The organism is Enterococcus ureilyticus, from assembly GCF_001730315.1.
Classification (GTDB): domain Bacteria; phylum Bacillota; class Bacilli; order Lactobacillales; family Enterococcaceae; genus Enterococcus_L; species Enterococcus_L ureilyticus.
This window is the reverse complement of record NZ_MIKC01000039.1, coordinates 57,672-173,014: the sequence shown is the minus strand read 5'-3', so window position 1 is coordinate 173,014 and position 115,343 is coordinate 57,672. Positions and strand designations below refer to the sequence as shown.

The following is a 115,343-nucleotide window of genomic DNA, read 5'->3' as shown; positions in this document are numbered from 1 at the left end:
GGATGTAATAAACATACATGGTACCACCTTAATTTACAAAAATCTTGCGATTTCTGCCTCTACTCTAATACGCCGCTACTGCTTGATATTAGGATTCTTGCTAACGGGAATAACCGTGCATCTCTAAAATAATTTTTCGAAATGCCCACTCAAAAGCCATTTTCAAATTCGTTTTCTTCCGCCTCTTTTCAGCTACCAAGGCTCTCTTTTAGAAATTCCACAGAATTTTACTTTCTTTTTCTATGTGTTTTTTTATTTATTTTTAATTATAATAGCAGATGAGACGGTGGGTGTCAAATGGATAGGTGAAATTTTTTTTACGTTAGCGAACTTTTATAGACTTTCTCACGATTAATCTTATAAACTATCTAATTCTTGTTCAGCCTTTAAAGTCATCGTTTTGTCAAAGCAACTGCCAAAAATGCTGTATTTAGATTCAATGACTTGGATCATCTGGCCCTTTTCTAAAATCTCAAAAAGATCGTATGGTACAGTCAGTTTATGCATTTTTTTATCCCCATCAATTTCTAGATTTAGATTACACTCTTCAACAATCACGCTAGGGCCTCCACCAGGAGGACGATATGAAGCAACCACTTTGTCACTAATTCGAGCTTCTAATTCCTGCTCTTGGACATGACAAAGCCTTGTTCGTACTAATATGAATCTAAGTACATACTCAATCCCCCAATAAATGAAAAACATCCCTGTTACGCCAAGTGCAGCCAAGGAAACCACAATTAAAGTCACAATAGCAAGCTCAAACTTATCTTCGTAGTAAGACCATTCCGTAAAATGAGTGGTCACTACTTGCCACGAATCATTTAGAAATTCAATTTTACTGATTAGCAGCCAGCTTATTAACAATGTAAATAGTAAAATTACTAGCTTGTATAGATAGAAAATTAGATAATCCCTTAGTTTATTTTTCCTTTTCAACATCATTTTTCTCCTTTTTTTATTAATACTTCTCTATTATTTTATCAGAAAAATGAACTGTTAAAGAATTTTTTGTGTTTTTAAATTTGATCAGGTCATAGCGGTTTAGCGGTCTCTATTTGCTTGTAAAGATTCCGTTTGGCTTCTTCAAAACGAGTAACTCTTTTTAAAATCTCCTCTTCGATTATATGTATTTCACAAATCAAGCGTTTCTCCTGTCATCGTAGTAACTTGACACATTTCACAATATATAAAAAACGACGTCAGTGCTCATTTACTCACTAATACATAATTTAATACAAATAACGAGAAATAATATTAATAAGAGAAGCGAATGAGAAGATTTAGAAAAAATTTTTTGTTATTTTACCTTATATATAAGGGAGAGGTTTTATAGTGTTATTTAATCGAAGAATGTCAGATTTTTTATTGCGAACTGCTATTTATTTCGGTATACTAATAGCCATAGGATAGAAATAATTAACAAGGAGAACAGCAAACTTTCACTTAGCCAGAAATGAGTGGAGTAGAGGTTGTCCCTCCTAACGATAAAAATAAATCAACGGCACTTCCTGACCTGGCTACCAACCAAACTAGAGAAGTTTTGATTAAACAGCATAACCTGCTTAAGCAAATCGCCAATAGTGTACGTCATGTTCTTATTTTTGCATTCAGTTGTCTACCAGAAGACTTTAACCCTTCTCCTTCCAAGTATAACTGAGTAAAGATAGAGGTCTTTGACTTGCCTATTGTCCACGATTGCAGGGAATCTGTAATCGTTTTTTTGTTTCTATCCTATAAAATTTGAGAAAAAGAAATGATAATACGGTGACAACATTCATTTTATTCACCTTGTACTTTTCATCACCTGCTCTGTCTTATTGCCAATCGCAGTCCTTCAATTCTTAGAGCTTTAGCTCTTAGAAATTGATGAGATCTAAGCAACAGCGCAGTGATTCAAAACAAAATAGGCACTTCATTCACCGGTACCACCCAGTAAATGAAGCCCTGAATAGAAAGCATAACCTATCTATCCAAGTTGCCTGATTACTAGTACCGTAGCACTAGCTTCTTTATTGTACCTAATTTTTGTAAGAATTTCTAGACACTTTTGGAAATTTTTTTTAAATGGGTGAAGAAACTTGCTACAGTCTGTTAGTCACCCCAACGATAGAGGCGGCCATCTCTATCGTTTTTTCTTTTTCTCAATTGTTGAATGTTGCTTGAAACTAACTTTAAAATTTCTAGAATCGCGTATTCGTCCTGCAAAAAAAGAAAAAATTCAAGATAAAAGTGCAAAATCACCAAATCTATAATAATAAAAAGGACTATATGAGTCAGCCTCCAATTATAATTACTGTTTCTGCTACCTATTATTTCTCAATCAAACCTCTAAAAACGTGATCATACTTATTCATAAAAAAATCGATATCATCAGAAAATTCTTTTAGAGATAGCATTTGGATAACTTCATTAGGTAATGACTTACTATTTGTATTGTCCAGTTTTCTTAGCTTTTTAGATTTGCTTATTTTATCAGTCATATTTTATTCCTCCCTGTCCTTATTTCGTATAACACAAAAAATAGCTGTCTATTAAAACTACACTCTTCCAAGTTTTCTGACTTCAAAAAAACGTTTCCCTTCATGATATAATAACCTTAAATAGTCTAAAACAAGAAGGTGATCTATCATGAAACTAAACAGAATGTTCGAAATCGTCTATCTGCTACTCGAAAGAAAAAAGCTTACCGCAAACGAATTAGCGAACCATTTCGAAGTCTCAAAAAGAACGATTCTCCGTGATATAGAAGCCTTATCTATCGCAGGAATCCCAATCTACACCTCTAAAGGAAAAGGCGGCGGCATTTCAATACTTGAGAACTATGTATTAGACAAAACCATTATTTCAGCAGATGAACAAGACCAAATTCTCTTTGCCCTTCAAAGCTTAGCTGCCACACCTCCCTTACATTCTGAAACTATTTTATCCAAACTGCAAGCTCTATTTAGTAAAACAGACACAAGCTGGATTGAAGTGGATTTTTCTCGTTGGGGTAAAACTGATCCAGACAATAAAAAATTTGAACAGTTGAAAACAGCTATTCTTACCGAAAAAGTCATTTCTTTTACTTATGCAAATTCTTATGGAGCAACAAGCTTGAAAACAGTTTATCCACTAAAATTACTTTTCAAATTGAAAGCCTGGTATCTTCAAGCATATTGCCCCTCTAATCAAGCGTATAGAACCTATAAACTCAATCGAATGACCGACTTGGCTATACTTGCTGACGTTTTTTCTAAGAAAGATTTTACAGTTCCAGCGATTGAAGTAACAGACAGTCCAGCTCTATTAGACTTGACTCTTTTAATCTCAAAAGAGCGTGCTTATAGAGCATACGATGAGTTTGATATCCATAATAGTCAAAAAAATGAAGATGGTTCCCTTCTTGTAGATACACAATTACCAGAAGATGAATGGTTGTATTCCTTTCTCCTATCTCTAGGCGCTTCAGTAAAAGTTATCTCACCGCCACATGTGGAAAAAAAGTTACTCACTTATATTGAAGAAATGAAAAAGAATTATATGGAGCCATAAGGTGACAGATAGTTGTCACCTTAACTATGCTATTATAAAGTTACCACTATGAAGGAGCGTGAACATTATGCCTAGACCTACAACAAAAATAGATTTGATCACAACCGCAGACGAGCAGTTTTCAAAGTTATGGCAACTGATTGATTCGATGGATGATCAAAAACAGAATGCACCATTTGCTTTTAGTGAAGCATTTTTACAAAAAAGAACAGAAGCCCACTGGCAACGAGATCAAAATTTACGAGATGTCTTGATCCATTTATATGAATGGCATCAGTTACTCTTAAACTGGGTAACATCGAATCAAAAAGGAGAAGCCCAGCCCTTTCTACCTGCTCCATATAATTGGCGAACTTATGGAAAACTGAATGAAGAATTTATCGAAAAACACCAAAATACATCTTTAGACGAAGCAAAGCAACTTCTTAACAATAGCCATGCTGACGTTTTAAACATGATTGAAGCTTTTACAAATGAAGAGTTATTCGCTAAAAATACACTCTCTTGGACTGGAACCTCTACACTGGGAAGCTATTGTGTTTCCGCAACGTCTAGTCATTATGAATGGGCGATTAAAAAAATGAAGCAGCATATCAAATCGTTAGAATAATCATTGGATAAAAATAAACTACGCTTCAAGAGTAGCATCATTCGTTGATGAATTTACCCTTGAAGCTTAATTCTATTGTCTGCTCATTTTCTTTTGATTGAAGGCGCCGCTTTTAATACTTTATCTACTGCATAAATTGCCTGGTCATTCGTAATTAGAACGCCTATTTTAAAGAAACACTTCAATTCTCTTTCTTATCCTATTTCAATGACACACTCAATTTATAATCAACTAAAGAGAATACGAGGCTTCGCTTCCAATAACTAAAATTGCTCTAACAACTTTAACCTATTGTTTTTTAGCTGGTTCAAACTTCATGAGTTTTTTCACTGCATAAATCGCTTGATCGTTCGTAAAATGAAATTTCCCAATTGTAGTGTAAATAATCAGCTTAGTATTTTCAACTTTACCACCACGACGTAATTTATTTGTCACTGCCTTCGCTTTGACTTTTTTTATTTGCTCTTTTTTGATCTGTATTTCTTTTCCATTTATCCAAATGGTTAAATCATTATGCCCTTGAAAAATTTTGACTCGTTTAGAAAATAGTTTTTTGTATAGTTTTCTCAATAAATAATCAAAAATAACCCAACTTATCAAAAAGCTTATAGAAAAAGCAACTGCCTCATACCCGGTGTTTAAAAAGAAATACGCTGTTTTAATTCCTATGGAAAAAATCAATATGGCCCAACACAATACAAACAAAACAATCGCTGCTTTCTTCACAATGCTATATTTCGAATAATTAAAATCAGCTTCTAAAACAAATTTCATCTGCTTGCCCATCTTCATTTCTCCTTTATCTCGTGTCCAAATTTTCACTCACCGATCTGAGGTTCAACGAATAACTTTCCATCCTCTAAATAAAAGTATAAATGTCGATTACTGTTTTTATCAACCTTGTACTCATATTCTGTTGTTTCGTCATCGAATAAGGATTTTTTTGAGGTGTTGATAAATGAAGGAATCCCTATATTTTCTAATACTTTTTCTGAAACCTTCTCATCAAGCGTCATTTTATTTGCCCGTTCAATGATCGACTCTTCTGCATAAACTGTGGGATCATTGAAAATAATATACTTAGATGTAATTTTTCTTTTTGTATACTCAAAAGATAACTGAGCTAGCTTCTTTTTCCCGCGAGTTATCTCCCACCGTAGCGTTTTGACATCAGAGGGTTTGACTAATGACTTTCGTGAATCTAAATTGGGTTCTCCAAATTCGGCCGTAAATTCCTTTTCAAGATCTGGTACAATTTTGTTTAATAACCGAATTTTCTCATAATAAACCATACAATATTCATAATCGTTCAGTGCTTTTGTCTCTACTTTTGCTTCTGGTTTCACAGTAAAGTACAATACTATACCTAACACAATACACATAAATCCACCTAACAACATTCCTTTTTTCACTTTCACTCGTAGCTACCCCTTTTTTCCTATTTATTTTAGATATACATTAAGTTTACAGGAAAAATACATAAAAAAAAGAGGATTTAGCTAAAATATGTAACTATTTTTAGCTAAACCCACTTTATTATTTGCATATAAGTAAACTTATCCTAGACTAGCTTATTTACCAGTAATAGAATCCCAAATTCCGCTAAAGAATCCTTTAATATTTTCCCAAAGACCCTTAGATTTTTCCTCGATTTGTTCTTTTGTTTTAGACAAATCGAGTTGTCCAACAAAGTCCTCAAAGATATTTTTATCTTTCATATCGCTCATCAAAGTCGTCAATTCTTTCACTTGATCTGATGACATCACATCTTTGATTCCTTGACTTTGTAATGCACCTTCAACAGTTTTTTGAATATCTGCTTGGGTCAAATTTTTGCCATCAGCAGTTTTGGCAGCCAATTCTTTTTTCGCTTGCTCTTGCGCTGCATTTAAGGCTTCGTCAGTATAACCATCTTTATCTTTATTCTCTTCTGTGATCTTAGATAGTACATCCATTTCGTCTTGAGCGACACCTACACGGTCTCGATTGATAATGCCGCCAGATTCTTCAACGATTTTATAGACACCTGCTAACGCTCCTGAACCATCGATCGGAACAGCTGATGCAACAGTCAACTTCGCATCTGTAATCCCAGCTGTTAACGCCGCATTTTGGTACTGGGCTTCTGTGATTTTCGTAATATTTTTAGGTGTAGCAATATCTACAGAGATTCCTGCACCTTTTTTCTGTGTTTCCATTCGAACTGAACTATAAACAGCCCATTCTGGTGTGAAGCCACCATCAGGGATAAAACTCATCAAATCTTGTCCTGTTGTTGTATATTGTGGTGTTTCACCTTTGATACCTAATTCTTTTAAAGTAAAGTCCTTTTGCTCTTGGGTCAGTGCATTGCCTAAAGCGACTGCGTTTATTTGTAGATTCTTCTCAGAACTTTGAGTTGTTTCTGTATTACTAGCATTTACTGAAGTACTTTCAACCGTGCTACTTTGTGTAGCAAATGCTGTTTTTCCATTTGATAAACCTGTAGAAACCAAAAGAACTGTCATTGCTACAGCGAGTGTTGTCTTTGTCTGTTTCATAGTAACCTCCTAAAGATTTACTTGTTCATTACTATACAACAATACTTTTAGTTAGTCCCTAAGTATGCTCCGTTTTAAGAAAATTTTAGTATCTTGACCTTTTAAAAAATACGTTTCCTTTCCTAAGTGAATCAACTCTATACTCAGTTTTTCCAATAAAAAAGAACAAAAGCAACCACTTTTAGCGGTTGAATGCTTTTGTCCTAATTTTCTACAAACTATATACTCGTAATGACTCATTTTAGTTAGTACTGGATTCGAATACGTTTCTATCAAATTCACCTGTTTTAATTCCAACAATAATTGATGAGTAAACATTCCCCATTACGTTCAATGGTGCTCGTGTTAAAGAATAAAAATAATCCAAACCTGCAAAAATAGCTACTCCTTCAACTGGAATACCAATCATTTGAAAAACAATCGCCATAGATACAATTCCGCCACCTGGAACACCTGGATTCCCAAAAGATGCAACAACTGAGAATACGCCTAATAAAATAAGATTTTGTAATGTAAATTGGATGTCAAATACAGATGCACAAGCCACAGCCGAAACAATATTTGAAATTGGCGAGCCATTTGTATTTAATGCATTTCCTAAAGGTAAAACAAAATCAGATATTCGTTCTTTAACGCCCATCTTTTTTGGTACATCCTCTAGAGATACTGGTAAAGTTATCGCTGAGGAAGTAGTCGTTACAGCTATAACCATAATATTTAGACTATTTTTAAGAAGCGTAACAATGCTTAATCGATATCTGATAGCTACATAAAGTGTATAGAGCACAAAGAAAATAATATCGAGTATACTCACGATTACAATGACCTGAACAAGTGATTTCAATGCATCTACTCCACTTGTGCCAATAACACCAGCAAGCATCGCTGAAATCCCAATTGGTGCATAGACCATCACAATAGAGACGATTTTCATTATTACTTTTCTTAAACCTAATATTAACTCATAGAGTGCGTTTACACTTTCAAAACTATCCTTCATAATATTTACAGAAATACCAAACAATGCTGCAAAAACAATGATTTGGACAATAACTCCTTCTGCAAGTGCCCCAACTGCGTTATCTGGAATAAAATTTACAATAGTTTCTTGTATATTACCACCCGCAACCGTTCCTTTATATGCATCTGATCCAGGAGCAGTCAACGTTAAATTGATTGGAATGATTTTTACTGCAATAATTGACAAAACTGCCGCCAAAGACGTACTAACAAAAAATACCCCCAATGTTTTCAGTCCAACAGTTTTTAATTCTTTTAACGGTAAAGAGGCTGTTGCTTCAACAATAGAACAAAAAATTAATAAGGGGACGCACATCTTTACTGATCTTAAAAAGATATCACCTAAAAACTTTAAACTTTCAGCATTTTCTCCTAGCACAAAACCTATGATCAACCCTATAATAGATCCTACGACAATCCTCATAGATAAACTAGAGTTCTTCACTTTATTTAAAATCATTCTGCTCGTACTCCTTTTCAGTCAACAAAATAGTCGCTTATTTTTTGTGGTGGATAATTAAATTTCCCAATCTTACTCTGTGATAGATGACACTCTACAAATAATTTAGCTAATTTTACGGATACTGAAACAGGGTCTATAACTGGAACACCTATTTCTTCACTTAATGAATCCGCATACATCGCAAATCTAGCACCACCTAATACAATTGCCTCAGCACCGTCTTCTTCAATCATCTTGATGATTGTGTTTTTTAGCGATTCTTTGACGGAACTGTTTTGGTTCACATTCTCCGTATCCATTTCAATCCCTCGTACTGAGGCAAGTTTTCCTTCTAAACGTAGTAAATGTGTAAGATCTTCTTGATAAGGTATATTTTGTTTGAAAACAGTTAGAATTGAATACTTATGTCCTAACATGGTCGCAATAACTTGAGATCCTTCTGCTATTGATATGACTGGAATATCTAATGCCTCTTTTAAAGCAAAAAAACCAAAATTTCCGAATCCAGCTAATACAATCGCATCTGGGTTCACTTCTTCTGTAAAATCAAGTAACCCTCGCACAAACGACCAAACAGATTGATAATCGCCAAAAGTACAATCTATATGTTTAGAGCCTTTAGGATTGGTATATGGGATCAATTCTGTAGATGAATCATTAAATCCTTTTTCTGCTGATTTCATTAAAACTTTTGTTAATTCTGTATTACTATTTGGATTAGCAACAATAATTTTCATTTGAATCTCCTTTTTCATAAAATTAATTTATTTTAGAATATAGATATGGCCGATTATCGACTAATTTGTCGTATGCTATTTTTCTGTCTAATACATCTCCTAGTATTAAATAATCTTGCCAACGATCAACCTCTTGGGACTCAATATTTATAGTCGGAGTCCACATTCCCTCTTTTATAAACAGATCAATTGTTTTAATACCGTCTTCTACGGAAATTGTCGGCCAATTATTTTTAATAATCGAGCTGCAGGCTTTTCCTCCATGTTCTAATAAATATGACGTCCCTTTTTGAAGACCTACGGCGAATTTTTCAAATTCAACTAATTTATCTTCTATTATTTCAGGCAAACTATAGTAAACACTCCAGGGTATATTGCTTCCCTTTCTGGTTAAATCACAGAAGTTAAAACCTACTTGTCGATCGATCATGGAATGAGCTGTATCTGGTTGGACTACTATAAAGTCACCAAACCCTTTTTCAAAAAGATCGCAAATCATAGCTGTTGAAAAATCATGGATAAACCGAATTTTATTTGGATCAGCACCACCTTCTCGCGCGCTGCCAACCGTCATTAAATAATGACCTGCCCCATCGCCTCCTGATACAAGTACTCTTTTTCCTTCTAAATTTTTCCAATCAAATGATCCTGATATTTTTTCTCTTGAAAGAATAACTAATGGGCATTTAGACGCTATTTTTGCAACTGACGTGTATTTTTGAATATTCTGACAATAAATCATAGGCAGCCACATTCCACCTAACACAACATCTGCTTGACCATTTTCTAAATCATCAAGTCCTTTTGTCCAAGGATCAGGTAAATACGAACATAATTTTAGCTTTTGTTCATCAAAAAAACCTTGTTCTTCTGCGATGTATTGTGGCATGTAGTTCATTGATAATCCTGTTGCAGCAATTGTAAATGTAGTCAATTTAGAAAATCTCCTTTTTGATTATATTTAGGTTTTGATAACAATATATGCTATATGGTCTCCTATGACCTTTTATCACGAGAATACTCTACTTGATTCGTGTGATTATTGTTTGTAGACTCAGAATCAATGATTGCTAATCTTGCTTACATGTAATCAACGTAGTTTCTTGAGTTTCACTACTTTTGAATCTTTTTGAACTATCATAAATAATATTGTAAGCGGTATCCATGTCCTTTTCATTGAACTTTTTAACATTTTATTTATATTTTTTGTTTAAAATAACTATTTATTACAAACTTTATATTAAAAACGATATAATAGATGAATAAAAATAAAGGAGTAGCAAATATACTTAAACCGTTTCATTGTAAACGCCACCATATTAGTATTCATTCTAGACTTAATTACCAAACATTCACTAAAAAAAAGCCTTCACCACTCAGAACAGAATCTGAATGGTGAAGACTTTAGTACTTATTTATTTCGTATAATCCTTAACCAAGTCAATAACTTCTTCCATTGTATCGCAGTCATTCAACGCACGATCCGCAAGTTCAGCCATTTTCTTAGTATCTAGACGTTTCATCAAGCTACGAGTTTGAAGAATAGATGTCGCACTCATTGAGAACTCATCTAATCCCATTCCTACCAATAATGGTACAGCCATTTGATCGCCACCCATTTCTCCACACATACCAGTCCATTTACCTTCTGCATGAGATGCGTCAATCACGTTTTTAATCAAACGTAGGATTGATGGGTTATATGGTTGGTATAAGTAAGAAACGCGTTCGTTCATACGGTCTGCTGCCATTGTGTATTGAATCAAGTCATTTGTTCCAATACTGAAGAAATCAACTTCTTTGGCGAATTTATCCGCAATTACAGCGGCTGCAGGAATTTCGATCATGATACCAACTTGAATCGTATCAGAAACTTTTGTTCCTTCAGAAACTAATTTAGCTTTTTCTTCTTCAAAGATGCTCTTCGCTGCTCTGAATTCTTTTAACGTTGCAACCATCGGGAACATGATACGTAAGTTACCGTGAACAGAAGCACGTAATAATGCGCGCATTTGTGTACGGAACATTTCGTCACCACGTTCAGATAAGCTGATACGTAAAGCACGGTAACCTAAGAACGGGTTCATTTCATGCGGTAATTGAAGATAAGGTAATTCTTTATCTCCACCGATATCCATTGTACGAACCACGACAGGCTTGCCGTTCATGCCTTCAAGAACTGCTGTGTAAGCTGTGTATTGTTCATCTTCTGTTGGGAAATCTGGAGAATCCATGTAAAGGAATTCTGTACGATATAGACCAACAGCTTCAGCACCATTGTTGTGTACGCCTTCTAAATCTTTAGGAGTACCAATGTTGGCAGCTAACTCGATATGTTTACCATCAGCAGTCACTGTTTCAGCATTTTTTAGTTTTTCCCATTCAACTTTAAGGTCAGCGTATTCTTTGCCTTTTGCTTCAAAATCAGCTTTTTCAACATCAGTTGGGTGGATGATGACATCGCCATCGATTCCGTTAACAGCTAAGATATCGCCTTCTTTGACTTTGGCAGTGATTTCTTTTGTTCCTACAATTGCAGGAATTTCAAGAGAGCGAGCCATAATCGCTGAATGTGATGTACGTCCGCCAATATCCGTTACGAATGCTTTCACATACGTACGATCTAATTGAGCAGTATCACTTGGTGTTAAGTCATGGGCAACCACAACTACCTCTTCGTTGATCATTGAAGGATTAGGAAGAGTAACACCTAATAAATGAGCTAAAATGCGTTTTGCAACGTCACGAATATCTGCTGCACGTTCTTGCATATAGGCATTATCATCCATTGCTTCGAACATACCGATATACATATCTGTTACTTCTTTTAACGCAGATTCAGCATTTACTTTATTATCTTGAATGTTTTGTTTAATTTGACCGATCATTTCTGGGTCAGCTAAAACCATTAAATGTGCGTCAAATACTTGTGCTTCTTCTTCACCAAGGCTTTGCGCTGCTTTTTCTCTGATTGCTTGCAACTCAGTCGTAGATTTTGCTAAAGCATCGTCTAAACGGCTTTCTTCAGCAGTTGTATCCTCTACAGACTTTTTATCGAAAGACAAATCAGGTTGAACTAACAGGTAAGCTTTAGCAATAGCGACACCATCACTTGCGGCAATTCCCTTTAGCATTTCAGACATTATTCTGACAATCCTTCTTTTTGCATTGTGTCTACGATAGCTGCTAATGCATCTGCTTCGTCAACACCGTCAACAGAGATTGTTACGTCTGAACCTTGGCCAACGCCTAAAGACATAACGCCCATGATTGATTTAAGGTTAACAGATTTACCTTTGTATTCTAAGTTAATATCTGAGTTAAATTTACTTGCAGTTTGTACTAATAATGTAGCTGGACGAGCGTGAATCCCTGTTTCTGCTACGATGTGAAATTCTTTCTTTTCCATATAAATCGGTCTCCTTCGTAAGTAAAATAATTTTTTATGTTAGGGTTTTCCTTTCATGATACGTTTCAAAAGAAACTAGAATCTGGATAATACCCTTTCAATTTTTAAGATTACCATTTTTTGTGAGTAGTTACAACACTTTTCACCTATTTTTTATTGAATCAAAACATCGATTACTCTTCTTCCTTCATATAACGATATATAATTCGTCCATTTAATCCAGCTTCTCCGACAAAAGACATTCTATCAGGCAGATTTTTCCAGACTTCTCTAAAAGCGGTAAAATCCTGCGGTTCAACTGTAAATTCAGAAATTTCTCCCTCTTTCAAGGCGTTGATTTGTTCTTTAAACGAATTTTCGTTCATTAATCGATCACAGCTTTCATTTTTATTTTTAACCTGTGGTCATTGTATGACAAAATTAGATATTTGTCTAAATTCCACTGATTTCACTATAAATAAACCGGATTATTTTTATAAAAATAGAATAAATTTCATTATTGTAGATTATTACGCATAATTGATTGGAATTTCTTCTTTATTCTCTTCACTAAATCTAGAGTTCAATTGCTTGATTCTTACTAAAAAGATGCTATAATAATCTCAAAGGTCAAAAATGGTCAACAGACTACTTGACTTTATCTAAAGGACTTTGATACAAAATTAGTCTTATTTTGAAAGGACGTGTTTTATCCTATGATTTGTCAAAATTGTCAACAAAATCCAGCAACGATTCATTTATATGCCAATGTTAATGGTCAAAGAAAACAATTGGATTACTGTCAAAGTTGCTATCAAAAACTAAAAGCACAAGCAAATGATAATCAACCAACAATGTCTCAACAAGATCCATTTGGTTTTGGAAGTTTAGATGATTTATATCGCTCTTTATCCCGTCAAATGCAAGAACAACAAGGGAATCCTAATGGTCAAACACCGCCAACTCAATTTGGCGACGGTAATGGCTTTAATGGTGGCCAGCCACCAAGAGGCGGAGCTGGTCAATCAAATGGGCTCTTGGGCGAATATGGTATCAACATCACTGAAGCTGCTAGAAATGGCGATATCGATCCAGTAGTTGGTCGTGATGAAGAAATCAAACGAGTGATTGAAATCTTGAACCGCCGAACTAAAAATAATCCCGTTTTAATCGGTGAACCTGGTGTTGGTAAAACAGCAGTTGTTGAAGGTTTAGCTCAAAAAATCATTGATGGTGATGTACCGCAAAAACTATTAGACAAAGAAGTCATTCGCTTAGATGTGGTTTCACTTGTTCAAGGTACTGGTATTCGTGGACAGTTTGAAGAACGGATGCAAAAGCTGATCGAAGAAATCAAACAAGCAGAAAATATTATTTTATTCATTGATGAAGTTCATGAAATCGTAGGGGCCGGTGCTGCTGGTGACGGTAATATGGATGCTGGCAATATTTTAAAACCAGCACTTGCTCGTGGTGAATTACAGATGGTCGGTGCAACTACTTTGAATGAGTACCGTATCATCGAAAAAGATGCAGCTTTAGAACGTCGGATGCAGCCAGTTCGTGTTGATGAACCAACCGTAGACGAAACGATTGCCATCCTTAAAGGGCTACAAAAACGTTATGAAGATTACCATCATGTAAAATACACAGACGAAGCAATCAAAGCAGCAGCAACTTTATCCAACCGGTACATTCAAGACCGTTTTTTACCGGATAAAGCAATCGACCTATTAGATGAATCAGGTTCTAAAATGAACTTAACGATCCAAATCGTCGATCCCAAAACAATTGAAAAAAAACTAGCAGATGCTGAAAAACAAAAACAACAGGCTTCTGCAGAAGAAGATTTTGAAAAAGCGGCCTACTACCGTGATCAAATCAATAAATTACAAGCTATGAAAGAAAAACAGATCAGTGACGAAGAAACACCAGTGATCGATGAAAAAAATATCGAAGCCATTGTTGAACAAAAAACAGGTATCCCCGTTGGTGATTTGAAAGAAAAAGAACAAACACAATTGAAAAACTTAGCAGTCGACTTAAAAGCTCATGTTGTTGGACAAGACGATGCCGTTGATCGTGTTTCAAAAGCGATTCGCCGTAACCGTGTTGGTCTAGGCAAACAAAACCGACCAATTGGTTCTTTCTTATTTGTGGGACCAACAGGTGTTGGGAAAACCGAATTGGCTAAACAATTAGCTTACGAGTTATTTGGTTCAGAAGATTCGATGATCCGTTTTGATATGAGTGAATACATGGAAAAACACAGTGTCTCTAAATTGATCGGTTCACCCCCTGGTTATGTGGGCTATGATGAAGCAGGACAATTAACTGAAAAAGTCCGTCGTAATCCATACAGCTTGATCTTATTAGATGAAATTGAAAAAGCTCATCCTGATGTATTGCACATGTTCTTACAAATTCTGGATGATGGTCGATTAACAGATGCCCAAGGTAGAACAGTCAGCTTCAAAGATACAATCATTATCATGACAAGTAACGCTGGAACTGGTAATGTCGAAGCCAATGTTGGGTTTGGCGCTGCTCGTGACGGTCTAACAAAATCTGTTTTAGGACAGTTGAATAATTTCTTTACACCTGAATTCTTGAACCGTTTTGATGGGATCATTGAGTTTAAAGCATTGAGTAAAGAAAACTTGATGAACATCGTTAGCCTCATGTTAGATGATGTCAACGACTTACTTGCTCATCAAAAAATTCACATTGATGTCCCAATAGATGTGAAAGAAAAACTTGTAGATTTAGGCTACGATCCTGCAATGGGCGCTCGCCCATTACGTCGCACGATCCAAGAACAAATCGAAGATGGTATCGCCGAATACTTCTTAGACCATCCTGAAGAGCATCAATTGCTGGCTAAACTAGACGATGATGGTAAGATCATTGTGACAGGTGAGATAACATCAGATCCTAGTGATATCAGCACAGAAACTACTGAAACAGAATAAAAAGTGAAGTCAATCAGGCAAACTGATTGACTTTTTTGTGCTTTTTAAGACAAATTTCTTTTTATTTAAGCTAAAAAAATTTATAATTAAGATGAATAAGGATTATATCAAATTTGAAAAAGACTATTTCAGCTTTTTTGAGCTGTGAATATTCTGTTTTTTATTATCAAAGTCAAAAATAAAGAATCGAATGAGGTGAAAAACATGAAACTAGTCAACGTAACTAATAGTTATAAACGGTTAGTCAATAAACAACTAGAAAATACCGATGCATACTTTGTTAAAGTTTATTCAGCGGGTAATACGACCGTCGTTTATACAGAAGCTACCCAACATGCAGAAATATTGATTGTGAACAAAAAACGCGCTGTTCGAAAAACGGAAATCAATGAAATTCTAAAGTATCTATTAAAACGGATTCCTAAGGATAAATATGACCACGATCAAATTTCAATCATTGAGTTAAAAGATGTCATTGAAATTTCGATCCCAATCTCTTCCGCACTTGTGGAGAATTAAACAAAAGGAGGTTGGGACAGGAGTGTTTAATCCCGAGAAATAAGAAGGAATTCACGAAAATTGCTCTTCAAATTTTTGTGAATTTCGGCTTATTTCCGAAGGGATTGCTTCTGCTCCCACCGTTTATACGGATTTTTTGAGTCTGAGATATAACTCGTAAAGTTATGTCCCAGACTCCTTTCATTTGCTTTATTCCAAAATCTTTTTTTGTATTTCTACCAAACAATTGATTTATTTTCCCCAAAAACCACAATTCTAATCTGCAACTCTTCAATTAGTTAGTTTTTGTACAAAATAAAAAGTTCTTTTCCACCAAAAATACTTGACAAAGAGCCTTTTTAAATTACCTAGATATGCTTTTTATCCCATCCCAAAAAACACCCTGACTCTCTTTGATACTAAGTCACCAAAACCTAGTACAAAAGGAGATTCAAGGTGTCTCTCTCTCATAATAATGGATTAAAACTACCTATTTTAATCCATTATTTTCGATAACTTGGCGATACCAAGCAAAAGAATCTTTTTTATAGCGCTGCATTGTACCGTTTCCTGCATTATCACGATCTACATAAATCATTCCATAGCGCTTTTTCATTTCTCCAGTTGTAAATGAAACTAAATCAATAATTCCCCAAGGCGTATAACCTAAAAGTTCTACACCATCATAATCAACTGCTTTTTCTAACGCCTCAATATGTTTGCTTAAATACTCAATTCTAGTTTCGTCATGTACTTTTCCGTTTTCCAACTCGTCAATTGCACCAAACCCATTTTCTACGATAAATAGAGGTAGTTGATAACGATCATATAAACGATTCAATGTAAAACGTAGTCCTTCTGGATCAATCGCCCAACCCCAATCAGTTGATTGGATATGCGGGTTTTCAACACCATTAGCAAGTCCACCATTGACGATATTATTGTCGACATCATTTCTAGCATCTGCTTTTACTACTGTCGACATATAGTAGCTAAATCCAACATAATCGACTGTTCCAGCTTTCAAAACGGCTAAATCTTCTAAACGTATGTCTATATTGTATCCTTCCCGTTCAAACTCTTTTAACGCATAGTTTGGATATTTTCCACGAACATGTACATCAGCAAAGAAAAACCTTTGACGATTCGCTTCTTCAGCTGCCATAATATCGGCTGGATTACATGAATAAGGATAGATAGGTACATGAGAAACCATACAGCCAATTTGAAACGCCGGATTAATTTCTTTCCCGATCATCACAGCTTTAGCACTGGCAACTAGTTCGTTGTGAGCCACTTGATACATCACTTCTTTAGCATTTTCGCCTTCTTCAACCAAAACACCTGAATTCGTCCATAAGAAAATCGGATTATTAACATCCATTTGATTATTGATTTCGTTAAACGTCATCCAGTATTTCACTTTGTCTTGGTACCGTTCAAACACTACTTTGGCAAACTTAGCAAAAAAATCAATCACTTGACGATTGCGAAAACCACCGTATTCACGCGCTAAATGTAAAGGCATTTCAAAGTGAGATAATGTAATGACTGGCTCAATGCCGTTTTTCAGCAATTCATCAAAAACATCATCATAAAATTTCAATCCCGCTTCATTCGGTTTAGCTTCATCACCTTTAGGAAAAATCCGCGTCCACGCAATCGAGGTACGTAAACACTTCAAACCCATTTCTGCAAACAGTGCAATATCTTTCTTATATTCATGATAAAAATCAATCGCAACTTGATTTGGATAAAATTTATCCGCTTCAATTGTTGACGTAATCTCTCTTGCAACGCCATGTTCTCCTGCAGTCATTACATCGATTACGCTTGGGCCTTTACCACCAGCATCCCAACCACCTTCAAATTGATGGGCAGCTAAAGCGCCACCCCATAAAAAATCTTTTTGTACCATTTTCTTATTCCTCCAATTGTTTAATTGTGTTTATTTAGTTAAAGTCTAAAATTATATCGTTTCGATCTACATGAGTCTTTTCTGTAATTAACATGTCTTTTAGTTCATTACTATTCGGTACCACAACAATCGTTGTTGCTACATAACCTGCAGCTTGAATTTTTTCACTGTCAAAACTTAACAGTAGCTCTCCGACTTGAATTTCTTGATCCTGTTTCACAAAATAGTCAAAGCCTTCACCATGCATATTCACTGTGTCCAACCCAACATGAATCAGTAACTCTACACCTTCCTTAGATGTTAAGCCCACAGCATGTTTTGAATCAAAAACAGCGCTAACCGTTCCCGAAAATGGTGCATAAATTTTGTTATCGCTCGGTTCAATGGCAACTCCATTGCCCATAACACCGCTAGCAAACACTTCATCTGGCACTTGACTCAACGGTACAACGTCCCCTGCTAAGGGTGCTAAAATAGGAGTTTTTGGTCCATCTACTGTCATCATAGGTTCTCCAGTCGCTAGCTCCTGGGTTAATTCTTGATCATCTGCTCTGGTTTCACCAGTGCCAAAAACCTGAGCTAGGACAACTGGTCCTACTAATGCAATTAATGACCCGATTACAATCCCGATAAACGAACTTGGATTATCCTTACTAATCGCATTAACGGTTGTTAAGACACCCGGTAACCCTGCATAAGCATAGTAATACGGATTAAAGAAACTAGCTACAATGGCTCCGATACCACCAGAAATGCAACCGTAAATGAACGGTTTTTTCAAACGTAAAGTGACACCGTAAATAGCTGGCTCAGTAATACCAAAAATCCCAGTGATAAAAGCTGATAAAGAAACACCTTTCATTTCTTTATTACGTGTTTTTAAGAAAACAGCTAAAGCAGCTCCGACTTGCGCAATCACAGCAATAGTTTGAAATGCTTGGAAAGAGTCCCGACCATACAAATCAAAGTTAGCTAGAACCATCGGCGTAACACCCCAATGAACCCCAAAAATTACAATGACTTGCCAGATACTCCCAATAATTCCAGCTGCTAAAAACGGCACATTTTCCGCTAAGAAGTTATAGCCATTTGCAATCGCTGTTGCTGCACCTGATGAAATCGGTCCGATGATCAAAATAGTTAAAGGTACCATAATGATTAGACAGATCAATGGTACAAACAATGAACGTACTACACTTGGAATTCTTTTTTCAATAAAATGCTCCAAATAAGATAAGAGCCAAACCAAAATCAGTGGCGGTAAAACTGAAGATGTATAAACAGTTTCAGATAAAGGAATGTTAAAAAAAGTAATTGCTTGACCTGAAGCAATCGTACCTGCCATCTCAGCCCAAGTCGGCGAAACTAATGCCGCACAACAGGCAATGGCTATATACATATTTGACTTAAAATGGCGAGAAGCTGTTACTGCAATAAAGATAGGTAGAAAGGTAAATGGAGCCCAAGAGATAAAACTAAATACTTGATACGTACCTGTTTCCGCAAACGTTGGAAATGCCAAATTCACTAAAATCAAAATCCCTTGTAAAATTCCTGCTGCCGCTAAAACATAAATGAACGGGGCAAAAACAGCTGACATTGTCGCAACAAGGCGATTTAAAATGGATCCTTTCGGCGCATCATCACTTGATAGATTTTCCACCTCTCCTAGCTTAATAAACGCATCGTAAACCTCCCCAACATGAGTACCGATTACAATTTGCATTTGACCACCAGACTCAACCGCAGTAATCACACCTGTTAATTGAGATAATTGCTCTTTCATCTCAGGTGTACTCGCTTTCAATACAAGTCGCAGACGCGTGGCACAACGAGCAACACTCACAATATTATCCGCTTTTACGATAGTCAAAATATCACTTGCTAATTTTGAATAATCCCTGACTTTTCCGCTCAACATTAAAAACTCCCTTTTTTTATAAATTATACATTTACATTTCAATTGTATGGGTATAATATAAATGTAACCAAACAATTTGTCAATAACTATTTTTATTTACAAATATTCTTTTACTGATAAACTTAACTAGAAAACCTTTTAAAATTAACTGATCTATTGAAATCAGAAAATCTTTATCGGAGGAACTTATGCTGAAATATCAAGAAGTCGCACAACAAATTGAAACTAAAATCCAAACTGAAAATCTTCCTCAAGGAACAAAATTACCTAGTGTTAGTGAATTAGTCACCGAATATCAGGTTAGCAAAAATACAATTTTACAAACATTAAAAGTGTTGGAATCACGTAGCGTCATTTATCAAGTTCAAGGTAGCGGTATTTTCGTGCGCCGAAGAAAGCGCAAAGGCTATATCACTTTGTTAGAAAATCAAGGATTTTCAGGAGATTTGACTTATTTTGATGTTGTTTCAAAAGTAATTAACGTGACAATTGTCAAAGCAACGGAAGAAGTGGCAAATAATTTGCATTGCACGCTTGATGATGATGTATACCTAGTAAAACGTGTTCAATCGATTCGGGGACAAATATTATGTGTAGAAGAATCTTATTACAAAATGAGTGTTGTCACTTTTTTGAATGAATCGATTGCAGAGGACTCAATATTCCACTATTTAGAAAAAGCCTTAAATATTCATATAGGCTTTTCTGATAAATATTTAAGTGTTCATAAAACAAAGGGGGAAATCTCCCGGTATTTAGAACTACCAGAAGATTCCCCCGTGCTATTAGTAGAAGAAATATATTATACAAATACTGGCGATCCCTTTGATTTCGCCAAAAATTACTATCATTATGAACACTCTCAATTCTTCTTACAAGGCTAAGTGATCAGAATATCTCTCAAAATTTTACGAATTATTCTGCAACAAGATCCTAATTAAAAAAAGGCAAAAAAACTCTTGAATTTTCCTAACATTTAAAACAGCAAAAAAGGGCTCTATACTTTCTGATGTTTGAGAGCTCACCAGCATCTTTTTAATACAAAATAATAGAAAAGACACCCTGATATCCTTTAGAATTAAGTCGTCTAAAACCATTCAAAAAGGAGAAATCAAGATGTCCTATACAAATCTTATCAAAAATACCTTAGATATTCTAGACTTAAATATTACTTTTAATGAAAATTCTTTAAAAAAGGAACGAATCAAAGGACGAATCTGCCACGTATTTTCTGGTACATTGGATTATTTCGCTCACTCCTATCATCATTGTGGTGCCAAAGAAAACGGTTCGATTATTCTTTGGAGCTTTACAACGTGTCTGATTTTACTGAATGATGTCTCTGAGGTTCAAACGTATTCATGCTTATAGAAACAACCTTTCTTCTGTCATTCTTGTGATAGAACCTTTGTCGCTGAAACAAGTCATATCGAAAAGTGTTGCTCAATCTCGAAGAAAGTCAAGCTTTCGATTGCCGAGCGTCTACGAAACACTACGTCTATAAGCGAAATTGCCTGTCAAAAGAAGGTCTCTGTTTCCTCTTTTTATCGCGTATTGAAACAGTTTTACGAACCAAAAAAAATCAATCGGCTCACATTGCCAGAAGTTCTTTGTTTTGATGAATTTAAATCAGTGAAACAAGTCGCTGCTTCTATGAGCTTTATCATGATGGACGGGCAAAAAGGCAATTAATTGATGTCATTGAAAATCGGCAGCTTTTTTTTTAGAACGTTATTTCTCACGATTTTTTTCTCTGTTCGTGAAGGGGTAAAATACATTGTTTGCGATATGTATGCGCCTTATTTTTCTTTAATTAAGAAACTATTTCCAAAGGCTCAGATTATTCTTGATCGCTTCCATATTGTGCAACACATTGGGCGAACGTTCTTAAAACACCGAATTCAACGAATGAATACCTTTCTTCATAAGGGAAATGGAGAGGCAAAAAAATATCGTCATCTAAAGAAATACTGGAAACTGCTTCAAAAGAATCAATCGAAGCTCAATTTTGAAAAACGCCAGTGGCGTCCTTCTTTCCGTGCCTATTTAACAGAAATAGAACTCGTGGATCGGTTACTTGCTTATGATGAAGAATTGAGAGCTGGCTATACCTGTTATCAGAAGTTTCTCTATGCCATACAAACAAGAGATTACGACAGTTTCATGCGTTATTAGAACAAGATTATTCTAGGCTTCCAGCTTATTATCAAACGACCATTAATACCTTTAAAAAAGTTCAAACGGGCATTAAAAATGCGTTGGATTTGCCTCATTCCAACGGACCGTTAGAATGCTTGAATAACCATATCAAAGTATTAAAGAGAACTACAGCTTCCGTAACTTCTATAATTTTAAATTGAGAATTACTTTATGTTTTGGTTCTGTTCTTTTTCAACCACAGAGAAAAACCTAGAGGAATTTCCCTCTAGGCTTCGTCATTGATTTAATTCTTTGGATTTTCTTCACCAACATTAGTTGACAAAGAATCACTTTTTTTATAACTTCATTTAATAATCAATAGTTTTAGCAACAACTCAAAACCATTGTCGTTTCCTATTGGTCACCCTACATCAAACTCTTCAATTCAACATCAGGATACTTATCTGCAAACCAACGCATAGCAAATTGATTTTCAAATAAGAACAGCGGCTGATCAAAGCGATCTCTAGCTAAGATATTCCGACTAGAGCTCATTCGTTCATCAAGATCGGCTGGATCGATCCATCGAGCTATTTTTGAACCCATTGGAGTCATGATCACTTCAGCATTATATTCATTCAGCATACGATGTTGGAACACTTCAAATTGTAATTGCCCAACGGCCCCAATGATATACTCTTCCGTTAAATACGTTTTATATAACTGGATCGCACCTTCTTGAACCAACTGATAAATGCCTTTATGGAATGATTTTTGTTTCATCACATTTTTGGCACTGACTTTCATAAACAACTCTGGTGTAAATGAGGGTAATTCTTCGTACTGAACTTTTAATTTCCCTTCAAATAACGTGTCTCCAATTTGATAATTCCCTGTATCATAGATCCCGATAATATCACCAGCTACAGCTTCTTCGACATTTTCTCTAGCATCAGCCATAAATTGTGTTACATTACTTAACTTGATTTTTTTACCGGTTCTTCCAAGTGTAACGTCCATGCCACGCTCAAAGGTTCCTGAACAGATACGAACAAAAGCAATACGATCTCGGTGAGCTGGATTCATATTTGCTTGGATTTTAAATACAAAGCCTGAAAATTCTTCTTCATAAGGGCTGACTTCTTGTCCTTCTTCTGTCTTATGTCCATATGGTGATGGTGCAAATTGCAAGAAAGTTTCCAACATTGTTTGGACTCCAAAGTTAGTTAATGCTGAACCAAAGAAGACTGGTGTTTGATAACCGCGAGCAATTTTCTCCGTATCAAACTCGTCACCTGCTTCAACTAACAATTCAACTTCTTCTAATACTTGTTGGTAAACACTATCCTTATGCAATGGCAAATCACTTGGAATGTCACCATCCACTAATGGAATGAAACGTTCGCCATTATTGGTTTCGGGACGGTAAACTTCTACACGCTTATTGTAGATATCATATAATCCTTCCAACCCTTTTCCCATACCAATCGGCCAATTCATTGGATATGATTCAATATCTAGCAACTCTTCTAATTCTTCAAGTAACTCTAACGGTTCTCGACCATCTCTATCTAATTTATTGATAAACGTAAAAATTGGAATCCCACGTTTCTTTACAACTTGAAATAATTTTTTGGTTTGGGCTTCGATCCCTTTGGCACTATCGATTACCATAACAGCGCTATCCACAGCCATCAAAGTCCGGTACGTGTCTTCTGAAAAATCCTCGTGTCCAGGTGTGTCCAAGATGTTTACGCGTTTCCCATCATAGTCAAATTGCATCACTGAACTGGTTACAGAAATTCCTCTTTGTTTTTCGATTTCCATCCAGTCAGATTTCGCAAAATTTCCTGTTTTCTTTCCTTTTACAGTTCCAGCTTGGCGGATTGCGCCTCCAAATAGTAAAAGCTGTTCTGTAATCGTTGTTTTACCAGCATCCGGATGGGAAATAATGGCAAACGTGCGGCGGCTATCTACTTGTTCTTTTAAATGCGGATTATTCATTCGTTGCTCCAATCTATCATTTTTTCTTGAAAAGACTTCATTTATTTATCCTAGTTTATCTAAAAGTTATTTACATTGGAAAATTCTCCCTGCTCTTTATTCTTCAACTAATGTAGTATATCATGGAATTACCCTAGTTTTCAAAGTCTTTAACTAAGTTTCTAAAAAAATTGCAGAGACTAAATGAACACGCAACGAATTTAAGTCTCACTCCTAACTAGATGTAATAAAGCCTTAATATTCGCTTTTGATTATTTATCCGTTCATAAAATCATTGAAACGTTCTCTTACGTTGATTTTTCCTATATAACAGTTTACAGTGAGTTAAATAAAAGAAGGAACATGAGTAGCTTTCACTACTTCTGTTCCTTCTTTTGGTTTATCTTCTTGGCTCGTCATCTTCCATTTCTTTACGGAAAAAACGACGGTATTCTTCAGGTTCTTCATCAACGATTTCTTCGTCATGGAAAACAACTTTTAATGCTAAAACTCTCGTTCCTTCCATTTCTTCAGAAGTCAGTGTAATGTTGCCAACATCAAATGACAATTTCTCCCCTTCATCAGGAATCGTACCTAAAGCGGTTATCAGATAACCTGCCATTGTATCGACATCACTCATGTGCAAATCTGTGCCAAATGCTTCGTTGAATTCATCAATCAGCATTCTACCTTGAACTAAATACTCATGCTCACTGAGCTTATCATACAAGTTCTCTACTTCATCCGTCTCATCATCGATTTCTCCAACAATTTCTTCTAATAAATCTTCTAACGTAGCCAAACCAACGACACCACCATATTCATCCAATAGGATCGCCATCTGATTTTGAGTTCGTTTTAGTTCATATAATAAATCATCAATAAAAATCGTTTCTGGAACAAATAATGGTTCTTGGATAATATTTTTTAATTCAATTTTGTCAAAGCCTAATTTATGGGCTGCTTTTAATAAATTTTTAGTATGAAGAACACCGATAATTTTATCTTTGTCTTCGTTATAAACTGGGATTCTCGAATAGTTTTCGGATAAAATAGCATTAATATTCTCTTGAATATCATCTTCAATATTGATCATAAAAGCATCGGTTCGTGGAACCATAACTTCACGAGCAACTTTCGTATCTAATGAGAAGACACCTTGAAGCATTTCTAATTCATCATTATCTAAAACACCTTCTGATTCCAACATATAACGCATTTCGTCACGTGTCATTTTTGAATCAGCATCATCAAATGTCATTGGTGTAATTTTTGAAAGTAAGTCTGTTGAAGCAGATAACAACCACACAAATGGTCGAGCAATTACGCCTAATACTCGCACGAATCCAGAAGTTGCTTGCGCTACTTCTTCTGATTTGTTCATGGCGATTCGTTTTGGATATAATTCACCAAAAACAATGGAAACATAGGTCAACATAGCTAAAATAATAATATTTGCTATGCTTTTTGCAGCAGCTCCGCCACCAAGAACAGGTGCCAATCTTGCTGATAAAGTATCAGCTAAAGATGCTCCAGACAAGATATTAACTAACGTGATACCGACTTGAATCGTTGATAAAAAGCTCGTAGGATCTTGTAGAATCTTTAATAACTTCTTCGCTTTCGCGTCTCCTTCTTCTGCTTTTTGTTCGATACGATTCTTGTTGACTGAAACTACTGCTATCTCCGCTGCAGCAAGAAACGCATTGATCAATGTTAAAACGATCAATAATAAAATTTGCGCGATAAGCGACTGACTCTCGGGGTCAGCATTCATAATGTGCACTCTCTCCTCTTAAAATTATTCGAAAAACGTTGTATTTCGTTTTCCAATTTCATTTAGTAATAAACTGTTTACTAATCCATTTGATAAAAAACGTGACCACTATAAGTAGTCACGCTAAAATCGTATCACAAACATCGATTAATTTCAATAATCGATGTCATTTTTCTTTCATTGTTATCTCATTTCCTTCACCAGACAATACAATTTTTTCACTTCTGCTTTCCCGAATCATTCCCATTACATGAATCACTACGGTTTTTACAATCGCATAAAATGGAACGCCTAAGAAAATGCCCAATAGTCCTGCGATGTTTCCAGCAACTAGTAAAACAATGATGATCGTTAATGGATGGATCTGTAAAGATTTTCCAATTACATTCGGATAAATGATATTGCCATCGATTTGTTGGACAATTAAAACAACAACACAACAAAATACGGCTTTGATCGGTTCATCAAAAACAGTTACAAAAACAGCTGGCGCCAGTCCTAAATAAGGACCAAGATACGGGATCAGATTGGTGAACCCTGCAATTACACCGAATAAAAAGGCATAACGAACGCCAATCAAAGAATAACCAATTGCAGTAAAAGTACCGACGAATAAACATTCAATCGCTTGCCCGCTAATATAATTTGCCAATGTTTTGTTGATTTTGTTTAACAAATCAGCGATGCTTTCTTGGCGTTTTTCAGGTAAAAAACGCTCGATCGATGGTACTAATCGGTCCCCATCTTTTAACATATAAAATAAAATAAACGGTGCTGTGAAAATAACGATCGTCGTCGAAGCCACTGTGGACACAACTGAACCTAAGCTATTTGATAAGCCACTTAAAAACTGTTGAATAATCGTTCCATATGATATATCCAATTTCTCTATATAACTTGTTAAATCAACCTCTTTAAATAATGGTAGCTCAGCCATTCGGTAGACCCAAGCTTCTACATTACTGAAAACAGTCGGCATACTTGAAGCTAAACTAGCAAGCTGAGAAGCTAACTTAGGAATCACACTGACTAGTATCAACACAATAGCTACTACTAATATCAATAAAACAAGAAGAACTGCAAAAATTCTTTTCATTTTCGTTTTCATTAGTAAATTGACAATTGGATTTAATATATAATACAAAAATCCTGCTACTAATACTGGTGCAAATAAGGTTGAGAAAAATGTTCCGATTGGTGCAAATACAAAATTGATTTTACTTGAGACAAAAATCAACGTTGCAATTACTAGTAATTCTGCTGACCAAAAAAATAATTTTGACTGTCTTAATTTTTCAAACAAAGAAGATCCTCCCTTAACATTAAAAATTGTGCTTTTTTATTTTATTCATGAAATAATAATTGCTCCTTAATAGATTTTAGCATAACCTCTCCTAAATAACATAGCAATACTTCTTTGTACCTATTTTTATTTAAAGTATTGAATCAAATTTACAGAAGATTATTTTTATGCTCTTCAAAATAATATTTGGCTTTTTCTAAGTTCCCTTTACCGATTACGTCTTTGATTTTTTATACGATTTCATCTGTAATCCTTGTAAACATGACCTTTCGAATTTTTTATTTATACTGCAAACTGCTTACGCCATAAAAAAAATAACCTTTCATTTTTAGTAATGTTCTACTGTCTGCTTATTTGATGTATAATAAATAAAATAATTATAATTGAGGTGCTATATGAAAATCGTCCACACTAGAGATACTATGAGTACTATCTATTTAGATGCAGTGAAAATTCGCCGTCACGTTTTTATGTTGGAGCAAGGCGTTCCTGGTGAGATTGAACTCGATAAATATGAAGCAGCTTGTATTCATTTTGTTTTATATGATGATGATAATGAAGCAATTGCAACTTGCCGTTTATTACCCCTTGAACAGAATCTTATAAAATTACAACGAATGGCTGTCAAAAAAGGCTACAGAGGGAAAGATTACGGGCGGTTGATCGTAAAAAATGCTGAGCAGTTCTCTAAAGAACAAGGATATAATACTATGACTTTAGGCGCTCAAATAACTGCGCTTGGTTTTTACGAACGTATGGGTTATGTCAAAGAAGGGGACATGTTCCTAGATGCGAATATCGAGCATTATCAAATGACTAAATCTTTGTAATTATGAAAAATCTTGGGATCGATACATCCTTCAGGTATATTTTCAATTCATTGACAAAGGGTAAACTCAATATTTTTCTAACTGAAATTAATACCTATATAGGAAATAACTTAGATTTTTGTATACCTTTTAAATATAAGAAAATCCAGATGCCAATCGAATTGACTGGTATCTGGATTTTCTTTTAGAACGTATGCCCCACGTCAATTGAGTAACTAGACTATCTCATTTTAGCGGCGTTTGTTCCGTAAATATAACCCACTAGCCAACATCAGCACTACAATTCCAAAAAGTATTGACCCTATCGTCGTGACTTCTCCTAATAAAGGTATTATTGTGCCAATCTTCTTCGTCGGTTTAGTTGGTATTTCTTTCTCTGGCGAATCTGGGGTAGGAGGATCTGATTGATACGTATTAGTCAAAAGGATTCCATGCTTGGTCGCATCATTCATTGTCGCAGTATACCCTTCAGGAATATCCACTTCTTTGATTGTGTAGTCAATTTCTTTTCCTGCTACTTTTTCATCTAATTCCGTCCAAGAATACTGCCAGTTATTTGCGGAAGAAAGTGTTACAATTTCTCCGTGTTTTTCTCCATTCGCATATAGCTGAACGCTAATTTTTTCTGGTCTTTTTTTCGCCTGATCATCAGCATCGTCCCAAGCTTTATTTACTGTTACACTTGTTTTCCCAGGAGTATAACGGTTTATTAAATCGATGCCGACAATTTCAGTTGAATACTCAGGCACTTGATTTTCCATTACCGTATAAATAATTTCTTTTCCATTATTATACTTAGGTAAGTTCGTAAACGTGTATTGCCAATTGTTTGCCGCGGTTACGTCTTGCTCATTTACTGGCACCCCATTTGCCAATAAGAGAACTGTAATGGACTCTGGACGTTTACCGTCTTGGTTGTCTTTATCTTCCCATGTTTTTGTACCTGTCAGCTCAATTGTTTCGGGTACGTGAGAGTTTGTAATGATGACATTGCCAAGATCTTCACTGTCGATTGTTATTCCATACTCTTCATCTATTGAAGTTTCTTTTACAGAATAAATAATATCTTGTCCATTGGCTTTTTCATCTAATTCTGTCCATGTGTGTTGCCATAAATTTTTGTCGCTCAAGCTAACAGGCTCTCCCTGTTTCTTCTCATTGGCATACAATTGAACCGTAATATTTTCTGGTCGTTTGCCATCTTGATTGTCAGCATCATTCCACGCTTTCGTCACAGTTACACTAGTTTGGCCCGGTGTATAATGATTGATCAAATTGGTGCCGTCGATTTCTACAGAATATTCTGGTACATGATTCTCTGTCACAGTATACTGTATTTCTTTCCCCTCTTTATATTTAGGGAGGTCTGAAAAAGCATATTCCCAATTGTCCGCTTCTGTCACCACTTTTTCGGCTACCTTTTCTCCATCAGCCAGTAAGTTTACCGTTACTTCCTTAGGACGAATGCCATCTTGATTATTTTTATCCTCCCAGGTCTTTGTTCCGGTGATCACTATTTTTTCTGGTACATGCGTATTTTTTATGATGATATTTCCTATGTCGCTTGTATCCACCGCCATATCATAGCCATCAATCACATCTAATTCTTTCACAGAATAAATGATTTCTTTTCCATTTGCTTTTTCATCTAGCTCTGCCCAAGTATGTTGCCATTGATTTGCAGTATTCAATTGAACAGGAGCTCCGAGTGCTTTTCCATCAGCATAAAGTTGAACCATGATGCCATTTGGCCGTTTACCATCTTGGTTATTTGCATCATCCCATGCTTTTGTTACTGTTACACTAGTTTGTCCTGGAGTATAACTATTTTTTATCGAAGTCCCATTGATCTCTGTGGAATAATCTGGCACATGGTCTTCTGTCACTGTATAGTGAATCAATTTACCCTCTTTATATTTTGGTAAGTTTGTAAATTCGTAGTTCCATTTATTATCTGCAGTTACTGTTTTTTGATCAATTTCTATGCCATCCGCTAATAGATTTACGATTATTTTTTCCGGTCGTTTGCCATCTTGATTATTTTTGTCATCCCACGTTTTTGTGCCTGAAACCTTTGTCGTCTCAGGTGTATGTGCATTTGTTAAAACGATTGTACCCTCTTTATCTACCTTTGTAGTTGCTTGGTATCCTGAAACATTAGATATTTCTTTAACCGTATAAGAAACTAATTGTCCATTAGCTTTTTCATCCAAGTCAACCCATTCATACTTCCACTGATTAGAGTCATTTAATATAACAGGATCACCAACAGCTATATTATTACCATACAATTGAACAGTGATACTTTGTGGTCTTTTACCATCCTGATTATTTTGGTCGTCCCAGACTTTGTTTACCGAAATAGCTGTTTTTGTCATTTCTGGTTCGTTTTTAAATGCTCCAATATTTTTGTAAGTAATGGATTGGTTTGGTTCCATTAAATCTTTTGATTCAATGGTAAAATATAAGTTATCTTTTGATTGTTCATATCCTGACGGAGCCTGTATTTCACTAAAATAATAATCACCGGTTGTTAAATTGTCTACTTTGACTTTACCATCTGTACCAGAGGTGATGTTACTTTTTACCTTAGTATAATTCCCAGTGATATTTTTTTTATACAAATCAAAAACTGCTGAGCCCAATCCCTGATTAGTGGTTCCATCAACTTTTTGAAATTCAACTCCTGCTGTTTTCCCGGTAATGGTCCCCTCAGCCACGTTGTACATTTGAGACTCAGATAATTTCCAAACTTTTTCAGAATTATCATTATATACAATGGTAATAGTCGCATCATTTGTAAATTCTGTGTCTTCCAATACTTCATTTAATGGTGTCGTATAATATTCTAATTTATATTGTTTAAATTCAGAATTGTTGTCTTGTGCAAGTTTTTCATATTTTTGAACAGTTGGTAAAATATCTGTTTTAAATCCAGAATAATATGTATTCAGTGGATCACGCATCAATCCCATTTTTTCTTGACTTACACCACCATATTCCCACGGTAGAGAGGTGAAAAATCCTCCTTCAAAAGCATACGAACCAGCCCACCCTGGTGAAATGTCTCCGAAAGAAACCATTTTTTGATCGTAGGGTGTATCTTCAATATAAATATGTTTAATTTCATCAAAAGAGCTTGCTTTGCCTAATAGCGTATTTCTCCCCAAACCAATATTCCAATTGAACACTGTACTTGTCTCATTCGGACTTTCTGGCAAATTCGCTAAAATAGCATCCCCTTCTTTTTTGTTCCAGTTTGTATCTCCCGCTCCTACACCAGTACCCCCACCAGGAGTTCCTTCATCAGGTTTAGGTACATGGACCACTATTTCTTTATCCGGTAAAACAATTGTATTATCTCCATCTGTTTGGATGTATTTCTCATTTAATACATAACTCAAATTAAATGTTCCAGAAACTTCTGAATGCGTTTCAACATAATTCGTAGTAAACTGCATCTTGATATAATATCCAGCATCTTCGTTCCCTAAAATAGTGACGCGAGCCACTTCATTTCCATCCTTATACAAATTAAATTTAAAATTTTGTACAATTTTAAATTCTTTTGGAATAGAAAATTCTAAAATATCTCCATTTTTATACGTATTATCCGGAATACGCCACTCGTAATCTAAGTTATAAATTTCATTTATTTCCATAGTACCATTATTTCCAATAATGGTACTTGAACTATCGGTGATTTGCGTATTTATCACATACTTGTCTCCGTTGTATTCACTCTTAGCAAAAATTGCTGATGTATTAAAGAAATAACACGTAACGGATAATAAGATTGATAGTAAGCTTATTGTAGAAAGTACATATTTTTTTTTGCTCATTTTGTTAATCCTCCTCTTTCCTACTATAGTTTTTCGCTAGAATAATTGTGGAAAAGTTAATTTACTCATTTAGTTTTTTATAACAACAGTCTAAAATGATACTTGACAACAATTGTTATTAAAATTCTCAACACTTCAGAGTAAACAAACTTAATGTTTTTTTAAATTAACTAAATATATTTATAATATTAATATGATACATTCCTTTAATTTTTTCATTCCAAAGATTACAAAATGGAGCCGTATTTTATAGAAGATTTGTCTGTTAGGTTAAGAAGAAATTATAAGACTTATGTAATTGAAAATAGATATTTTACGAACAAATTAAGAAAACGACTGAGAATGTCCTTATAACATATCTCTTCAAGTCGATTTTTCAGAACTAAATATCCTTTTTAAAGCAGTTTATCAAATGATCACTACAGCTTATTAAACTGATTTCTCATCCTGAATTTTTAATTGATTTCAAAAAAAAAACTGCTAAATTCATTTTTACTTGAATTTAGCAAGAAGTGCTCTTTGATTGAAATATTAGGTTGCATATACATAGATAAAATCGTCTTTAGTATCATTTTTTGAAAAAAAAGATATCTTGATAGTGAAAAGTAAAAGAGCACTAATCTGAAAAAATCTGAATAAGCTCATTCAGAATGATCGCCCTACTTTTTCGAACTGATAGCTAACGTTTTAAAGAAGAAAAACGTGCTTCATCATATAATTTTAACTAAAAAAACATGCTTGTTTATTTTTGTAGTTCCTTTTATTTTAACAAGAGGTTCTATTTTTGTATAAGAAAAATCCAGATGATAATCAATTTGACTAACATCTGGATTTATCTAGGACTTACGTCCCAAGCTCTTTTTTGACTTCACATCTCACAATGGCTATTTCTTTGATAGCTCTTGGTAACGCTGATACCAGATATCTACATAGGCTTCAGAGAATGGGCCTTTTTCGTTATTAATCCAATCCACTAACGTCTTAACATTTTCTTTTAGAATAAAATCAATATCTTCTGGATAATCCATAATTTTACTGTGAAATTCGTATTCGTCCACATCCAATAACCGTTTTTCACCATCAGGAAAAACTTTGATATCCAGATCATAATCAATGTACTTCAATGCTTCATCATCTAAAAGATACGGTGACGCCAGATTGCAGTAATAAGAAACCCCCTTTTCTCTAATCATCGCTATTATGTTGAACCAGTATTTTTTATGGAAATAAACTATAGCTGGTTCACGAGTAACCCAACGACGCCCGTCAGACTCTGTTACCAATGTATGATCGTTGACACCGATTAAAGAATACTCGCTCGTTTTTAATACCATAGTATCTCGCCATGTTCGATGCAAATGTCCATCGTGTTTGTAACTTTGGATTGTTACAAATTCACCTTCTTTTGGAATTGCCATAGTCCCCCAACTTTCCCTAGTACGAAAAATCGCTTCTAAAAGCTACTAATTTCTCGTTTGGGTGTTCATTACACCGATATCAACATAATTATATCATAATTTTCAACTTTGCATACTAAGTAGTTTGGTTTCTTACAGTAATGAGAACTATCTTTTAAAATAAATCGTTCGATTTTAGTTTTTGGAGGCTGACATTGGAATAGATTTTAAGAAGGTCTAGCTCTAAACAGAGCTAGACAGCGTTGCAGCCCAAATTGATTATCTTAAGCAAATATTTCAATCCACTAGCTCTAAACAGAGCTAGACTCGATATCAGCTTTCACTTTGCTTAACTGATCCGTATTTCAATCCACTAGCTCTAAACAGAGCTAGACATTTGATTGTGAGATTGTCACGTTTGAACCTGAATTATTTCAATCCACTAGCTCTATACAGAGCTAGACTTCTTTTATTATACATAAGTGTTTCAATATCAAAATTTCAATCCACTAGCTTTAAACAGAGCTAGACATATTTAATTCTTTTAGATAACCGATCATTTTTTTATTTCAATCCACTAGCTCTAAACAGAGCTAGACATTGTACCTTACGCGGAACACTATGTTTTATGTACTATTTCAATCCACTAGCTCTAAACAGAGCTAGACCTTATATACGTAAAATCATCATTGTTAAGCGTTATTTCAATCCACTAGCTCTAAACAGAGCTAGACATGAGTAACACGATTAAATAACAGGGCTTTTATGAATTTCAATCCACTAGCTCTAAACAGAGCTAGACAGGAGTTTTTCCCTATGTCAAAAGAGTTTCAACAAATTTCAATCCACTAGCTCTAAACAGAGCTAGACAGTAGACTTAGCTCCAATTGTTGAATGGGTACAATTTCAATCCACTAGCTCTAAACAGAGCTAGACATTATGATTATGACAAGAAATGATAATGCACAAGATTTCAATCCACTAGCTCTAAACAGAGCTAGACCACCGCCAAATGATTAAGCAATTTAGAATATCTATTTCAATCCACTAGCTCTAAACAGAGCTAGACAATGTATAGATTGTAACTTTTCTATAAATATTTCTATTTCAATCCACTAGCTCTAAACAGAGCTAGACAAAAAGTATCCTATAATTCTGGTGGCGCTCGTAAGATTTCAATCCACTAGCTCTAAACAGAGCTAGACTTTTACATAGCAACGTTTTAGACTTGTATTTATCTGATTTCAATCCACTAGCTCTAAACAGAGCTAGACTTGTTCAGTCAATGCTTTAGCTTGCACTTTCAAATTTCAATCCACTAGCTCTAAACAGAGCTAGACCAAAACTGGGAACTGTACAAAGCGTTGAGGCATCTATTTCAATCCACTAGCTCTAAACAGAGCTAGACTAGTATTGATAATTTTAAGGATATGTTTGCTGTATTTCAATCCACTAGCTCTAAACAGAGCTAGACACATCTCTGTAGATTTTTGTATGTCGCTATTTCCAATTTCAATCCACTAGCTCTAAACAGAGCTAGACAATTTATGCTTTAGCAGGAAGTACAATCACACAAATTTCAATCCACTAGCTCTAAACAGAGCTAGACGCCAAAAAACTAGGTTTAACGGCACACGATTATATCATTTCAATCCACTAGCTCTAAACAGAGCTAGACTCATTGCGTACATTACAATATAATACCCTGTAAATATTTCAATCCACTAGCTCTAAACAGAGCTAGACAAAACGTTGAGCGAACAAGCTCAAATAGAAAAAATTTCAATCCACTAGCTCTAAACAGAGCTAGACCTGCGCTCTCATCGATGCGACAAGCTGGCTATCTTTATTTCAATCCACTAGCTCTAAACAGAGCTAGACGCCCAGATCCCCGATGTTCAGCTTGCGCATGTTAGGATTTCAATCCACTAGCTCTAAACAGAGCTAGACCAAGCTATAACAGTTAATCTGTCTATTTTTACATGATTTCAATCCACTAGCTCTAAACAGAGCTAGACTTCATAACATAAGGATATGATGAATTTATATCTAATATTTCAATCCACTAGCTCTAAACAGAGCTAGACTCTATATAGTTAAATGATTTTCCATCCGTTCTGTTTATTTCAATCCACTAGCTCTAAACAGAGCTAGACTATCATTTCCTTTAACTATAATACTTTCGTCTTTAATTTCAATCCACTAGCTCTAAACAGAGCTAGACATTTATTATTCATGGGATAATCCTAAAACAGGAATTTCAATCCACTAGCTCTAAACAGAGCTAGACACAAGATATAATAAATAACGAAATAAGGTGATTATTTCAATCCACTAGCTCTAAACAGAGCTAGACGTTAGTAACGATAATAATAGTTCTGTAATGGGGGCATTTCAATCCACTAGCTCTAAACAGAGCTAGACGCAGGAGGAAACTTTATACAATTATATGTATACGATTTCAATCCACTAGCTCTAAACAGAGCTAGACATGTTGTATTTGAAAGGAACCACTATTCTCCTTATATTTCAATCCACTAGCTCTAAACAGAGCTAGACACAATATAAATTTACAGGTGAAACAATTTTATCATTTCAATCCACTAGCTCTAAACAGAGCTAGACACCATTAGTAGTTTCTCCTGTATCTTCATTAAATATTTCAATCCACTAGCTCTAAACAGAGCTAGACCACCATTAGTAGTTTCTCCTGTATCTTCATTAAATATTTCAATCCACTAGCTCTAAACAGAGCTAGACTTCGTGTACTGATAAATTCAATGCTTTGCTTATTTATTTCAATCCACTAGCTCTAAACAGAGCTAGACCCCAAACGACGATAACGCAAGTGTCCCAATATGATTTCAATCCACTAGCTCTAAACAGAGCTAGACCGTGAAAATAGTTGAAATACATGACATATTTCCACTATTCCATCACTAAACACAGTATAACATTAAATTAAAATGAGAAAAAGTCTATTTCTTAACTAAAATCAGTAAAATTTTGGTGCGGATCCCCTAGAGATTTTATGTCCACTTGGGGTTCGCACCAAAAATTATTCTGTAGTTCCAAATTCTTCTTTATATAGTTCTACCATTTTTTGTTGTGGTTTTGGAAAAACATAATTTGAAAATTCGTCTTTTGTTGCCCAAGCTTGATTTTCATCAGTAATAGTTTCTCCTATTTTTCGTCCATAGAAAACTAAAATATGCCATTTTAAATGGCTGAAAATATGTGTTACTTCTCCTAATACTCGTTTTTGCCAAACTACATGAGAGTATTGGTCAAAAATTTCTGGATTTTCTTCCGCAACTAACAATGATTCCTCAAAATCAAGTGATAATTGCTTTTCTTCTTTCACACCAGTTTTTTGCAGAAATTCAAAACGTTCTTTGCTGACTTCTTCTATCGGAAATAGCCACATATTTGCTAACAGCCCTTTGGCATTACGTTGCTGTAATAAAAATTCCTGCTGTTTATTTTCAATGATGCCACCAATATAGTAAACATCTTTAGGTTTTAACTTTTTAGATTTGACTGGATAATTCGTCATTGTATTGTTCTTATAACTTAAACAATATGATTGAATCGGACACTCTTCACATTTTGGAGATGTTGGTGTACAAATCGAAGAACCAAGATCCATCATCGCTTGATTAAAGTCTCCAGGACGATGTTGATCGATGATTTTATACATTGCTGCTTCAAAAACCTTACGACTACTAGGCTTGGCAATGTCATCACTGATTTCAAACAAACGGCTGACAACCCGCATCACATTACCATCAATCGCAGGTTCAGGAATATGAAAAGCGATGCTTCCGATTGCACCTGCCGTGTATGGACCAATCCCTTTTAATTGACGAATTTCTTCAATTGTTTCTGGCATCTGACCATCAAATTCTGTCATGATCTGCTGCGCGGCAACTTTTAAATTTCTTGCTCTAGAATAATAGCCTAAACCTTCCCACGCTTTTAATAACTTATCATCTGGCGCTTCAGCCAAATCCTTGATTGTCGGAAACCACTCCATAAAACGATAGTAATAATCGATCACCGTATCAACACGAGTTTGTTGTAGCATGATTTCTGAAATCCAGATACGGTAGGGATCTAGATTAACACGCCAGGGTAAATTTCGTTTCTCTTTTTCATACCAAGCAAGAAACTCTTCTTGAAAAGCTTGAAGCTGTGCTTCACTCCAAGTCTCCCAATATTTTTCATTCTTCATCCTCTAATTCCTTTTCGTCAAAATATTGCTGAATCAAATCTGAGTCAAATCGTTTTTGGAATAGTCCTTGTTTGACTTTCATCAAGCGTTTATAAGGATCTAGCTTACGGTGTTTCTCCCATAGCTTATCACCCTCTTTTTTGATCACATCTAATTCTTGTTCTTCATCTTTTTCAAACGATAACTCATCAAGAGCTAAATCGATCACTTCTCTATTAAAGCCTTTTTGCATCAAGTGCATTTGAACTTTTTGGACAGCCTCTTTGAAACTTTTCGTCCGATACCGTCTCATCGCTTTTTCAGCCGTTGCTTTTGCTACTTCTACTTGATCATCCATTGTATAAAAAGTTAACCCATGTTGAATGTCTTCATCATTCAAGCCTTTTCGTTTTAGTTGTTGTTCGATCATCTTGGGCCCTTTATCACTTGTCCGCATCAGTGTTCGAACATAGCTTTCACTAAAAATTTTATCATCCAAAAGGTTCATTTCTTCTAAGCGGATCACGATTGTTTTGCGATCTTCGGGTAGAATTTCTTTTTCTTTCAAATAATCTAAAATTTCTTTTTTTGAACGTAATTGATAGCTTAGATAATTCAATGACATCTGTAAGCCAACATCATATGAACCCGATTTTTTAATTTGCTCGATTTCAGCTGTCGTTACTTCTTGTCCTTTTAACAAGCGTTGGCGAACTAACGTATCCTCAGACACACGCAGTTTTTCTCCTGAAGAGAGCCAGATAAGATAAAACTGTCCTTTGTCTTTAGTGATTTTTGTGATTGTTTCCATCTCTCTCCGCCTTTCTAGTGAGAACATATATTCTACTATAACATATATTTAGCAGAAGCTAAACCAACCAAATTGTGCTAAAATAAGAAATGACAAAACAGTGGGACAACATTTGAACAAGTCCCAGCATATTTATAAATCTACGGATCAAAAGGATGGAATTATGACCACACAACAATTAAAAGAAGGACAAACGATTCCTTTAAAAATAAAACGCCTAGGGATCAATGGTGAAGGCATCGGTTATTATAAAAAAACGATTGTTTTTGTGCCTGGTGCTTTACCAAAAGAAGATATTTCAGTCGAAATCACAAAAGTTTCCCCTCGTTTTCTGGAAGGTCAATTGAAAAAAATTGTCAAAGCAGCACCAGAACGAGTTATTCCACCATGCCCAGTTTATGAAGCATGTGGCGGCTGTCAACTGCAGCATCTTGCTTATCCTGCTCAGCTACTCTTTAAAAAAGACTTATTAAAGCAATCGTTGAATAAATTCAGACCAAGAAACTTCGAGAACTATTCATTACTTAAAACAATTGGGATGAAAAATCCTTGGAATTATCGGAATAAAGCCCAATTTCAATTACGTAAAATCGATGGCGAGGTTGAAGCAGGTCTATATCAAGCGGACTCTCATCGTTTAGTGCCGATTGATGACTGCCTTGTTCAACAACCAGCCACAACAAAAGTCATGAATGCTTTAGTTGAACTGCTAAACAAATATCAGCTACCTATTTACAACGAACGAAAAAATAGTGGGATCTTTCGAACACTAATGGTTCGTGTTGGCGTAAAGACAAATGAAGTCCAAGTTGTTTTTATTACCCAATCTGTAAAATTTCCGCAAAAAAAAGCCTTAGTTGACGAAATCACACAACAATTACCCGAAGTGGTTTCCATCATGCAAAACGTTCAAAACAAACGAACCTCCATCGTTATGGGGGATGAAACGATCCATGTATGGGGCAAAGAAAGCATTGAAGAGCAAATCAATGAAGTCACCTTCGATTTGTCGCCTAGAGCCTTCTTTCAGCTGAATCCAGAACAAACAGAAGTTTTATATAGCGAAGCTTTAAAGGCCTTAGATATACAACCAAATGAAACTGTCGTTGATGCTTATTGTGGTGTCGGTACAATTGGTTTAAGTATTGCCAAACAAGCGAAAGAAGTTCGTGGCATGGACATCATCCCTGCTGCAATCGAGGATGCTAAAAATAATGCGGAACGCTTAGGTGTAAGTAATACGCATTACGAAGTAGGAACGGCAGAAGAACTGTTGCCTAAATGGATTCAAAGCGGTTTTAAACCCGATGCTATCATTGTTGATCCTCCTAGAACCGGATTGGATCAAAAACTACTGAAAGCAATCTTAAAACAGCCACCGAAAAAGATGGTGTACATCTCTTGCAATGTATCAACGTTGGCAAAAGATTTAGTTGATTTAGCGAAAGTATTTGATGTTCAATACTTACAATCAGTCGATATGTTTCCCCAAACTGCGCGATGTGAAGTCGTCGTGAAATTGACCAAAAGATGATACTAAAGCAAAAGAATCCAGCAGCTAGTTTCCATCCTAGTTACTGGGTTCTTTTTATACAAAAAAATTGTTATAAATCTTCACCATTGCTTGCAATAACCTGCTTCATCCAATGATAACTATCTTTTAGATATCGTTTTTGACTCCCTTGACCATAATCGTCTTGATCAACATAAATAAAACCATAGCGCTTGCTCATCTCAGATGAAGAACAACTGATAATATCGATTGGTCCCCAAGCACAATAACCTCTTAGGTCCACACCATCTTTGATTGCCTCTTTCATTTGCTCAATATGAGCCTTATAATAATCAATACGATAATCATCATGCACAGTTCCATCCTCTTCCAAGCGATCATAACAACCAATCCCATTTTCCGTAATATAAATTGGGCATTGGTAGCGATCATAAAATGAATTCAATAATGTTCGTAGCCCCAACGGATCGATCGTCCAGCCCCAAGGATTTGCGGGTAATGATTTATTCCGATAAGGTTCCGTGTGCCCAGCATCACAAATTCGTGTGTAATAGTAAGAGAATGACAGATAATCAGCTGTATTTTTCAAAATTTCCTCATCGTCTCTTGCAAATTCCAACTTAATATCATGTTCTTCGAAATAACGAAATGCATAACCTGGATAATACCCTCTTAGTAATACGTCAGCAAAAAAATACTCCATCTGATTGATTTTCAGGGTTGCTAATACATCTTCAGGTTTGCACGTTGCTGCATATTCTGGACCACCGCAAAGCATCATCACTATTCTATACTGTTCATCTACTTGATGAGCATACTCTGTTGCTAAGGCCGATGCTATCATCATATGATGAACTCCTTGATACTTTGCTTCTTGCAGATTATCCACTTTATCTTCTGCAATACCTAAATGATTGAATGATTCATGTCCGATCAAATTGATTTGGTTGATCACGATCCAATAGTTGACTTTACCTTGATAACGGTCAAAAAGAACCTTGCAATAATGAACAAAGAAATCAACGACTTCTCTTGAATACCACCCTTTATACTTCAAAGTCAAATTTAGTGGCATCTCATAATGAGAGAGCGTGATCATCGGTTCCATGCCGTTTGCGATGACTTCATCGATCAATTTATCATAAAATAGCAATCCTGCTTCGTTTGGTTCAAGCTCATCTCCATTTGGGAAGATTCGCGACCAGTCGATGGATGTTCTAAAAAGTTTTAAGCCCATATCTCCTAATAATTTTAAATCTGCTGGATATGTTTCTTTAAAATTAATGCCCCATCTTTTTGGAAATACTCCTGTTTTACTATTTAGCGCTTCTTCAATGTAATCAGTAGAAATCTCCGCATTCGCTCTCTTTTCTAGAGGCAGATCAGCTCGGAACTCATTGATGTCCGCAATGCTTGTACCTTTCCCTTCATATTCAAATGCCCCTTCACACTGATTAGCGGCAACTGCTCCGCCCCATAAAAAATCCTTTGGAAACCCATTTGGTACTTGATACATTTACTTGCCCTCTTTTCTTATTTTTCTATATTTTTTAAACGTTCATCTAGTTGTTTGGCTATTTTAATTAAATGATTCGCAATATTTATTTCGCTATAGATCGTCATCAACGTATCTTGTGCGTGAGTGAATAGTAATGAGTGGGGCTTTGATTTTGAGTCTTCGCCCATCTCATTTTGAATGGCTTCTGTTTGAACTTTGTGTGCTTCTGTGATATTTTTCTTCGCCGCTTTCATTTCTGCTGTAGCTTTTTCAAAATCATTTTTTTCAGTTGCCGTAAGTGCATTTTTACAATTAACTCTGGCATCTCCTGCAAATAAAATAATTTTCATTGCGTTTTGTGCCAATAAATCATCCATATCATTAAGCCTCCTTCAATAGTTGGTTTTCTGCTTTTGTTTCTTGGTCATCATAGGCTTTGAAAAATGGATACCAAATAGCAGTCGACAGCGCAAAAATAATGAGCATCAAAAGAATGCCAGTAATGGTTCCTGTTGTAAACCAAGTAGCAAATGGAAACGGACAGTACCACAACTCAAACTGAACTTTTGGAATTGGAGCGAATGGGATTACCTTCGTAAAAATATAAATTACAGCAGGTAAAATAATTCCTTGCAACCACATCGGAATCATTAATAAAGGATTCCAAGCAACAGCACCAAAAATCACAGGTTCATTGATATTAAAAATCGACGGCACGATACAGGCTTTACCTAAAGCACTGATTTTCTTGGAACGTGCCCGCATCATCATCAATACAAGCGGCATAGTACAACCAATCCCACCAATCCAAAGATACGCAGAATATAACGTACTACTCGTCACCAAGTTCAGCGTTTCTACAGAAGCTGTGCCATTTTGGACAAGGGCAATATTTTCAGCAATCGCTTTTAATAAGACTGGCTGAACCACTGGCGTCAAAACCCAAGTCGAAATGCCCATTGAATAGAGAAAACAAATCAAGAACATCATGCCGATAAAACCGCCTGGTGATTCCATAAAACTAGACAATGGCATAAAAATACTTAAAACAATATTGTATAAGTCCACTTTCATGATCAACACAACAACCCAGCCAAAAATAATAATCAGACCAATCGGCAGCATTGAATCAAACCAAGCTCTTACAAAGTCAGGAATAACTGATTCTTCTTTGAAGAAAGAAAATTTTCCTAATGTAACAAGAACAAAACCTGCAATCAAGCCTGCTACAATCGCAACAAACATTCCACCAGCACCTAATGCATCATGACCAAATCCGATTACTTTATCTTTTTCGATTTGAGGCGAAATAATCATCAAAAATAAGACTAATCCGCTCATTCCAGCAACGATCCTTTGCTTCCGTAATCGTTTTTTCTCCATTAAATTAAACGGAATCAAGAAAGCAACAAATAGTGAAATCTTCCCCATAGTCCAACCGAACGGTACCCAAAAACTTGGTAATGCGGGAAAATATTCATTTGAAATCGCTAACATCGAAAAAATTGAACCTAAGAAAATAAACGGCAAGGTCTGCATGATCGAGTCTTTGATACTAACGATCCAAGGGTTATTATTTACTTTATTCATTTTGGGTGAGAAGCTATTTTCCAACCAAAAGATTAGCTTATTCATCTTTTCATCTCCTTTTTTCCTTATCCTGCTTCATTGAATTCGCTTAGTAAATGGTCGATGGCAGCATCTCCATCCAATGTTGCATAATACTCTTTTTTCATTAAAATGACCTTTACTGGAAACCCATGAATGATTTCATCAATCTCGTCAAGGATATACTCCAGATGGGGCCCTACCATTAAAGCATCGATCTCCTCAATATAATTTTCGATTTCAGATTCGCTTCTCGCTACGATACTCATGTCCAAATTTTTCGTTTTTGCGGCTTTGCGCATATTAGCGGCCATAAAACCACTACTGGCACCTGATCCACAGACTAATAGTACGTTTAATTCACTCATATTTCTTCTCCTCTCTATTAAAAAACATTATAGGTTAGTCAATCAAATCTGATTTACCCGCCCATTTAGTACACTCTTATCTTCTATATTTTGGAGCCCTTTATCAAATACGTTTCTTTCCTCATCTTGTTAGGTTGGCGGAAAAAAATGTACTTGCTTTGTTTTTCAAAAGAACGAATAATAAAAGCTATAAAAAGTGGAGAGGAGCGGAAAATGTGTCCTTAAATAAGAAAGAAACTGGATTGATCAAGTTATTGATGCGCGAAGATAACTGGCTATCTGCAAAAGATCTAGCGAAAGCGTTATCTACATCGACCAGAACGATTCGTAATTATGTCGCTAGGATCAATCAAGATACTAAACTTGAAATAATCCAATCTTCTAGACAAGGATATAAGATCGACAGTAATACCCGCATCGAAGATTTCGTTTCCCATAATAAACAAGAACTGAATACACCAAAAGATCGCATAAATCACCTGATGAATTTATTGATTAAGCATAAAAATATTGATTATTTTGATGTCGCTGATACCTTATTTGTCAGTATTCCGACGATTGAAAAAGATATTCTTCGACTACGCAAAAAAATGACCAAGTATGAATTAAAAATCGTTAAGACTGGAAATACTCTAAGCCTAGAAGGAGAAGAAACCAATTTCAGAAAACTTACCGGTGACATGCTTCAGGATGAAACTTTACAAAACTTCCAATCTGTAGATTATATTCAAACGATCTTCCCAGATATCTCAATTGAAACCATCCAACAAATCGTCATCGATCGATTAAGTAGTCAACACCTTTATATCAATGGTTATGCGATCAATAGCTTATTGCTCCATATTGCAATTGCGATTAATCGTCTCTTGCATCATCAGCGTTCTGAATTGAGCCTTGTAACCGAATTATTCTCAAAAAATCAAATTGAATACAAGCTAGCTACTCAAATCGGAAAGGATATCGATCAGTCTTTTGCCGTGGAAATGGATCTCTATGAAATCAATAATTTAACTCTCTTACTAATGACTAAAATTTCCCCATCAAATGATGCTTTTTTAAAAAATTATATGGGAAGTTCAATCTACACATTTATTTCAACTATGATGGAAACTGTTGCTGAAAAATATTTCATTACCCATATATCGAACGAATTAGTATTAAATTTAGCCCTGCATGTTTCCAATTTGATTGCTCGTGCTAAAAATGCGAAACAAGTCTACAATCCTTTATCCGATGAAATCAAACAATCCTACCCCTTTATTTATGAAGTCGCAGTTTTTATTGCCAAGCACATTCAAAAACAAATTAATATTCCGATTTCAGACGATGAAATTACATTCATTGCGTTACATATTGGTTCATATTTTGAGGAAAAATTTGAAACAGAAAATAAATTAAATTGCGTGATCTATACGCCTGAATATTATGACATGCATAAACGTTTGATTTATAAAATTGGTGATACATTCAAATCTAACTTGAATATTTCAGGAAGCTTTTATCAATTGAATAGTGAAAGTTTAGCCGAAATGGAACAAGCTGATCTTGTTTTATCCACGATTGAAATGAAAGATTTCGACCATATGATTCAGATTTCTCCATTTTTATCAGTCAAAGATATTGAAAAGATTCAAAAAGTGATCCAAGTCGTTAAGCAAGAAAAACTAGTAAAAACTTTAAAGGAAAGCGTTCAAACTTATCTAACACCTGAACACTTTAAACGAAATATTTATTTGAATTCACCTAGTTTATACATTGAGCATTTAGGCAGACAGCTAGTTGAAGCAGATTATATTGATCCTCATTTTATTGAATTGATCAAAGATCGTGAAAAAATGTCAGCGACTTCCTTTAACAACTCGGTGGCTCTGCCTCATGCTATTGAAATGAGCGCGAAGAAAACAGGCATTGCTATTGTCTTAAATGATCGACCTATAAAATGGGAAAATCAAGATGTTCAGGTTATTATTATGATTGTTATGAATCAAAAAGACATGAAAAAATTTCGGCAATTATTTGATTTTATGATTGATACTTTTTCAAATCGAGCAAAATTGAATAGGCTTTTGAATGTTACACATTATGAAGGATTTATTGAGGAATTATTTACATGAAATTGTGACTTATAAGTCTAATCTAGCAAAAAAGAGCTTGGAGATTTAGCTCTCCAAGCTCTTTTTTTTAAGATATTAATTTTTACCAACAAAAAATGATACTACTGCGACTAAAATTACAGCGCCGATAATTGAAGGAAATAGTGCCATTCCAGCAACTTGCGGTCCCCAACTTCCTAAAAGTGATTGACCGATCGATGAGCCGACAAGACCTGCAATAATATTGAAGATCCAACCCATTGATTTTCCTTTACTTGTGATTGCACCAGCGATTGCGCCGATAACACCACCTACGATTAAAACCCATAACCAATGCATAATGTAACCTCCTTGATTTGATGCTGAACAAGCTTATTGACTCCAACTGAAGAATAAAAAAGTGTGCGAATTTTCTATTTTTCACAAGCCGTAAGCTCGTAAAGCTAAATAGAATAAATGTAATAATGATTACTTGATTATGCTAACAGATTATTTGTTTTCATGCGAAATAAATGCTTATAAAGTCTATTTTATATTATTTAATTTTCATTTTTATCTCATTTCTTCTGTCACTAGGATAACCACATGATTTTTAGTTTGGCAATTCTCACATACATAGTGCAGGTTTATTTCCTCTCCAACTATGGTATCCTCGCAAATCAATTCAATTTCATGTTCTGAAAGCTTTAATTCACCTAAGGGAATATTGACTCTTTGCTGATTTGATTTATCAGTTCTTGTATTTAATAAGAATTTCCCTAACTCTTCTTTTCCACATTTCTTACATGTTACAGCAACGCTGATTTCTCTTTCCATTGTCATTGCTCCTTCATATCATGATCGATTACTATATATGTATAATTTTAAACGCATAGCACAAAAAATTCGATTGATATGCTTTTAAATTTTATGGCAATAAAAAAGCTAGAGTCCAAATGGATTCTAGCTTGAAATTTAATCTTAAAAAGATTATTTTACTGTTACTGAAGCGCCAACTTCTTCTAAAGCAGCTTTTAAAGCTTCTGCTTCATCTTTAGAAACGCCTTCTTTAACTGGTGCAGGAGCGCCATCAACTACTGCTTTAGCTTCTTTCAAGCCAAGGCCAGTTGCTTCACGAACTGCTTTGATAACTTTAACTTTTTGGTCTCCAGCTGCAGTTAATTCTACAGTGAATTCAGTTTGTTCTTCGCCAGCTGCTGCTGGTCCTGCTGCTGCTGCTACAGGAGCTGCTGCAGATACGTCAAATTTTTCTTCAATAGCTTTTACTAAATCGTTTAATTCTAAAATAGTTGCGCCTTCTAATTCTGCAACAATGTTTTCAATGTTCAATGCCATTATGGTTTCCTCCGTTTTAATAATTCATTATTTTTTTAGTTTAGTTTGTTACTAGGCTGCAATTATGCAACTTCGTCTTCTTTTTCTGCCACTGCTTTGACAGCGTAAGCCACTTGTCTGACTGGCGCTTGTAATACAGATAATAGCATAGAAAGTAGTCCATCGCGACTTGGAAGTTTTGCTAAAGATGTCATTTCTTCTACTGAAGATACTTTACCTTCAATAACGCCACCTTTAATTTCCAATGCTTTGGCAGTACTTGCAAATTCGTCGATGATTTTAGCAGGTGCTACTACATCGTCGTTACTGAAAGCGACTGCTGTAGGGCCTGTAAATACTTCATCTAAACCTTCTAGTCCAGCTTTTTTGGCTGCACGTGAAAGAATAGAGTTTTTGATAACTTTCATTTCAACATTTGCATCACGCAATTGTTTACGTAAGTTCGTCACTTCTTCTACAGTTAAACCACGGTAGTCAACGATGACTACAGAAGCTGCTGCTTGGAATTTAGCTGTTGCTTCTTCGACTAGGGTTTCTTTTTTAGCGATTGCTGCTTCACTCATTTATTTTCACCTCCTGATGATTGATGGTGGAGTTTGGTTTACCATATGTTAGTTAAAAGCTTCTAAAGAAACTTCGCTCACTTTGTTCGCCAAGTATTGTTTTACATCGTCTTTTTTTCAAAAAGTCGTGTAAAACAACAAAACTCCATGCCACCGTTGACATAGAGGGACGTAATTGTATGTATCAACAATTGTCCTCGGTAGGAAATTAAGACTTACGTCACCTACTGTCTTCGGTACAGTTAATTATTAACCTCAACTACCTTACCACGGGAAAGGTAGTTGAGTCAAGTAAAATTTCTAATTGTCTAGTTTCATGAACTAGCTTTGCTAATTAAAATGAAGCTTGGTCAACGTGGATTCCAGGTCCAAATGTAGTTGTTACTGAAATGTTTTTGATATATTGACCTTTTGCTGCTGATGGTTTAGCTTTCAACAATACATCGTTGATTGTGTTGAAGTTTTCTAGTAATTTTTCATTATCAAATGAAACTTTACCGATTGGTACATGGATGTTTCCAGCTTTATCAACACGGTACGTTACTTTACCAGCTTTTACTTCATTAACAGCTTTTGTTACGTCCATTGTTACAGTACCAGTTTTAGGGTTGGGCATAAGGCCTTTAGGACCTAAGACACGACCTAATTTACCAACTTCAGCCATCATGTCTGGAGTTGCTACTACTACGTCAAATCCAAACCATCCACCTTGGATTTTTTGAACCATGTCAGCGTCACCTACGTAATCAGCACCAGCTGCTTCAGCTTCTTTGGCTTTATCGCCTTTAGCGAAAACTAAAACGCTTTGTGTTTTACCAGTTCCGTTTGGTAATACTACTGCACCACGGATTTGTTGGTCTGCTTTTTTAGGGTCTACATTTAGACGGTAAGCAACTTCAACAGTTGCGTCAAATTTTGCAATATTTGTATCTTTAGCCAAAGCGATCGCTTCTGCTACAGGGTAAACTTTTGTTGCTTCAACTTTTTTTAATGCATCTTGCATTTTTTTGCTTTTTTTAGCCATTTTGTTTCCTCCTTGATTGTGGTTATAACGGTCGAACCTCCCACGTAATTCATATCTTTAAATATGAAATAAACTGAGAAGCTACTTCTTTGGGTTCCTTAGAATAAAAAATTATCCTACAGTGATTCCCATGCTTCTTGCAGTTCCTTCAACCATGCGCATAGCCGCTTCAACGTCTGCTGCGTTTAGGTCTGCCATTTTAAGTTCAGCGATTTCTTTCACTTGTTCTTTAGAAACATTCGCTACTTTATTTTTGTTTGGCTCACCAGAACCTTTTTCGATTTTTGCAGCTTTTTTCAATAATACTGCAGCTGGTGGTGTTTTCGTAATAAATGTAAATGAACGGTCTTCATATACAGAAATTACTACTGGAATGATTAAACCAGCTTGATCAGCTGTACGAGCGTTGAATTCTTTAGTGAATCCCATAATGTTGATACCCGCTTGACCTAATGCTGGACCTACTGGTGGAGCTGGTGTTGCTTTACCTGCAGGAATTTGCAATTTAACTAATTTTTCTACTTTTTTTGCCACGAGACATACCTCCTTGGGTCCGTGATGTGGTTAATTGGAGATGAAGATTTCTCCTCCCACGTCATTCTTTGACAAATCAAAGAAATTCTGCATGCAAAAATGCACACTTAATTATTATACTCTCTCTCTTTTGATTTTTCAAGTATTCTATTATGAAATAGTATTTTTGTTATTCAACTCAAATAAACCTTGCAAATGAGAACAAAAAAAGCCAAAGGAATTTCTCCTTCAGCTTTTTCTATGGTTGTTACGCTTATTGGATGTGCCCACTATATTTAGCATACCACTCAGTAGCACCTGGTAATTTATGATATTCTTTTCTAGTTAAGAAGCCAGTTTTGCCACCTTTGGTATGTTGAATGATCAGCGGCGGAACTCCTGTCGTAGTCGTTTCATGAATAACATATTCTGGCTCTTTATTACCGCTCGCCCAACCTGGAATTTCAATCGATCCTTCAATATCGAAAATATTCCAGCGACTTGCTGCCTGTGCTGTTTTTGGTACTGCGAAAAGACTGACTAGCGTTGCACTTACAAATAGCGATCCAATTATTTTTTTCATTTAAACATCTCCTTCTTATATCAATATTATTTATTCTAACATATTGTAATTTAAAAGGCAATTAACGTTAGCTTTTTATTTTTCGATTCGTCAACTCAAAAAAATTGTTCGCTTACTTTCTCTCTTCAACTTTTCTGTAGTTTCTTATAGGCAATTGTGATAGACTTTTGTTAGTTTCAAATAAGAAAATAGGTGAAATAGATAATGGAAAGTTTACGTTATAAAAGTGTTTTTGACATCATCGGTCCAGTTATGATCGGACCAAGCAGTTCTCATACGGCTGGCGCTGCTCGCATCGGAAAAATCGTCCGGAGTATTTTTGGGGAGCAGCCTGACACGGTTGACATTTATTTATATGAGTCCTTTGCAAAAACGTATCGTGGTCATGGGACAGATATTGCCTTAGTTGGCGGTTTACTGGATATGGAACCTGATGATGAGCGTTTGGCTGATTCTTTGAAAATTGCGCATGAACAACATATGGAAGTTCTCTTTGTTCCCTTAAAAGAAAAAGCGGAGCATCCAAATTTAGTTAAGCTGCTTGTTTCTAAAGGTGAGCGTAAGCTTTCTGTCACGGGGATTTCTATTGGCGGCGGTAATATTCAAATTTCTGAGCTGAATGGTTTTAAAATTTCTCTGACAATGGGTACGCCAACATTCATTATCGTTCATCAAGATGTACCTGGTATGATCGCTAAAGTCACCAATTTATTATCTGATACAAATATCAACATTGGAACGATGACAGTAACTCGGGAATCTAAAGGAGAAAAAGCAATCATGATCATTGAGATCGATCATGCTGATATTGGTGATATTACAATGAAATTGGTTCAGATTCCCCATATTTATAGTGTAAATTATTTTGATTAATCTACTTAAAGGAGCAAACTTGTTATGTTTCTATCCATAGAAGAATTAGTAAAACAAGCTGCAGATTTTCCTTCAGTTGCTGAATTAATGATTGCAACAGAAATTGAAAACCATGGGCATAGTCGAGAGCGAATCCTCGAAACAATGGAACGAAACCTTGCTGTGATGAAACAATCCATCGAAGAAGGTGTGAACGGTGTGACTTCAGTTACTGGAATTACAGGTGGTGACGCCACTCGTATGAATGACTATATTCAAGCGGGTAATTTTTTGAGCGGTGAAACGATTCTGACGGCTGTTAGAAATGCTGTCGCTGTCAATGAAGTCAACGCAAATATGGGATTGATTTGTGCCACACCAACAGCAGGCAGTGCGGGGGTAGTCCCCGGCGTTTTAATGGCTGCTATCGAAAAACTACAATTGACCCATGAGCAACAACTTGATTTCCTATTTACCGCCGGCGCTTTTGGATTAGTAATCGCTAATAATTCCTCAATCAGTGGAGCCGAAGGCGGTTGTCAAGCCGAGGTCGGTTCAGCTAGTGCAATGGCCAGTGCTGCTTTAGTTTGTGCGGCAGGTGGTTCAGCTGATCAGGCAGCCCAAGCTATCGCGATTACGTTGAAAAATATGATGGGGTTGATTTGTGATCCTGTTGCAGGCCTTGTGGAAGTTCCTTGTGTGAAACGTAATGCCTTGGGCTCTTCCCAAGCATTCATTTCTGCTGATATGGCCTTAGCTGGAATTCGCAGCGTGATTCCACCAGATGAAGTGGTAGCCGCAATGTACCAGGTTGGTCGTCAAATGCCACAGATTTTCAAAGAAACGGCAGAAGGCGGTTTAGCTGTAACACCAACTGCTAAAAGACTAGCTAAAGAGTTAGCCAGTCAGCAAAATTAAAAAAATGCACCCGTCTAGCTCAACAGTCAGACAGGTGTATTTTTTAATATGTTGTTCCTCCTAATCCTACAATCCCAACGATACCATTCATTATATCTTTCATTGATTCACCAGAAAATTCAACTACTCTGCCATCAATACGCTTCACAGTTGGGAGCATTTCGATTCTATCTGCCTGAGCCGTAGTAACACATTGTAACTGAACAACAGCTGGTGTAGCGATTTTATATTTTTTTAATTGATCAAAATCACTATTCATAACAGTTATTGTTTCTTGGATAATCTCCGCTTTAACTTTTTTTATGGGATAATTTTTGATTGCATAACGACCTAGTGATTGTTTAGTCGTAACATATGAAACCCAGGGCAACATCCCTTCATCATGAAGTTGTTCTTTTAAGCCAGACTCTCCAATAATCAAGCCTACTGGAACACCACGTTCGCTTGCATAAGCTGCATTGATCGTCGTTTCATTCATATATTGACCATTAATTTTCAAATCATACGCAACACTTGCACTGTACCCATGATCCATATTTCCATGCAACTTTCCAATTCCCGCATGATAGCCTAAAAACATAACTAAATCATAACTTTCATCTAAACCGCTCATCATATAGTCTTCACGAGGAAATCCACTGATCAAAGAAATCCGATCGTCAATTTCAGCAAGTCGACTAAAAGAAAGGTTAACACCACGACTATGAGAATCGGAAATAGTAATTTCTTCAATTTCAGACTGCCGTTCACTTTTTTGAATCCCTTCAATCAACCAAGCAACATGGTTATGATATAATTCTCTAAAAAGCAGTGTGTCTTCTTTTTCCATATCAAAAGTAGCAATGCCTGCCAATCCTTCAATATCACATGAAATATAAATTTTCATTTTATTCCTCCTCATTTATAACGGATGAGTCAATGCTTCTATTTTTTGCCAGTCCAATGATTTTATAATTTCCACCACTAAATCCTTTGCATGTTGATAATCTTGATAATCAACATAGCCATGATGTGTGTGAGCATATCGAACTGGAATTCCAACGATGATAGTCGGAGCTCCTTTTACTTGGTTTATCACAGCACCATTCGTTCCACCACCGCTTCTAACAGAAACTTGAACGGGTATATTGTGCTCCTTGGCGATTTCTAGCGCATATTGTTGAAATTCAGGATTTGTAATCATTGATACATCGAAATACCTAAGCATTGGTCCTTTTCCTAAAGCTGTTTGGATTAAGTAATTTGGTGCAGCAGTATCATCCGCTGGACATCCCTCAAATACAATTGCTAAATCGGGATTCACTTGTTTGGCTGCGACAAGCGCTCCTCTCAGACCAACTTCTTCTTGTGAGGTCAATGTCGCAACTAGGTCAACTTCAAGTTTTTCTTTATTTAGTTCATCTAAAACATCCACCATGCAAGCACAACCAATGCGGCAGTCAAAAGCTTTTCCTAAGAATTTATTCGTTTTTTCATCATATTCACAAGTTACAGCTGGTACAACTGGTGCTCCTATATCAATTTTGTAAATTTCATTAATTTCAGCTTCTGAAATAGCACCCACATCAATGAATAAATCTTCTACTTTCAAAGTTTTATTGCGTTCTGCTTCTGACATAAAATGTGGTGGCTTACTTGTAACAGTCCCTGTAATGTATTCACCAAAACGATTTCTCACTCTAACTTTTTGAGCAGCAATATTACTTGGAATCCAACCGCCTAATGGTAAAAATTTTAGTAATCCATTTGTTTGGACTGCTTGTATTATAAATCCAACTTCGTCACTATGGGCATCAAATTGAACTAGGTGTCTTTCACCAGTATTATTCTGACTTTCTATATAAAGATTTTTCATGCCATCAGTTTTTTGAGAGCCAAGCTCTTTGGTGGCTTTTTGAACAATCTTGACAACTTCATTTTCAAAGCCAGATACTCCATTTGCGTCTGAAAGTTGGGTAATTAATTTTACGGCTTGATCTTTTTTCACTTATTTCCCACCTACTCTTCAATGTAAATATTTTTATAATAAACAGAACCTAGAGGTCCAAACGGTAACTCTTTCACTCGATCATTGATCAAGTATGCTTCTGATAATTGATACAAAGAAACCAATGGCACTTCTTCTGCAATCAATTGGTCTGCTTTTTTCATTACATCCCATCGTTTTTCATAATCATTTGCATAAGTTTTGTTCGCCTCGCTTAATAACTGATCATACTCTGTACTTGACCATTTCCCAAAATTGTTAGAATTTTCAGTTTGTAATAAACTTAAAAAATCAATGGGATCAGCATAAACAGGTGTCCAACCACCAAGTACAATATCAAAATCTCCGCTACGACTCTTTTCTAAACGATTATTGAATGGCACTGCTGAAACATTAACAGTCAATCCATCAAGCGTTTTATCCAGAGAACCTTGAATGTATTCACTAATTTTTTTAGCGTTTTCTGAATCAGAGCACAAAATCGTTACCTCGGTTTTTTCAATTCCTAACTCTTTCTTTGCCGATGCCCACAGTTCTTTTGCTTTCGCTTCGTCTGTAGGATTAATATCTCCGACCTCTTCTGCAAAATCTTTTTCAGATGCTTGATTGATAAAGCCCGTTGGAACAAATCCTAATGCTTTTTTTGATCCGTCATTTAATACATTTTCTGCTAGTTTTTTTGAATCTAATGACAAGGCAATAGCTTTTCTTGCGTTTAAATTAGCAAAAATATCTTTTTTTGTGTTTAATTGGATATAATAAGTTCCTGGTACTTCTCTTATTTTAAGAGCCTCATTGCCTTTTTCTTGCGCAACGATTTCTCCAGTGATTTTTACTTCGTCCAGTTGGCCGTCATCAAATAGGTTTTTGGCCGTCGTGATTTCTTTGATAACTTGAGCTTCAACTTTGTCAAGTTTGACTGCGTCTTTATCCCAATACTCTTTATTTTTGACATATGACCATGTATTATTAGTGCCATCCCAACCTTCCATTGTAAAGGGGCCATTATACAAGGTATCTTCTGCAGTTGTCCCATACTCTTTGCCCGTTTTCTCTACAAACTTTTCATTTAATGGAAAAAAGGCAGGAACCGCTAATAATTGTTGGAAATAACTCATCGGATATTCTAAATTAACTTCTAACGTTAGATCATCAACAGCTTTGACCCCAAGTTCGCTTTTATTTTTTTCCCCATTGGCAATTGCTTTATAATTCTTGATTCCTTCGAAATAATAGGCTTGTGGTGACGCTGTTTCAGGATCCACGGTTCTTTTCCATGAGTATTCAAAATCTTTCGCTTTGATTGGATCCCCGTTGCTCCATTTTGCATTATCTCGTATGGTAAAGGTATAGGTTAAACCGTCTTTAGATGGCTCTACTTTATCCGTTGCTAATGCTGGAACTGCTTCTCCCTTTTCGTCAAAAGAAAACAAGCCTTCTCCAACTTGACTCATCACACTGCAAGCGGTATTATCCATTGCCAATGAAACATCCGCTGTTGATAATTCTGAATCGATACCCACTCGAAGCACTTGTTCTTCTTTTGTTGCCGCATCTTTTCCACCTGAACATCCCGCTAAAGTTAAAAGTACCGCACTTACTAATAACATCTTACTTTTTCTGATTTTCATTTTAAAACACCTCATTTTTTGATTTATCAACACAAAACACTTTTTTCTGCTAAAATTATTTATATTCTTATTAAGGGGGTTACACCATGAATTTACATTACCTGAAAGAAATGTACAATTTAACCAAAACAGAACTTCAAATTCTTGCATACTTAGATGAACAATGCGGAAATACACGTGAACTCAGTATTCGTAAAGTAGCTAAAGATTGTTTTACCTCCCCTACCTCTATTGTTCGTTTAGCTAAAAAATTAAATTTATCTGGATACAACGAACTAGTATATAAAATTAAAGAATCGCATTTACCAACTCCTATCGTAAATGAAATACTGCCTTCTACAACTGAAATCGATCAATTTTGCATGCTAATTGAAAAAAATCGTAAAAACTTAGTAGTCGTTCTCGGTGAAGGATTTTCTTCTCACATTTCTAGTTATATTAGTGAGGTTTTGAATTTCCATTCGATTCCTAACATTACTACCTCTCACACGCAATTAATAAATAATCAGAATAATCAAAACATTCTTTTTATAGTTGTTTCTCATTCCGGTGAAGAAGAGTCATTAAGAAAAACAGTAGAACTAGCTAGAAAAAAAAATAACACGATTATTGCTTTTTTAGGTAACAAAAACACGGCTATCGCTGTTGCTGCTGACTTAATATTTTCTACTGATTCATATAGTCCCTTTTCAACAAATATTGCTCAGCCACAACTGTTTTTCGGAAGAACCCTGGTAATATTTGAGTCATTGATATCCGCATGTATCAACTCAAAAAGAAATTAAATAATTTAAGTCATTATATCTGATAAAAAAAGAATGTCTAGCCTAAAAATATCAAATGGTACGTATTCCTCTTTTTAAGGAACACGTACCATTTTACTTTTTATTTTTTTAGTATTTAAAAACAGCTCTTTCTATCGGTCTATGTTTCTATTTTCAAGATTAGGAACAACAACCCCTATGGTTTGTGAAGCATTTTTAGCAAGACGTTGGGCCGCTATATTTGAGATATAGTTAAATTCTTTTGCGATTGCTTTTATTTTCTGCTTCTTTTTTCCGGAATTCTAGATGGTTTATCATTTAATACCAAAGAAACCGCAGCTTCAGATACATTAGCCATTTTCGTAATGTCTTTCATTCTGACTTTCATCGTTCCATCCACTTGACTTAATCCTTTATTGCCATAAAAAATCTGCAACAAGTTGATCTACTTCCGTATTTTCATGTAATTTACTATGCTGGGCAGCTTTTCCGTAGAATATTTTTTCTTGTACCTCATTCCCATGTGTTTGAAATAGCGCGACAACACTTACTGCATCCGCAACAGGAACTGCTTCATCACTTAAACTGCCATCTTCTACATCTCCTGCAACAATCATGACTTTCATCCCTTTGGACACTTTGTCGATTCCATTGACATAATCTGAATAGCGCTCACTTTGAATTGCAGGACCATTTTGTAAAACATCGTCAAGCGTCTCTCCATTAGATAATTCTACGAAATCATTGAATGGTGCCGCTATGCCTACAAATTTGTTGATTTTCGGTAAATTGTTATCCTCCCCAAATGTTGTCAAATAACGTAAAGTGCTAGCGCCACCCATAGAATGTCCTACCAAGTTGACTTGGGTGATTCCATAATTGCTCCCAACGAATTCCAGACAATTCTTGATCCACTCTGCTTGATTCCATTCATTATTTTTATTATCTTCAAAAAGCACTTGAACACTAGGATTATTTTCTTTGCCAGTAAGTTCGCCTTTAGCTTGGACTTTTCCAGCCACACTAACAGTCAAAACTAACTCTTTTTTGGTACGGTGGTTTCCTTCCAATCGTTTGATCATACGACCAAAGGAATTATTTCCACCACCATAGCCATGGATAAATAGTGTCGGAACAGATGTCTTTTGTACATTCTCGCTAGTGTCTGTTTGTTTACCGATCTGCTGCTTTCCATTATCCGCTCCTTTTTTATTCGCGCAACCAGCAAAAAATAACACGATACAGACTATTAGAATGACGTAATCCTTCTTATTTTTCATTTTATCACCTTTTCAATTATCGCTATAGTAAGAAGAGAGCAGGACAAAACTATGATTAGTTTTGTTCCACTCTCTCCATGCCAAAACCATTATGCCTCAGCTCTTTATTTTTTTAGATTGAATCTACTTGTTCAAAATCTAACTCGGTACTTGTTTCACGACCGAACATGTCGATGTTCACTTTTAATTTTTGGCGCTCTTCATCAACTTCTGTTACTTCACCTTCAAGGCCAGAAAAGGCCCCTTCAATAATACGAACGGTGTCACCTAGTGCAACATCCAAATCAGATTGACGTGTGCTCATACCGATTGAACGCAAGATGTGATTGATTTCTTCTTGCAATAACGGCGCTGGCTTGCTTCCCGCACCATGTGAACCAACAAACCCAGTAACACCTGGTGTATTACGCACTACATACCAAGAATCATCGGTCATTGTCATTTCAACTAAGACATAACCAGGGAACGTTTTATGCACGATTTCTTTTGATTTGCCATTTTTTACTTCTGTTTCTGTTTCTTCTGGAACGACTACTCGGAAAATAAAATCTCCCATGCCCATACTTTGTGCTCGCGATTCAATATTCGCTTTCACTTTGTTTTCGTACCCTGAATAGGTATGCAGTACATACCAATTTTTTTCAAATGATTCCATTTCTGCTTCGGCTCCTTTAGGTTTATATAGTGATCATACAATACATTAAGAGTAACAACTATTTCTTGAAACTGCTTTTTTTCGTCTGAAAATAAAAAAACCTCAGTTCCCCGAAGTTTTTCCTCACAAGTTATTATAGCACCATTTTTAATGAAATACTAGTTTGAATTACTTAAGAATCCAGCCAAATGCAGTTTGGATCGCTGTATCCATCACAAAGAATAATGCTGCAAAAATGATCGATGTTTCGATAACCACCAACGTGTCTTTGCGTAATTGTTTTTTAGATGGCCAAGTAACTTGCTTCATCTCATCTTTAACACTACGTAAAAATTTCATTTGAACTCCTCCAATATCTACTTCGTCTCTTTATGTAACGTGTATTTTTGACAGTATTTACAGAATTTTTTGATTTCTAACCGTTCTCCACGTTTTCCTTCACTGACGGCTTTAGAATAGTTTCTGGAGCCACAATCTGAACAAGCAAGTGCTGATTTTTTTGTTGCCATTGTTCAACCTCCTCTATTCACAAATTTACTCAATAACATTATCATTCTTTTAATAAAATGTCAATGGATACTCAATAAACTATGGTTTTCTTTCAAATTATGTTATCATTACCCTGTTAGAAGAATTTAACCTACGGGAGGATTAACATGTTATTAAAATCCGTTGTTATCAAAAAGAAAAATCTTACAACCGTCAATGAATCTTGTACTCTGGAAGAAGCACTGACGATCCTTGAAGATTCAGGATATCGTTGTGTACCGATCCTAGATGAATCGGAAAAGATTTTTAGAGGAAATATCTATAAAATGCACATCTACCGCCACAAAGCAAACGGCGGAGACATGAGTCTACCAGTGACCTATTTGTTGAAAAATGCAACAAAATTTATTTTTGTGAACACGTCATTCTTCAAAGTCTTTTTTACAATCAAAGAATTACCGTATATCGCTGTGTTGGATGAAAATAATCATTTCTATGGTATTTTAACTCATAGTACATTATTGAATATCCTTGCTCAGTCTTGGAATATAGAACGTGGCAGCTATGTATTAACAATTGCTACGACTGGTAAACAGGGTGACCTTGCTGCAATGACAAAAATCATTGCCAAACATAGCAGTATCGCCAGCTGTATTACCTTGGATATCGGGGAAGATGAATTCATTCGTCGTACTTTGATTACATTACCAGCAGAAACTACTGAAGAAACTTGTGCTTTGATCGTTGAAAATTTAGAGCGTAAGAATCTTAAAGTTGTTGAAATTGAAGATTTACAAGCGAACGCTGAATAAGAAGAAAAAGAAGCCTTCCTGCTGAAAGGCTTCTTTTTAACGTTCTTCTCCAATAATGCGGACTTCTGTTTCTAATACAACATCAAATTTTTCTTTGATCACTTGCTGGATATGCGCAATCAATTCTACATAATCAGTAGCCGTAGCGCGATCGATATTGACGATAAAACCTGCATGCTTTTCTGAAATTTGAGCGCCGCCCCATTTCAGGCCTTGTAAGCCGGCATCTTGTATCAATTTCCCAGTAAAATGTCCTTCTGGTCGTTTAAAGACACTGCCACAAGATGGGTACTCCAATGGTTGCTTCGATTCTCTTAGTGCAGTCAACTCAACCATCTGATCTTTGATTACGCTATTTTCCCCTTCTTTTAAAGAAAAAGTTGCTTCTAATACAATACAGTGCATATCTTGAATCGCACTATGACGATAAGAAAATGCCATCTCTTCATTTGTAAAGGTTTGAATCGTCCCGTCTTCCAACAACACATCAACACTTGTGAAAACGTCTTTAATCTCTCCACCGTAAGCACCCGCATTCATATAGACAGCGCCGCCGATACTTCCAGGAATCCCACAAGCAAATTCAAAACCAGTCAAATCATGCTCCAAAGCAACATAGGTTGTATCGATCAATTTTGCTCCTGCTTCCACAATGATCTGGTTTTTAGAAACAGAGATTTGTTTCATATTTTCCAACATAATTACCATTCCGCGAATACCGCCATCTCGGACAATCAAGTTACTGGCATTTCCTAGGACAAGCCAAGGGATTTCATGACTTTTGCAATATTCGACTAATGTCGCCACTTCCGCTTTTGATTTTGGAAAAGCTAGAACATCCACAGGTCCACCTGTTTTAGTAAACGTAAAATTCATCAAAGGTTCATCAAATAGTAAGGTTATATCTGTTAATTCATTCATCATTTCAATTTTATTCATCGAAAGTCGTTCCTTTCTTTCAAACATCCTTTTTATTCTAGCATGTCAAAGAGAAACTTTCTAGTCTGACTCTATAAAATATGTTCTTGATGCTTACGCAACATTTGCGCACATAGTTCATGACTTGTAAAGACTTTTTCTTGTTTTAAATACGTGCCATCATTAGTTTGAACTGCTTTGATAAATTCCTCCACCATTTGTTGAAAGCCACGTTTTTCTACTGTTGTTGTCCAATCGCCAAATTTTTGTTGTTGTGTCCCTAACGGGTTTTGGCTAGTTAAATCTGTTAGATTTTCCAATACTAACGTTCCTTCTGGACTTGTTACTTGGTAAGTTTCTGTATTTGCTCCTGCGTAGAGATTCATTGAAGCAATGGCTGTCGTAGTTTCTGTTTCTACGTGAAGAATCGCTCTTTTTAGTAAGCCATCTTCCTCAATGATTTTGGTTTGAACCTGGCGGATATCATCATCAAGGAGATAGACAAGTGTATCAGCTACATGTAAGAATAAATCGTAAATTACAAAATTAGCTGTAGATTCCGATGCTATTCGATTTTTTTGGATCAGCAGCATATTTTTATTGTCAACTGCTTTTAATTCGTCTACAAATGGTGCAAAACGGCGATTGAAGCCTACCATCAAAATCAGCTTTTTTTCTGCTGCTAGAGCTTGGATTTCTTTGACTTCTGCTAGGTTTTCACTTAACGGTTTATCAACGAAAACATGGATGCCCGCTTCTAGTAGTTGTTTTACTAGTTGATCGTGCACTTTGGTTGCCGCATGAACAAAACAAGCTACTATTCCAGTCTGAATCAATTCTTCTGTTGAAGCAACCATTTCGTTGAAGCCGTATTTTTCACTGATTTCTTTTCGGGTTTGTTCATTTCGGGTGGATAATATAAACGTTGCTTGGTCTCTTAGTTGAGAGTACACAGGTAGATATGCTTTTTGCGCGATATTTCCTAAGCCGATGATTCCGATTTTCATATGATTCCCTCACGATCAATAGTTGATACGATTATTATACTATTGATTGGGAGGAAATGTCTGAAATTAAAGCTCTTTATAATAAAACTGAATTGAAATCATGATTCTATTTCTGTACTCTCCTAGTTCCGATTAAAAATTAAGTTCTTTATTCTCAATTCAGAAAATCCATTTGCTTTTTGTTTTTGAATATCTTTAATTTCGGTGTAATACATCTCATCAAATACATTTTTGACTTACAGATACTCCAAACCCTTGCAAACGGTCCAAATGGTTATCAAAAGTATAAAATCACGATTAATTTTTTCTTCGTCTATTTTAATAACTGATCTCTTTCAATAGTAACTTCACCTATATTCTTTACAGTAAAAGAGCTATCATAACTTTCTACCCAATCTTTTATCACAGTGTTATATAAAATTTCGTTAGATTTATTCCTTAAAAATTCTTTTGATATCTGATATTTATCAAGATATTTTTCTATTTCTTTATTAGTAGTTGGATCTAATTCATCTACACCCGATAAGGTAACGTTGACTTTCACTTTTAACAACTTTTCTTTTACAAAATAACTATAACCCATTTGCAAAAAAACACCGTTATCTATCTTCTTTGTATACACAAAAGATAATATTTTGTCTGTATATCCAAAATGAAACGTCAGATTTTCGTCCTGTTTCAAAAACTCCTTCTTATATTGTTCATTTATTATGGTTAAATCATCAAATGTTTGTACTTTTTTTCTATCCCAGCTTTTGATTTGTTTCATTTTAGGAAATCCGTTTGCTGTCTGCTTTTTTATATCTTTAATTTCAGTGTAATACATCTCATCGAAAACATTTTTAATTTTCAAATACTCCAAACCTTTATATCCAATAAAAGATATAACTATACATAGTACAACAAGCTTTGGTTTCTTCTTCATTATTTTACTCATTTCAATTTATTCTAAAAATGGATCTTTCTTGATTATCAATTTTCCAATATTCTTTGCGGAGAAGCGACTAGGATAAGTATTGATCCAATCCTTGATAACTTTATTGTATAAGACTTTATCCGCTACTATTTGTACTTCTTTCTTTGAAATATTGTATTTATCAAAATATTTTTGGATTTCGTTCGCTTTTTCTATATCCCATTTTTCTATGTTGTCATCTATAATACTGATGTCTTCATTTAAAATTTTTGTTTCACTATCATATCTATATCCAATTTCATAAGAGATATTGGAATCTATTTTTTTAGTATATCCTATATAAAACTCTTTTTTTGAAAACATAAAACTAATTGATAAAGACTCACCGTTCTCCAAATATTCTTCTTTATAACTCTCAATTACTGGTCCTACAACATTATTGGTATCTGCTGTTTTTCTGTCCCACCATTCAATCTGTTTCATCTTTGGAAACCCTTTTAGATTTAAAACATAACCAAGATCATCATATTCTCCACTATAAATTTCGTCGAATACATTTTTAATTTTCAAATACTCCAAACTCTTGTACCCGACCCAAATAGTTATCAGGAGTATGAAAACAATGATTAATCTTTTCTTCATCTACTTCAAAAACTCATCTTTTTCAATGTCAACTTCGCCTATATCTTTTACAGAAAAGCGGCTAGGATAGGTATTCGTCCAATCTTTGATTACTCTATCATATAAAATATCATAAGCTTTTTTCTTTAGTTCCCTCTTAGATATATTATATTCACTTAAATATTTATTTATTTCACTATAATTTGTTATCGTATGATTTTCTTTTGTGTTATCTAAAAAAGAAAAATTTTCTTTGATTACCTTATCATTAAAAAAATAAGTAAACGTAAAATAAATAGAAACTTCGGGAGAAATTTTTTCGGTATATTCAATGTAGTATTTTTTTTTAGAAAACATAAAACTAATTGATAATGACTCGCCATTTCCCAGAAATTCTTTTTTGTAACTCTCAATTATTGGACCTGCAACATTATTAGTATCTGCTGCTTTTCTGTCCCACCGTTCAATCTGTTTCATCTTTGGAAACCCTTTTGGATTTAAAACATAACCAAGATCATCATATTCTCCACTATAAATTTCGTCAAATACATTTTTAATTTTCAAATACTCCAAACCTTTATATCCAATAATAATCATTATTCCCAATGCTACAATGATTAACAGCTTTTTTTTCATTTAATAGTCCTTCAATTCATTATTTTTATCTTTTAAGTTACATAAAAATCGATAAGAATCATAATATTTCTCTTTTAATTCTTTCATGGAATTAACCTTTAAATTATTGAATATGGTATTTTTCACTTCACTATATGCTGTATGTTCAGTAAAAATTTCTGCTCTGCTTTGTCCTGATCGTAAGTGATTGTGATAATAATTCATTGTATCCATGTAAGACCATTTATTTTTATTCATTAAATACGTTATATTTTCTGAATCCAAATCCGCTTTATAATCATCTGGACCTAAGCTTGGTGTTGCTTCAGCCGCTTTTGTTGCATCACCTTTCCAACCAGATAAACGATTAGCATTTTCACGCCCTCCATTCCCAGCCGCTGCTGGAATACCTGGATTTAAAATTGTGGCTTGCGTAATAGACTGATGTGCAAAGTCTCCTTTGTCTTTCATATTATTAAATTGTTCTCTCCATAGTTTTTCAAACTCTTCCATGGTTAAATTATAACCTAGAACTTGTTGTATAGTTTCTTTAAATTCTGACTTTTGAGAATCTTTTAAATCATCCCAATTTAACGATGTTGGTGACGATGAAATCAGATTTTGTATCCTTACTTTGTAACGTAATAAATCGTAGTCGCTATCACTTAATCCAAGCAATTTCTTTAACTGATCCTCGATTGACAGAGCATCACCACTGCTATCAGTAATTCCCACACCTGCTGTATTTGCCCACATACTACCGTTTAACAATTTTTTTAATGTGTCTTTTAGTCCATCACTACTCATGTCACCATATACCAAACCACCAAGTAAACGATTCAAAATATAATCTCGTTCTCTCTGTGAAAGATTAGGATAATTTTTATCAATATTTTCTTTCATTTTCAAAATAATTTGTGCTGTCTCATCATCAAATCCATACTGCTCTTTCAAGTTTCGCACAAATTTCTGCTCACTGGTTTGATGGCGATCATTCCAACGTTTATTCACATCTTTCATCCAAGATGTATCCTTCAATGAAAATCCTTTACCGTTCCAACTCCCAGGACCAATACTGCCGTTACCGTTAACACCTAAAGCTTGCATTCCTTTTGAAAGCAAATTCCTTGTATCACTCAACCCATCAAAATAACTGGTAGACTGGTCACAAAATGCAAGAAATTTTTGAAGTTTTTCCTCTATTTTGGCTTTCTTCGCTTGATTACGTGTGATGCCTGCATCCATGATAGTGATTGCGGCTTGGAAAATCATGCCCATTAATTTATCTTTGTCGTCTGATAAATTTTGTTTGGCTTGAGTATAGCTGTCTTTTGACGATTGAAACTCTTGAATCAACTTATCCGCTTCATTGATTTGCTCTTGTAATTCTTCGGAATCTAAATCTTCACTACCACACTGAGAGATGTAGGCTTCCACATATTGTTCATTCGCTTGTACAACCGCCTCACTATGAAGAATCGCTGCTTTGCATAGGGCTGGATAAACGCTTGAAAGATAGGATTTTATGGCGTCCATTCCTTCTCCGCTCATTCCTACCGCTAACTGAATCCCTTGCGTTGCGGTTGAAACAGATTCCAATGCCTGACTATACGTTTTAGCATATGATTTTATTTGTTCTGTTTGAGTTTGGACTTCACCAATCACCATTTTGACCATGAGCATCTTCCTCCTCTCTCAGCGCTTGTAATTCTGCTTCATACAAGGTTTCAGAATACTCTTCTAATTGTCGTTTTTCCTTATTTACTATTTCCTGACCCTCATTCATTTCATCAAAAAATCGACGTTCTTCTATACGAGCTTCTTCAACAATCTCTTCAAAAAAAGAAAATTCCTCTTGTCCATGAAAATAGGCTAATATCCGTTCATTATGTATCCGTTCCCTCGTAGCTAGCTGTCCATATTCTTCCATTTTGCGTTCTAGTAACAGGCTAATCTGAACAGTTTCTTCTTGCTTTTCTTCGTTTTCAATTCGCTTCTTTCTAATGTCGTCCTCTTTCATATCATCCACTCCTTAAGTTAAACGCTTCAATGCATCGCTATTTCATCAAACCGGTAAAGGGTCTATCAAATAACTGTTTCGTCTGGGAATCTGCTCGTTCAAACGCCGCAACAGCGCTGTGAATATTCGCTACATCACGATTTAACAGTTGTTGGATTGTTGTGGAAGAGGTTTTAAATTCTTCAAAAGTAGTAGTTGCTGTGGTATTTCCTGGCACCGTTGTCCCAGAAGAAAAGGTCACGGTTTGGGAGATCGTTAATTTATCGTTAGCTTGACCAATCTTGGTCGCCTGATTCTGTGCTTCTGCACCGTTAACATCAATCAATTTTTCATACTCCTTTATATTTTTTTCAACCCTAATATCAAGTATATCTTAATAAAATATTGAAGTAAATCACATATTTCTAGCTATCTCTAACATGAATTTCTTTATCAAACAAAAAATTGCAAGTCTATGACTTCCAATTTGGAAAATAAAACATTTTTCTGTTATTTTATCTTATATATAAGGAAATGATTTTTCGTGTTATTTAATGGCGTTTAAGAGGAAAATTAGGTTGCGTGTTCGCCTTCTTTTCGTATATACTTAGAAGGTAGAATAGAACAAAGAAAACAGCCCATCTATAAATGAGCTGTTCAAATCAGAATATAAAATAAATTGGCACTTCATTAATTGGCGACAACCAAATAATCGAAGCCTTGTAACGACAGCGAACACTGCCCAAACAAGTTGCCAATAGTGCTAGCAACATGTACTAGCTTCTTTTCTTATACCTAAAGTTTACCTATTTTGCCATAGGTTTGTTAACTTTTGGGCTATTTTAGAAGAAGTGGTAGATGATTTTTAGAGACTATTGTTGACGATATTGGGAAATTTCCTGATATCGTTTTTTCTATTCTACAAATTCAAGTAAAGGAGGTTCACTTCAAATTAAAACAAATGATCAATTATAGATATAAGACAAGGAGACAACGTTCACTTCGTTCACCTTGTACTTTGCATCATCCACTCTGCCCTTTGGTCAGTCGTAGTCCTTCAATTCTTAGAGCTTTAGTTCTTAGAAATTGATGAGATCGAAGTGGAACGTAGTGGTGCAAAGCAAAAAGGCACTTCATCACTTGGCGACAACCAATTGATGAAGCCTTGCATAGACAGCGAACACTATCTATACAAGTTGCCAATTGCTAGCACAAAGTCCTAGCATTCTTTATTGTACCTAATTTTACTGGAATTTTCTAGTCTGTCTGGAAACTTTTTGTTAAAATCATGTACTTAATAAAGTCTGCATACTTTTTCTAGATAATTGATAGCGGTATTGGTAGTTTTAGGATGATAAAAAGTCGTTAAATTTTGAGCAACTGGACTAAAAAGGAATCCATGCACTTTTCGGATTGAGGCATTTTTAGGGAGTTGTTGAAAAAGTGACTTTTTCTCACTAACTGCTCCAATAACGTTTTTTGTTTTATCCCAAAAAAGGCGATAGAAATTCTACCAGACTGACACTATTCATCCACAAGTCATTTCTACCGCTAATTTAATAAGTTGCCTAAGTCAATGCGTACATTAAGAAGCGCTGAAGTACGAAATTCAGTGCTTCAAAAAAGGAGAGAACCATTATGAAAAACGAGCTACATACCCTAAAAGCAATTCCCTATCAAGATATTACTGATTTACAAGATTTACTAGATCATTTTGACTCTTGGCAAGAACCTCTTGCCGTATTGGATCATTTCTTCCAATTCCGAACGGGTCCAATCAACAAGAAAAAAGTTATCAAAGAATATTATGCTTGTGGTCATTTGTTCCACACTTTTTTCACAGAATTTATCCGTTTGGTGGAAGCTGAACAAATCAAAATTAAGAAGTTAGATCGTGAAAGAAAAGTAACTACTCATTTTGTTAAGAAGTAAAAATGAGGAGGTGTCCATTTAGTGGCATCTCCCTTAATAATAAGTAAGGTATGCTTGGATAAGGGTACACAAGTAAATATGCTTTTTGCACGATATTTATAAAATCGATAACGCCTATTTTCATAATAACTCCTCTAGTCCGATACATGATATGTTATTCTATTTTTTGATTCACTGTTTTCTTTTGGATGAATCGATTTGACCCTTTTTTGGCGAAAAATAAAATAATTGCTACCGCTAAAATAATTGGGCTTAGATTTAGTGGGAAAAACAACATCATAAACACACCTACTGGAAACGGTGAATTTATGATTGCAATTGCAATACTGGTACTCACGATTGCAACAATCAACAAACGATCCGTTTGGGTAAATAACTGTGATACAGCAAATCCTTGAATGATTGCCGCAAATACAATAGGAAAAATATCGCCACCGATCCAACCTGTATTAAGGCATAGTTGCAAGAATACTAATTTGATCAACGCAATCATCGTTAACACTAAAAATGAAGCTTGACTTCCAACAAATGGTGCCAATGAAAGCGATAGTTGCCCTGAAAAAAGTAAATTAGGTAGAAAAACACCTATTAGAAAAATTGCGATAGATCCAATCAATGCTTTACGAATCGGAAACTCTTGCCAAAAATCTAACCGTTTCTTTAGAAAGATTTTAAACAGAAGATAACATTTTCCAACTATTACCCCAAAAAGCATCAACGGCAAGCCTATCCACAGCTCTTTCCCTATCCAATTTGATTCGCCCATTTTAGAAACAAAAGAAGGTTGTCCTGTCAGTTTCATTAAAAGGAAAAAAGTGATCAAGCCATTAATAATAAATAGTAGATAAAAAATCTTTTTCTTCGACTTCTGGCCTGCATCAGCAGCTCTTTTTTCATCATACGTCAACAAATAGTTTTTAGGATGAATCAGACGTGCAATCTGATCTTTTAGAGACAACTCTTTCAATTCGTTAAAGTGAAAGTAGTAATAGCGCAGTTTATCCGCCTGCCATACAGATAAATAAATAACCGCACTTAGTAACCCCGCTTCTGGTCCTACGCCTGCACCAAAAATCAATACGACAAGAGCTATCAACAAACTACGGAAAACACTACTATGATCGAGTGTTTTTGTTTGCTTTAATTCTGTTACAGAATCATGAACTGTATGAGGCAAATTCCCCCATCTTGCTCGTAAAAACCCTAGTAAAACGCCACCTGTTAACGTAAGCCCTAAAATATAGAACACACGTAAAGGAGTATCCGGCGAAACTAAATTCCAAAGTAATTCAGAACCTATTCCTTCCACTCTTAAAAAGATAAACGATATAACCCCAATCATACTGCTTAGTACCACGCCATAAACCAGCAACCCAATTTCTTTTGTATTCAATTTGATAGTTCCTTTCAGTTCAAAATATTTATAGTTTCCATGACTTCCCTTTCACTTTATCATAAATCTAAATACCTGAATACAAAAATGATACTTGTTGATTTCAATCAGAAAGTCGACACAGAATACCAAAATCTGGATTATGTATGTTAAACTAATCTAAAGTCTTACTTACAAAAATCAATAAATCGCGTCAATTTTGAAGGAGGTCCTCAAGATGAAATGTATTTCGTGGAATGTTAACGGCTTACGTGCTGTTGTTAAAAAGAACTTTATGGAAGTTTTCAATGAATTAGATGCAGATTTTTTCTGTCTGCAAGAAACTAAATTACAAGAAGGTCAAATTGACTTAGAGTTGCCAGGTTATCATCAATACTGGAATTATGCTGAGAAAAAAGGGTATTCAGGGACTGCCATTTTTGCCAAAGAAGAAGCACTCAGCGTACGATACGGAATGGGAATTGAAGAACATGATCAAGAAGGTCGTTTGATCACATTGGAATATCCAAACTTCTTTATGATTACTTGTTATACACCTAATTCGCAAAATGAGCTGAAACGATTAGATTATCGTATGACATGGGAAGATGCCTTTCGTGCTTATTTAAATGAATTGAGCAAAGAAAAACCAGTGATTTTATGTGGTGATTTGAATGTTGCTCATCAAAATATCGATTTGAAAAATTGGAAAACCAATCAAAAAAATGCTGGCTTTACACCGGAAGAACGTGAAAAATTTACAGAATTATTGGATAGTGGTTTTATTGATACTTATCGCTATTTCTATCCTGACCAAGAAGGCGTTTATTCTTGGTGGAGTTATCGTTTTAATGCTCGGAAAAATAATGCTGGGTGGAGAATCGATTACTTTGTTGTTTCTGATGGATTGAAAGAGGCTTTAACAAGTGCGAAAATTCATACCGAAATTACTGGCAGTGATCATTGTCCAGTAGAGGTTGATTTAACGATTGCTTAGTGAGTGGGACATAACTCTTCGAGTCATATCCCGCTCACGTGGAATCCAGATAAACGGTGGGAGCAGAAGCAACCCCTCTTATTTCTCGGGGTTTAACACTTCTGTCTCATCCTCTTTTTATTTAATTTCTGTTAATATTACTGAATTGGACTTACCATGTATCTATTATTTTGTTATACTGCATGTATGAATTAATTTTGAACCGAAAGGAATAATGACTATGAATTTTTATTCCATAGACTTTGAAACAGCCAGTTACGCTAAACATAGCGCTTGTTCTGTTGCTTTAGTAAAAGTAGAGAATAGCCGCATCGTTGATGAATATTACTCACTAATTAAACCAGAAACCGACTTTTTCTGGAAAAATATCCAAATTCATGGAATCAAACCAGAAGATGTGGCGGATGCCCCTAAATTTCCTGATGTTTGGAAGCAGATCCAAGCCTGTTTTAAACCCAATAGTTTAGTGGTTGCTCATAATGCCCCTTTTGACTGTGGTGTTTTAGCTGGTTCCTTGGATTATTATGGGATCGAACAACCGAATTATCTTTCATTGTGTACAGTTAAAACGAGTCGCAAGTTATTTCCAGAGTTGCCGAATCATAAATTAAACACGATTTGTGATAATCTAGATATCCAGTTGAACAATCATCATGATGCACTAGAAGACAGCCGAGCTTGCGCTGAAATTTTACTGTATCAGGAAAAACATTTTGGTGTTGAACCGTTGAAAAAACTTGTTACAGTCAAATAAAAAAAGCCGAATCAAGAACAATTCGTTCTTTTGATTCGGCTTTTTCTTTATTTTTCTAAAATCTCAATGATCTCATCCATATTTTTAGAACCAAAAACAATGTCTTTATCATCAATGATCATCGCAGGAACACTCATGATTTTCTTCTCTGTTTTCAATTCTGGGAAAACACCAATATCGATCATTTCTGCTTCAACATTATGATTAATAGAAGCAATTCGTTGACACGCTGCCACGACATCTGGACAGTAATGACAGGTTAATGAAACAAAAATCTGTACTTTCTTTTTCGGTAATTCTTTTATTTTATTTACGACTGGCTCTTCAATTGGTTGTCCAGCACTTCCAACATTATAAACAGCTAACACGATTGAATTGACTTCATGCCCACTTGGAATACCGCTAAATTTGATTCCTGTGTACTCGCCTTGATCATTTAAGACAACAACACTTGGTAATTTATCAATGCCATATTTCGCTTCTACATCAGAGTCCGCACCTTTTTGAACAGTTTCCAACAAAATTTTATCACTTAATGAGGCAAATTCCGTTAGGAAAGAATTCAATTCTAGCGATTTTTCTTCGCTGCTATCCATCACTTGTAATAAGGTTACATTTTTCGTTAATTTACCAAAAATACCACCCAATTGTTCTCTCATTGCATCTGGGAACCATGTGTTATTTCCACTTGTTGCTTTAGCAGGTTTCTTTTCTGCTTTTGGTTGTGTTTCTTTTGTTTCGGCATGTTGCTTCGCTAAACGTTTTTCCATCCGTTCATTGACGATTGATAGGCCTGCTTTTGTTTTTTCTTCGGTGATGTATTTTTGCGCATTCGTTGCGGCAATTGCACCATCAGCAACTGCTGTAACGATTTGACGTAATTCTTTGATACGTAGGTCTCCGGCAGCATAAACACCAGGAACATTGGTTTCCATGTTTTCGTTGGTTGGGACATAACCACGATCTAATTCGACTTTTCCTTCAAAAATTTCTGTACTTGGTTTATTTCCAGCAAACACAAACATCCCAAATGTACTGTCAGTTGGTGCTTCGTAAGTCGTTTCTTCGCCTGTTTCATTATTGACAAAGACCGCTTTACGAACAAAATCATCACCTGTAATTTCTTTGACTTCTGTATTGTAGATGATCTTGATATCTGGATGTTGTTTGGCTGCTTCTGCTGTTAATTTGGCACAAGTAAAATCTGGTTCACGAATGATCATTGTGACTGATTTACCGTAACGAGTTAAATAAACCGCTTCTTCTGCCGCCGCATAGCCACCACCAAGTACAAAAATATCTAAACCTTGGAAGAATTCACCGTCACAAGTTGAACAGTACGCAATGCCACGTCCTGTAAATTCAACTTCCCCTGGAAAGCCGATTTTTCGTGCTGATGCACCTGTTGCGATGATCACCGCATACGCTTGATAGGTTTTAGTCGCGGATTTGACTGTTTTGACCGTTTGGCTTAAATCGACATCAATGATTTCATCAGTTGTAAATTCAACCCCAAAATCTAGCGCTTGTAAACGCATATCTTCCATTAATTCAGGACCGGTAGTTGCTCGAATCGCTGGGTAATTCACGATTTCAGAAGTTGTGGTTACTTGTCCGCCAATCTTATCTTTTTCGATGATCAATGTATCTAACATCGCACGACCTGCATAAATTCCTGCTGATAATGCCGCTGATCCGCCACCAATTACGATCAAATCATATATTTCTTGGCTCATGTATGTTCTCCTTTTTGTCTATCTCATTATTTTGCTCTGTAAATTTTAAGAAAGACTTCCCATAAAGGAAGTCTTAAGGTTGTCTATTCAAACGTTTAGATTTTACCAACTAAGTCTAAACTTGGTGCAATTGTTTCTTCGCCTGGTTTCCAGTTTGCTGGACAAACTTTATCGCCATGTTTTGCTACGAATTGAGATGCTTCTAATTTACGAACTAGCTCATCTGCATTACGGCCGATTCCCATATCATTGATTTCGTATGATTTGATTTCGCCTTCTGGGCTAACGATAAATGTTCCACGGTATGCTTGACCTAAATCTTCATTTAAAACGCCGAAGAAACGAGCAATTTTTCCATTTGGATCAGCTAACATTGGGTATTTAATTTTACCGATTGTATCTGTCGCATCTGCCCAAGCTTTATGAACAAAATGGCTATCTTCTGATACTGAGTATACTTCACAGTTCAACTCTTTTAGGTGATCATAATGATCTTGCATGTCGCCAAGTTCTGTTGGACAAACAAATGAAAAGTCAGCTGGATAGAAGAAGAAAATACTCCATTTACCTAATACATCTGCTGTTGATACTTTGATAAAATCTCCATCTTGATAGGCGTCACATTCGAAATCTAATAGTTTTGTGTTAATTAAGTTCATCTACATATTCCTCCTAATTTTTAAAAGCTAGCCTGTGTAGCTAGACATTTTTCTACACTCTTAGCGTATCAATTTAAAATTATTATGTCAATAGAATTATTATAGTTTAGTTATTTTATTTTTGCTATTTTCGGCTTTTCTTTGAGAAAATAGCTCTTTCATTCTCATTAAGCAAAAAAACAATCGTTTTTTACTTGTCTGATTATACTTACATCATAAAATGAAAACAGAACAAAGACAAGATTCTTTATCCTATTTCATTTTCATTCTATTCTACCAAAAAAAATCTTTCAATAATTGAACGACTTTCTGATTTTCAACTAACTCGCTGTGACTTGTATTTTCTCCTTCGATCAACACTTCCTGATACTCCGCTACTTGATCCTGATAAATGTACCTTCCAGAAAAGACGCTTTGCACAGGAACGGTATTATCAGATGCCGTATCATCAACCTCTCCAGCAATATTCAACATCTCAATTGTATCAGGGATATTTTCTAGATTCGTTAAATAGCCTTTAAGCAGGTCGCTAGTTTCTTTTAGTTGGGTAAATGAAGTCACCGCTTCATTATATTTTTTTGACGTATCATTATAAGGCGTTCCTAGTGTGATTAGTTTGGCTAATTCAGGGTCACCAGTTTGTTGAAATTCTTCCAGATAAGAGGTAATGACTAATCCGCCATTGGAGTGCCCTAAGTAATTGTATGTTTCAAATGAGTATTTTTCTTGGATATAATGTAATGCTAATTGATACCATTTTCCTTGAACGGGTAGTGTCTCATCACTACTGTCTTCAAACGCGATCACGATGATAGGATGTTCTGCTGCAGTTGTTAATTTTCCTTTAGAGGAAACCGTTCCGTCTGTTGTTACGGTCACTTTTAACACGTCAGCTTTTGAATCTAAGGCTTTGATCAAGCCATTGAATCGATTCACTGTCCCATTTGTGCCTGGAACAAAAATCGTTGGCGTTTGAATTGCCACGGGGGCACTTGTTGATGTAAATTTTTCGGCGAATGCCGTTAGGCTTTTTTGAAATAAAAGAAAGAGCATTAGAATAACACCTACAATCAAAAGTATTTTAGGAATCTTTCTTTTTATGTTTTTAGTAGTATTCATGACGTTTCCCTCCTCTCATAGAGAAAGTGTACGCCTTGAAACTTAAACGAACATTAAACACAATCGAAAGAAGGAAACTAAGCTTAGGAGATTAAAAATGATTCATCCATATTCTTGTCTTTGCCAAAATGCTTACCATGAACATCAATTGCTGCATGCCATTCTTTACATAAATCATGAGGAATTCCATCCGTCAAATGATTGAAGTCTTTCCGCATTTCTTCGTACGTCTTATAGGGACCAAACCCCAAACGATTAAACAAACGAATGGCATATTGATCCGCGATGAAAACATTTCGTTCAAAAATATAAAGGAGCATCGCATCTGCTGTTTCTGATCCAACACCTTTGATCGTTAACAGCTCTTTTCTTAACGCTTCAGTAGAGTAAGCACGAAATTTATCAAAATCACTATCATGGGAAATAAACCAACTGATCAATGCTTTGATATAGTTACTTTTTTGAGTGAAAAATCCTGCTGGACGGATCAGTTCTTGAAGTGTTTCTAATTCCATTTCATGAAGACTTTCTACTGTTAGATAAGGTTCCAAATTAGCCAATGCTTTATGCGCATTTTTTTCAGTCGTCTGCTGGATCAAGATCATCGAAACCCAATCAGAAATCCGATTTTCATCTTCCCACCAATATTGAAAACCGTAATGTGCGACCAAATTATTTAACACTTGAAGCTTTTCTTTATCTGATTTCAACTTTATCTACTCCTTTATCGTCACATAAAAAAACTCAGATCAAAATAATTAAATCCTGACCCAAGTTGTCTATTCGTTATTCAGTTAGTTCTCTTTCTTTTGTGATCATGATCACGCCATCACCTAACGGCAATAATGTTGAGGTCAAATCTGGATGGGTCATAACTGTCTCTAAAAATTGATTCAATTTTCTATGAATCGTTCTTTGGCTACGTGGAATTTCTTCGATTGGGTCTAAAATCGTGCCTGCTTGGAAAACATCATCCACCATCAACACACCGCCAACGGGTAATAAGCGTAAGCATTCTGGTAAAAATTCGATATATTTAGATTTTGCACTGTCCATAAAAATAAAGTCATAAGGACCACTTAGTGTCGGCAAAATTTCCGCCGCTTGTCCTTCTAATAAAGTTACTTTGTCCGTTAGACCTAAACGTTCATAGGTTACTTTCGCTTTTCTGATCATTACATCAAATCGATCGATCGTCGTAACATGTCCGTCTTCCCCGACACATTGCGCCATAAGGCTAGAAGAAAAGCCGATTGCTGTCCCTATTTCTAAAATGTTCTTGGGTTTGATTTGATCTAAGAAAAATTGTAAGAACACTACTGTTTCATGGGGAATGATTGGTACTCCCGCTTCGTGTGCTTCTTCTTCTATTACACCAAGTTCACCTTGGATTTTTTTTTGTTTATTTCGCATAAATTCAACAAGTTCTGGTTTCACAACTGGTCGATGCATCATTTCGTTGCGCACGTTATTCATCCTTCCAAAAGTCAATCATTTCTAGTTTTCACTACTAGTAATATAGCAGAAATCATTTTCGGTTAATAGCCTTTTTTAGCTGTTTTGAGAAAATAGTTTCGTTCATGTCTTTTAACAACGATTCATTCTTTTTAATCTACTACGATTTTACTAGACTTAAACTAAAAGCAATCATAAAACATTTAAAGAGTATCCATTATCCTATAATGTTTTCAAATAGTTTTTTGCTTTTTGATACAATTCAAGTTGCTGACTTTTCTTCACGAAGTTTCTCTTGTTAAAACATTGATAGTTGCTTTGCCTAACTGAATTTAAAATTCCTTTGTAAAAATAGATAGATAGTAATAGCGCTTCTTGACAATCTTTGTGGATAGCATCCAGCATTGTTTGGGCTTTTGAGTATAGTTGCTCAGCTCTTGTTGCCTCGTATTCCCATAATTCTATAAAAGAATCATTGATGATGCCTTTTTCCAACGAATCAAGTGAAACATCAAATCTTTCCATGATTTCCTTTGGAAGATAGATTCGCTGATTATTGTAGTCTTCTCCGATATCTCTTAAAATATTCGTGATTTGCATGGCTTCACCTAATTGGATTGCTTGGCTTCTTATTTCATCAGGACGATCAGAAAGAATTGGCAACAACATCAATCCGACTGATCCTGCGACATAGTAAGAATATTCTTCTAATTCAGTCTGTGTTTCAGGTTGTTGAAACGTCCAATCCATCTCTTGCCCCAATAACATATCATAAAAAGACTGTTGATTCATTTCATAGGTTTCGAATACTGGCACTAAGGCTCTCCAAAAATAACGATCTGGAATTTTCCCTGCTAAAAAGTCATCTAATTCACGTTTTAATTTGTTTAAACGATCCACATCACGGAATACATCAATGCTATCATCTGCTTCACGACAAAAAGAATAAATAGCAAAAATACTTAGTGCTTTTTGCTTTGGAAGTTTAGAAAAGGCTTTATAAAAACTTTTTGAATGTTTGCGAATCGTTTCCTCACACAAAGCGAAATCTGATTCGTACATTGAAAATAGTTTCGTTACGTCATCTTTTCTTTTTATCATCTTTCAACAACTCCTCCGCAGCTAACTTAGCGCTTGTTAAAACAATCGGAACTCCCGCCCCTGGATGTGTACTACTACCGCAAAAATAAAGGTTATCTGCATAATCGAATTTATTATGAGGACGATAATAGTTACTTTGTTTTAAGGTCGGTTTCAGTCCGAACGTTGCACCATTATAAGCATTAAAATTTTGCTTGAACTCTTTAGGTGTATAGACAGATTCATAAACGATATGTTCTTCTATATCAGAGAAAATAGTTTCTTTTTTGACTAAATCGAGAACGTTTTGTCGAAATGCCTGCGTTGTTGATTCGTTCCAATCCACTCCTTGTGAGAGTTCAGGAACAGGCACCAAAATATAAACCCCTTCATGCCCTTCTGGCGCTAAACTTTCATCGATTGAAGACGGAACATAAATATAAAATGAAGGGTCATCTGGTAATTTTCCATCTTCAAAAATATCATTAATATTTTTTTCAAAATCTTCAGCAAATCGAATCGTATGAAGTGAATCCACTGGATATTTTTTATCCAGACCAAGATAAAGAATGAAACATGAACAGGAATAATCCAACTTATCAATTTTTTTATCGGTATATTTTCCTCTAGTCTTTTCATCTGGTAACAATGACTTCATTGCATAAGGAAAATCAGCATTACACACGACGTAATCACTCGGGATAATGCCCTCTTCTGTCCTGATTCCTGTTGCTTGTTTATTTTCTATGATGATTTCTTTAACAGGTGTATTAAGGTGTATCGTACCACCAAGCTCTTCAAAAGCTTTGGCCATTCCTGTAGCCAAGGTATACATCCCACCTTCAATAAACCAGATGCCATAAATTAGTTCAATCATAGGAATAATTGTATAAAGAGAAGGACCATTATAAGGAGAAACCCCTATGTAAAGAGTTTGGAAGGCTAATGCTTTCCGTAATCTTTCGTCTTTTACAAATTTTGAAATAGAACTATAGGCATCATTAAATGTGTGTAATCTAAACCCATCAATCAATGATCTCGGATTATAAAAATCCCAAAAAGAACGAAATGATTTCATGATGAAAGCCTTTTTCGCTATTTGATACCGTTTATAAATACTTGCTAAATATTCTAGATATCCTTGCATATCCTCTTCTGAAATACCTTCTAAAAGTGACGTTAAAGACACTAGATCCGAAGACATGTTCAACGTTTCTTCATTTGGAAAGTTCAAGGATAACATGGGATCAACTTTTTTCATCGGTATATATTGATCTGGGTCTTTCCCACATTGTTCAAAAACTTCACGATAAATTTCAGGCATCATTACGATGGTCGGACCTACGTCAAAGGTAAATCCTTGTTCTTTTATTTGGTACATTTTACCACCGACTTGTTCATTTTTCTCGTACAAATGAACATTATACCCTTCGTGTTGCAGACGAATAGCTGCTGCTAATCCTGCAGCTCCTGCACCAATTACTATAACTTTTTTCACTATTATACACCACCAACTCGTTTTTTTAAGTATATCCTTATCAATTGATAATGTAAATTATTTAGATTTTTTAGGAAAAAATCTAAATAAATGAGATAAAACGAAACATCCTATCCTAGTGCCTTATAATCTGAATGAGTGAGGTAAAAATAGAAGCGCGCATTGCTTGTTTTTAAATAAAAACAAGCAATGCGCGCTTTTCACTATTCTTTCGTTTAATACAATAAGTTTACCAAGTCTTCTTTTTCAATGTTACCAAAATATTTTTTGATATCAATCTGATCAACTGCTGCTTCGATTGCTGATTTTTCATATTTTGTACCAGTCAAAATATCTTCTACATCTTTGATTTCACCGAGTCCAAAGAAATCGCCAAAGATTTTGATTTCTTTGATTATTCCCTCTTCTACATTCATCTGAGCATCGATGGAACCAATCGGAAAACGCTGATGACGTTCTAAGTTAAACGCTGGTGACTTGCCATAATTCCAATCCCAATTACGATAGTATTCATCGGAAATTTTGTTGATTTTTTCCCAGTCTTCATCCGTTAATTCGTATGTTTTTACTTGATCAACGTCGTTTACACCAAATATTTTCAATAAAATATCTTCACAAAACTCTTCTGTCGTCATTTCTTGCTTATCCGCTGGTAAAAACGGTTTGATGTTTGTCACTCGAGAACGGACAGATTTAATCCCTTTTGATTCTATTTTATCTTTGCGAACTTTTAATGTGTTCACTACCTCATTGATATCACTATCAAACATCAAAGTACCATGCGCAAACATTCTCCCTGCCGTTGCATACATCGCATTTCCAGAGAACTTCATTCCATCAATAACTAAATCGTTGCGCCCTTTTAATTCAGCACCCGAAACACCTAGCTCATGGAGTGCTTGAATAATTGGTTGAGTCACTTTTGCAAAATCACGGAAAGAATTTCCATCATCTGGCATGATAAAACTAAAGTTCAAGTTTCCATGATCATGATAAACAGCTCCACCACCACTTAAACGGCGAACAACATGAATGCCATGTTCATCTACATATTCTTTGTTGATCTCAGCAATCGTATTTTGGTTGCGTCCAATAATAATGGAGGGATCATTAATATAGAATAGGAGAATCGGTTCATCTAACGATTTTTCTTTTAATAAATACGTTTCAATTGCTAAGTTGATTCTTGGATCATTATTTTCATTTGGAACAAAAATCATGTTTACCACTCCTTAAATTTTAATCACTAAATTTTTCTTTGCTAAACTAACGGACACATGGCTACCAGCGGCATTTTCAGCTTGTCTTCTTAGTTCTTCTAATGAACCATGTTGCGGTAAATGGGTCAGAATAAGATTTTGGACATGCGCTGCTTTGGCGATTTCTCCAGACTCTTTGGCAGTAAAATGAGCATGGTGGTGTTCGTTTCCTTCAAACAAATAAGTATCTGCTAAAAAAACATCTGCATCTTTCGCAAAATCAACAAAACTTTCCAAATAGCCCGAATCACCAGTGAAAACAAACACTTTACCTGTTTTTTCCTCTACAAAACGCATCGCATAACAAGGAACTGGATGAATGGTTTTCATGAAGGTTATGAGAAAGGGGCCTAATTTTAATTCCTCTGCTTCAAAATAAGGGACGGCTTTTGATACCCCAGACATATTCAACGATTCAAAATGAACAGCATCATCTGTATGTCCATAAATTGGCAATATAGGTGTTGGTTCCATCACTGGATATAATTGACGGTAATACTGCAGCACACCAAGATCAGCAATATGATCGTAATGATAATGGGACAAAATCACGGCATCTAGCTTTAAGGGATCAAGATGCTCCTCTAAATTGACTAAGGTTGTGCTTCCAGCATCTAACAACAGCTTAAAATCATCTGATTCTATCAGGTAAGAACTGGTTCCTTCTCCTTTATACGGATAAGCGCCTAAGCAGCCCAAAATGGTTATTTTCAATTTCATCTACCTCCTTGATTCGTCTTCACCTAATGGTAACACAAAAAAGGAAATCATTGACAGAAACAAACATGATAAATCAAAAAAAGAGTCTTGGACATAACTCTACGAGTTATCTCAGACTCAAAGAATCCGTATAAACGGTGGGAGCAGAAGCAATCACTACGCTTCGCTTCGATCACATCAAATTCTAAGTGCTAAAGCACTAAGATTTGAAGGATTCGGAAATAAGCTGAAATTCACAAAAATTTGAAGAGCAATTTTCGTGAATTCCTTCTTATTTCTCGGGATTAAACACTCCTGTCCCAACCTCTTTACTTTCTTACAAAGCACTTAGACTAAAGCTGTTGAACCAACGGTCGTTTGCTATTTTAATCTACTAAAGATATATTTTTCAATTATCGATAAGTTACTAAATACTTATTCTACAACTGCCGGTGCCCCTTTTTCTTCACGAGCTGTATCGTAAAAACTTGCGATAGCAACGTCATGATAAGGAAACACCCAAAACAAACCGATTCCAAAAACTAAAGCACCGATAATGAACCAGCCGATAAAAGAAATTTGTAAAAGTAAATATTGACCAAAACGGCCTTTCATCAAGAATAATGCGTATTTAAGAGTATCTCCGACAGATAGCTCTGGATCATCCATTTTTACCCAAATAGCAAATTGGAAGACCCCACTAATAAAGACCCCAATTAAAATCATTAAAAATCCAAAACCAATTAGCAGTAAACCCAAAAAGATATCTCCACCCATTTCAGATTGAATGTGATCAACAGAAACGGTGTTAAACATCAAGCCAAAATACAGTGTGCCTCCTGAGAAGATAAGGACTGGTAATAACAAAATTAAATTCATCACTAATTCAACAAGGTATTGGATAAGATTGATCAGCAACATTGGCAGATAAAACTTGCCTTGAAAAATAGTTGTTAACATGCCCGACTGAACTTTTTTACCACGTAATACTTGTAACGCACAATAATAAGTACCATAGGTAATCGCAAAAAAGAGAAAGTTATTTAGCAAAAATGACATAACATTACTTCCAGCACTCTCTTTTGGTAGATTGGCAATACCGCCAACTACTGAACCAATCATAAAACGAATAAAGGCAGCTAAAAAGGTAATCCAGGCCATCGTTCCCCATTGATCTTTTAATGATATTCGAGCTTGCTCTCGATGCATTGCATTTGTAATTTGACTCTTCATGTGAAAATTCTCCTTTTTAGTTTAATAACTGCGAAGCTTATTTACAGTTTCTTTATCTAGTCGTTTCACTACTTCTGTTACTAATTTGACGGTATTTAAATAATCGTCTTCATGGATTATTGATGTGTGAGAATGTAAATAACGAACTGGAACTGTGATTGCTAATGATGGTACGCCATTTTTAGTTAGATGCATTCTACCCGCATCAGTACCACCACCTGTAATGACAGTGTATTGGAACGGAATATTATTTTCTTGTGCCACTTGGATCACAAAATCGCGTAATTTTTTATGTGGAATCATCGACGCATCGAAAATCAAGATTTGTGGGCCTTTTCCTAATTCAGAGTCTGCTTCTTTAGGCGTCATGCCTGGCGTGTCCCCTGCTGTTCCAGTATCAAGTGCAAAGGCAATATCTGGGTCAACTAAATGCGTACTTGTTTGTGCACCGCGTAAACCAACTTCTTCTTGTACATCACTTCCTGCAAATAAGATGTTCGGATGTCCTTGTGCGGCTAGATTTTCCAATACTCTTAGTGATACCGCCGTACCAATACGATTGTCCCATGCTTTGGCTAACCTAAACTTGGTCCCATTCATCCGACGATATTCAATGTAAGGCGTGATCATATCTCCTGGTTTGATGCCCCACTCTGCGACTTGTTTGTCACTAGATGCACCAATATCGATAAACATATCTGCAACATCGTAAGGTTGTTTTCTCGCTTCTGCTGTCAAAACATGTGGTGGTTTGGAGCCGATCACACCATGAAATAAATCTCCTTTGCCTGTTTTGATTTGAACTTGTTGTGCCAGCATTACTTGTCCCCACCAGCCACCCAGTGTTTGGAATTTAATAAACCCTTGTTCTGTGATTTGAGTCACCATAAAACCAACTTCATCTAAATGTCCTGAGAAGAAAATTTTTGGTCCTTCTTTATCACCGACACGTTTTGCAATGATACTGCCTAAACCATCATACATGATTTTATCTGCAAAAGGTTCAGCATATTTTTTAAATAGCTCTCTGACTTCCTCTTCGTTGCCTGGTACTCCTTTAGCAGTGGTCAAGTCTATTAATAAACGTTCTTCTTTTTGATCCAAAATATTCCCTCCTAAATTTAAAAGTTGAACGAGCTCGTTCAGCTTTGGTCCGACTCAATTATCATTAATCGTATTATATCACTTCTTACCATTCTTGAAAAACTAACTGAATAGTGAAAAAAGTGATAGAAACAGCCTCCAACTGAGGAGCTTCTATCACTATTTGGCTTTCACTAAAAAATTATCTTTTCTCTATTTTTTTCCAATTGAAGTTTCAGACGTTCCCTCTGATATTAACGGTTCAACCAGACTGATTACAGGAACCAAACTATTAGTAACCATAAAAAGCATTACCAACACTACTAAAAATTTAATTTAAATAAGACTCAAGGAATCCGTATAAACGGTGGGAGCAGAAGCAATCCCTTCTTATTTCTCGGGATTAAACACTCCTGTCCCAACCTTGCTTTTAATTATTTTATCTTTGAAGGTTCTTTTAGCTGCCATTCTTTTGAATAATATGATGGATCGAGCTGATAACTTGGTTTTTTAGCTGACTCTTTTTCAAGAAAAGGTTGAATTCGTTGATCCGCAGCGAGCCAACCACGCCAACCTAAATGAATCGTATCTGCCATAAAATATTGCGTATCACAATCTTTAGTAAAATCTGCAATATTGGTGAATCCTTGACTAGTCAATTGATATTTGACCTTTTTTGCGAATTCTTGCAACATTTCTTGAGAAAGTCCTGTAAAATCCGACCAATGCTTGTTCACGGGTGGGATAATAAACAATACTTCAGCATTCTCCTGAGCCAACTGGCTTAAAACTAGTTGTAAATCTGAGAACTCAGGCGAGAAACGATAATCATATTTCACCTGTGAATTTTCTAAATGATTTAATTTCTTTTTTAGTCGTTTATTATAAAAGGAATTAGAAATTTCAAAAGAATTATTACTAGTAGCCTTTTGACCAATCTCTGTCGCTAAGTGGTCTAATTCATTAATATTGTATTCATTAGGTAATTTTTGTTCAGCTTTTTCAATCGCTTTATCTTTGCTTACCATACCAATTTTTCCAAATAATTCATCTTCATGGGAAAACATATTGATCATCAAATCAATGTACTGCTTGTCTGATTTACTTGGTAATCGTTCTGAGATAATATCGTTTAAAGAACTATCTAAACGTTTATCTTCTTTTACTTTTGGAAAATCCTTTAAGCGCTTAGCTAGATAAATATCATCTATCGTTATCTTTTTCAAATCACTGACCCACTGATAGGTTTGTAACTCAGAATAATAGGCATTGAAGTAATCATTGGTTACGCCGTCTTTCACAAACCACTGAGGTGAGAGAATAAAAACTACTTTTTTATGCGAAAGGTTCTCCCCCATGGATTGCATCATCAACGCCTGTGTTAAAGATTGTGTACCAGGAGCACCTAATAAAAACGGGCGATAATTCCGATCATATTTTTCTGCTAAAACAGAAGGATGAAACGGACTAATCCGACTCAATTCAGATGAGCCAAAGAATGGAATATAATCCTTTGAACCTATTGCCTTATTTTTAATTGCATTTCCTCTTAATACATTCGTTGCCATAGAAGTGGAAGCATTCGATAAAACACGTTTACTCCCCATATCAATTTTAAACGGTGCAAAGAAAAAAATGACTAACAGAACCGCAGAAATCAAGATTGGCCCAAAGATTCCAAAGATTTTTTTCTTCATGCTCATTATTGTAATGCTTTCACTTGTTCGATAACTTTATTAGGGGTGTTCCACAAATCGCGGTCAAATTCTGAAACTGGTACTTGTACACCTAATTGTCCATCGATTTCAACTAACAGCTGAACTGTTGCCAGCGAATCCATCAACCCTTCTTCAAATAAATCAACCTCTCTATTTTCTTTTACTTCATCTGTTCCCGCAATTTCTTCTAAAATATCTAAAACTGTTTCTTCTATATTCATGTGTTATTCTCCTTCATTGTACAGCTGTTAACTGTAAGTTATTTTGTTTTTATTTAAAGAATAATGTATCTAAAAATCCTGAAAAAATCAAGAAACTAAAGCAAACTGCATTAAACGTTAAGAAAATCGCAAACGCATGGGTGAATTTATTCGAAGGAATCTGTTTCTTATGTTTCTTTTTAAAACGCAGCCACGCATCTGTCAAACAAATCAGTGCGGCATGGTATAATCCGTAAGCCAGATAATACCATGTTAGCCCATGCCAGACACCCATTAACAAGAATAAGGCAAAATAACCAACATTTGAAGCAACGATTCTACTTTTAAAGACTTTTTTCTTGATCAAAGTAAACATTAAGCGCATATACACATAATCGCGGAACCAAAAAGATAAGGTCATATGCCAACGATTCCAAAATTCCTTGATATTCCAACTCAAGAAAGGTTTGTTAAAGTTAATGGGTGTATCGTACCCCATCAAATAACTTGTACCAACTGCAAACAAACTGTAACCAGCAAAATCAAAAAACAAATACATGCTGTAAATATACATATAAGCAACTAATTCCCAAGAGAAACCACCTGTCTTTATAGCCATCTTCGCTACAACTGGCATCAATACTTGGCCAAAATAATAGCCAATAATAAATTTATATAAAAATCCTAGAAAAAAATTATGAATTCCTTTTCCTAGAAAGTCGACATATTTTTCAGGTGTCGGCGGATTTTCCACATCTTTTTCAAAACGTCGGTAGCGATCGATTGGACCCGACGAAATTGTTGGAAAGAATAATAGGAATTCAATATAACGAAAAATATTATATTCTTTGATCGAACCATCACGCATTTCCATAATGATTTGTACCGATTTAAACGTTAGATAAGAAATTCCTAAAAAGCCTAAAAGTGACGCATGACCTGAAACAAAAGGTACAACTTTTACTAAGGTCAGCGGCAAAATGGCTAAAAATACAGCTAAATAAAAAATTAGACTTGCATTTTTCTTTTGACGATAATGAAAGTAAAACCAGACTAGAATCGTCTGCCAAATAACATAAACGATCAACGCTACGCCTTGTTTCCAGTCCTCACCGCCAAAACTCATATATAAAAATAATAACGTGATCAACACTTGATACCATGCCCAGCGTTTTCCTTTGATCAATAAGGTGAGAATCATTGGTGCTAGAGCGATCAGTAAGTAAATAAAATAAATTGGATTCGCATAAGGAATCATATGGGGAAAGTCGATCATGTTGCGTTCACCTCATTTGTCAATCCTTTGCGGTCGATCTTTCCATTAGCTGTCAGTGGCAATTGTTCTACGTAAATAAATTTCTGTGGAATCATGTAATCCATTACAGATAAACTTAATTCTGCTTTGATGGCTTTTGTTAGCTTAAATTCCTTTTCAAACTCATGTGGATGGGCAACTACAAAAGCGACTAGTTGCTGAACTTTATGATTTTGGTATTTTGCCACGACTGCTGCCTGTTTCACATAAGACACACTCGCCAAATGATGATCGATATCTTCAAGTTCGATGCGATAGCCATGTAGTTTCACTTGAAAATCGATCCGTCCATCATAAATCAACATACCTTCTTGTAATTTTCCAGCATCACCCGTACGATACGCTGATTGACCTTGATACTCAAAAAAAGCATCTGCTGTTTTTTCTGGATTATGCAAATACCCTTTAGAAACGCTTGGTCCTGCGATCACGATTTCGCCTACTTCTCCAGCAGAAACTTCCTTTTTCCCATCCATGATATAAACAGTCGTATCCTCTTTTACATGGCCGATTGGTACACGATTATATTCGTTCAAAAGTTCTTGTGTGATCTTTACACTAGAGATAGCAACAGTGGCTTCTGTTGGTCCATACGTATTAAAAATATGTGCTTTAGGGAAACGTTCCAATAATTTCTGAGCCGTTGCTTTAGGCAACTCTTCTCCGCAAAACAGAAATAGCTTCAAACTATCAACATGTCCTCCATCAAATGTCGGTTCCATCAAACAAATATCTACAAACGACGGTGTCGAAACCCAAACTTCGATTTCTAAAGTCGGCAATACAGTAAACAATTGCTTAAAGTCGTTGATAACTTCTTTTCCCATCGGCGTCAACGAACCGCCAGAAGTCAAGGCAGGATATAAATCCATTACAGATAAATCAAATGAGTAAGGTGCCTGTGATAAAAAGCGCATCCCTTCAGTGATGCCAAAATCAGTCAGTTCCCAATTCACAAAACTTAAAAGGTTCATATGGCTAATTTGAACGCCTTTTGGGACACCTGTTGTGCCAGAGGTAAAAATAATATAATAGGTTTCTGTTTCCAGCACTGGTTTTAGAGCTGATTCAAGCGTCCACGTCTTAGCGTAAATAGTGTGAAGTTGTTCTAACGAAATGATTTCAGCATTCGTCTCCACCTTAGGCCATTCTCTAACAGAAAAGATCACTGCAGGATCTGCGACATCCAGTATCATTTCAACTCTTTCCTTTGGTGTATGTGCTTCAATTGGGATATAGGCGTGACCAGCTTTTGACGCCCCTAAAAAACACGCGACCATTTCATATTCTAATTCACCGTAAACGACTACTGGTCGAGATCGTTCTATGTTTTTTTGTAAATATGCAGCAATTGCATCGGAGTCTTCCTTCAATTCTCCGTAAGTATACGTTCGATTGTTTTCAATATAAACGGGGCGGTTTGGCTCCTTCATCCCCCAACGATCGATTGTTTCAATAATATTTAAAATCGTCATGAAGTATTTCCTCCCTAAAACTCATTGTAAATAAATGAGCCACCATCAATATTTTTGTAATGGTATAAATAAATCAACATGAGAAGTATTCCAAAATAGAATACGGTCTTTAAAAAGAACTTCCCCCAGTATTGCACATTAGGTTGCTTAAAAAAATTCTTCATTCTATTTAATGCCTCCAAAATTCCACATATTCATCATTTTTGTACTGCTATTGTAATCAAAACAAGCTCGAAAAGAAACTAAATTCGTAAATAAACCCTAATTTTCTACTAACAGTTTTGTCACCTGTACATAAAATGAGGGCTAGAACAAAAGGAAAAAATTTTGTTCCACCCTCTTTTAAAGAAAAGAAAATACAAAAAAAGATTTTTCTCAAATGATTTTACTCTTCAAACCGCAACCTAATAAGACGCAATAATGGCTGTCTATAAATTTAAAGAGTTCATACACTGATGACCGCAAAATCCAGCTCACTGTTTGTTTACTTTGCAAGCTTTAATTCTTTTTAAGAAAAGTTTAAGCTGTTATCTGTCTTTCCCTTGAATGATACTGGAATAAATCGCTGATGTTAAAAAGTAATACGCCAGATAAATCAAAATCAGTAAGCCACAAGAGAGATAGGCCAGCCAGTATCCAGAACTCGTGATAAATTTACTAAACACATAAATCGCAAAGGCAGCATGTAAGACACCGATAATCATTGGTGGAAAAAAGATGATACTATTTTGTTGATAAACTAACTTAGTGATTTCCTGTTTAGGAACACCCATTTTTTTTAATAGATCATAGCGTTCTTTTTCCCTTTCGGCTTCTGAAAATTGCTGCAGCATCAAGATACTGCCTGTAATGATCAGCGCTAAGACTCCTAAAAACATGGCAACATAAATAAATAATCCCATTTCTCGCCTCTCGTAGCTTAGCTCTGAGAAACGACTGGTATAATTCAACTGCCAATATTCCTGTTCGCTCTCTTCAGAAAACTCTTGATCTTTTTCAGCCTGTTGGCTGGTACTTGACGTGTAACCTTCCAACTGGTTATCACGCCATTGATATTGATAAAAAATAGGAGATATCCATTTGGGTTTTACACTTTCTGATAATTTATTTGCCAATGCTTCTTCATCTTTGGCCGTAATATTGAAAGCCATTAATTTATAACTTATGCCTGAATGGATCTCATCAAATTGCTCATCAGATAAAACGACTGTAGGAAAATTATACCTTAATAACTCTTGTCCTAAATAATCTGGACGAACATCTGAAACATTAAGCTTTATGCCATCTGGTAATAAAAATTCAGAACCATATTGAATAAAGCCACCTAATATATTTTGAATACTGTCTAAAATAACGATATCTTGCTTATTTGTTAAGTCAATCGTTTTCAAATAAGGATTTATTTTTTGAAATTCACGATAATTTGAAAGTGACAATATATTTATTGGACTGACATTATTTTCGTTTACTTCCTGTCCAATTTTAAGATGAAATTGACTACCCGTCAACTTATAATTCAATGTGACTGACGAATTAATTGATGTATCCGGTTCCTTTTCAATGACTTGGGTCACTTTTTTGAAATCCATTTCAGCGACAATAAAATCGGTTGGGGCTGTAATATTCACAGAATTCATCCCAATCGTATAAAGCGATGCTGCACCTCCGATCATTCCTAATGCAATCGCAATAAAAATAGTCACAAATGATAAGGTCGTTCCCACTCTTTTAATATGTACCTTCGTATTGCCCAATGCCAACATATTTAAGTTTCGATAATAATTTGATTTACTTTTCCCCAATAAATAGACAACTAAATACATTGTGTACTTAAAAAATAAATAGGTACCTAACATGCAGATAAACATGATTGCTATTGGTGCAATCAAAAAACCAGCAAAACCAAAAGCTGTCCGCATCAAAAATGTGGCGAAAGGGATCACATTATACGACGAAATATAGCCTATAAGGATCAATACTACGCCCAAAATACCCAAATAAATACTTAGAGTTGACACTTTATCTATCTCAGCTGTCTTTTTCCTTTTTTTGCTAAGTAAATCTGACACTTGATAACGATAAATCAACCAGCTACTTCGCAAAGATACTGCTAATAACATAAAAGCAAACGCAATACTTGTTTGAATCATCGAAGGGATCGAAATATAAAACAGACTTTCCACTTGTAAAAACATCGCCTTCGCTAAGATCATTGAGAATAGCTTTGAAAAAATAATCCCCAAAATAATCCCAGTGATCAAAGAAAGAGCCCCTAAAATCACCGTTTCGATAAAAAATAAAAAGGAAATTTGCTCTTTTCGCATGCCAATCAACTGATATAAACCTATTTCTTTCCCTCGTTTTAATAAGAAGAAATGATTTGCTGCAAACATAAAGCCTAAAATCATAATCACAACTAAAATACCGCCTAAATTCATGGCACCATCAATATGAATCTCTTGTTCTACTCTATTAGTTAAATTCCTGTTATACGTAATCGCACTAAAACAATAATAAACCACGACTGCAAAGGTCATGCTGACAAAATAAACAAGATAATTAAGAAATTGTCCCTTAAAGTTTTTCCAAGACAGATTAAAAATCATTGACCCGACCACCTCCGCCGATCGTCGCTTGCATATCGATTACTCGATTGAAAAATTCTTTCCTAGATCCTTGACGAACCACTTCTGAAAAAATCGCACCATCTTTGATAAACAAAATCCGATTGCAATAACTTGCTGTATACGGATCATGCGTAACCATCATGATCGTCGCATCATCTTGTAGATTCATATTCGTCATATATTGTAGTAACTCAGCGGCTGATTTAGAATCCAACGATCCAGTCGGTTCATCTGCAAAAATAATTGTAGGTTTTGTGATAAGGGCACGTGCTGCCGCCACTCGTTGTTTTTGTCCTACTGAAATGGCATTAGGATAGTCTGTCAATAACTGATCGATTCCTAAAATACTGGTAACGTGCATCAAGCGTTTTTCCATCTCTGCCAGAGGCATCCGGTCTACTGCCAAGGGTAATAAGATATTATCTTTTACATTTAGGGTCTCCATTAAATTGAAGTTTTGGAATATAAAGCCTAATTTTTTTCGGCGAAAATCACTGATTTGATTGCCACGCATTTTCAATATATCTTGTCCATCGATCCTCACAGTTCCAGTCGTTGGTAAAGTAATAGTTGAGATGGCATTCAGTAACGTCGACTTTCCGGCACCGCTTGGACCCATAATGCCGACAAATTCCCCTTGATCAACAGAAAAAGAAATATTATTTAATACTTGTACTTTATTACTTCGGTAACCATATGTTTGACTTAGATGATTTACTTCTAAAATTTTTTTCATACATTTCGCTCCAGTTTTTTCATTGTCCTTATTCTACCAATATTTTGTGTAACTGAACATCGTTTTCCCTTACAATTAAGTAATAATAAAAAAAGATTCATCAATCATTTATTTTTCAAGTCCAAAATGTTGTGACAATTTCCACAAACCTTTTAGGTAGTTGTTTTCATTATTTTTTCATTCCTCATAAACACTATATGTAGTTGTAAAGCAGGAATAAAAATTAAATTTCACACTACATATAGTTGAAAGATTCATTGAATTGATTTATGATAAGGATGGAATAAATCTATGAGGAGATGGGTAGTAATGATGGAAATGAAGTACACAAATAATCAAGAGGGTTCTACTGATTCGACCTTGCACACGATGAAAATAGTGAAAAGAGATGGACGGTTAGTTGATTTTGATGATCAAAAAATCTATGACGCTTTGATCAAAGCTGAACAAAAGATTCATGGTTCTTTAGACCCTCTTGCCCATGAACGTATTCAAGAAATCGTCGAAAGAATCGATCAAGAAATTTCTGACCGTTTCACTGAAGATGTGAAAATCTATGAGATCCAAAATATCGTCGAACATATTTTACTCGCTAGAAACGAATATGAATTGGCAGAAGAATATATCAATTACCGAACTCGTCGTGATTTTGAGCGGAGTAAAGCAACCGATATCAATTTTACCATCAGTAAATTAATCAATAAAGATCAATCTGTCGTCAATGAGAATGCAAACAAAGATAGTGATGTTTTTAATACTCAACGAGATTTGACTGCCGGAATCGTTGGTAAATCAATTGGCCTTAAAATGTTGCCAGCTCATGTTGCAAATGCTCACCAAAAAGGTGACATTCATTATCATGACTTGGATTACCATCCATATACTCCAATGACTAACTGCTGCTTAATTGATTTTAAAGGGATGCTGAATAATGGATTCAAAATCGGTAATGCTGAAGTTGAAGCGCCAAAATCGATCCAAACAGCTACTGCCCAAATTTCTCAAATCATTGCAAATGTTGCTTCAAGTCAATATGGCGGCTGTTCAGCAGACCGTGTAGATGAATTGTTAGCCCCCTTTGCTGAATTAAATTATCAAAAACATTTAGCTGATGCAAAAGAATGGATCGAAGGTTCTGAACGGCAAGAAGCTTATACTAAAAGCAAAACAAAAAAAGATATTTACGATGCCATGCAAAGTTTAGAATATGAAATCAATACATTATTTACCTCAAACGGTCAAACTCCATTTACTTCTTTAGGATTTGGATTAGGCTTGAATTGGTTTGAACGTGAGATTCAACGTGCCATCTTGCAAATTCGGATCAATGGTTTGGGTAGTGAACACCGAACAGCTATCTTCCCTAAATTGATTTTCACCTTGAAACGTGGCGTCAATCTAAATGAAACAGATCCAAATTACGATGTAAAACAACTTGCCTTAGAATGTGCCACAAAACGCATGTACCCTGACGTTTTAAATTACGATCGTTTAGTTGAGCTTACTGGTAGTTTTAAAGTTCCAATGGGTTGCCGCTCTTTTTTACAAGGGTGGAAAGATGAACAGGGTGAAGAAATCAACGTGGGCCGTATGAATTTAGGTGTCGTCACATTGAATTTACCTAGAATCGCTATGGAAGCTCACGGTGATAAGTCAAAATTCTGGACCCTTTTGGCAGAACGTTTAGAAACAATGAAAGATGCTCTGGTTTATCGCGTTGAACGCTGTAAAGAAGCTACGCCAGCTAATGCACCAATTCTGTATATGTATGGTGCTTTTGGAAAACGATTATCGAAAAAAGAATCTGTCAATGAACTCTTCAAAAACAAACGGGCTACTGTTTCACTAGGCTATATCGGGCTATATGAAGTCGCTTCTGCCTTTTATGGTGGTGATTGGGAACAAAATCCTGAAGCAAAAGACTTTACGATTGCGATCTTAAAAGATTTGAAGGCTCATGCAGATGCTTGGGGCAACGATTATGGCTATCATTTTAGTGTTTACTCAACCCCTAGTGAAAGTTTAACTGACCGTTTCTGCCGTTTAGATTCAGAGAAATTTGGGATTGTTGAAAATATTACAGATAAAGAGTATTACACGAATAGTTTTCATTATGATGTTCGTAAAAATCCAACTCCTTTTGAAAAATTAGATTTTGAAAAAGATTATCCACAATATTGCTCAGGCGGTTTCATCCACTATTGCGAATACCCAGTTTTACAACAAAATCCTAAAGCTTTAGAAGCTGTTTGGGATTACGCATATGACCGCGTTGGTTATCTGGGTACTAATACACCAATCGATCATTGCTATGAATGCGGCTTTGAAGGCGACTTTCATCCAACTGAGCGAGGGTTTGAATGTCCCCAATGCGGCAATCATGATCCCAAATCATGCGATGTTGTCAAACGTACCTGCGGCTACCTAGGCAACCCGCAAGCACGCCCTATGGTTCACGGAAGACATAAAGAAATCTCATCAAGAGTAAAACATATGAAATAAAAAGGGGATCAAACCGGTAACTCCGACTGAAAAATAGGATCAATTGATTGTGACGCTTTTTGACACTAGCAATTGTTATCTTTTTTCCGAAGAGTTGGTTTGTGTAGCTAGATTCAATAAAAAGTGGATCAAACCAATCACTTTAATGAAATCCAGAAAAAACGATGCCCCCTGTGGCTCTATACAAGCATCGTTTTTCTTTGAAAGAAGGATTAGAAATGAGAAATCCCAACCCACAGGAATGGTTAGCAACAGAGCTAAGTCAAAATTATATCGCCGATTATAAAGCGTTTAATTTTGTAGATGGTGAAGGTGTGCGAAATAGCTTATATGTCAGCGGCTGTTTATTTGCGTGTGAAGGTTGTTTTAATCAAGCCGTCCAAAACTTCCGCTATGGCAAACCATTTACCAAAAAACTAGAGGAAAAAATTATCGAAGACTTAGCACATGATTACGTGCAAGGGTTGACTTTGCTAGGTGGCGAACCTTTTTTAAATACAGAAGTTTGTTTGACTATAGTTGATCGAGTTCATCAAGAATTTGGACATAAGAAGGACATCTGGTCTTGGTCTGGCTACACCTTTGAGGAGCTGTTAGTAGAATCAGCTGATAAACTTGAGCTACTAAACAAAATTGATATTTTAGTTGATGGCCGCTTTGAATTGTCAAAAAAAAACTTGAATCTACAATTCAGAGGTAGTAGCAATCAACGAATCATTGATGTAAAAAAATCCTTGGCTTGCGGGCAAGCTGTTGTCTGGGAAAAATGTCATGATGCCGAACAATCTTATGAACAAATTGAAAAAGCTAAATTGATTTAAAGACTATCCTTAGGTACTATTATTATCACTTAGTCCATAACTTAACCAATGGGGCCCACAAGATTTCTCTTGTGGCCCCATTGGCTTTAGTTTGTCCTCCTATCAAATCATTCGCTCATCTTCTAAATGTATATTACAATAAAATAAACACTTACTTAATGATTAAAAATCAATTAAAAATTTAGGAGGATAAACTTATTATGATATCAACTCTGTCTAACTCTTCAAAAAAGGCGATCATCACTGGTGCTGCTTCTGGAATTGGGTATGCTACAGCTAAACTATTCATTGAAAAAGGGTTTATTGTTGGCTTGATCGATGCTGATAAAAAGCGCCTAGCATCTATTTCGGAAGAATTTAAACAGGATACCGATGTCTGTTATTACCGTAGCGTTGATGTAACGAATGAAGTTTCTTTAAAAAAAGCGATCGATGAGCTGACCGATAGTTTGGGTGGACTCGATATTTTTTTCAGTAATGCCGGAATCAATGGAACGTGGGCTCCAATTGAAACGCTAAGTATTAGTGAATGGGACCAAACAATAAATACAAATTTACGTAGTACCTTTTTATGTACAAAATTTGCCATTCCACACATGAAGAAAAACGGCGGCTCAATTATTATCACTAGTTCTATCAATGGTACGCGAATTTTTAATAATTTTGGAGCTTCCGCTTACAGTGCATCAAAGGCTGGACAAGTAGCCTTTACAAAGATGGCAGCTTTAGAGCTGGCCCGTTATAACATTCGTGTAAATGCAATTTGTCCTGGAGCAATCGACACTGCGATCAATGAAAAAACAACTTACTCTGATGCCTTAAAAGAAGTTGAAATCAAGGTAGAGTTTCCAGAAGGCGATCGCCCATTAAAAAATGACACTGGAACAAGTGAACAAGTTGCTCAATCTGTTTTGTTTTTAGCAACTGACGCATCCGCAAATATTTCTGGCACAGAGCTTTATGTAGATGGCGCAGAATCTTTACTATAAAATACAATTCGATAAAAAAAGTGGGGAGCTCAACCTAAAAACGGTTTTGTCTCCCCACTTGCTTTTTAAGTAATACTTGCCTTAAAAAAATCAAGAACCTCTGAACGAATTTTGCTGTGCTCTACAATTGGCTCTGGATAATCCTTTCCAATTGAAAGGCCATTTTTTTCTTGAAGAGCTAATGGCATCTTATTTGGTTCATGGATATATTCATTAGGTACATGTTTTAGCTCAGGGATAAACTGACGAATAAAGTCCCCATGATGATCAAATTTTTCACTTTGTCTCGTAGGATTGAAGATTCGAAAATAAGGCACTGCATCTGTACCTGTTGAAGCGGCCCATTGCCAACCACCAATATTACTTGCTGAATCATAATCAATCAACTTTTGTTGAAAATATTTTTCGCCCCAACGCCAATCGATCATTAAATCTTTCGTCAAAAAAGATGCGACGATCATTCGTAAGCGGTTATGCATCCAGCCGGTTTGATTTAGTTGTCTCATTGCTGCATCGACGATTGGAAAACCTGTCTGACCGTTTTTCCATCGTTCAAACAACTCTTGATTATCCTGCCATTTTAGTTGTCGATATTGTTCTTTGATTTCCTGCGTTTTTTGGATCGGATTCTCAAAATAAATCATATTGTAAAAATCACGCCAGCAAAGCTCAGAAATAAAAGTTTGGCGCCCGTCTGATTCTGGTTCAGCATTCAGAGCATGCCAAATTTTGCGAATCGAGATTTCCCCTGTTCTCAAAAATCTTGATAATTTGCTTGTCTGATCTAATGCAGGGTAATCTCTGGCTTTTTGGTAATCCTGTAAATGCTTACTTATAAATTCTTTTAACACATTTTCCGCTACATCCTCTCCGCATTCGTAATCGAATGGTAAAGCTATTTTTTCAACAATTTTTCTAAACTCTTTTTCGCCACGATGAAATAAAGGATGCGTAAGCGTTACAAATGATTGAGAATGCTTAGACATTTTCTCATAAGGACGTTTAGGCATTTGCATCCATTTTTTATAGTAAGGGGTAAATACTTTATAGCTTTCATTTGTTGGCTTTTTGATTTCCTCTACACCATGTAAATGACTATCTTGATACGCATTAACTTGAATAGCCATACTTTCAAAAGAATCAAGCATCTGTTGATCCCGCTCTCTGCCGAAGCCGCGTTCATCTTTATTAAAATAAATTGTACGCCAATCGGGATAAGCCTTTTTAAGTTCTGAAAAGGATTCTGCTACATTTCCATATAAAAAATGAAGGGTGATATGATGTGTTTTAAGATGTTCATAAAAATTACTTAAACTACAGAAAAAAGCCTCTTGATTGTAACTATTTTCTAAAAATTGTAATGGGTTTAATTGAAAAATACAGATAAGTTCCTCGGTCTTTTTGCTCTGTTCAATCATTTTATTAAAAGCTGTATTATCATCTAAACGAAGGTCTTTGCGAAACCACATAATTGTTTTACTCATTGTGTTTTTCCTTTCGTAACAATTAATCTCCTTTAATAGTAGCACAGATTTCACGAGACAACGAATAATCAGGATTAGCGTCTTATATTACCCAAAATCAATCTAGTCTTCACCATTCTCATTTTTTTGTTTTTCCCATAAAGGTAATATCATATTCTCATACGACATGGGATCCAGGTTTGTCAACGTTATTCCTAATAATCGGATTCCTTGTTCAAGTCCTAGAATTTCTTCCCAGATCAAGTTTGCTTGATAGTACAATTCTTCTTTTTTAGAAATATATTCCGGTAGGGTTCGACGCTTTGTCACTGTTTTATAATCCGCATAGCGCACTTTTAAAACAACCGTTTTGCCATGTTTTTGGACTCGTTCTAAAGACTCCTCTACTCGCTGCGCCAATTGTCTTAGTTGAGCTGTCACTTGCGCCTCTGTAGTTAGTGGAGTTCCATATGTATGTTCTTTGCCTACTGATTTACGATCTCTTGTGATACTTACAGGTGAGTCATGAATTCCTCGAACTTTTCGGTAGAGAGAATACCCCATTTTACCAAAATGACGGATTAGTTCCATTTCATCTTGTTTATACAAATCCTCACCAGTATAAATACCTAAATCATGCATTTTAGGAACCGTTTTTTTCCCAACACCATGAAAAGCCTCGATCGGTAAAGCTTTCAAAAAAGTTTCGGCGTCTTCTGGCTTCACAACCGTTAGGCCTTTAGGTTTTTGAAAATCAGAAGCTAATTTAGCTAAAAATTTATTATAACTAACACCTGCTGAACAGGTTAAATGCAACTCATTCCAGATATCATACTGAATCAATTTAGCAACTTTAATCGCTGATTTGCTATTTATTTTATTAGCAGTTACATCTAAATAGGCCTCGTCGATTGAAACTGGCTCGATAATATCTGTGTAGCGTCGAAAAATTTCTCTAATTTGCTGAGAAATCTCAGAATATTTCTCGTAATTTCCTGGTTTAAAGATAGCTTCCGGACATAATTCATAGGCTTTTTGGGCACTCATTGCAGAATGAATCCCGAATTTCCGAGCTTCATAATTGGCTGTCGTTACCACACCCTTTCCACCTGTATCACTTGGGTGCCTTGCAATCACTAAGGGGTGACCGACGAGTTCAGGATGGTCTCGTTCTTCCACAGAAGCAAAAAAGGCATCCATGTCGATATGGATAATTTTGCGAGAAATGTCCTTTTTCAACGGAAAACGCAGTTCACCGATCATTTTGCCAGCCTCCTTCAAAACTTGATGTGATGATCTCTCACTCTTAATGAAATTTAAGAAAAATTCCTGTTTTACTATCATTGAGCAGGTTTTCAATCTTAGTTTGTGCAATTGTGGAAAGTGTAGAAACTGGAACTGTTCTATCGATTGTTTGAACAAGTGGATCGACAAATCTTATTTTCTTTTTTTGCCAGATATCATAATTGTCTTCACTTGAACAAATGCTATATTTTAGTGGCTGGCTCATGTTAGTCAACAGTTGAAGAATTTCAATCGAATTACTTGCTTGTAATCTCATCAAAAATGCTGAATCTGTCAACAATAAATCCTGAGGGGTAATATCCTGACTTTCTAACCCAAGCTGGATTGCCTTGGCCATCCATTCATAACTACATATATTTCGAGGATCATAAAAAAAGTCGATCACTATTTTTTTATATTGATCCATAAACCAAATAGCCCATTCCGATGACTCTAAAACAATTTTTTCATCGACAATGTTGATTGCAGTCAGAAATTGTTGAATTTCCTGTAATGGAACTGAAAAATAGCGATGAATTTCCCTCAATGTATAATCGATCCTGTCGCAACATAACAATGGTGCTTCTTGTTCCAATAATTGCCATTGGGCATCATTAAATAAAATCTGCTGATAATCAAAACCAAATTGCTTCAAAATTGCTGGAATCGCAGATTCTTCGATCATTTGTTCTTTGATTTGCTCGTGATAATCATCTTGTTTATTGGCTAAAGCCAAATCAATGACATGAGAGAATGCTGTATGTGATACATCATGCAGTAATCCTGCAACTTGCTCTTCCAAGGAACCACCAAGCTTTCTGATCAACAACATAACGCCAACAGAATGTTCATATCTAGTTTCATTCCAAAAGGGATTGATCAGAAATGCTGGCCCCGCCATATGAACATCCTTTAATCGTTCCATCTCTTTCGATAAGAGTAAGGCTTTTAGGACCTCTTCTACTTCAAACGAACCATATAAGGGATCTTCAACAATCATTGCTTTCACTCCTAAATCGTTTACTCGCTTTTACACATATTATATACGAACGTTTGTTCATTTACAACTGATTATGGCTAAAATAAAAGAAGCAGTACTTTTTCAGTACTACTCCGCCTATGAGACTATCTTATCGCAGCTGATCCCCGTTCACCGGTTCTGATACGAATCGCCTCTTCTACATTGTACACAAATATTTTGCCATCCCCTACTTTTCCAGTCTGACAAATCGTTAAAATCAAGGCAATCACAGCTTCTACATCGTTATCCAAAACAATCATACTAATTTTGACTTTAGGAAGTAATGTGGTGATAATTTCTTGACCACGTATGTATTCCTTTAACCCCTTTTGATTTCCAAAGCCTAACACTTGGCTCACGGTCAGTCCAATCGTTTCAAAATTGTCAGTCATTGTTGTTTTCAGCTCTTCTAATTTTTCTTGTTGAATGATTGCTTCTATTTTTTTCATCCATTTTCCTCCTAAGAATCTAGTCCCATAAATGTTGGATAAGCAGTTTCATCATGCTCGATTCTATCTAATCCCAAAGCTTCTTCTTTGGCGGATACCCTGATCGGTATAAACAATTGAATCCCTTTGATGATTATAAAACTAGCAACACCAGCAAAAAGAATCGTAAACACGATGCTAGCAACTTGAGCGATGAACAGCTCTGTTCCACCATATAATAGCCCAACTTTTCCACCTACAGCTGGATCTGCAAAAACACCTGTCATGATTCCGCCAAAAATTCCGCCTACACCATGACAACCAAAAGCATCTAATGCATCATCATAACCAATTTTATGTTTAACAAATGAAATAAAATAGTAACAAAACGGACTTACTAAAGCACCTAGTACAAAAGAACTCCAAAGAGAAACAAATCCTGCACCTGGCGTAATCGCTACTAAACCTACAACAGCACCAGTACAAGCACCCACAACAGTTGGTTTACCAAGCGCTAACTTTTCGATCAACATCCACGAAAGCATGCCACTAGCCGCTGCTGTATTGGTTGTCAACATAGCATGAATTGCTAGACCATCTGCCGCTAGTGCGGAGCCTGAGTTAAAACCAAACCAGCCAAACCAAAGTAAGCCAGCACCTAACACTACAAATGGAATGTTGTGGGGACGGTATTCTGTTTGTCGATATTCACGACGCTGTCCTAAAACAATCGCCAATACAAGACCTGAAATTCCTGAACTAATATGGACTACATTGCCACCAGCAAAATCGATCGATCCTATTTTATCTAAAAATCCACTGCCCCAAACCATGTGAGCCATCGGATAATAAACCACGATCGACCAAATAGCGATAAACAAAAAGATGGCGGAAAACCGCATACGACCAACTACAGCACCTGTGATGATAGCAGTGGTAATTAAGGCAAACATCATTTGAAACCCTGCAAACAAGCCTTCAGGTATCGTATCTCCTTTGGTCATTGATACATGCTCAAAAAATAATTTATCTAGGTTACCGACGAATAGATTATCTCCACTAAAAGACATCGAATAGCCTAATATAATCCAAAGAACTGAAGCCAATCCCATTACACAGATCACCATCATCATTGTATTGAGAATATTTTTCCTTCGTTCTAACCCACCGTAAAAAAAGGCTAAAGCTGGTGTCATCAAAAAAACCATTGCAGAACAAATCAAAATAAATGCACTATTTCCTGTTTCCATAAAACCCCTCCAATTTCCAAATTAAGCCAACCTTCATTTTAGCTTTGTCGGTTATTTTAGCATCGTTTATTAATTTATCCTAGCAAAAATCACTTAATCAACTAAAATAATTTCATTTTTCTGACAATTTACGTTATAAAAAATAACATCTATACCAATGTAGCGTTTCCAATTAAAAATAAGGAATACTTTAGTGAACCAATAAAAAACGCGAGACAAAAACTAAAGGTCAGTTTTGTTTCGCGCTCTAAATCTCAGAAAATGGCAAGGCAAAAGCAACTCCTTTTTATTTCTCTGAGCTAAACGCTTTTCTCTCATCCTTTTTCACTATTCAATTCATTCGACATGAAATTCTTTATACACCTCTTGCTTTTTCAAGCCCCGCAACTTCGCTACTTCTTTAATTGCTTCTTTAGACGTACTACCTGTATTCATCAAAACGTCAATATGCTCCTTGATAGAGAGTTCCAGATCCTCATTTTCGATTGGTTCTAGTTCACTAGCTCCTTCAACTAAAAGACAGCATTCCCCTTTTAACGTATGTTCAGCCAAATAATCCCTCAATTCAGCCAATGTTCCGCGAAGATATTCTTCATGGATCTTCGTCAACTCACGACAAATCACGGCTTTACGTTCTTCACCAAAAACATCAGAGAAATGCTTTATCGTTGTCCCGATTCGATGGGGAGACTCATAAAATATTTGTGTTGGAATAGCCGTTTTCAACTGTTCCAAAATCTCAACTTGTTCTTTTTTCTTGCGCGGCAAAAAACCATAAAATGTAAAGGGTTGAGGCGACAAACCAGAAGCAATCAAGGCTGTGATTCCAGCAGTCGGTCCAGGCAAGGCAATTACTTTGATGCCTGATTCAATACACGCTTCTACCAATTCATGACCTGGATCACTAATTGACGGCATCCCTGCATCACTTACTTGTGCAATCGTTTCGCCTGCCTCTAAACGAGCTATAAATTGTGGAATTCGTTCTTTGTAATTATGCTCATGAAAACTAATTTGAGGCGTTGCTATTTCAAAATGATTGAGTAATTTTTGAGTATTTCGAGTATCCTCACTCGCAATAATCGTTGCTTCCTTTAAACTATTAACACAGCGAAAGCTCATATCTTCTAAGTTTCCGATTGGTGTCGGCACCAAATATAGTTGTCCAATGCTGGATGAATCGAAACTTTTTTGTTTTTGCATAACTGCTCCTTTTCAACATCTAAATGTAAAAGGGCTGAGACAAATATTGTCACAGCCTCTAAATTTGAATTGATTACTATTTATTTGTATCTTTCACCATAAATGACATCCAAACAAAACGCACATTCTTCATCATTTTCACGACGTGAGCCATATAAAATATTACAAACATGAAAGCCTTCTTCATAAAGCTTTTCCAAATTCATACGAGATTTAGATAGCTCTTGTTTTGCTGGATCATTCGGATCACTGGCTAGTTTTGTCAGCTCCTGCAAATGTTCTCGTAAGCGTTGGTTTTCAATTTCAAGCGTTGTATTCTTCTCTACTAACTCATGAAGTGCTTCTTTAATCTCTGATAATTGTCCTAAAGTTCCTTGTAAATCTGTCTCTAAAGAACTCAGTCCGTCGTATAAAGAACGTTTATCCATTATGATCACCTTTTTCGGCTTGAGCTTTTTGCGTTGCTTCTTTAATTTCGTCATATTCATATTCTACAGCGATTTCACGACCTACTAAACGAACCTTGATGATTCGACTCAATAAGTTTAAGCCAACTACGCGACCTTTTCCATCTGGTGTGATCACATCTTTACCATAATCTGGTAATTCCTTTTTCGCTGCTTCGTATTCATCATTTTCATATTTTAAACAACACATCAAGCGCCCGCATAAGCCAGAAATTTTCACCGGATTTAACGATAATCCTTGATCTTTTGCCATTTTGATCGACACTGGCATAAAATCACCTAAGAAGGTTGAGCAGCATAATTGTCTGCCGCAAGGACCAATACCACCTAAAATCTTCGCTTCATCTCTGACACCGATTTGACGTAATTCGATTCTCGTACGGAAAATTGCTGCTAAATCTTTGACGAGTTCTCGAAAATCGATTCGTCCGTCTGCGGTGAAATAAAAAACCATTTTGCTGCGATCAAATGTATATTCAACACGAATCAATTTCATCTCTAACTCGTGCGCACGAATTTTCTCTTTGGCCACACTTAATGCCGCTTTGGCATCGTCTACGTTTTTTTGTTCCTTTTCTAAATCAGTTTCTGATGCTTTATTTAAAATGGGTTTTAGATCCTCAGGTAAATCTTCTGGATCGATCGTTTTTTTCGGTATGGCAACTGTGGCCAGCTGTTTAGATTGCTGTGACTCCACAAGCACTTTATCATTGTAAAAATACTCTGATTTTCCAGGAGCAAAATAATAGATATGACCTGCTTCGCGGAAGCGAACTCCTACTACTTCTACCATTTTCATCCTCCTATTTATGTTTTAGGGTGGATCATTCGTACCACTAATTGTTCACAAACACTTTGGAAACTAACATTGGCTTCCCACTTTTGGCGAGCCTTCAAAATCAGTTCAACTCGTTGTGCCTGTTGTTCGATCACACGTTTAAGCTGTTCTTTGGCCACACTGTCAGTGAGCTGTTTGCGATAATAAGCAAGTAATAAATCAAAACTCAACGCTTGTTGGTCTTTTTCTTTAAAGACTTTGATCATCTTTTTTTGAACATAGACAAACGCTTGTAAATCATCTTTTATCAAGTAATCAAACCATTGTTGAGTAATTTCCCTAGCTTCATTAAACCATTCATCTTGAGAGATTTCAACTGCTTTGTCGAAACTATTTGTCAGTTCAGCCAAAAGATTCGCTGTATTTTTATTGACCCCTGATTCAACTAGTGCATTGACTAATTTATCCTTAACCAGCGGTTGAAAATGAAGCACCTGACAGCGAGATTGAATCGTTGGGAGAATTTTCGCTAAAGAGGTCGTCTCTAAAATGGCTAAGACTTTTCCTTCTGGCTCTTCTAAAAACTTTAATAGACTATTCGCTGCGCCAACACTCATCTTGTCAGATTGCTCAATCAAAAAAACCTTTTGGGCAGATTCAACACCACTTTTACTAAATTCGGCTTTTAAAGCTCTGATTTGGTCCACTTTAATCGTTTGGCCGTCAGGCGTAACTCTTAAAACATCTGGATGCTCGTTCTCGTTGATTCGTAAGCAGTTATTGCAGTGGTTACAAGGATTATTCTCTGTCAAATTAGTACAAAAAACATGTTTTGCCATCCATAAGCCAAATTCTTTTTTACCAGTTCCTGTATCGCCTTCAAAAAGATAAGCATGGGCAAGACGACCATGCTCGAAGCTTTTTTGAAGTTGCTGGTATAGTAGTGGTTGCTGCTCATTTAAAACGTGAGCTTCATTCATCTTAATATTGATGAAATCCTTCTACTGGAAGAACAAAGACAGTTGCACCGCCTACTTCAACCTCTACAGGATAAGGCACTTGTCCATCCATCGTAATATCTAGTGTTACAGGAGTTGACACATATTGTTTACGAGATTGACAGGTTTGTTTGATCAATTCCAATGCTTCGTCAACACGGTCATCATCGATCCCAACGATAAATGTACTGTTTCCAGCTTTTAAAAAACCACCAGTTGATGAAAGTTTTGTTGCGCGGATATTGGCGTCAATGAACTCATTGGCTAAACGGTTGCTATCTTTATCTTGGACAATTGCTAAAATAATTTTCATATTCGGTCACCTTCCTAGTTTCTAAAGTATTCTGGATAACGATTTACGATTGCTTGAAAAGTTGCTTCTACAACATCGACCAAGCCCATTCTGGCATCGATTTTCGTAATTCTTTCTGGGTTTTCTTCCACTAGTTTTAAATATTCGTGGCGTACTCGCTGATGAAACTCAAGACCTTCTGAATCCAGTCGATCGATCTGTTGCGTACGATGATTTTTGATACGGTTCAAGCCTGTATCTGAATCTACATCTAAATAGATTGTAAAATCAGGTATGGTGCCTTCGATTGCAAATTCATTGATTGCAGCGATTGCTTCAACACCGATCCGTCGACCAGCTCCTTGATACGCTAAAGAGCTATCCACAAAACGATCACACAAAACGATTTTGCCTTCTTCTAATGCTGGCAAAACTTTTTCCATCAGATGCTGACGGCGAGCAGCTGCATAAAGCAACGCTTCTGTCCGCTCATCCATCTCTTGATTTCTTGGATCTAAAATAATTTGACGAATCTTCTCAGCAATGGGAATGCCGCCAGGTTCTCTTGTTTTGATGATGCTTCGTTCTGCTGCCAAATCCAGCCTTGGGTATAACTCGTTCAATACACTCGTTTTACCTGCGCCGTCTGGCCCTTCGATTGTTATAAAAATACCTTGCACTTTACTAATCCCCTTACTTACTTTGATTCCTTTCATCTATTATACTTTATCTATCACTATCAGTCTAATTGAATTCCTTATTATTAAAATTTTCCTGACGAATCAATGAAAAAGTAGTGATTTTATAGCAAAAAAACTGGAAAGAATATCTTGACGGACTTCTCCCAGTTATATGGCGTTGATTCACTTATACTTTTTTAATTCTGTTCAATAAAATGAGCATGGCAACACCTAAGCACAGACTTCCTAGTAAAAATAAATGACTCATTTGGCTTTCACCAGTTTTAGGTAATGAGTGCTCTTTTGAAGAATTGTTATTCATTTTTTCCAAGCGATGATCACTGTTGCTTCCTTTCGGTTGCACTGGTGGTTTTTCTTTTTTATTTTCAACAATAATTTCTAGGGGTGCTTTTTGTCCTGAACTGATCTCAAAAGAAATCGGAGTTCCATCTAAAATATAGTCTTTCAAGGCTTTTGTTTCAACAAATTGATAACGCCCAGCAACCAATCCTTGGACAAACAATTCCCCATTTTCATCCGTCGTTAGCTCACTTTGTATGACATTTCCTGATTCATCTTGCAATTCAAAGATCACGTCTGAAAGCTTCTCTTTCGTTGCTTGATCGATTTTAACTAGGCGGACTGCTCCTAACACTGGTTCTGCTTTATTTGTCACTTTTTTAAAGGCAATTTGATTTTTAAAGTCAGCCGAAGACACCTTGATAGGAGTGGTATCCAAGATAAAACCTAGTGGTGCTTTCGTCTCTATCAAGGTATAGTCTTCTTGCAACAAATTACTTATTTTACCTAATCCTTCTGTGTTTGTAACAATTTGACCAATACGTTCATTGGTTGAATCTCGAAAAACATCAAATTCTGCACCCGCCAGCGCTTCTCCATCTTCTGACGTTTTTACTAATTCAATCGAAAAGACTTCACCCGTTCCTGTACCGCTCCCATCAGAGTACTGGGTTTTAGATTCTTTTGAATCGATCGTTATTTGATCGCTTTCTAAAGTTGCAAGATTAGAAAATTCTTCTTGGTCGTACGGTTGATGATCGATCGTTGTGTCGTAAGCAATCAGATAACCGATTCCTTCAGGCATATCGCCAAAATCGACGGTGAAACCGTTCGGAAGATACGTAATAGTGACTTGATCTGTGATGTCGATTTTGTTGACTGGATTATCAAAAATTCCCTTGTCGGCATCTGGAAATTCGGCTGATGTTACTTTGATTGATCCCGGAACTAATTGATAGTTATTCGTCTGAAACGTATCAGTAACTACAGCGTTAGGGAATTCTTGTCCACTAGCATTTACTCGAATTTCCCAATAAAGTGTACGGGAATCTGTTGAAAACCAAGACCATTTATTCATCACCTCATTTGGATCATCTGTTGCTTCTTCCACTTCGATTTCTGTAGATACTTCCGTTGTTTTGTTGATTGGAAAAACTAATTTGATTGTGCCATATTCATCAATCATCTTTGTGTCAAAACGGGTTGAAAATTGCAAAGTCCCTTTAACATTGGAATGTGTTTCAACAAAGTCGGTATAGGTCAGTAAAACTGTTTTTGAGCCTTTGTCTGCAACCGCAGTCGCTACAACTGAGCCATTTTCATCTAACACATCAAAAGACAAACTATTTACTAAATCTAACTCAGCTGGTAGGTCGATCAGCGTCGTATCACCTTCTTGAGCACTACCATTTGGAATACTCCAATCCATATGAACTTGGATAATATCCCATGATTGAAACGAAGCTTGGTCTTCTCCCTGTTCGTTAGTGACTTTTACGTTTTGAATCACATCATTGAGCTCTTTGGCTTGTACTTTTGTCTTGACCAGCATAATTGAACTAATACACATAAGAAATAAAATTACAATAAAAATGAAATTACTAGTTCTTTTATCAAATTTGCTTTTCATCCTACATCTCCCATTCGTCTTTTTAATCATATAAAAACTAATACGTATTATATTATCAATTTTAAAACAATAAAATTAATAAACTGTATTTATTTTAGTGAAAAGATAAATGATAAAAACATTTACAATAACAACAACATTTCTGATTTAGTCTGAGCATGCAAGAATGAACTGGTTTAATTTCGAACATGCTATAATTGTTTTAGAGTAACTATTAAAAATTGGGTGTGAGTTCTTGGGAAAATCGATTTGCAGCTAAGGATATGATGGCTTTACAATCAGCATTGTTGAAGAGTAAGACTAAATAGAGGGGAGACTCATCTGTAGATGAGTCTCCCCTCTATTTTATAATCTAAAGTTCCCGTCGTCCTTCTACAGCTTTTAACAAGGTTACTTCATCCGCATATTCAATATCACTGCCTACTGACAAGCCATGAGCTAATCTTGTCACGATGATTCCAGCGGGCTTGATCAAACGAGAAAGATACATCGCTGTTGCTTCCCCTTCTGTCGTAGCATTTGTTGCAATAATGACTTCTTTGACTTCATCATCGTGAAGACGTTGAATCAATGATGCAATATTAATATCCTCTGGACCTGTGCCTTCCATTGGCGATAAAACCCCATGCAACACATGATACAGCCCATGATATTCACGCATCTTCTCCATTGCCATCACATCTTTTGGTTCTTCTACGACTAAAATGATACTGCGGTCTCTTGTTGTATCCTGACAAATTTCACAAGGATCTTCTTCTGTAATATTGCCGCAAATACTACAAAAATGCAGATCACGTTTCACACTGATCAAAGCTTTGGCAAAAGCATTGACATCTTCTTCTTTCATATCAAGTGTATAAAAAGCCAATCGAACAGCTGTTTTTTGACCGATACCAGGTAATTTCATATAACTTTCAACTAATTTAGCGATAGGTTCTGGATAATGCATATTTTATAACAATTCCTTTCATATCAGTCATTCAAAGAATAATCTTTTTGTTAAGGTAACAAAAAGGGTAACAAAACAATTAATATAATTCAAGTACATTCGTTTCATTTTCTTGAATTTTATCAAGATAGTAACTCATAGTCGTTTTGGCATTCTCATGTCTAAGCCGTTTTTGTATGGTCTTTATGTCAACGCCCATACTTAACAACCACATAGCATGACTGTCTCTAAAATCATGTGTACGTATTTTTCTAAGCTGATCGCCTTTCTCTTTCCCAACATTATATTTATCTATTATTTGATCTTGCCAAAGTTTCCAGTTTCTTATAGCATACATGCTACCATCATACATAAATATATATTCCATATCTCCTACAAGCTGTTGCTGACCCTTCCATTTTTTTAGTAATTCTAAATTCTTTGGTGATAATTTAACCCAACCTTTACTTCCAAAAGTTTTAGCCCCATCCATAGGACTAGCTGACCAATCTATTTTATTTCTATAATCTAATGTACTATTGATATAAATAGAACCTTTTTCCCAATCAATATCTGTCCACTTGCGAGCCATTAGTTCACCAACTCGGAGACCGCTAAAAAACAAAGTATAGAATCCAGCTCTTTTCATGATGTCGATGTATCTATATTTTGATATTGAATCAAAAAACATATCAAATTCTTCTAAAGTCCAATATGATATTTCTCGTTTAGTTCGTTCCTTAACTCTTTTCACATTACGACCAACATTTTCACTTACTATCTCTCTTTCAAGAGCTAAATCAAGTACTTGATTTATTCCAATCAAAATATTATTAATATAGTGTGAAGATAAGATTTCACCATCAATGTTAGTTCTGCTCTGTAAATGATCTTTAAATATAGCAATATCTCTTTTTTGTATATCTGTAATTTTCAATCCATTAAAATACGGAAAATAATATCTATAAACAAACATACGGTTCCTATATGTGCTAGCTTTTAACGATCGTTCAAAATGAGGTACTGCTACAGATTCAAAAAATTCCATAAACTCTACACCATCAGTGTCTTGATCTTCTATAGTTCTTTTTTCTAAATCATTCAAAAAAATATTTAGCATTTCTTTTGCTTCACTTGCAGTCTCAAAACCTTTTTTTATTGCCCATTCTTTTCCTAATGGATTATTTTTTGGAAGTCTCTTTTTATAAAACCATTTTTTAGTCTTTTTGTCTCTATAAACATTCTGTATTTTCGCCATATTATTTTAGTTCAACTCCATACCCAATTGCAATTCAACTGCATACAATGGAACACGTTGTACTTTCTTACCAGCATAAAAATTACAACCTTTTTCTTGTACCATGTATTTTTTCGCACATCGGAAAATTCTTCTTGCTTGCGTTGAGTTAAAACCATGACTTTCGATTTCTTTTGTAGTTATGGTTTTCATTTTACCACACCTTTCATCTAAAAATAGAAAAGCTACCTTGAAATAAGGTAGCTTACATCTAAATAAATTTACAACTAATCTTGTTAAAAGTTTCTTATATGTCAATCAACCTAGTAGTATCTGTTTCTTACTCAAGAATAATATATTCAATATTCTTGTTTGACAGTATTGTACGTCATTTCTGATACTTTATTTCCAGTTACCTTTACCAGCAATAAAATGCGTATTTCAGAGCCATTTTGCTGACAATTCAATAAAATAGCGTATTGATCCTTTTCTCCCTCAATAGGCTGATAAATACTAACAACTTCCCCTCTCGATGCCAGCATCACCGCAGAATCAAAGTTAATTCCATTACTTTTAATACATTTATCTGTCATATATTTTTTTAATTTACTGTTTCGATCATTGATACTATCATAATTCGCATATGCTTCACCAAAATCATTTAACAACTTTTTCATGTCTACTGATTCTTTTTTACTATTTACACTAGAATCTTTCGTCTCTTTTGATCCACTACTTACATGAGAGTCATTTTCTGTTCCTTCAACTTGTTTCATCTCCAAATCCAAAGTAGCTGATTCTGTTGTTTTTACTTCTTTTTTTTCTTGCTTACATGCTGATAAACCAACTATAAGTATAACTGCCACAAAAGATAACATGATTTTTTTCATTATCTGTCCCCCTTATTCGCTACTCGTTGAACTTCTTTTGCATAAACAATTTTTGTCCTAAATCCTTCTGAAAACTTTACTCGATATTCTTTGCTTCGTATCGACACTAAAAAGCCATCCTCAAATCTACGTACCACGAAATCATTTTTTTCACATTTAAACAATATGCATACCGCATTTACCTGTTTTCTTGATAAAACACTTTTTTTTCCAAACATATTCTTCACTCCTATTTTTTTCTTATAATACTCGTAGTATTCGGAAATTCCATTCCCCACGTTCGATCATATTTAGCACAAATTCGCCCCTGACTAGCGTTCTGTTCATACGTTGTATACTTATTATTTCCTTGAACGCTTGTTATGATACCAGTGTGACCATAGATACTCGGCGCACCTCCACCTTGCGCCCAATTAATAATATCACCAGCTTTAATGTCAGAATAGCTAGGATTGTGTATAACAGTCCATCCGTTACTTTCCCAAGCATAACTTGACCCAATCAATGACGCACTAATCGTCTCACCAATATTTCCCGAAATGCCGTTAGGACTTCCAGCGCCCAAATGAATCCCTGTATTGAAACTATCGACATAAAAACTTGTCAATCCATAACATTCACCGTTATAGACTTGTTGTCCCATTTTTGTTTCCAGTACATCAATTTTGCCACCACCAACATTCGCTGAACCGCCACCTTGACTTCCTTTAGAAAGACGATTGTACCAATTGTTCGCACTTGTTTTCCGTTGTGCTTGTTGCATTGGATCAAACTTTGTTCCCGCACGTTCCCAATGTACCAAGATATCAATTGTTATTTGATTAATATTTGTACCTTTAGAAAACTTCTTTAGTAATGCACTATCCGAAGAATCATGGTTCCATGCAAAGTCCATTTGAACAGAAATGTCTTTCCAATCTTTTTTCTGTGTTTTGGCAAAATTCAGTAAATTGACTCGTCTACCGCTATCCCATTGAGCCAGTCCCATTGCGTACCCACCAAGGGTTGGATTGAAAGCTATCGCATCTTGAAACGGTAAGTCACTTTGAATACGACTAGGAATCAATCCACTCTCGTGTTCCATATTGCCTAGCCAAGCACTAGCAAATTCTTTCGTGCCACCATTCTTTAATACAAATTGATACACTTCAAATGCTACTTTTTCTTGATCTGTTTTTGGTGTGAAATCTTTAGTATCACTACTTCCTGTATTAGACGCACCAAAAATTATTGCAAAAACGGTTATGATAGGAAGAAAAATTGTAATCATTACAGACAACAAAAGAACGTGTCTTTTCTTCAAAAAATATTTCTCCTTTCAAAAAAAGAAAACATTTTCTTAATTGAAAATGTCCTCTTCATTCTTATCTAATTTTTCTGCTTCCATCGTTTCATAAGTTGAAGTTTCCTCAAAAAAACTGTTATGCTCTTCTGGCTCTTCTTCAATTTGTGATTGATCTTTTGGTAAATTTTGTTCTCTTTCTTGCTCAAACTCTCCAACTTCAAAATTTTCCTGATTATCTGGTTGATCAGATTCAGTAAAAGTATCTTGTCCCTGTTCTTCTTCGTCATATCCTTCAAAATCAGGAGCTTCTTCAATTTCACTATTCCACCCTTGATCTTCTATTGATAAATCTGGTTGTTCTAGTTGATCCACATCATCTTCTGAATAGCTCCCATCATATTCACCATCATAATTGCCGTCAGACGGTTCAAGGGAAACATCTTCATAAGAAGGTGTCTCTTCTTCGATATTTTCCTCATCCTCTTCCAGCATTGGACCATTACCAAAGCCTTTCGCCTGTTTCCAACTTTCCATACCTTCTGAAAAACTTCTGAATTGATTTGCTTCATCATCAACAAAATGTTCACGTCCTACATCAACGAGATAACCTGAATTTCCTTGTGCATCAGTTGTTAATCGACTTGCGCCATCCATTGCTAATTGTGCATTGCCAGTATACATACCTACCGCAACCTCTGCGCCACCAACAACTTTATCTGTCGTTTCATTTACTTTATCTTTTACTCTCTGTTCAAGTTCAGCAATTGCTTTATATTTTCCATCCGTTATTAGATTCATTAGATTATCCTTATTTTTCCAGAAGGTTCGCAATACAGCAAATTTTAAAAGTAGAAGTAACAAGTTGATCATCAATCCTCCACTACCAGTAACTAAAAGAGCTACCACAACTGCATTTGGTATTGCTTCAATTCCAGTCTGTACCCCTAGATTAATCATTCTGATTAAAGCAAAAAATACAATTAAAAACAGCGTTAATAAAACAGGAGCAAATAATAAGCCTACCCCCATTTTACAAACCTTAAATAATATATTTTGCATTGTAGGAACAAATGATACTAAGATAATTACAGGCATCAAGAATAAAACTACTAAAATAAGTAGTTGGATAATTGATAACATCAAATTAGCATACGCTGCAGGGAACCCTAAAACGATACTATCGCCAATAGCTATGCCTGTAGCAATCATTTTATAAGCTAAAGTATCGCCTGACAAAGCCATGAACGAGTTAGTTTTTGCTGTCTCATTAATGTATTTTTGTCTATCTTTTGCCCATTTGACTGCTTCTTTTTGGTTTTCATCCCCCGACATCATAGCGAAAAGACTATCCCATAAACCTACGCCACCATCTGGCACACTATCTGCAATCTTCTTATTCGGTATTAGTTTATTTACATCTAATTTTTTACCATTCGGAAGAACGCCATCATATGAACCACTATTTAAGTACATGAATGTACGACCTATTGTTTCTTGATAATACATTTTAGTGAACCCAAGTTTTTCAGGGCTCATATTTTCATCTTGTCCCTTTATTGAGAAACTTACCGATGTGGCTTTTTCTTTCACTTGTATACAAACTGTATTCACAGTTTTCATAATAAACAGTCCACCACTTTGTGTTGATCCATTCGTTGTTTTTATTGGAGCAAACCACATAAACATAATGAGAACTACTGCAAAATAATGTACTAACTTTTTAGTAAATTGCCCATTCTTAGCAAGAAAATGATACCCTAAATAGATACCAGAAAAAATAACGAATAAAGAAATCAAACTTCCTTTAGCAAGAGCTGTTCCACCAAACTCATTAAATATTCTTTTCCCTAAATCATAAACAGTATCTTGTTGTGCAATAAAAGAAGAACTTTGATCCAACAATTCTAATACCACACAATTCGCCATTACAAAAAAATTCAAGATAAAAAAGGGAACCTCAATAAGCATATTATTAATTGGACCCCAAATATTTAAAAGTTCTCCTTCGTTTGTCAAATACGGACGGTAAAATTGGAACGTTCTATAAATTAAATCCATTTTATATTGCCCCCTTACGCTACCTGCAAATAATCATTTTCAATTTCAGCAGACTTGTTTTTCTTATCTTTCTTGAATAATCTTTCCCACTCTGGGAACGGACAATGAACAACAATTCTATTTCGTTCGCCAAAGAAATCTTTAAATACACATTCACCATTAACCATATTTTCAATCCATTTAACATTATCTGGAGTAATAGGTAAGTTCAAATGTTTCAAAATTTCTTCACGTTGTTTATCTTCGTCAAAGGCAAAGATCATTCCAAACCCAGTGCCATCTTCTTCACTTACAGTATCTTTTACAGATTGAGTAACCAAAACCATAAAATTACTTTGCGATCGTCCAACACGCTTCATACTCATAAGAATTTCTTCTCCTTGAGGCGAACTAGAGAGTACCCAGCTTTCATCAAAGAAAATGACTGTTTCTTCCTCAATATCACGTTCACCAAATTTCTTGCAGAACGCACCCAATGCAAACATTAACGTTACCGACAGCCGCTCAGTATCATTTAACTTACTACCTTCAGTTTTAGGTAATTTCAAATCAGAAATTTCTAGAATCGTTGTCTTTTCATCAAAAGATAACCCTTTTGTGTTCCCCCAAGAAAAGGCTAATTCAAGAATTGACCCTTCAACTGTCGTTTCAATATATTCTCCAACATCTCTGATAAATTCTTTTTCGTCATTTTTCAAGTATTCTACTACATGCCAAAAACCTACTTTTTCACCTTTACCTCGTTGCTTACTTACTGCTTTAACAGCTTTATTTATTGCTGTCTGTTCTTTTATTTCCCAACCTTTTGCATTTAAAAATGACAACATAGCTTTAGCCGTTGCAATACCATCTGTTGCATCCAACATAACTAAAGGATCAAGTACACCCAAGTTTTCTTCTTCACGACTATCAAGAGTAACAAAATTAAATTTCTTAATATGTTCAACATCCAGTGGATATTGTTTCTGATATTCTTCATCATTGATCGCTTTCATAAACTGTTTTCGCAGTTCCTTTTTAGGATCAATATATAAAATCTTAGCAAGCGTGAGAGACAATTGCATAAAGATATTTCCAACTAAGAAACTCTTACCCCCACCAGTAACTCCTGTTACTGCTATATGAGGATTGCTTGTTCGTTTCCCTGCTACATCTTCACTATTGGCAATCAACATTTGCAGAAGCACCAAATTTTTTGAATTTTGTACGACCTGCTTTCTGTCGTCAGCTTGAGCAAACTCATTATCTAATCGTCCTAAATAAAAACCGATTTTTGTACCACTATGACTAGAAGAAAAAAGCGCTAGTTCTGCCAATCCATTTAAAATGCTGGTATGTTCCCACGTTTTTTGATAGCCACTTTGAAAATTCCCATACAACGTAGATTGGAATAAATACGGATTATCAAATGTAGCTTTACTTAAATTGATTTTCATACTCTTAAATCTATTGATTAAATATTTACGCCGAACTCTCATTTCTTTATAAGTACGACCTGTTACAACTAAATAAGCACCCCAATCAACAACAGGTACTTTCTTATCAATTTGTTTGTCCAAATCATCTAAAGCTGCTTTACCTTCTAATATGCGATCTTGCTGAACACTTCCAGTATTGTGAGCTTCTTGAATAATATTCTTTGTTCGACTTCTTGCACGTCCACTCCTTCCTTTTAAACCGTTTGAACCATACGGATTGGCAAACTTTCCTTGAATAATCATTTCAATAGGGAAAGGCATTTTTTGAATAACTTCTGATAGATTCGCACCGTTCAATAAAGTATTCATTTTTCCAACTGGTAAATAAGAAACATAGCTATCACCAAATTCTGATCTAAAACGTAACCCTCCAGAGCGTAAAACCTTAATCTTACTTTCAGCAATATTTCTTGTTGATCGAGCAGATAAAATTTCTTTTTTCTCATGAGTAATGTTTCTTAAATATTGATAGCATTGAATATAATACAAATCATCTTCTCTCAACCGCTCAACTTTTAACTCACCTAAGTTCTGGAAAACCTCTGCTTCTGCTTCTCTGTAACGATCTAACCAGTTTTCGGGCAAGGTTAATTCCCAACCTAAACCGTTAATCACAGTTTCTAATGCTTCTGTTCCTTTTTCAACAACTGTCTCCGCAAATGTTTCTCCAGCAGTCATTTTCTTCAAAGGAACACCAATGACCCACTGATACTCATAAGGCATTCCCATTTCTTTTTCTAGCATCATAATCGTTTTCTTTAACTTATCCTCTGCTAAGGAAATGCTATCTTCTGATAGGGTTTTTAAAAATGCTCCCATCTTTCCTCGTATATCATAATTTACTGGCAACAAGCGAATTTCAAACGCTTGATTATCAACTAAGCGATTGAGGACTTGCGCCACTTTTCTTTTTATCTTATTTTTTTCTACAAAATCGGTTAATGTAACTGTTTCACTATCAACCCTGTAATAGGCAATAACTTCTTGATCTTTCGTTAAAGCCACGTTCTCTTCTATCTTTTTAATTGGATAGTCTAACTTCATGTAATACCTCTCTTTCTTATAAAATCACTTCATCAAAAGTAAGTTCCTCTGGTACAATTTCAACTCGTTGTCCTTGATAAATCTCTCTTTTATCAAGCATAAACTCCTTACAAAATTTAAAAAAGTCAATCAGAAAGCGGTGCATTGGTTTTCCATCAATCTCATTTTCCACATATAATCTAGCTAATTTATGAGGTAAGAAGAGATAGAGCAACCAAGCATTCCCTAGAAGGATTGTGTCAATGATAGGAAACAATGTTAAAACAACGGCTAGAATAGTCAAACACAATACCAGAATGACAAAATAACTAAGACTAACTGGAGTAGTAAACGCCCAAATCAGTCTTCCTTTTTTGTCTCTTAATTCTTGTACTAAATAAGGGGCATTTAAGCCCCCTGAATAATCAAAATATTTATCCATAAGCTTCACCTAAATCTGAACGCCAAATAACTTCAAGAACCAACGTACTAAAGCTAAAATGAGATATTTTTCAGTAGTGATATCCATTAACACTAAATAAAAAGCAACTGAACCAATCAATTCAAACCATTTACTATCCTTCCAACACTTCCAACCTCTCCAAACTAATACGGCAGTTAAAAGAATTGGTACTTTACTATGCAGAAAATCTTGAAAATTTCCAAAATCCATTTATCATTTCCCCTTTTCGTCTATTTTAAAATAGTGTTTCATCTCTTCGATAAAATACGAGTTATTTTGTTGCTTTAGTTTCAAGGTGAAACTTTCTTTATGTTCAAATGAAGTTCCCTTTCCCTTAAAGACAACTGATACTTGAACGCCAATTTCATCACCAATAGGATAGATTGACATGCTAGTATCTTCCATTTTCACAAACTCATATTCACCGCCCATTAATTCAACATCCTTCATCACTAACTCTAAATCTT

Annotated in this window: 107 protein-coding genes, 3 pseudogenes, 1 CRISPR repeat array and 2 other annotated features (2 of these 113 cut by a window edge); of the genes and pseudogenes, 19 read left to right on the top strand and 91 right to left on the bottom strand. The window is 35.6% G+C overall.

Features of this window, described 5'->3' with window-relative positions:
- Positions 1 to 252 (bottom strand) — a binding site (T-box leader); it reaches 5 nt to the left of the window's first position.
- Positions 253 to 357: 105 nt separating this feature from the next.
- Positions 358 to 945, bottom strand: coding sequence for a hypothetical protein (locus BCR24_RS13455; RefSeq protein WP_141707061.1), 588 nt, complete (start codon positions 943 to 945; stop codon positions 358 to 360).
- A 1,367-nt stretch (positions 946 to 2,312) separates the two neighbouring features.
- Positions 2,313 to 2,483, bottom strand: a complete 171-nt coding sequence (locus tag BCR24_RS16935) for a hypothetical protein (RefSeq protein WP_157804656.1) — start codon at positions 2,481 to 2,483, stop codon at positions 2,313 to 2,315.
- A 148-nt stretch (positions 2,484 to 2,631) separates the two neighbouring features.
- Between BCR24_RS16935 and BCR24_RS13445 the strand changes: the two genes are divergently transcribed.
- Positions 2,632 to 3,537, top strand: a complete 906-nt coding sequence (locus BCR24_RS13445) for a helix-turn-helix transcriptional regulator (RefSeq protein WP_069641028.1) — start codon at positions 2,632 to 2,634, stop codon at positions 3,535 to 3,537.
- A gap of 67 nt (positions 3,538 to 3,604) precedes the next feature.
- Positions 3,605 to 4,147, top strand: coding sequence for a ClbS/DfsB family four-helix bundle protein (locus BCR24_RS13440; protein WP_069641027.1), 543 nt, complete (start codon positions 3,605 to 3,607; stop codon positions 4,145 to 4,147).
- Positions 4,148 to 4,435: 288 nt separating this feature from the next.
- On the opposite strand, the gene BCR24_RS13435 is transcribed toward BCR24_RS13440, so the two are convergent.
- The 9 genes from BCR24_RS13435 to BCR24_RS13395 all read right to left on the bottom strand — a co-directional run bounded on the left by BCR24_RS13435 (position 4,436) and on the right by BCR24_RS13395 (position 12,681).
- The gene (locus BCR24_RS13435; RefSeq protein WP_069641026.1) at positions 4,436 to 4,933 is read right to left on the bottom strand and encodes a hypothetical protein; all 498 of its coding nucleotides are present in this window, start codon (positions 4,931 to 4,933) and stop codon (positions 4,436 to 4,438) included.
- Positions 4,934 to 4,965: 32 nt separating this feature from the next.
- The gene (locus tag BCR24_RS13430) at positions 4,966 to 5,565 is read right to left on the bottom strand and encodes a hypothetical protein (RefSeq protein WP_069641025.1); all 600 of its coding nucleotides are present in this window, start codon (positions 5,563 to 5,565) and stop codon (positions 4,966 to 4,968) included.
- A 153-nt stretch (positions 5,566 to 5,718) separates the two neighbouring features.
- Positions 5,719 to 6,687 (bottom strand): DUF1002 domain-containing protein, encoded by a 969-nt coding sequence (locus tag BCR24_RS13425; RefSeq protein ID WP_069641024.1) that lies wholly within the window; start codon positions 6,685 to 6,687, stop codon positions 5,719 to 5,721.
- A gap of 241 nt (positions 6,688 to 6,928) precedes the next feature.
- Positions 6,929 to 8,167: a dicarboxylate/amino acid:cation symporter gene (locus tag BCR24_RS13420; protein WP_069641023.1), complete on the bottom strand. Its 1,239-nt coding sequence runs from the start codon at positions 8,165 to 8,167 to the stop codon at positions 6,929 to 6,931.
- Between the two features lie 17 nt (positions 8,168 to 8,184).
- The gene (locus BCR24_RS13415; RefSeq protein WP_069641022.1) at positions 8,185 to 8,907 is read right to left on the bottom strand and encodes an aspartate/glutamate racemase family protein; all 723 of its coding nucleotides are present in this window, start codon (positions 8,905 to 8,907) and stop codon (positions 8,185 to 8,187) included.
- Positions 8,908 to 8,929: 22 nt separating this feature from the next.
- A complete protein-coding gene (locus BCR24_RS13410) occupies positions 8,930 to 9,841 on the bottom strand; it encodes an ABC transporter substrate-binding protein (protein WP_069641021.1) in 912 nt (303 codons plus the stop codon).
- Positions 9,842 to 10,322: 481 nt separating this feature from the next.
- Complete coding sequence (gene ptsP, locus BCR24_RS13405; protein WP_069641020.1) at positions 10,323 to 12,050, bottom strand: phosphoenolpyruvate--protein phosphotransferase; 1,728 nt, start codon at positions 12,048 to 12,050, stop codon at positions 10,323 to 10,325.
- Positions 12,050 to 12,316, bottom strand: coding sequence for a phosphocarrier protein HPr (locus tag BCR24_RS13400; RefSeq protein ID WP_010760596.1), 267 nt, complete (start codon positions 12,314 to 12,316; stop codon positions 12,050 to 12,052). The genes ptsP and BCR24_RS13400 overlap by 1 nt, the downstream gene beginning before the upstream one ends.
- Before the next feature lie 173 nt (positions 12,317 to 12,489).
- Complete coding sequence (locus BCR24_RS13395; protein ID WP_069641019.1) at positions 12,490 to 12,681, bottom strand: hypothetical protein; 192 nt, start codon at positions 12,679 to 12,681, stop codon at positions 12,490 to 12,492.
- A gap of 330 nt (positions 12,682 to 13,011) precedes the next feature.
- On the opposite strand from BCR24_RS13395, the gene BCR24_RS13390 reads away from it, so the two are divergent.
- On the top strand, positions 13,012 to 15,267 hold the full coding sequence (locus BCR24_RS13390) for an ATP-dependent Clp protease ATP-binding subunit (RefSeq protein ID WP_069641018.1): 2,256 nt from the start codon (positions 13,012 to 13,014) through the stop codon (positions 15,265 to 15,267).
- Between the two features lie 204 nt (positions 15,268 to 15,471).
- On the top strand, positions 15,472 to 15,786 hold the full coding sequence (locus BCR24_RS13385) for a DUF1827 family protein (RefSeq protein ID WP_069641017.1): 315 nt from the start codon (positions 15,472 to 15,474) through the stop codon (positions 15,784 to 15,786).
- Between the two features lie 469 nt (positions 15,787 to 16,255).
- On the opposite strand, the gene BCR24_RS13375 is transcribed toward BCR24_RS13385, so the two are convergent.
- Together BCR24_RS13375 and BCR24_RS13370 are read right to left on the bottom strand one after the other, a co-directional pair.
- Positions 16,256 to 17,683 (bottom strand): 6-phospho-beta-glucosidase, encoded by a 1,428-nt coding sequence (locus tag BCR24_RS13375; protein WP_069641015.1) that lies wholly within the window; start codon positions 17,681 to 17,683, stop codon positions 16,256 to 16,258.
- Positions 17,684 to 17,717: 34 nt separating this feature from the next.
- Entirely contained in the window at positions 17,718 to 19,604 is a 1,887-nt protein-coding gene (locus tag BCR24_RS13370; RefSeq protein WP_069641014.1) for a beta-glucoside-specific PTS transporter subunit IIABC, read from the bottom strand.
- Positions 19,605 to 19,792: 188 nt separating this feature from the next.
- On the opposite strand from BCR24_RS13370, the gene BCR24_RS13365 reads away from it, so the two are divergent.
- Both BCR24_RS13365 and BCR24_RS17360 read left to right on the top strand, forming a co-directional pair.
- The gene (locus BCR24_RS13365) at positions 19,793 to 20,488 is read left to right on the top strand and encodes a GntR family transcriptional regulator (protein ID WP_069641013.1); all 696 of its coding nucleotides are present in this window, start codon (positions 19,793 to 19,795) and stop codon (positions 20,486 to 20,488) included.
- A gap of 232 nt (positions 20,489 to 20,720) precedes the next feature.
- Positions 20,721 to 22,017: pseudogene (locus BCR24_RS17360) on the top strand (ISL3 family transposase).
- Positions 22,018 to 22,169: 152 nt separating this feature from the next.
- On the opposite strand, the gene BCR24_RS13350 reads toward BCR24_RS17360, so the two are convergent.
- From BCR24_RS13350 to BCR24_RS13340, 3 genes are all read right to left on the bottom strand, one after another.
- On the bottom strand, positions 22,170 to 23,747 hold the full coding sequence (locus BCR24_RS13350; protein WP_069641010.1) for a peptide chain release factor 3: 1,578 nt from the start codon (positions 23,745 to 23,747) through the stop codon (positions 22,170 to 22,172).
- 379 nt (positions 23,748 to 24,126) lie between these two features.
- Positions 24,127 to 25,503: a hemolysin family protein gene (locus BCR24_RS13345; RefSeq protein ID WP_069641009.1), complete on the bottom strand. Its 1,377-nt coding sequence runs from the start codon at positions 25,501 to 25,503 to the stop codon at positions 24,127 to 24,129.
- Between the two features lie 166 nt (positions 25,504 to 25,669).
- Positions 25,670 to 26,806: an AI-2E family transporter gene (locus tag BCR24_RS13340; RefSeq protein WP_069641008.1), complete on the bottom strand. Its 1,137-nt coding sequence runs from the start codon at positions 26,804 to 26,806 to the stop codon at positions 25,670 to 25,672.
- 395 nt (positions 26,807 to 27,201) lie between these two features.
- Between BCR24_RS13340 and BCR24_RS13335 the strand changes: the two genes are divergently transcribed.
- Positions 27,202 to 27,636 carry a GNAT family N-acetyltransferase gene (locus tag BCR24_RS13335; protein WP_069641007.1) on the top strand — a complete coding sequence of 145 codons (435 nt, stop codon included), beginning with the start codon at positions 27,202 to 27,204 and terminating at the stop codon, positions 27,634 to 27,636.
- A gap of 230 nt (positions 27,637 to 27,866) precedes the next feature.
- Here BCR24_RS13335 and BCR24_RS17450 read toward each other — a convergent pair whose 3' ends face one another.
- The 6 genes and pseudogenes from BCR24_RS17450 to recX form a co-directional block, all read right to left on the bottom strand.
- Complete coding sequence (locus BCR24_RS17450; RefSeq protein ID WP_446682035.1) at positions 27,867 to 29,747, bottom strand: Cna B-type domain-containing protein; 1,881 nt, start codon at positions 29,745 to 29,747, stop codon at positions 27,867 to 27,869.
- A 45-nt stretch (positions 29,748 to 29,792) separates the two neighbouring features.
- A pseudogene (locus BCR24_RS17445) lies at positions 29,793 to 29,996 on the bottom strand (Cna B-type domain-containing protein); the annotation flags it as partial.
- Positions 29,997 to 30,089: 93 nt separating this feature from the next.
- A pseudogene (locus tag BCR24_RS17440) lies at positions 30,090 to 31,298 on the bottom strand (SpaA isopeptide-forming pilin-related protein); the annotation flags it as partial.
- A 1,064-nt stretch (positions 31,299 to 32,362) separates the two neighbouring features.
- Positions 32,363 to 32,896 carry a biofilm phosphatase Bph gene (gene bph / locus BCR24_RS13325; RefSeq protein ID WP_010773241.1) on the bottom strand — a complete coding sequence of 178 codons (534 nt, stop codon included), beginning with the start codon at positions 32,894 to 32,896 and terminating at the stop codon, positions 32,363 to 32,365.
- Positions 32,897 to 33,169: 273 nt separating this feature from the next.
- Positions 33,170 to 35,769: direct repeats of the CRISPR family, unit length 33 nt; unit sequence ATTTCAATCCACTAGCTCTAAACAGAGCTAGAC.
- Between the two features lie 164 nt (positions 35,770 to 35,933).
- Positions 35,934 to 37,109, bottom strand: a complete 1,176-nt coding sequence (gene mutY, locus BCR24_RS13320) for an A/G-specific adenine glycosylase (RefSeq protein WP_069641005.1) — start codon at positions 37,107 to 37,109, stop codon at positions 35,934 to 35,936.
- Entirely contained in the window at positions 37,099 to 37,899 is an 801-nt protein-coding gene (gene recX, locus BCR24_RS13315; protein ID WP_069641004.1) for a recombination regulator RecX, read from the bottom strand. The genes mutY and recX overlap by 11 nt, the downstream gene beginning before the upstream one ends.
- Positions 37,900 to 38,062: 163 nt before the next feature.
- Between recX and rlmD the strand changes: the two genes are divergently transcribed.
- The gene (gene rlmD, locus BCR24_RS13310) at positions 38,063 to 39,433 is read left to right on the top strand and encodes a 23S rRNA (uracil(1939)-C(5))-methyltransferase RlmD (protein ID WP_069641003.1); all 1,371 of its coding nucleotides are present in this window, start codon (positions 38,063 to 38,065) and stop codon (positions 39,431 to 39,433) included.
- 70 nt (positions 39,434 to 39,503) lie between these two features.
- Here rlmD and BCR24_RS13305 read toward each other — a convergent pair whose 3' ends face one another.
- Genes BCR24_RS13305 through BCR24_RS13290 form a run of 4 tightly spaced genes read right to left on the bottom strand, consistent with a single transcriptional unit; the run spans position 39,504 to position 42,886 of the window.
- Positions 39,504 to 40,928: a glycoside hydrolase family 1 protein gene (locus BCR24_RS13305; RefSeq protein ID WP_069641002.1), complete on the bottom strand. Its 1,425-nt coding sequence runs from the start codon at positions 40,926 to 40,928 to the stop codon at positions 39,504 to 39,506.
- Positions 40,929 to 40,945: 17 nt separating this feature from the next.
- A complete protein-coding gene (locus BCR24_RS13300) occupies positions 40,946 to 41,287 on the bottom strand; it encodes a PTS lactose/cellobiose transporter subunit IIA (RefSeq protein WP_069641001.1) in 342 nt (113 codons plus the stop codon).
- Positions 41,288 to 41,291: 4 nt separating this feature from the next.
- Entirely contained in the window at positions 41,292 to 42,545 is a 1,254-nt protein-coding gene (locus tag BCR24_RS13295; RefSeq protein ID WP_069641000.1) for a PTS sugar transporter subunit IIC, read from the bottom strand.
- Between the two features lie 20 nt (positions 42,546 to 42,565).
- The gene (locus tag BCR24_RS13290) at positions 42,566 to 42,886 is read right to left on the bottom strand and encodes a PTS sugar transporter subunit IIB (RefSeq protein ID WP_069640999.1); all 321 of its coding nucleotides are present in this window, start codon (positions 42,884 to 42,886) and stop codon (positions 42,566 to 42,568) included.
- Positions 42,887 to 43,101: 215 nt separating this feature from the next.
- Here BCR24_RS13290 and BCR24_RS13285 point away from each other — a divergent pair, with 215 nt between their 5' ends.
- Complete coding sequence (locus tag BCR24_RS13285; RefSeq protein WP_069640998.1) at positions 43,102 to 45,000, top strand: BglG family transcription antiterminator; 1,899 nt, start codon at positions 43,102 to 43,104, stop codon at positions 44,998 to 45,000.
- A 75-nt stretch (positions 45,001 to 45,075) separates the two neighbouring features.
- Here the strand turns inward: BCR24_RS13285 and BCR24_RS13280 are convergent, their stop codons facing one another.
- The 7 genes from BCR24_RS13280 to BCR24_RS13250 form a co-directional block, all read right to left on the bottom strand.
- Entirely contained in the window at positions 45,076 to 45,318 is a 243-nt protein-coding gene (locus tag BCR24_RS13280) for a GlsB/YeaQ/YmgE family stress response membrane protein (protein WP_010765775.1), read from the bottom strand.
- Between the two features lie 213 nt (positions 45,319 to 45,531).
- Entirely contained in the window at positions 45,532 to 45,795 is a 264-nt protein-coding gene (locus BCR24_RS13275; RefSeq protein WP_069640997.1) for a hypothetical protein, read from the bottom strand.
- Positions 45,796 to 45,948: 153 nt separating this feature from the next.
- Complete coding sequence (gene rplL, locus BCR24_RS13270; protein WP_025872833.1) at positions 45,949 to 46,314, bottom strand: 50S ribosomal protein L7/L12; 366 nt, start codon at positions 46,312 to 46,314, stop codon at positions 45,949 to 45,951.
- A 62-nt stretch (positions 46,315 to 46,376) separates the two neighbouring features.
- On the bottom strand, positions 46,377 to 46,877 hold the full coding sequence (rplJ, locus tag BCR24_RS13265; RefSeq protein WP_069640996.1) for a 50S ribosomal protein L10: 501 nt from the start codon (positions 46,875 to 46,877) through the stop codon (positions 46,377 to 46,379).
- Between the two features lie 127 nt (positions 46,878 to 47,004).
- Positions 47,005 to 47,132 (bottom strand) — a sequence feature (ribosomal protein L10 leader region).
- A 79-nt stretch (positions 47,133 to 47,211) separates the two neighbouring features.
- Positions 47,212 to 47,901, bottom strand: a complete 690-nt coding sequence (gene rplA, locus BCR24_RS13260; protein WP_069640995.1) for a 50S ribosomal protein L1 — start codon at positions 47,899 to 47,901, stop codon at positions 47,212 to 47,214.
- Between the two features lie 111 nt (positions 47,902 to 48,012).
- Positions 48,013 to 48,435 (bottom strand): 50S ribosomal protein L11, encoded by a 423-nt coding sequence (gene rplK / locus BCR24_RS13255; RefSeq protein ID WP_010760576.1) that lies wholly within the window; start codon positions 48,433 to 48,435, stop codon positions 48,013 to 48,015.
- A 253-nt stretch (positions 48,436 to 48,688) separates the two neighbouring features.
- Positions 48,689 to 48,997 (bottom strand): hypothetical protein, encoded by a 309-nt coding sequence (locus BCR24_RS13250; RefSeq protein WP_069640994.1) that lies wholly within the window; start codon positions 48,995 to 48,997, stop codon positions 48,689 to 48,691.
- Positions 48,998 to 49,201: 204 nt separating this feature from the next.
- Between BCR24_RS13250 and sdaAB the strand changes: the two genes are divergently transcribed.
- A complete protein-coding gene (sdaAB, locus tag BCR24_RS13245) occupies positions 49,202 to 49,870 on the top strand; it encodes an L-serine ammonia-lyase, iron-sulfur-dependent subunit beta (protein ID WP_069640993.1) in 669 nt (222 codons plus the stop codon).
- Positions 49,871 to 49,894: 24 nt separating this feature from the next.
- Entirely contained in the window at positions 49,895 to 50,767 is an 873-nt protein-coding gene (gene sdaAA / locus BCR24_RS13240; RefSeq protein ID WP_069640992.1) for an L-serine ammonia-lyase, iron-sulfur-dependent, subunit alpha, read from the top strand.
- A 43-nt stretch (positions 50,768 to 50,810) separates the two neighbouring features.
- Here sdaAA and BCR24_RS13235 read toward each other — a convergent pair whose 3' ends face one another.
- The 3 genes from BCR24_RS13235 to BCR24_RS13225 are packed head-to-tail and all read right to left on the bottom strand — an operon-like array spanning position 50,811 to position 54,385.
- Entirely contained in the window at positions 50,811 to 51,653 is an 843-nt protein-coding gene (locus BCR24_RS13235; protein ID WP_069640991.1) for a M55 family metallopeptidase, read from the bottom strand.
- Positions 51,654 to 51,668: 15 nt separating this feature from the next.
- Positions 51,669 to 52,754, bottom strand: coding sequence for a M42 family metallopeptidase (locus BCR24_RS13230; RefSeq protein WP_069640990.1), 1,086 nt, complete (start codon positions 52,752 to 52,754; stop codon positions 51,669 to 51,671).
- 11 nt (positions 52,755 to 52,765) lie between these two features.
- The gene (locus tag BCR24_RS13225; RefSeq protein ID WP_069640989.1) at positions 52,766 to 54,385 is read right to left on the bottom strand and encodes a peptide ABC transporter substrate-binding protein; all 1,620 of its coding nucleotides are present in this window, start codon (positions 54,383 to 54,385) and stop codon (positions 52,766 to 52,768) included.
- Between the two features lie 86 nt (positions 54,386 to 54,471).
- Between BCR24_RS13225 and BCR24_RS13220 the strand changes: the two genes are divergently transcribed.
- Positions 54,472 to 55,170, top strand: coding sequence for a MurR/RpiR family transcriptional regulator (locus BCR24_RS13220; protein ID WP_069640988.1), 699 nt, complete (start codon positions 54,472 to 54,474; stop codon positions 55,168 to 55,170).
- A 253-nt stretch (positions 55,171 to 55,423) separates the two neighbouring features.
- On the opposite strand, the gene BCR24_RS17170 is transcribed toward BCR24_RS13220, so the two are convergent.
- The 5 genes from BCR24_RS17170 to rpmG form a co-directional block, all read right to left on the bottom strand.
- On the bottom strand, positions 55,424 to 55,588 hold the full coding sequence (locus tag BCR24_RS17170; protein ID WP_239574115.1) for a LacI family DNA-binding transcriptional regulator: 165 nt from the start codon (positions 55,586 to 55,588) through the stop codon (positions 55,424 to 55,426).
- Positions 55,563 to 56,429, bottom strand: a complete 867-nt coding sequence (locus tag BCR24_RS13215; RefSeq protein ID WP_069640987.1) for an alpha/beta fold hydrolase — start codon at positions 56,427 to 56,429, stop codon at positions 55,563 to 55,565. The genes BCR24_RS17170 and BCR24_RS13215 overlap by 26 nt, the downstream gene beginning before the upstream one ends.
- A 112-nt stretch (positions 56,430 to 56,541) precedes the next feature.
- Positions 56,542 to 57,084, bottom strand: coding sequence for a transcription termination/antitermination protein NusG (gene nusG, locus BCR24_RS13210; protein WP_010773265.1), 543 nt, complete (start codon positions 57,082 to 57,084; stop codon positions 56,542 to 56,544).
- A gap of 168 nt (positions 57,085 to 57,252) precedes the next feature.
- Positions 57,253 to 57,423 (bottom strand): preprotein translocase subunit SecE, encoded by a 171-nt coding sequence (secE, locus tag BCR24_RS13205; RefSeq protein ID WP_069640986.1) that lies wholly within the window; start codon positions 57,421 to 57,423, stop codon positions 57,253 to 57,255.
- A gap of 17 nt (positions 57,424 to 57,440) precedes the next feature.
- On the bottom strand, positions 57,441 to 57,593 hold the full coding sequence (rpmG, locus tag BCR24_RS13200) for a 50S ribosomal protein L33 (RefSeq protein WP_010760564.1): 153 nt from the start codon (positions 57,591 to 57,593) through the stop codon (positions 57,441 to 57,443).
- 147 nt (positions 57,594 to 57,740) lie between these two features.
- On the opposite strand from rpmG, the gene cbpA reads away from it, so the two are divergent.
- Positions 57,741 to 58,385 (top strand): cyclic di-AMP binding protein CbpA, encoded by a 645-nt coding sequence (cbpA, locus tag BCR24_RS13195; RefSeq protein ID WP_069640985.1) that lies wholly within the window; start codon positions 57,741 to 57,743, stop codon positions 58,383 to 58,385.
- A gap of 36 nt (positions 58,386 to 58,421) precedes the next feature.
- On the opposite strand, the gene murB is transcribed toward cbpA, so the two are convergent.
- The 8 genes from murB to BCR24_RS13155 all read right to left on the bottom strand — a co-directional run bounded on the left by murB (position 58,422) and on the right by BCR24_RS13155 (position 64,807).
- Positions 58,422 to 59,324, bottom strand: coding sequence for a UDP-N-acetylmuramate dehydrogenase (gene murB, locus BCR24_RS13190; RefSeq protein WP_069640984.1), 903 nt, complete (start codon positions 59,322 to 59,324; stop codon positions 58,422 to 58,424).
- 71 nt (positions 59,325 to 59,395) lie between these two features.
- Entirely contained in the window at positions 59,396 to 60,310 is a 915-nt protein-coding gene (locus BCR24_RS13185; protein ID WP_069640983.1) for a Gfo/Idh/MocA family protein, read from the bottom strand.
- 313 nt (positions 60,311 to 60,623) lie between these two features.
- Complete coding sequence (locus BCR24_RS13180) at positions 60,624 to 61,235, bottom strand: TipC family immunity protein (protein ID WP_069640982.1); 612 nt, start codon at positions 61,233 to 61,235, stop codon at positions 60,624 to 60,626.
- 18 nt (positions 61,236 to 61,253) lie between these two features.
- On the bottom strand, positions 61,254 to 61,868 hold the full coding sequence (locus BCR24_RS13175; RefSeq protein WP_069640981.1) for a TipC family immunity protein: 615 nt from the start codon (positions 61,866 to 61,868) through the stop codon (positions 61,254 to 61,256).
- Positions 61,869 to 62,483 (bottom strand): TipC family immunity protein, encoded by a 615-nt coding sequence (locus tag BCR24_RS13170; RefSeq protein ID WP_069640980.1) that lies wholly within the window; start codon positions 62,481 to 62,483, stop codon positions 61,869 to 61,871.
- The gene (locus BCR24_RS13165) at positions 62,484 to 64,139 is read right to left on the bottom strand and encodes an LXG domain-containing protein (RefSeq protein ID WP_069640979.1); all 1,656 of its coding nucleotides are present in this window, start codon (positions 64,137 to 64,139) and stop codon (positions 62,484 to 62,486) included. It lies immediately after the preceding gene.
- Positions 64,117 to 64,482, bottom strand: a complete 366-nt coding sequence (locus BCR24_RS13160) for a hypothetical protein (RefSeq protein ID WP_069640978.1) — start codon at positions 64,480 to 64,482, stop codon at positions 64,117 to 64,119. Before BCR24_RS13160 ends, BCR24_RS13165 begins: the two co-directional genes overlap by 23 nt.
- 37 nt (positions 64,483 to 64,519) lie before the next feature.
- A complete protein-coding gene (locus BCR24_RS13155; protein ID WP_069640977.1) occupies positions 64,520 to 64,807 on the bottom strand; it encodes a TIGR04197 family type VII secretion effector in 288 nt (95 codons plus the stop codon).
- Between the two features lie 1,292 nt (positions 64,808 to 66,099).
- Between BCR24_RS13155 and BCR24_RS13150 the strand changes: the two genes are divergently transcribed.
- A complete protein-coding gene (locus tag BCR24_RS13150; protein ID WP_069640976.1) occupies positions 66,100 to 66,393 on the top strand; it encodes a hypothetical protein in 294 nt (97 codons plus the stop codon).
- 154 nt (positions 66,394 to 66,547) lie between these two features.
- On the opposite strand, the gene BCR24_RS13145 is transcribed toward BCR24_RS13150, so the two are convergent.
- A complete protein-coding gene (locus BCR24_RS13145) occupies positions 66,548 to 67,786 on the bottom strand; it encodes a chloride channel protein (protein WP_100630425.1) in 1,239 nt (412 codons plus the stop codon).
- Between the two features lie 217 nt (positions 67,787 to 68,003).
- Here BCR24_RS13145 and BCR24_RS13140 point away from each other — a divergent pair, with 217 nt between their 5' ends.
- A complete protein-coding gene (locus tag BCR24_RS13140) occupies positions 68,004 to 68,762 on the top strand; it encodes an exodeoxyribonuclease III (RefSeq protein ID WP_069640975.1) in 759 nt (252 codons plus the stop codon).
- A gap of 220 nt (positions 68,763 to 68,982) precedes the next feature.
- Positions 68,983 to 69,516 (top strand): 3'-5' exonuclease, encoded by a 534-nt coding sequence (locus BCR24_RS13135; RefSeq protein ID WP_069640974.1) that lies wholly within the window; start codon positions 68,983 to 68,985, stop codon positions 69,514 to 69,516.
- Positions 69,517 to 69,563: 47 nt separating this feature from the next.
- Here BCR24_RS13135 and BCR24_RS13130 read toward each other — a convergent pair whose 3' ends face one another.
- From BCR24_RS13130 to BCR24_RS13045, 18 genes are all read right to left on the bottom strand, one after another.
- Positions 69,564 to 71,252 carry an FAD-dependent oxidoreductase gene (locus tag BCR24_RS13130; RefSeq protein ID WP_069640973.1) on the bottom strand — a complete coding sequence of 563 codons (1,689 nt, stop codon included), beginning with the start codon at positions 71,250 to 71,252 and terminating at the stop codon, positions 69,564 to 69,566.
- 95 nt (positions 71,253 to 71,347) lie between these two features.
- Positions 71,348 to 71,911 carry an alkyl hydroperoxide reductase subunit C gene (ahpC, locus tag BCR24_RS13125; RefSeq protein WP_010760552.1) on the bottom strand — a complete coding sequence of 188 codons (564 nt, stop codon included), beginning with the start codon at positions 71,909 to 71,911 and terminating at the stop codon, positions 71,348 to 71,350.
- Between the two features lie 273 nt (positions 71,912 to 72,184).
- Positions 72,185 to 73,030 (bottom strand): alpha/beta hydrolase, encoded by an 846-nt coding sequence (locus BCR24_RS13120; protein WP_083244407.1) that lies wholly within the window; start codon positions 73,028 to 73,030, stop codon positions 72,185 to 72,187.
- Positions 73,031 to 73,113: 83 nt separating this feature from the next.
- The gene (locus BCR24_RS13115; RefSeq protein ID WP_069640972.1) at positions 73,114 to 73,740 is read right to left on the bottom strand and encodes an endonuclease III domain-containing protein; all 627 of its coding nucleotides are present in this window, start codon (positions 73,738 to 73,740) and stop codon (positions 73,114 to 73,116) included.
- 76 nt (positions 73,741 to 73,816) lie between these two features.
- Entirely contained in the window at positions 73,817 to 74,497 is a 681-nt protein-coding gene (locus BCR24_RS13110; protein ID WP_069640971.1) for an O-methyltransferase, read from the bottom strand.
- A gap of 210 nt (positions 74,498 to 74,707) precedes the next feature.
- A complete protein-coding gene (locus BCR24_RS13105; protein ID WP_069640970.1) occupies positions 74,708 to 75,586 on the bottom strand; it encodes a phytoene/squalene synthase family protein in 879 nt (292 codons plus the stop codon).
- Positions 75,567 to 77,063 (bottom strand): phytoene desaturase family protein, encoded by a 1,497-nt coding sequence (locus tag BCR24_RS13100; RefSeq protein WP_069640969.1) that lies wholly within the window; start codon positions 77,061 to 77,063, stop codon positions 75,567 to 75,569. Before BCR24_RS13100 ends, BCR24_RS13105 begins: the two co-directional genes overlap by 20 nt.
- Positions 77,064 to 77,278: 215 nt before the next feature.
- On the bottom strand, positions 77,279 to 78,283 hold the full coding sequence (gene lplA / locus BCR24_RS13095; RefSeq protein WP_069640968.1) for a lipoate--protein ligase: 1,005 nt from the start codon (positions 78,281 to 78,283) through the stop codon (positions 77,279 to 77,281).
- A 12-nt stretch (positions 78,284 to 78,295) separates the two neighbouring features.
- Complete coding sequence (locus tag BCR24_RS13090; RefSeq protein ID WP_069641071.1) at positions 78,296 to 79,036, bottom strand: MBL fold metallo-hydrolase; 741 nt, start codon at positions 79,034 to 79,036, stop codon at positions 78,296 to 78,298.
- Between the two features lie 420 nt (positions 79,037 to 79,456).
- A complete protein-coding gene (locus BCR24_RS13085; RefSeq protein WP_069640967.1) occupies positions 79,457 to 80,254 on the bottom strand; it encodes a DUF975 family protein in 798 nt (265 codons plus the stop codon).
- Positions 80,255 to 80,275: 21 nt separating this feature from the next.
- Positions 80,276 to 81,358: a M42 family metallopeptidase gene (locus BCR24_RS13080; protein ID WP_069640966.1), complete on the bottom strand. Its 1,083-nt coding sequence runs from the start codon at positions 81,356 to 81,358 to the stop codon at positions 80,276 to 80,278.
- Between the two features lie 413 nt (positions 81,359 to 81,771).
- Positions 81,772 to 83,040, bottom strand: a complete 1,269-nt coding sequence (gene dltD, locus BCR24_RS13075) for a D-alanyl-lipoteichoic acid biosynthesis protein DltD (RefSeq protein WP_100630427.1) — start codon at positions 83,038 to 83,040, stop codon at positions 81,772 to 81,774.
- Positions 83,040 to 83,276 (bottom strand): D-alanine--poly(phosphoribitol) ligase subunit DltC, encoded by a 237-nt coding sequence (gene dltC, locus BCR24_RS13070; protein ID WP_069640965.1) that lies wholly within the window; start codon positions 83,274 to 83,276, stop codon positions 83,040 to 83,042. Before dltC ends, dltD begins: the two co-directional genes overlap by 1 nt.
- 49 nt (positions 83,277 to 83,325) lie before the next feature.
- Positions 83,326 to 84,531 carry a D-alanyl-lipoteichoic acid biosynthesis protein DltB gene (gene dltB / locus BCR24_RS13065; RefSeq protein ID WP_069640964.1) on the bottom strand — a complete coding sequence of 402 codons (1,206 nt, stop codon included), beginning with the start codon at positions 84,529 to 84,531 and terminating at the stop codon, positions 83,326 to 83,328.
- On the bottom strand, positions 84,528 to 86,045 hold the full coding sequence (gene dltA / locus BCR24_RS13060) for a D-alanine--poly(phosphoribitol) ligase subunit DltA (RefSeq protein WP_069640963.1): 1,518 nt from the start codon (positions 86,043 to 86,045) through the stop codon (positions 84,528 to 84,530). The genes dltB and dltA overlap by 4 nt, the downstream gene beginning before the upstream one ends.
- 14 nt (positions 86,046 to 86,059) lie before the next feature.
- A complete protein-coding gene (locus BCR24_RS13055) occupies positions 86,060 to 86,209 on the bottom strand; it encodes a teichoic acid D-Ala incorporation-associated protein DltX (RefSeq protein WP_069640962.1) in 150 nt (49 codons plus the stop codon).
- A 363-nt stretch (positions 86,210 to 86,572) separates the two neighbouring features.
- A complete protein-coding gene (locus tag BCR24_RS13050; protein ID WP_069640961.1) occupies positions 86,573 to 88,651 on the bottom strand; it encodes an ABC transporter permease in 2,079 nt (692 codons plus the stop codon).
- Positions 88,641 to 89,408, bottom strand: coding sequence for an ABC transporter ATP-binding protein (locus tag BCR24_RS13045; protein ID WP_069640960.1), 768 nt, complete (start codon positions 89,406 to 89,408; stop codon positions 88,641 to 88,643). The genes BCR24_RS13050 and BCR24_RS13045 overlap by 11 nt, the downstream gene beginning before the upstream one ends.
- 309 nt (positions 89,409 to 89,717) lie before the next feature.
- On the opposite strand from BCR24_RS13045, the gene nrdD reads away from it, so the two are divergent.
- From nrdD to BCR24_RS13030, 3 genes are all read left to right on the top strand, one after another.
- Entirely contained in the window at positions 89,718 to 91,910 is a 2,193-nt protein-coding gene (nrdD, locus tag BCR24_RS13040; protein ID WP_069640959.1) for an anaerobic ribonucleoside-triphosphate reductase, read from the top strand.
- Between the two features lie 218 nt (positions 91,911 to 92,128).
- On the top strand, positions 92,129 to 92,731 hold the full coding sequence (gene nrdG / locus BCR24_RS13035; protein ID WP_069640958.1) for an anaerobic ribonucleoside-triphosphate reductase activating protein: 603 nt from the start codon (positions 92,129 to 92,131) through the stop codon (positions 92,729 to 92,731).
- A 200-nt stretch (positions 92,732 to 92,931) separates the two neighbouring features.
- Entirely contained in the window at positions 92,932 to 93,720 is a 789-nt protein-coding gene (locus BCR24_RS13030; RefSeq protein WP_069640957.1) for an SDR family oxidoreductase, read from the top strand.
- Between the two features lie 65 nt (positions 93,721 to 93,785).
- Here the strand turns inward: BCR24_RS13030 and BCR24_RS13025 are convergent, their stop codons facing one another.
- The 23 genes from BCR24_RS13025 to BCR24_RS12915 all read right to left on the bottom strand — a co-directional run.
- Complete coding sequence (locus tag BCR24_RS13025; protein ID WP_069640956.1) at positions 93,786 to 95,204, bottom strand: cryptochrome/photolyase family protein; 1,419 nt, start codon at positions 95,202 to 95,204, stop codon at positions 93,786 to 93,788.
- Positions 95,205 to 95,306: 102 nt separating this feature from the next.
- Positions 95,307 to 96,446, bottom strand: coding sequence for a DNA polymerase IV (dinB, locus tag BCR24_RS13020; protein WP_069640955.1), 1,140 nt, complete (start codon positions 96,444 to 96,446; stop codon positions 95,307 to 95,309).
- A 43-nt stretch (positions 96,447 to 96,489) separates the two neighbouring features.
- Positions 96,490 to 97,467: an HD domain-containing protein gene (locus BCR24_RS13015; RefSeq protein ID WP_069640954.1), complete on the bottom strand. Its 978-nt coding sequence runs from the start codon at positions 97,465 to 97,467 to the stop codon at positions 96,490 to 96,492.
- 125 nt (positions 97,468 to 97,592) lie between these two features.
- Positions 97,593 to 97,937: a P-II family nitrogen regulator gene (locus BCR24_RS13010; RefSeq protein WP_069640953.1), complete on the bottom strand. Its 345-nt coding sequence runs from the start codon at positions 97,935 to 97,937 to the stop codon at positions 97,593 to 97,595.
- Positions 97,938 to 97,948: 11 nt separating this feature from the next.
- Complete coding sequence (locus BCR24_RS13005; RefSeq protein ID WP_069640952.1) at positions 97,949 to 99,166, bottom strand: ammonium transporter; 1,218 nt, start codon at positions 99,164 to 99,166, stop codon at positions 97,949 to 97,951.
- Positions 99,167 to 99,502: 336 nt separating this feature from the next.
- Entirely contained in the window at positions 99,503 to 100,369 is an 867-nt protein-coding gene (gene rsmI, locus BCR24_RS13000) for a 16S rRNA (cytidine(1402)-2'-O)-methyltransferase (RefSeq protein WP_069640951.1), read from the bottom strand.
- Between the two features lie 80 nt (positions 100,370 to 100,449).
- A complete protein-coding gene (locus BCR24_RS12995) occupies positions 100,450 to 100,797 on the bottom strand; it encodes a DNA replication initiation control protein YabA (RefSeq protein WP_010773302.1) in 348 nt (115 codons plus the stop codon).
- Entirely contained in the window at positions 100,790 to 101,629 is an 840-nt protein-coding gene (locus BCR24_RS12990; RefSeq protein WP_069640950.1) for a PSP1 domain-containing protein, read from the bottom strand. The genes BCR24_RS12995 and BCR24_RS12990 overlap by 8 nt, the downstream gene beginning before the upstream one ends.
- A gap of 14 nt (positions 101,630 to 101,643) precedes the next feature.
- Entirely contained in the window at positions 101,644 to 102,594 is a 951-nt protein-coding gene (gene holB, locus BCR24_RS12985; protein WP_069640949.1) for a DNA polymerase III subunit delta', read from the bottom strand.
- Position 102,595: 1 nt separating this feature from the next.
- On the bottom strand, positions 102,596 to 102,925 hold the full coding sequence (locus BCR24_RS12980) for a cyclic-di-AMP receptor (protein ID WP_069640948.1): 330 nt from the start codon (positions 102,923 to 102,925) through the stop codon (positions 102,596 to 102,598).
- A gap of 14 nt (positions 102,926 to 102,939) precedes the next feature.
- On the bottom strand, positions 102,940 to 103,584 hold the full coding sequence (gene tmk / locus BCR24_RS12975; protein WP_069640947.1) for a dTMP kinase: 645 nt from the start codon (positions 103,582 to 103,584) through the stop codon (positions 102,940 to 102,942).
- A 187-nt stretch (positions 103,585 to 103,771) separates the two neighbouring features.
- Positions 103,772 to 105,514 carry an LPXTG cell wall anchor domain-containing protein gene (locus BCR24_RS12970; RefSeq protein WP_069640946.1) on the bottom strand — a complete coding sequence of 581 codons (1,743 nt, stop codon included), beginning with the start codon at positions 105,512 to 105,514 and terminating at the stop codon, positions 103,772 to 103,774.
- A gap of 352 nt (positions 105,515 to 105,866) precedes the next feature.
- Positions 105,867 to 106,463 carry a recombination mediator RecR gene (gene recR / locus BCR24_RS12965; protein ID WP_069640945.1) on the bottom strand — a complete coding sequence of 199 codons (597 nt, stop codon included), beginning with the start codon at positions 106,461 to 106,463 and terminating at the stop codon, positions 105,867 to 105,869.
- Between the two features lie 79 nt (positions 106,464 to 106,542).
- Positions 106,543 to 107,700: a tyrosine-type recombinase/integrase gene (locus tag BCR24_RS12960; protein WP_069640944.1), complete on the bottom strand. Its 1,158-nt coding sequence runs from the start codon at positions 107,698 to 107,700 to the stop codon at positions 106,543 to 106,545.
- Positions 107,701 to 107,706: 6 nt separating this feature from the next.
- On the bottom strand, positions 107,707 to 107,892 hold the full coding sequence (locus tag BCR24_RS12955; protein ID WP_069640943.1) for a DUF3173 family protein: 186 nt from the start codon (positions 107,890 to 107,892) through the stop codon (positions 107,707 to 107,709).
- A 146-nt stretch (positions 107,893 to 108,038) separates the two neighbouring features.
- Complete coding sequence (locus BCR24_RS12950; protein ID WP_069640942.1) at positions 108,039 to 108,569, bottom strand: EF0163 family protein; 531 nt, start codon at positions 108,567 to 108,569, stop codon at positions 108,039 to 108,041.
- Complete coding sequence (locus BCR24_RS12945; RefSeq protein ID WP_069640941.1) at positions 108,569 to 108,787, bottom strand: hypothetical protein; 219 nt, start codon at positions 108,785 to 108,787, stop codon at positions 108,569 to 108,571. Before BCR24_RS12945 ends, BCR24_RS12950 begins: the two co-directional genes overlap by 1 nt.
- A gap of 11 nt (positions 108,788 to 108,798) precedes the next feature.
- Positions 108,799 to 109,872 (bottom strand): phage tail tip lysozyme, encoded by a 1,074-nt coding sequence (locus tag BCR24_RS12940; protein WP_379896840.1) that lies wholly within the window; start codon positions 109,870 to 109,872, stop codon positions 108,799 to 108,801.
- Between the two features lie 36 nt (positions 109,873 to 109,908).
- The gene (locus tag BCR24_RS12935; RefSeq protein ID WP_069640940.1) at positions 109,909 to 111,912 is read right to left on the bottom strand and encodes an MFS transporter; all 2,004 of its coding nucleotides are present in this window, start codon (positions 111,910 to 111,912) and stop codon (positions 109,909 to 109,911) included.
- A 14-nt stretch (positions 111,913 to 111,926) separates the two neighbouring features.
- Positions 111,927 to 114,434 (bottom strand): ATP-binding protein, encoded by a 2,508-nt coding sequence (locus tag BCR24_RS12930; protein ID WP_069640939.1) that lies wholly within the window; start codon positions 114,432 to 114,434, stop codon positions 111,927 to 111,929.
- 16 nt (positions 114,435 to 114,450) lie between these two features.
- Positions 114,451 to 114,855 carry a conjugal transfer protein gene (locus BCR24_RS12925; RefSeq protein WP_069640938.1) on the bottom strand — a complete coding sequence of 135 codons (405 nt, stop codon included), beginning with the start codon at positions 114,853 to 114,855 and terminating at the stop codon, positions 114,451 to 114,453.
- A 9-nt stretch (positions 114,856 to 114,864) separates the two neighbouring features.
- Entirely contained in the window at positions 114,865 to 115,086 is a 222-nt protein-coding gene (locus BCR24_RS12920; protein ID WP_069640937.1) for a hypothetical protein, read from the bottom strand.
- A gap of 3 nt (positions 115,087 to 115,089) precedes the next feature.
- A protein-coding gene (locus BCR24_RS12915; protein WP_069640936.1) for a conjugal transfer protein crosses the window boundary here: on the bottom strand, positions 115,090 to 115,343 show its end. The gene runs 775 nt beyond the window's last position; the window shows 254 of its 1,029 coding nt (coding positions 776-1,029); its start codon lies off the right edge, out of view; the stop codon is at positions 115,090 to 115,092.

What these genes read in the sequence shown, in the direction of transcription:
- dltD (WP_100630427.1), bottom strand. Translation starts at nt 83,040, where the DNA reads ATGAGCATGAAGAAAAAAATCTTTGGAATCTTTGGGCCAATCTTGATT.
- BCR24_RS13375 (WP_069641015.1), bottom strand. Translation starts at nt 17,683, where the DNA reads ATGGTACAAAAAGATTTTTTATGGGGTGGCGCTTTAGCTGCCCATCAA.
- BCR24_RS13300 (WP_069641001.1), bottom strand. Translation starts at nt 41,287, where the DNA reads ATGGATGATTTATTGGCACAAAACGCAATGAAAATTATTTTATTTGCA.
- ptsP (WP_069641020.1), bottom strand. Translation starts at nt 12,050, where the DNA reads ATGTCTGAAATGCTAAAGGGAATTGCCGCAAGTGATGGTGTCGCTATT.
- BCR24_RS13385 (WP_069641017.1), top strand. Translation starts at nt 15,472, where the DNA reads ATGAAACTAGTCAACGTAACTAATAGTTATAAACGGTTAGTCAATAAA.
- BCR24_RS12995 (WP_010773302.1), bottom strand. Translation starts at nt 100,797, where the DNA reads ATGGATAAACGTTCTTTATACGACGGACTGAGTTCTTTAGAGACAGAT.
- BCR24_RS13350 (WP_069641010.1), bottom strand. Translation starts at nt 23,747, where the DNA reads ATGAATAATCCGCATTTAAAAGAACAAGTAGATAGCCGCCGCACGTTT.
- BCR24_RS13170 (WP_069640980.1), bottom strand. Translation starts at nt 62,483, where the DNA reads ATGAAAAAAAAGCTGTTAATCATTGTAGCATTGGGAATAATGATTATT.
- BCR24_RS13025 (WP_069640956.1), bottom strand. Translation starts at nt 95,204, where the DNA reads ATGAGTAAAACAATTATGTGGTTTCGCAAAGACCTTCGTTTAGATGAT.
- BCR24_RS13030 (WP_069640957.1), top strand. Translation starts at nt 92,932, where the DNA reads ATGATATCAACTCTGTCTAACTCTTCAAAAAAGGCGATCATCACTGGT.
- BCR24_RS13345 (WP_069641009.1), bottom strand. Translation starts at nt 25,503, where the DNA reads ATGAATGCTGACCCCGAGAGTCAGTCGCTTATCGCGCAAATTTTATTA.
- rplA (WP_069640995.1), bottom strand. Translation starts at nt 47,901, where the DNA reads ATGGCTAAAAAAAGCAAAAAAATGCAAGATGCATTAAAAAAAGTTGAA.
- BCR24_RS16935 (WP_157804656.1), bottom strand. Translation starts at nt 2,483, where the DNA reads ATGACTGATAAAATAAGCAAATCTAAAAAGCTAAGAAAACTGGACAAT.
- BCR24_RS13175 (WP_069640981.1), bottom strand. Translation starts at nt 61,868, where the DNA reads ATGAAGAAAAGATTAATCATTGTTTTCATACTCCTGATAACTATTTGG.
- BCR24_RS13275 (WP_069640997.1), bottom strand. Translation starts at nt 45,795, where the DNA reads ATGGAAAGAGAAATCAGCGTTGCTGTAACATGTAAGAAATGTGGAAAA.
- BCR24_RS13185 (WP_069640983.1), bottom strand. Translation starts at nt 60,310, where the DNA reads ATGAAAATCGGAATCATCGGCTTAGGAAATATCGCGCAAAAAGCATAT.
- BCR24_RS13395 (WP_069641019.1), bottom strand. Translation starts at nt 12,681, where the DNA reads ATGAACGAAAATTCGTTTAAAGAACAAATCAACGCCTTGAAAGAGGGA.
- BCR24_RS13455 (WP_141707061.1), bottom strand. Translation starts at nt 945, where the DNA reads ATGATGTTGAAAAGGAAAAATAAACTAAGGGATTATCTAATTTTCTAT.
- mutY (WP_069641005.1), bottom strand. Translation starts at nt 37,109, where the DNA reads ATGAAGAATGAAAAATATTGGGAGACTTGGAGTGAAGCACAGCTTCAA.
- dltB (WP_069640964.1), bottom strand. Translation starts at nt 84,531, where the DNA reads ATGATCGACTTTCCCCATATGATTCCTTATGCGAATCCAATTTATTTT.
- BCR24_RS13370 (WP_069641014.1), bottom strand. Translation starts at nt 19,604, where the DNA reads ATGTTGAGCGGAAAAGTCAGGGATTATTCAAAATTAGCAAGTGATATT.
- BCR24_RS13180 (WP_069640982.1), bottom strand. Translation starts at nt 61,235, where the DNA reads ATGAAGAAGAAACCAAAGCTTGTTGTACTATGTATAGTTATATCTTTT.
- BCR24_RS13440 (WP_069641027.1), top strand. Translation starts at nt 3,605, where the DNA reads ATGCCTAGACCTACAACAAAAATAGATTTGATCACAACCGCAGACGAG.
- BCR24_RS13425 (WP_069641024.1), bottom strand. Translation starts at nt 6,687, where the DNA reads ATGAAACAGACAAAGACAACACTCGCTGTAGCAATGACAGTTCTTTTG.
- BCR24_RS13050 (WP_069640961.1), bottom strand. Translation starts at nt 88,651, where the DNA reads ATGATTTTTAATCTGTCTTGGAAAAACTTTAAGGGACAATTTCTTAAT.
- rlmD (WP_069641003.1), top strand. Translation starts at nt 38,063, where the DNA reads ATGACCACACAACAATTAAAAGAAGGACAAACGATTCCTTTAAAAATA.
- BCR24_RS13165 (WP_069640979.1), bottom strand. Translation starts at nt 64,139, where the DNA reads ATGGTCAAAATGGTGATTGGTGAAGTCCAAACTCAAACAGAACAAATA.
- holB (WP_069640949.1), bottom strand. Translation starts at nt 102,594, where the DNA reads ATGAATGAAGCTCACGTTTTAAATGAGCAGCAACCACTACTATACCAG.
- rplJ (WP_069640996.1), bottom strand. Translation starts at nt 46,877, where the DNA reads ATGAGTGAAGCAGCAATCGCTAAAAAAGAAACCCTAGTCGAAGAAGCA.
- BCR24_RS13215 (WP_069640987.1), bottom strand. Translation starts at nt 56,429, where the DNA reads ATGAAAAATAAGAAGGATTACGTCATTCTAATAGTCTGTATCGTGTTA.
- sdaAB (WP_069640993.1), top strand. Translation starts at nt 49,202, where the DNA reads ATGGAAAGTTTACGTTATAAAAGTGTTTTTGACATCATCGGTCCAGTT.
- BCR24_RS13120 (WP_083244407.1), bottom strand. Translation starts at nt 73,030, where the DNA reads ATGAATACTACTAAAAACATAAAAAGAAAGATTCCTAAAATACTTTTG.
- BCR24_RS13005 (WP_069640952.1), bottom strand. Translation starts at nt 99,166, where the DNA reads ATGGAAACAGGAAATAGTGCATTTATTTTGATTTGTTCTGCAATGGTT.
- dinB (WP_069640955.1), bottom strand. Translation starts at nt 96,446, where the DNA reads ATGATCGGTGAACTGCGTTTTCCGTTGAAAAAGGACATTTCTCGCAAA.
- bph (WP_010773241.1), bottom strand. Translation starts at nt 32,896, where the DNA reads ATGGCAATTCCAAAAGAAGGTGAATTTGTAACAATCCAAAGTTACAAA.
- BCR24_RS13130 (WP_069640973.1), bottom strand. Translation starts at nt 71,252, where the DNA reads ATGAGCCAAGAAATATATGATTTGATCGTAATTGGTGGCGGATCAGCG.
- rplL (WP_025872833.1), bottom strand. Translation starts at nt 46,314, where the DNA reads ATGGCATTGAACATTGAAAACATTGTTGCAGAATTAGAAGGCGCAACT.
- BCR24_RS13290 (WP_069640999.1), bottom strand. Translation starts at nt 42,886, where the DNA reads ATGAGTGAATTAAACGTACTATTAGTCTGTGGATCAGGTGCCAGTAGT.
- nusG (WP_010773265.1), bottom strand. Translation starts at nt 57,084, where the DNA reads ATGGAATCATTTGAAAAAAATTGGTATGTACTGCATACCTATTCAGGG.
- BCR24_RS13250 (WP_069640994.1), bottom strand. Translation starts at nt 48,997, where the DNA reads ATGAAAAAAATAATTGGATCGCTATTTGTAAGTGCAACGCTAGTCAGT.
- BCR24_RS12960 (WP_069640944.1), bottom strand. Translation starts at nt 107,700, where the DNA reads ATGGCGAAAATACAGAATGTTTATAGAGACAAAAAGACTAAAAAATGG.
- BCR24_RS13010 (WP_069640953.1), bottom strand. Translation starts at nt 97,937, where the DNA reads ATGAAAAAAATAGAAGCAATCATTCAACAAGAAAAATTAGAAGAGCTG.
- BCR24_RS13015 (WP_069640954.1), bottom strand. Translation starts at nt 97,467, where the DNA reads ATGATTGTTGAAGATCCCTTATATGGTTCGTTTGAAGTAGAAGAGGTC.
- recR (WP_069640945.1), bottom strand. Translation starts at nt 106,463, where the DNA reads ATGCATTATCCAGAACCTATCGCTAAATTAGTTGAAAGTTATATGAAA.
- secE (WP_069640986.1), bottom strand. Translation starts at nt 57,423, where the DNA reads ATGAAATTTTTACGTAGTGTTAAAGATGAGATGAAGCAAGTTACTTGG.
- BCR24_RS13390 (WP_069641018.1), top strand. Translation starts at nt 13,012, where the DNA reads ATGATTTGTCAAAATTGTCAACAAAATCCAGCAACGATTCATTTATAT.
- rpmG (WP_010760564.1), bottom strand. Translation starts at nt 57,593, where the DNA reads ATGGCAACAAAAAAATCAGCACTTGCTTGTTCAGATTGTGGCTCCAGA.
- BCR24_RS13445 (WP_069641028.1), top strand. Translation starts at nt 2,632, where the DNA reads ATGAAACTAAACAGAATGTTCGAAATCGTCTATCTGCTACTCGAAAGA.
- BCR24_RS13220 (WP_069640988.1), top strand. Translation starts at nt 54,472, where the DNA reads ATGAATTTACATTACCTGAAAGAAATGTACAATTTAACCAAAACAGAA.
- BCR24_RS13045 (WP_069640960.1), bottom strand. Translation starts at nt 89,408, where the DNA reads ATGAAAAAAATTTTAGAAGTAAATCATCTAAGTCAAACATATGGTTAC.
- rsmI (WP_069640951.1), bottom strand. Translation starts at nt 100,369, where the DNA reads ATGCAAAAACAAAAAAGTTTCGATTCATCCAGCATTGGACAACTATAT.
- BCR24_RS12970 (WP_069640946.1), bottom strand. Translation starts at nt 105,514, where the DNA reads ATGAAAAGCAAATTTGATAAAAGAACTAGTAATTTCATTTTTATTGTA.
- BCR24_RS13160 (WP_069640978.1), bottom strand. Translation starts at nt 64,482, where the DNA reads ATGAAAGAGGACGACATTAGAAAGAAGCGAATTGAAAACGAAGAAAAG.
- BCR24_RS13400 (WP_010760596.1), bottom strand. Translation starts at nt 12,316, where the DNA reads ATGGAAAAGAAAGAATTTCACATCGTAGCAGAAACAGGGATTCACGCT.
- BCR24_RS12980 (WP_069640948.1), bottom strand. Translation starts at nt 102,925, where the DNA reads ATGAAAATTATTTTAGCAATTGTCCAAGATAAAGATAGCAACCGTTTA.
- nrdD (WP_069640959.1), top strand. Translation starts at nt 89,718, where the DNA reads ATGATGGAAATGAAGTACACAAATAATCAAGAGGGTTCTACTGATTCG.
- BCR24_RS12920 (WP_069640937.1), bottom strand. Translation starts at nt 115,086, where the DNA reads ATGGATTTTGGAAATTTTCAAGATTTTCTGCATAGTAAAGTACCAATT.
- BCR24_RS13280 (WP_010765775.1), bottom strand. Translation starts at nt 45,318, where the DNA reads ATGCATTGGTTATGGGTTTTAATCGTAGGTGGTGTTATCGGCGCAATC.
- BCR24_RS12925 (WP_069640938.1), bottom strand. Translation starts at nt 114,855, where the DNA reads ATGGATAAATATTTTGATTATTCAGGGGGCTTAAATGCCCCTTATTTA.
- BCR24_RS13105 (WP_069640970.1), bottom strand. Translation starts at nt 75,586, where the DNA reads ATGATAAAAAGAAAAGATGACGTAACGAAACTATTTTCAATGTACGAA.
- lplA (WP_069640968.1), bottom strand. Translation starts at nt 78,283, where the DNA reads ATGATTTTTGTTCCAAATGAAAATAATGATCCAAGAATCAACTTAGCA.
- murB (WP_069640984.1), bottom strand. Translation starts at nt 59,324, where the DNA reads ATGAATAAAATTGAAATGATGAATGAATTAACAGATATAACCTTACTA.
- BCR24_RS12945 (WP_069640941.1), bottom strand. Translation starts at nt 108,787, where the DNA reads ATGTTTGGAAAAAAAAGTGTTTTATCAAGAAAACAGGTAAATGCGGTA.
- BCR24_RS13150 (WP_069640976.1), top strand. Translation starts at nt 66,100, where the DNA reads ATGAAAAACGAGCTACATACCCTAAAAGCAATTCCCTATCAAGATATT.
- BCR24_RS13415 (WP_069641022.1), bottom strand. Translation starts at nt 8,907, where the DNA reads ATGAAAATTATTGTTGCTAATCCAAATAGTAATACAGAATTAACAAAA.
- BCR24_RS13335 (WP_069641007.1), top strand. Translation starts at nt 27,202, where the DNA reads ATGAAAATCGTCCACACTAGAGATACTATGAGTACTATCTATTTAGAT.
- BCR24_RS13140 (WP_069640975.1), top strand. Translation starts at nt 68,004, where the DNA reads ATGAAATGTATTTCGTGGAATGTTAACGGCTTACGTGCTGTTGTTAAA.
- BCR24_RS13305 (WP_069641002.1), bottom strand. Translation starts at nt 40,928, where the DNA reads ATGTATCAAGTACCAAATGGGTTTCCAAAGGATTTTTTATGGGGCGGA.
- BCR24_RS12990 (WP_069640950.1), bottom strand. Translation starts at nt 101,629, where the DNA reads ATGGTAGAAGTAGTAGGAGTTCGCTTCCGCGAAGCAGGTCATATCTAT.
- BCR24_RS13085 (WP_069640967.1), bottom strand. Translation starts at nt 80,254, where the DNA reads ATGAAGAGTCAAATTACAAATGCAATGCATCGAGAGCAAGCTCGAATA.
- BCR24_RS12955 (WP_069640943.1), bottom strand. Translation starts at nt 107,892, where the DNA reads ATGAAAACCATAACTACAAAAGAAATCGAAAGTCATGGTTTTAACTCA.
- cbpA (WP_069640985.1), top strand. Translation starts at nt 57,741, where the DNA reads ATGTTATTAAAATCCGTTGTTATCAAAAAGAAAAATCTTACAACCGTC.
- recX (WP_069641004.1), bottom strand. Translation starts at nt 37,899, where the DNA reads ATGGAAACAATCACAAAAATCACTAAAGACAAAGGACAGTTTTATCTT.
- ahpC (WP_010760552.1), bottom strand. Translation starts at nt 71,911, where the DNA reads ATGAACTTAATTAACACAAAACTATTAGATTTCGAATGTGACGCCTAT.
- dltC (WP_069640965.1), bottom strand. Translation starts at nt 83,276, where the DNA reads ATGAATATAGAAGAAACAGTTTTAGATATTTTAGAAGAAATTGCGGGA.
- nrdG (WP_069640958.1), top strand. Translation starts at nt 92,129, where the DNA reads ATGAGAAATCCCAACCCACAGGAATGGTTAGCAACAGAGCTAAGTCAA.
- sdaAA (WP_069640992.1), top strand. Translation starts at nt 49,895, where the DNA reads ATGTTTCTATCCATAGAAGAATTAGTAAAACAAGCTGCAGATTTTCCT.
- BCR24_RS13295 (WP_069641000.1), bottom strand. Translation starts at nt 42,545, where the DNA reads ATGAATAAGCTAATCTTTTGGTTGGAAAATAGCTTCTCACCCAAAATG.
- BCR24_RS13055 (WP_069640962.1), bottom strand. Translation starts at nt 86,209, where the DNA reads ATGAAGAATTTTTTTAAGCAACCTAATGTGCAATACTGGGGGAAGTTC.
- BCR24_RS13435 (WP_069641026.1), bottom strand. Translation starts at nt 4,933, where the DNA reads ATGGGCAAGCAGATGAAATTTGTTTTAGAAGCTGATTTTAATTATTCG.
- BCR24_RS12930 (WP_069640939.1), bottom strand. Translation starts at nt 114,434, where the DNA reads ATGAAGTTAGACTATCCAATTAAAAAGATAGAAGAGAACGTGGCTTTA.
- BCR24_RS13225 (WP_069640989.1), bottom strand. Translation starts at nt 54,385, where the DNA reads ATGAAAATCAGAAAAAGTAAGATGTTATTAGTAAGTGCGGTACTTTTA.
- BCR24_RS13235 (WP_069640991.1), bottom strand. Translation starts at nt 51,653, where the DNA reads ATGAAAATTTATATTTCATGTGATATTGAAGGATTGGCAGGCATTGCT.
- BCR24_RS13365 (WP_069641013.1), top strand. Translation starts at nt 19,793, where the DNA reads ATGCTGAAATATCAAGAAGTCGCACAACAAATTGAAACTAAAATCCAA.
- BCR24_RS13135 (WP_069640974.1), top strand. Translation starts at nt 68,983, where the DNA reads ATGAATTTTTATTCCATAGACTTTGAAACAGCCAGTTACGCTAAACAT.
- BCR24_RS13420 (WP_069641023.1), bottom strand. Translation starts at nt 8,167, where the DNA reads ATGATTTTAAATAAAGTGAAGAACTCTAGTTTATCTATGAGGATTGTC.
- BCR24_RS12935 (WP_069640940.1), bottom strand. Translation starts at nt 111,912, where the DNA reads ATGGATTTAATTTATAGAACGTTCCAATTTTACCGTCCGTATTTGACA.
- dltA (WP_069640963.1), bottom strand. Translation starts at nt 86,045, where the DNA reads ATGACGATTTTAAATATTATTGAAACAATCGATCGTTGGGGGATGAAG.
- BCR24_RS12950 (WP_069640942.1), bottom strand. Translation starts at nt 108,569, where the DNA reads ATGAAAAAAATCATGTTATCTTTTGTGGCAGTTATACTTATAGTTGGT.